The organism is Streptomyces sp. NPDC002643 (genome assembly GCF_053592555.1).
The window spans coordinates 57,672-139,709 of the sequence record NZ_JBSFVY010000026.1; the positions used below are offsets into that span (position 1 = coordinate 57,672).

The 82,038-nt window shown below is 71.3% G+C and carries 62 protein-coding genes and 8 pseudogenes (1 of these 70 cut by a window edge); 54 read left to right on the forward strand and 16 right to left on the reverse strand.

The genetic code is table 11. From position 1 onward, the window contains the following. The 3 genes from ACWD4G_RS32710 to ACWD4G_RS32720 form a co-directional block, all read left to right on the forward strand. A protein-coding gene (locus ACWD4G_RS32710) for a histidine kinase (protein ID WP_451299884.1) crosses the window boundary here: on the forward strand, positions 1-158 show its end. 2,257 nt of this gene lie to the left of the window's left edge; 158 of the gene's 2,415 nt are visible here — the last part of the coding sequence; the start codon falls outside the window, past its left edge; it ends in the stop codon at positions 156-158. Then, complete coding sequence (locus ACWD4G_RS32715) at positions 155-838, forward strand: response regulator (RefSeq protein ID WP_451299886.1); 684 nt, start codon at positions 155-157, stop codon at positions 836-838. Before ACWD4G_RS32710 ends, ACWD4G_RS32715 begins: the two co-directional genes overlap by 4 nt. 89 nt (positions 839-927) lie before the next feature. After that, positions 928-1,269, forward strand: a complete 342-nt coding sequence (locus ACWD4G_RS32720; RefSeq protein WP_451299888.1) for an SCO4225 family membrane protein — start codon at positions 928-930, stop codon at positions 1,267-1,269. Positions 1,270-1,290: 21 nt separating this feature from the next. Here ACWD4G_RS32720 and ACWD4G_RS32725 read toward each other — a convergent pair whose 3' ends face one another. Next, positions 1,291-1,920, reverse strand: a complete 630-nt coding sequence (locus ACWD4G_RS32725; RefSeq protein WP_451299890.1) for a TOPRIM nucleotidyl transferase/hydrolase domain-containing protein — start codon at positions 1,918-1,920, stop codon at positions 1,291-1,293. A gap of 189 nt (positions 1,921-2,109) precedes the next feature. On the opposite strand from ACWD4G_RS32725, the gene ACWD4G_RS32730 reads away from it, so the two are divergent. From ACWD4G_RS32730 to ACWD4G_RS32740, 3 genes are all read left to right on the forward strand, one after another. Further along, positions 2,110-3,468 carry an MFS transporter gene (locus ACWD4G_RS32730; RefSeq protein WP_451299892.1) on the forward strand — a complete coding sequence of 453 codons (1,359 nt, stop codon included), beginning with the start codon at positions 2,110-2,112 and terminating at the stop codon, positions 3,466-3,468. 101 nt (positions 3,469-3,569) lie between these two features. Further along, positions 3,570-3,839 (forward strand): hypothetical protein, encoded by a 270-nt coding sequence (locus tag ACWD4G_RS32735; protein ID WP_451299894.1) that lies wholly within the window; start codon positions 3,570-3,572, stop codon positions 3,837-3,839. Positions 3,840-4,479: 640 nt separating this feature from the next. After that, on the forward strand, positions 4,480-5,019 hold the full coding sequence (locus ACWD4G_RS32740) for a hypothetical protein (protein WP_451299896.1): 540 nt from the start codon (positions 4,480-4,482) through the stop codon (positions 5,017-5,019). 265 nt (positions 5,020-5,284) lie between these two features. Here ACWD4G_RS32740 and ACWD4G_RS32745 read toward each other — a convergent pair whose 3' ends face one another. Further along, on the reverse strand, positions 5,285-5,848 hold the full coding sequence (locus ACWD4G_RS32745) for a hemerythrin domain-containing protein (protein WP_451299897.1): 564 nt from the start codon (positions 5,846-5,848) through the stop codon (positions 5,285-5,287). Between the two features lie 203 nt (positions 5,849-6,051). Between ACWD4G_RS32745 and ACWD4G_RS32750 the strand changes: the two genes are divergently transcribed. The 12 genes from ACWD4G_RS32750 to ACWD4G_RS32805 all read left to right on the forward strand — a co-directional run bounded on the left by ACWD4G_RS32750 (position 6,052) and on the right by ACWD4G_RS32805 (position 15,566). Beyond that, on the forward strand, positions 6,052-6,528 hold the full coding sequence (locus ACWD4G_RS32750) for an SRPBCC family protein (protein WP_451299899.1): 477 nt from the start codon (positions 6,052-6,054) through the stop codon (positions 6,526-6,528). A 293-nt stretch (positions 6,529-6,821) separates the two neighbouring features. Next, positions 6,822-9,275, forward strand: a complete 2,454-nt coding sequence (locus ACWD4G_RS32755) for a molybdopterin oxidoreductase family protein (protein WP_451299901.1) — start codon at positions 6,822-6,824, stop codon at positions 9,273-9,275. Between the two features lie 149 nt (positions 9,276-9,424). After that, a complete protein-coding gene (locus ACWD4G_RS32760) occupies positions 9,425-9,601 on the forward strand; it encodes a hypothetical protein (protein ID WP_451299903.1) in 177 nt (58 codons plus the stop codon). Between the two features lie 213 nt (positions 9,602-9,814). Next, entirely contained in the window at positions 9,815-10,156 is a 342-nt protein-coding gene (locus tag ACWD4G_RS32765; protein WP_451299905.1) for a helix-turn-helix transcriptional regulator, read from the forward strand. 179 nt (positions 10,157-10,335) lie between these two features. Then, on the forward strand, positions 10,336-10,518 hold the full coding sequence (locus tag ACWD4G_RS32770) for a hypothetical protein (protein WP_451299907.1): 183 nt from the start codon (positions 10,336-10,338) through the stop codon (positions 10,516-10,518). Beyond that, positions 10,515-10,979 carry a monovalent cation/H+ antiporter complex subunit F gene (locus tag ACWD4G_RS32775; RefSeq protein ID WP_451299909.1) on the forward strand — a complete coding sequence of 155 codons (465 nt, stop codon included), beginning with the start codon at positions 10,515-10,517 and terminating at the stop codon, positions 10,977-10,979. The genes ACWD4G_RS32770 and ACWD4G_RS32775 overlap by 4 nt, the downstream gene beginning before the upstream one ends. Then, positions 10,972-11,238 carry a hydrogenase subunit MbhD domain-containing protein gene (locus ACWD4G_RS32780; RefSeq protein WP_451299911.1) on the forward strand — a complete coding sequence of 89 codons (267 nt, stop codon included), beginning with the start codon at positions 10,972-10,974 and terminating at the stop codon, positions 11,236-11,238. The genes ACWD4G_RS32775 and ACWD4G_RS32780 overlap by 8 nt, the downstream gene beginning before the upstream one ends. Then, a complete protein-coding gene (locus tag ACWD4G_RS32785; protein WP_451299913.1) occupies positions 11,235-12,011 on the forward strand; it encodes an MnhB domain-containing protein in 777 nt (258 codons plus the stop codon). The genes ACWD4G_RS32780 and ACWD4G_RS32785 overlap by 4 nt, the downstream gene beginning before the upstream one ends. Positions 12,012-12,021: 10 nt before the next feature. After that, entirely contained in the window at positions 12,022-12,369 is a 348-nt protein-coding gene (locus tag ACWD4G_RS32790) for a sodium:proton antiporter (protein ID WP_451299915.1), read from the forward strand. Next, positions 12,369-14,072: a complex I subunit 5 family protein gene (locus ACWD4G_RS32795; protein ID WP_451299917.1), complete on the forward strand. Its 1,704-nt coding sequence runs from the start codon at positions 12,369-12,371 to the stop codon at positions 14,070-14,072. The genes ACWD4G_RS32790 and ACWD4G_RS32795 overlap by 1 nt, the downstream gene beginning before the upstream one ends. A 172-nt stretch (positions 14,073-14,244) precedes the next feature. After that, complete coding sequence (locus tag ACWD4G_RS32800; protein ID WP_451299919.1) at positions 14,245-15,060, forward strand: RNA polymerase sigma factor SigF; 816 nt, start codon at positions 14,245-14,247, stop codon at positions 15,058-15,060. Next, a complete protein-coding gene (locus tag ACWD4G_RS32805) occupies positions 15,057-15,566 on the forward strand; it encodes a GyrI-like domain-containing protein (protein ID WP_451299921.1) in 510 nt (169 codons plus the stop codon). The genes ACWD4G_RS32800 and ACWD4G_RS32805 overlap by 4 nt, the downstream gene beginning before the upstream one ends. Before the next feature lie 55 nt (positions 15,567-15,621). Here ACWD4G_RS32805 and ACWD4G_RS32810 read toward each other — a convergent pair whose 3' ends face one another. Further along, positions 15,622-17,691, reverse strand: coding sequence for an ATP-binding cassette domain-containing protein (locus ACWD4G_RS32810; RefSeq protein WP_451299923.1), 2,070 nt, complete (start codon positions 17,689-17,691; stop codon positions 15,622-15,624). 398 nt (positions 17,692-18,089) lie between these two features. On the opposite strand from ACWD4G_RS32810, the gene ACWD4G_RS32815 reads away from it, so the two are divergent. Continuing rightward, the gene (locus tag ACWD4G_RS32815; RefSeq protein WP_451299925.1) at positions 18,090-18,755 is read left to right on the forward strand and encodes an SDR family NAD(P)-dependent oxidoreductase; all 666 of its coding nucleotides are present in this window, start codon (positions 18,090-18,092) and stop codon (positions 18,753-18,755) included. A 67-nt stretch (positions 18,756-18,822) separates the two neighbouring features. On the opposite strand, the gene ACWD4G_RS32820 is transcribed toward ACWD4G_RS32815, so the two are convergent. Further along, entirely contained in the window at positions 18,823-21,666 is a 2,844-nt protein-coding gene (locus ACWD4G_RS32820) for a helix-turn-helix transcriptional regulator (RefSeq protein WP_451299927.1), read from the reverse strand. 301 nt (positions 21,667-21,967) lie between these two features. Between ACWD4G_RS32820 and ACWD4G_RS32825 the strand changes: the two genes are divergently transcribed. The 4 genes from ACWD4G_RS32825 (at position 21,968) to ACWD4G_RS32840 (ending at position 25,552) form a co-directional block, all read left to right on the forward strand. Beyond that, positions 21,968-23,182 (forward strand): cytochrome P450, encoded by a 1,215-nt coding sequence (locus ACWD4G_RS32825; protein ID WP_451299929.1) that lies wholly within the window; start codon positions 21,968-21,970, stop codon positions 23,180-23,182. A gap of 28 nt (positions 23,183-23,210) precedes the next feature. Beyond that, positions 23,211-24,089 carry an FkbM family methyltransferase gene (locus tag ACWD4G_RS32830; protein ID WP_451299931.1) on the forward strand — a complete coding sequence of 293 codons (879 nt, stop codon included), beginning with the start codon at positions 23,211-23,213 and terminating at the stop codon, positions 24,087-24,089. 42 nt (positions 24,090-24,131) lie between these two features. After that, entirely contained in the window at positions 24,132-24,929 is a 798-nt protein-coding gene (locus ACWD4G_RS32835) for a thioesterase II family protein (protein ID WP_451299933.1), read from the forward strand. Positions 24,930-25,012: 83 nt separating this feature from the next. After that, positions 25,013-25,552 carry a hypothetical protein gene (locus ACWD4G_RS32840; RefSeq protein ID WP_451299935.1) on the forward strand — a complete coding sequence of 180 codons (540 nt, stop codon included), beginning with the start codon at positions 25,013-25,015 and terminating at the stop codon, positions 25,550-25,552. Between the two features lie 78 nt (positions 25,553-25,630). Here the strand turns inward: ACWD4G_RS32840 and ACWD4G_RS32845 are convergent, their stop codons facing one another. After that, positions 25,631-26,887, reverse strand: a complete 1,257-nt coding sequence (locus ACWD4G_RS32845; RefSeq protein WP_451299937.1) for a cytochrome P450 family protein — start codon at positions 26,885-26,887, stop codon at positions 25,631-25,633. Positions 26,888-27,134: 247 nt separating this feature from the next. Between ACWD4G_RS32845 and ACWD4G_RS32850 the strand changes: the two genes are divergently transcribed. From ACWD4G_RS32850 to ACWD4G_RS32890, 9 genes are all read left to right on the forward strand, one after another. Then, a complete protein-coding gene (locus tag ACWD4G_RS32850; RefSeq protein ID WP_451299939.1) occupies positions 27,135-28,319 on the forward strand; it encodes a cytochrome P450 in 1,185 nt (394 codons plus the stop codon). Positions 28,320-28,413: 94 nt separating this feature from the next. Then, a complete protein-coding gene (locus ACWD4G_RS32855) occupies positions 28,414-29,208 on the forward strand; it encodes a phytanoyl-CoA dioxygenase family protein (protein ID WP_451299941.1) in 795 nt (264 codons plus the stop codon). A gap of 150 nt (positions 29,209-29,358) precedes the next feature. Beyond that, complete coding sequence (locus ACWD4G_RS32860; protein WP_451299943.1) at positions 29,359-53,151, forward strand: non-ribosomal peptide synthase/polyketide synthase; 23,793 nt, start codon at positions 29,359-29,361, stop codon at positions 53,149-53,151. Beyond that, a complete protein-coding gene (locus ACWD4G_RS32865) occupies positions 53,151-53,363 on the forward strand; it encodes an MbtH family protein (protein WP_451299945.1) in 213 nt (70 codons plus the stop codon). The genes ACWD4G_RS32860 and ACWD4G_RS32865 overlap by 1 nt, the downstream gene beginning before the upstream one ends. A gap of 65 nt (positions 53,364-53,428) precedes the next feature. Further along, on the forward strand, positions 53,429-54,550 hold the full coding sequence (locus ACWD4G_RS32870) for a tryptophan dimethylallyltransferase family protein (protein WP_451299947.1): 1,122 nt from the start codon (positions 53,429-53,431) through the stop codon (positions 54,548-54,550). Continuing rightward, positions 54,547-55,437: an acetaldehyde dehydrogenase (acetylating) gene (locus ACWD4G_RS32875; protein WP_451299949.1), complete on the forward strand. Its 891-nt coding sequence runs from the start codon at positions 54,547-54,549 to the stop codon at positions 55,435-55,437. The genes ACWD4G_RS32870 and ACWD4G_RS32875 overlap by 4 nt, the downstream gene beginning before the upstream one ends. Continuing rightward, positions 55,434-56,480 carry a 4-hydroxy-2-oxovalerate aldolase gene (gene dmpG, locus ACWD4G_RS32880; RefSeq protein ID WP_451299951.1) on the forward strand — a complete coding sequence of 349 codons (1,047 nt, stop codon included), beginning with the start codon at positions 55,434-55,436 and terminating at the stop codon, positions 56,478-56,480. Before ACWD4G_RS32875 ends, dmpG begins: the two co-directional genes overlap by 4 nt. 110 nt (positions 56,481-56,590) lie before the next feature. Beyond that, complete coding sequence (locus ACWD4G_RS32885) at positions 56,591-57,574, forward strand: methyltransferase (RefSeq protein ID WP_451299953.1); 984 nt, start codon at positions 56,591-56,593, stop codon at positions 57,572-57,574. Next, positions 57,571-58,353: a 2-keto-4-pentenoate hydratase gene (locus tag ACWD4G_RS32890; RefSeq protein WP_451299955.1), complete on the forward strand. Its 783-nt coding sequence runs from the start codon at positions 57,571-57,573 to the stop codon at positions 58,351-58,353. Before ACWD4G_RS32885 ends, ACWD4G_RS32890 begins: the two co-directional genes overlap by 4 nt. 102 nt (positions 58,354-58,455) lie before the next feature. On the opposite strand, the gene ACWD4G_RS32895 is transcribed toward ACWD4G_RS32890, so the two are convergent. After that, the gene (locus ACWD4G_RS32895; protein ID WP_451299957.1) at positions 58,456-59,586 is read right to left on the reverse strand and encodes a TetR family transcriptional regulator; all 1,131 of its coding nucleotides are present in this window, start codon (positions 59,584-59,586) and stop codon (positions 58,456-58,458) included. Positions 59,587-59,675: 89 nt separating this feature from the next. Between ACWD4G_RS32895 and ACWD4G_RS32900 the strand changes: the two genes are divergently transcribed. From ACWD4G_RS32900 to ACWD4G_RS32940, 9 genes are all read left to right on the forward strand, one after another. Then, a complete protein-coding gene (locus tag ACWD4G_RS32900) occupies positions 59,676-60,632 on the forward strand; it encodes an ATP-binding cassette domain-containing protein (protein WP_451299959.1) in 957 nt (318 codons plus the stop codon). Beyond that, complete coding sequence (locus ACWD4G_RS32905) at positions 60,629-61,426, forward strand: ABC transporter permease (protein WP_451299961.1); 798 nt, start codon at positions 60,629-60,631, stop codon at positions 61,424-61,426. Before ACWD4G_RS32900 ends, ACWD4G_RS32905 begins: the two co-directional genes overlap by 4 nt. 109 nt (positions 61,427-61,535) lie before the next feature. After that, positions 61,536-62,162, forward strand: a complete 627-nt coding sequence (locus tag ACWD4G_RS32910) for a transcriptional regulator (RefSeq protein ID WP_451299963.1) — start codon at positions 61,536-61,538, stop codon at positions 62,160-62,162. After that, on the forward strand, positions 62,159-63,784 hold the full coding sequence (locus ACWD4G_RS32915; protein ID WP_451299965.1) for a pyruvate, phosphate dikinase: 1,626 nt from the start codon (positions 62,159-62,161) through the stop codon (positions 63,782-63,784). Before ACWD4G_RS32910 ends, ACWD4G_RS32915 begins: the two co-directional genes overlap by 4 nt. Before the next feature lie 29 nt (positions 63,785-63,813). Further along, complete coding sequence (locus ACWD4G_RS32920) at positions 63,814-64,401, forward strand: histidine phosphatase family protein (RefSeq protein ID WP_451299967.1); 588 nt, start codon at positions 63,814-63,816, stop codon at positions 64,399-64,401. Positions 64,402-64,567: 166 nt separating this feature from the next. Beyond that, positions 64,568-66,487: an ABC transporter ATP-binding protein gene (locus ACWD4G_RS32925; protein ID WP_451299968.1), complete on the forward strand. Its 1,920-nt coding sequence runs from the start codon at positions 64,568-64,570 to the stop codon at positions 66,485-66,487. A 182-nt stretch (positions 66,488-66,669) separates the two neighbouring features. Beyond that, a complete protein-coding gene (locus tag ACWD4G_RS32930; RefSeq protein WP_451299969.1) occupies positions 66,670-67,338 on the forward strand; it encodes a TetR/AcrR family transcriptional regulator in 669 nt (222 codons plus the stop codon). Positions 67,339-67,351: 13 nt separating this feature from the next. Beyond that, complete coding sequence (locus ACWD4G_RS32935) at positions 67,352-67,600, forward strand: hypothetical protein (protein WP_451299971.1); 249 nt, start codon at positions 67,352-67,354, stop codon at positions 67,598-67,600. Next, on the forward strand, positions 67,600-68,427 hold the full coding sequence (locus ACWD4G_RS32940; protein WP_451299973.1) for an MFS transporter: 828 nt from the start codon (positions 67,600-67,602) through the stop codon (positions 68,425-68,427). Before ACWD4G_RS32935 ends, ACWD4G_RS32940 begins: the two co-directional genes overlap by 1 nt. Positions 68,428-68,569: 142 nt before the next feature. Here ACWD4G_RS32940 and ACWD4G_RS32945 read toward each other — a convergent pair whose 3' ends face one another. After that, positions 68,570-69,316: a phosphotransferase family protein gene (locus tag ACWD4G_RS32945; RefSeq protein ID WP_451299975.1), complete on the reverse strand. Its 747-nt coding sequence runs from the start codon at positions 69,314-69,316 to the stop codon at positions 68,570-68,572. A gap of 135 nt (positions 69,317-69,451) precedes the next feature. Here ACWD4G_RS32945 and ACWD4G_RS32950 point away from each other — a divergent pair. Then, positions 69,452-69,577 (forward strand): annotated as a pseudogene (locus tag ACWD4G_RS32950) (enolase C-terminal domain-like protein); the annotation flags it as partial. Between the two features lie 66 nt (positions 69,578-69,643). Then, entirely contained in the window at positions 69,644-70,405 is a 762-nt protein-coding gene (locus ACWD4G_RS32955) for a DUF6193 family natural product biosynthesis protein (RefSeq protein ID WP_451300007.1), read from the forward strand. An 89-nt stretch (positions 70,406-70,494) separates the two neighbouring features. On the opposite strand, the pseudogene ACWD4G_RS32960 reads toward ACWD4G_RS32955, so the two are convergent. Together ACWD4G_RS32960 and ACWD4G_RS32965 are read right to left on the reverse strand one after the other, a co-directional pair. After that, positions 70,495-70,796 (reverse strand): annotated as a pseudogene (locus ACWD4G_RS32960) (ATP-binding protein); the annotation flags it as partial. A gap of 170 nt (positions 70,797-70,966) precedes the next feature. Next, entirely contained in the window at positions 70,967-71,536 is a 570-nt protein-coding gene (locus tag ACWD4G_RS32965) for a GNAT family N-acetyltransferase (RefSeq protein ID WP_451299977.1), read from the reverse strand. A gap of 417 nt (positions 71,537-71,953) precedes the next feature. Between ACWD4G_RS32965 and ACWD4G_RS32970 the strand changes: the two genes are divergently transcribed. The 3 genes and pseudogenes from ACWD4G_RS32970 (at position 71,954) to ACWD4G_RS32980 (ending at position 75,848) form a co-directional block, all read left to right on the forward strand. After that, positions 71,954-74,143: a hypothetical protein gene (locus tag ACWD4G_RS32970; protein ID WP_451299979.1), complete on the forward strand. Its 2,190-nt coding sequence runs from the start codon at positions 71,954-71,956 to the stop codon at positions 74,141-74,143. 82 nt (positions 74,144-74,225) lie between these two features. After that, a pseudogene (locus ACWD4G_RS32975) lies at positions 74,226-74,422 on the forward strand (hypothetical protein); the annotation flags it as partial. Between the two features lie 175 nt (positions 74,423-74,597). Beyond that, complete coding sequence (locus ACWD4G_RS32980; protein WP_451299981.1) at positions 74,598-75,848, forward strand: pyridoxal phosphate-dependent aminotransferase; 1,251 nt, start codon at positions 74,598-74,600, stop codon at positions 75,846-75,848. 192 nt (positions 75,849-76,040) lie between these two features. Here the strand turns inward: ACWD4G_RS32980 and ACWD4G_RS32985 are convergent, their stop codons facing one another. Beyond that, positions 76,041-76,301 (reverse strand): MurR/RpiR family transcriptional regulator, encoded by a 261-nt coding sequence (locus tag ACWD4G_RS32985; protein ID WP_451299983.1) that lies wholly within the window; start codon positions 76,299-76,301, stop codon positions 76,041-76,043. A gap of 56 nt (positions 76,302-76,357) precedes the next feature. Between ACWD4G_RS32985 and ACWD4G_RS32990 the strand changes: the two genes are divergently transcribed. After that, on the forward strand, positions 76,358-76,576 hold the full coding sequence (locus ACWD4G_RS32990; RefSeq protein ID WP_451299985.1) for a hypothetical protein: 219 nt from the start codon (positions 76,358-76,360) through the stop codon (positions 76,574-76,576). Here the strand turns inward: ACWD4G_RS32990 and ACWD4G_RS32995 are convergent. From ACWD4G_RS32995 to ACWD4G_RS33015, 5 genes are all read right to left on the reverse strand, one after another. Continuing rightward, a complete protein-coding gene (locus tag ACWD4G_RS32995; protein ID WP_451299987.1) occupies positions 76,564-76,797 on the reverse strand; it encodes a MurR/RpiR family transcriptional regulator in 234 nt (77 codons plus the stop codon). The genes ACWD4G_RS32990 and ACWD4G_RS32995 overlap by 13 nt on opposite strands. Positions 76,798-76,838: 41 nt before the next feature. After that, the gene (locus ACWD4G_RS33000; RefSeq protein ID WP_451299989.1) at positions 76,839-77,006 is read right to left on the reverse strand and encodes a hypothetical protein; all 168 of its coding nucleotides are present in this window, start codon (positions 77,004-77,006) and stop codon (positions 76,839-76,841) included. A 27-nt stretch (positions 77,007-77,033) separates the two neighbouring features. Further along, on the reverse strand, positions 77,034-77,282 hold the full coding sequence (locus ACWD4G_RS33005; protein WP_451299991.1) for a hypothetical protein: 249 nt from the start codon (positions 77,280-77,282) through the stop codon (positions 77,034-77,036). A 244-nt stretch (positions 77,283-77,526) separates the two neighbouring features. Then, positions 77,527-77,694, reverse strand: a complete 168-nt coding sequence (locus ACWD4G_RS33010) for a hypothetical protein (RefSeq protein ID WP_451299993.1) — start codon at positions 77,692-77,694, stop codon at positions 77,527-77,529. A gap of 121 nt (positions 77,695-77,815) precedes the next feature. Continuing rightward, positions 77,816-77,974, reverse strand: a complete 159-nt coding sequence (locus ACWD4G_RS33015; RefSeq protein ID WP_451299995.1) for a hypothetical protein — start codon at positions 77,972-77,974, stop codon at positions 77,816-77,818. Between the two features lie 513 nt (positions 77,975-78,487). Between ACWD4G_RS33015 and ACWD4G_RS33020 the strand changes: the two are divergent. The 7 genes and pseudogenes from ACWD4G_RS33020 to ACWD4G_RS33050 all read left to right on the forward strand — a co-directional run. Continuing rightward, positions 78,488-78,652 (forward strand): annotated as a pseudogene (locus ACWD4G_RS33020) (amino acid transporter); the annotation flags it as partial. 118 nt (positions 78,653-78,770) lie between these two features. Further along, a complete protein-coding gene (locus ACWD4G_RS33025) occupies positions 78,771-79,163 on the forward strand; it encodes a hypothetical protein (protein WP_451300009.1) in 393 nt (130 codons plus the stop codon). 8 nt (positions 79,164-79,171) lie between these two features. Beyond that, positions 79,172-79,636 (forward strand): annotated as a pseudogene (locus ACWD4G_RS33030) (amino acid permease); the annotation flags it as partial. Next, positions 79,540-79,908 carry a hypothetical protein gene (locus ACWD4G_RS33035; RefSeq protein WP_451299997.1) on the forward strand — a complete coding sequence of 123 codons (369 nt, stop codon included), beginning with the start codon at positions 79,540-79,542 and terminating at the stop codon, positions 79,906-79,908. The pseudogene ACWD4G_RS33030 and the gene ACWD4G_RS33035, both read left to right, overlap by 97 nt. A gap of 76 nt (positions 79,909-79,984) precedes the next feature. After that, positions 79,985-80,346, forward strand: a pseudogene (locus ACWD4G_RS33040) (CoA-transferase); the annotation flags it as partial. A 148-nt stretch (positions 80,347-80,494) separates the two neighbouring features. Further along, positions 80,495-80,780, forward strand: a pseudogene (locus ACWD4G_RS33045) (IS21 family transposase); the annotation flags it as partial. A 334-nt stretch (positions 80,781-81,114) separates the two neighbouring features. Beyond that, a pseudogene (locus ACWD4G_RS33050) lies at positions 81,115-81,562 on the forward strand (ATP-binding protein); the annotation flags it as partial. A 165-nt stretch (positions 81,563-81,727) separates the two neighbouring features. On the opposite strand, the gene ACWD4G_RS33055 reads toward ACWD4G_RS33050, so the two are convergent. Further along, a complete protein-coding gene (locus ACWD4G_RS33055; RefSeq protein WP_451300011.1) occupies positions 81,728-82,021 on the reverse strand; it encodes a GNAT family N-acetyltransferase in 294 nt (97 codons plus the stop codon). Between the last annotated feature and the right edge of the window lie 17 nt (positions 82,022-82,038).

The following is an 82,038-nucleotide window of genomic DNA, read 5'->3' on the forward strand; positions in this document are numbered from 1 at the left end:
CTCCACCGGGTACGGTCCACCTCCGACTGCCCATCGCACCGGAGGCCGAGGGCCCACCGGACACCGGGGGCACGGCCCAGGCCGGGGGCACACCGGTCGACTACGGACCTGTGGCGGGCAGGGGCGCGGAGCGGAGCGACGAGGAGAGGGAGCGATGAGCCTCAGGGTGCTGGTCGTCGACGACCAGGGCATCGTACGGGCGGGGTTCGCCGCCGTGATCGACGCCGAGGAGGACATGACGGTCGTCGGCGAGGCGGCCGACGGCGCGGCCGCCGTACGGCTCGCCGGGGAACTGGCCCCCGACGTCGTCGTCATGGACGTCCGGATGCCCGAACTGGACGGCATCGCCGCCACCCGGATCATCACCGGCCGCGAGGGCGCCCCCCGGGTCCTGGTGCTCACCACGTTCGACCTCGACGCCTACGTCTTCGACGCGCTGCGCGCCGGCGCCTCCGGTTTCCTCCTCAAGGACGTGCACGCCTCCGAACTGCTGCACGGGATCAGGGTGGTGGCGGCCGGTGAGAGTGTGCTCGCGCCCTCCGCGACGCGCCGGCTCATCGGCCACTACGCCTCGGGAGCGGGCGCAGGCTTCCGGCCCGACGGCGCGCCGTCCGTACTGGACGGGCTGACCGGCCGTGAACGCGATGTCCTCACCCTGGTCGCGACCGGCCTCACCAACGCGGAGATCGCCGATGAACTCGACATCACCGTGGGTACGGTCAAGTCCCATGTGAACGCCCTGCTCCGCAAGTTGGGCCTCCGGGACCGCGTCCAGGCCACGATCCTCGCCTACGACCTGGGCCTGGCCCGCCCGAACCCGCCCGGTGCCCACCTCTGACGCCACCGAGCCCGGCCCGTGCCGACCCCTGACGCCACCGAACCCGGCCGGCGCCCACCTCTGACGTCGCGACCCCCAGGAGTAGCCCTGTGACCGCCGCCGACCCCGGCCGTTCCCTGCCCCGCCGTTCCCTTCCCCGGCGTGTGCTCCACGCCCTGAGCGACATCGCCGCGCTCGTCTATCTCGGGCTGTGCGCCGTCCTTCTCGTCTGGGCGGTCGTGGTGACCGTCGGCGACAGCTCGGACGAGTCCATGGCGGGGGTCATCCCGCTGCTGGCCACCGCCCCGACCAGCTTCATCCTCTTCGCCCTCCCGGACGGCACCGCGATGGTCGTGCTGGCCGTCACCATCGGCGCCCTGGTCAACGCCACGTTCATCGGCTTCTGCTCCCGTGCCCTCCGCCGGGGCGACACGGCGCACCCGGCGTCCTGAACGCCGAGGGCGACCGTCCGGTCAGAGTTCGGCCAGCAGATCGTCGAGCGGCGCGGGGACGCGGTCGAGGTCCAGCGCCTCGACGAGCACACGGCCGTAGTGGATCTTGCGGCCCTTCTTGGTGCCGAGGAAGCGCCGCAACTGCTGCTGCGCGGGGCGGCCCTGCTGCGCGGGCTGGCGCAGAAACGTCCGCAGGGGACGCAGATCGCCCTCCGCCCGGACGAGTTCCTCGACCCGTGCCGGGCCCAGCGCACGGATCAGCTCGTCCTCCAGATCGGCCGCGCAGACGAAGAACGCCCGCTGCGCCGCGCCGGCCCGCTCCAGACCGCGGGCGTAGTAGCGGCGCTCGTTCTCGTCGCACAGTCCGGTGAGGCCGAGGCCCAGCCCGGGGGGCCCGAGGAGCTGGGCGAAGCGGCCGACGTTCATGGCGCCGCCCATCGTCAGCACGCACACACCCTCGGCCGCCAGATCCCGGCCGTGCCGCGCGGCGAGCGCGTCGACGGCCGCGACATCGCTCGGCCCTTCGAGCAGCACGGCCGTCCGTACGGACAACTGCTCGGCCAGCCGCTCGGCCGGCTCACGCGCCGGATCACCCAGGCCCCCGGCCGCCCACGCGGTGACCGCCTCCCGGAACGCCCCCATGTCACCCATGGCACGAGTCTGTGCCCCTCCCCGTCCCCCACGCCAGACGTTTTCCGCCACCGAGGCGATCAGGACCCCCGGGGCGCCCGCTCGCCGTCCCCCTCGCACCATCCGAGTCGATGTTGTGCAGAATATTGACGACCGCAATGGGGGTGCCTACATTTTCGCTGTCCTTCCCCCTCCGCCCAGGAGACCGCGATGTCCACGTCCCCCGTCGCAGCACCGCTCACGGACGCAGAACGAGGCCGGCAACTGCGTCGTGTCGCACTCTCCGGACTCCTCGGCACCGCCGTCGAGTTCTACGACTTCCTCGTCTACGGCACCGTCGCCGCCCTCGTCTTCGGTGAACTCTTCTTCCCGGGCGCCGACCCCGCCGTCGGCACCATCGCCGCGTTCGGCACCTTCGCCGCCGGCTACCTCGCCCGCCCCCTCGGCGGCGTCATCTTCGGCCACTTCGGCGACCGGCTCGGCCGCAAGTCGATGCTGCTGCTGACCATGGGCCTGATGGGCGGCGCCAGCTTCCTCATCGGACTGCTGCCCACCTACGACACGATCGGCGTCTGGGCACCCGTGCTGCTGATCGCCCTCCGTGTCGTCCAGGGCATCGCCATCGGCGGCGAATGGGGCGGCGCCACCCTCATGGTCGTCGAACACGCCGGGCGGAAGCGGCGCGGACTGTGGTCCAGCTTCACGCAGATGGGCGCCCCGCTCGGCTCACTGCTCTCCACCGCCGTCGTCGCCTTCGTCGTCACCCTGCCCAAGGACCAGTTCGCGGCCTGGGGTTGGCGCGTACCGTTCCTGCTGAGCGTCGTCCTCCTCGGCGTCGGCCTCTTCGTCCGGCTCAAGGTGGTCGAGAGCCCGCTGTTCGCCGAGGTGAAGAAGGAGGGGGCCGAGTCCCGGCTGCCGATCCTCGACGTACTGCGCCGCCCCCGCCCGGTCCTGCTGGCCGCCTGCGTGGGCATCGGCGCCTTCACCGCGCAGTCCCTGCTGACCAGTTACATGATCGCCTACGCCACCGGCATCGGCTACGCCCGACCGCAGGTACTCACCGCGCTCACCGTCTCCGCCTGCGTCGCGCTCGTCGTCCTGCCGGCCGCGTCCGCGCTCTCGGACCGGGTCGGCCGCCGCCCGGTCGTCCTCACCGGAGCCCTCGCCTCCGCCGCCCTCGCCTTCCCCGTGCTCTCCCTGGTCGACTCCAAGTCGCCCGGTCTGCTGATCCTCGCCGTCGTCCTCGGCCACGGCTTCGCCCAGTCGGTGATGTACGGACCGCTCGGTGCCCTGCTCACCGAGATGTTCGGCACCAAGGTCCGCTACACCGGCGCCTCCCTCGGCTACCAGGGCGCGACCCTCATCGGCGCCGGCTTCTCCCCGATGATCGCCGAGAGCCTCGTCGCGGGGAACGGCGGCAGCAGCACCCCGGTGTCGCTGCTCCTCTGCGGCGGCGCCGCCGCGACCGTACTGGCCCTGCTGTTCCTGCGCGAGACCAAGGAGGACTCGCTCGCCGAGCGCACCGCCGAGCACACCGCCACGGCCACCGGGAAGAACGTCCCGGCCTGATCCGGCCATTCTCGCCCGCCCCGCTCATCTCCTGGCCCGTCGCCGCGCGTTCACCGCCGGCGGCGGGCTACGCTCCCGATCACCCTAGTGAGAGCGAGCAGATGAGCGAACAGAGCGAAGAACGAGCGGCGAACGAGCGTGTGGAGGAACCGCCCGGCTTCGACGGGGGAGCCTGGTGGGGGCCGACCGGACTGGTCGGAGGCGCCCTGTTCACGGCGATCGGAGCGGGCGCCGCCGTCTGGCTCGTCCTGCGCGGCACCGACCCTGACGGCGCGTGGGCGGGCTACTACGTGGCGGCCAAGATCCTCGCCGTCGGCCTGGTCGTCAGCGGCACTCTGCTCGTGACCCGCATCCGCTCCAGAAAACGCTGAGCGGCGAGGGCCAGCGGCGGGGCGGAGCCGGTCCGATTCAGGCCGGCAGCCGCAGTACCGCCGCTTCGACCGCGCCCTGGGCGGCCGGGCGGCCGGGCGGCCGAAGCCGGTGTCGGCGCCCGGGCGTTCCAGTGCCGGTCCGATGGTGCGGCCCTCCTCGTACGGCTCCATGCCCCTGGGATTGATGTACGAGGCCCGGCACACCGCCGGTGTGTTGCCGACGTGGTCGGCCACCTCGCGGACCGCGCGCTTCACGGCACGTCGGCGGGCGGGCCGCCTCCCGCTCCTCACGGAACCAGGGGTGGTACAGATACTGGCGCCGTCCCGCGGCATCCATGCCGGTCGCCTCGGTGTGACCGTTCGCGGCCGGGCAGATCCACAGGTCCTCCCCGGCCGGCGGGTCGGCGTTAGTCGCTCCATGTCGCCGGTCCGCAGCCGGACTGTTCGCCGGGAGGGAGCGGCCGGTGGCGCGGAGTCCACCGTCACGGTGTTCCACGACCTCCGTCCCGTACCGTGACGCGGCGCCCGGTGTGGCCGGGGCCACGCCTTGGGGAAGGCCGTGGGCATGTCCTCGGTGCCCTCATCGGGCTACCGTCTGTGTGCGACTCCGTTCCCTTCTCCGAGGCTCGTGCGGTAGGCAGTGCTCACAGATCTCTCCCCCCTCGTCGCGGCGACGGCCCGCTGGCTGATCGCCGCTTTCCCGGCGCACGGTGGCGTCCTCGCCACGGCCCGGTGCGAGGCGCAGGCCCGCCAGGCCGTCACGGTCGCGGCCTGGCTGCGCTATCCGACCGCGCTCGACGCCGGACTGGTCGCGATGACGGGCCCGGGGGGTTCGGCGCGGCTCGACTGGCTCACCGGTACGGAATCGGGCGATCCGGAGCAGGACGAGGAGAGCGCCTGGCGGAGCTGGGTGGACGAGGTCGTGGCGAGCTGGGCGGCGGCGCTGCTCACCGATCCCGACCTCGCCGGACGCGCGGTGGGCGCGCTCGCGGGCGGTGAGCACACGGCGGTCGCCCCGGTGGAGTTCCGGCGGCTGCTCGTCCCCGACGAGGACGACCGCCGGGCGGCGGCCCTGCTGCGACACCCCGACCTCCTGGCCCCCGTGACGGGCCTGCACCACGCCCAACTCCTCACCCGCCTCGGCGACCGCCGACATCCTGGCCGCACGGTCCCGACCTGAGCCCGGTCCGCCACTCGCACGCGGCGGTCTCCTCTAGGCGGACCTCGCCGATTCCATCGTCCGTGCCCGCCGTCATACCGCCCCATACCGCCCGGGTGTGGAGGTCTGGTGGTCTGTCCCGGCCGGTGGCACTGCCCCGGGTGTGGAGGTCTGTGCCCGGCGGTGGCGCGGCCCCCCGGGCGTGGAGGTCTCGTCGTCCGTACCCGCCGGTCGCACCGCCCCCGGCGCGGAGGTTCCGTCCTCCGTTGTCCCGGCGGTGACCCTCTCAGGCCGACTTGCCGCGCCCGGTCAGCGCGTCGCGCAGGCGGTCGACCAGTCCGGTGCCCGGTGCGAGCAGCTTGTTGGCCGGTGGCTTGTCCGGGGCCGACGGGTGCGGGCGGGTCGGCGCCGTCTTCTTGGCCTGGCGGACCTTGTCGCCCAGGTCGTCCAGGGCCTCGGCGGGGCAGGAGGCGCGCAGCCTCGGGAAGAGGTTCTGTTCCTCGTCGGTGATGTGCGCGCGGATCTCGCTCATCAGCATGCCCACCAGACGGTCGAACTCGGGGTCGTCCGCCTCGCAGCTCTCCAGGTCCTTCATGATCCGCTCGGCCTTGGCGTGGTCGTCGAGTTCCTTGTCGGCGAGCGCCTCCCCGCCCTCCATGTGCTTGCGCACCGCCGGGTAGAGGTAGGCCTCCTCGGCCACCGAGTGCCGGACCAACTCGATCGTGGCCTGGTCGGCGTAGAGCTTGCGGTTCTTGTCACCGGACGGCAGGGCCTCGATCTTGCCGAAGAACTCCTCGACCTCCCGGTGATCGGTCACCAGTTCGTCGATCACATTGCCGCCGTGTCCCATTCTTCTCCACCTCCGGTCGCGGTTTCAGGCATTGGGCGTGGCCCCGGGTACCCGGCGGCGGTGGCCTCACACGGATCGCGTCCGCGCCCCGGTCCACCTCGGTGAAGGGGGCTTGGAGCCGTCCACCCGGGTACCCGGTGTCGTACGGACACGCCGGGGGCCGACGAGCCCCGGTGTGGTGGACCACGCAGAGGGAGGAACCCATGAGCACGGTCAAGGAAGCGGTGGAGGTCGAGGTTCCCGTCCGCACCGCCTACAACCAGTGGACCCAGTTCGAGGAGTTCCCGAAGTTCATGGAGGGTGTCGAGGAGGTACGACAACTCGACGCCCGGCACAACCACTGGGTCACCAAGGTCGGCGGGGTCCGGCGGGAGTTCGACACGGAGATCGTCGACCAGCTGCCGGACGACCGGATCACCTGGCGCACTCTGGAGGGCGGCACCCGGCAGCGCGGCTCGGTCCGCTTCGAACAGCTGGACGCCTCCCATACCCGGGTGGAACTCACCATGGACATCGAGCCCACGGGCATGGCCGAGAAGGGCGCGGACGCGCTGAACGTGATCGACCGACGCGTCAAGGGCGACATGCGTCGCTTCAAGGACTACATCGAAGGCCGAGGCAAGGAGACCGGCGGCTGGCGCGGACGGGTCCGGCCCGAGGACTACGACAGGCCGCTGTGACGGCGCGAGAGACGCCGGGCGGCCCGCCGCCGCGGCCCGAAGGGGACTCGTCGACCGACTTCGAAGGGGAGACGTCGATGGGACCTGAGGGCGAGCCGTCCTCGCGAGTTGAGGGGGACCCGGCGATACGAGCCGAAGGGGAGACATCGGTGCGACCTGAGGGCGAGCCGTCCCCGCGAGTTGAGGGGGACCCGGCGATACGAGCCGAAGGGGAGACATCGGTGCGACCTGAGGGCGAGCCGTCCCCGCGGCCCGGGCGGGACCCGGCGAAACGAGCCGAAGCAGATACGTCGATGCGACCCGAGGTGGACCGGATCGCGCGGCCCTGGGGCGACCGGACGCCGTACGCGCCCGGTGAACCCTGGCCCGTGCGGGTCGACTCGTTCCTGGCGCCGGGTGTCACCGAGGACGAGGTGGAGCGCTGGGTGCCGACGGCGTCGGTGCTGCACTCCAACGGGGACGCGATGGACATCGCGGTCGTCCACGGCCGGATCGCCGGGGTGCGCGGCCGGCCCGGCGACCGGGTCAACCGGGGGCGGCTCGGGCCGAAGGACCTGTTCGGCTGGCAGGCCAACCACGCGCCCGACCGCCTCACGACCCCGCTGATCCGCGAGAACGGTCACCTGGTCGCCCGCGACTGGGACACCGCCATGGCCGGGATCGTCGCCCGTTCCCGCGAACTCCTCGGCGAGCGGGGACCGGGCGCCCTCGGTTTCTACACCAGCGGCCAGCTGTTCCTGGAGGAGTACTACACCCTGGCGGTCGTGGCGCGCGCCGGGATCGGCACGCCCCATCTCGACGGCAACACCCGGCTGTGCACGGCGACCGCCGCCGAGGCGCTCAAGGAGACCTTCGGCTGCGACGGCCAGCCCGCCTCGTACACCGACATCGACCACGCCGACGCCCTCGCGCTGTTCGGGCACAACATGGCCGAGACCCAGCCGGTGCTGTGGATGCGCGTCCTGGACCGGCTGGCGGGCGGCGACCCGCCGAAGCTGGTGTGTGTCGACCCCCGGCCCACCCCGGTCGCCCGCCACGCGACCGTCCATCTGGCACCCCGCGGCGGCACGAACGTGGCCCTGCTGAACGCGCTGCTCTACGAGATCATCCGCACCGACCGGATCGACCCCGGCTTCATCGCCGCCCGCACCGTGGGCTACGACGACCTCGCCGAGCGCGTATCGGGCTGCACCCCGGCATGGGCGGCGGGCGTCTGCGACATCCCGGCCGGGAGGATCATCGAGGCCGCCGAGATCCTCGGCGGAGCCGAGCGGCTGCTGTCGACCGTCCTCCAGGGCGTCTACCAGTCCCACCAGGCCACCGCCGCGGCCTGCCAGGTCAACAACCTCCAGCTGATCCGCGGCATGCTCGGCCGGCCGGGCTGCGGCGTCCTCCAGATGAACGGCCAGCCCACCGCCCAGAACACCCGTGAATGCGGCGCCGACGGCGATCTGCCGGGCTTCCGCAACTGGCAGAACGACCGCCATGTCGCCGACCTCGCGCGCCTCTGGAACGTCGAACCGTCCCGTATCCCGCACGACGGCCCGCCCACCCACACCATGGAGATCTTCCGCCGGGCCGAGGAGGGCTCGATCCGGCTGCTGTGGATCTCCGGCACCAACCCGGCGGTCTCCCTGCCCGAACTCCACCGCGTCCGCGCCATCCTCGGCCAGGAACGGCTGTTCACCGTCGTCCAGGACCTGTACCTCACCGAGACCGCCCAACTCGCCGACGTCGTACTGCCGGCGGCGACCTGGGGCGAGAAGACCGGCACCTTCACCAACACCGACCGCACCGTCCACCTCTCCGAGCGGGCCGTCGATCCGCCCGGCGAGGCCCGCCCCGACCTGGACATCCTGCTCGACTACGCCCGCAGGATGGACTTCCGTGACAAGGACGGCCGCCCGCTCGTGTCCTGGCACGACCCCGAGTCGGCGTTCGAGGCGTGGAAGGAGTGCGGCCGGGGCCGCCCCTGCGACTACACCGGTCTCACCTACGAGCGGCTGCGCGGCGCGGACGGCATCCAGTGGCCCTGCACCGAGGAGAACCCCGACGGCACCGAGCGGCTCTATACCGACGGCATCCCCTGGGCCGCCGCCGACGTCTGCGAGACCTACGGCAAGGACCTGATGACGGGCGATCCGGTGCCCGAGGAGGAGTACCGGTCCCTCAACCCCGACGGCAGGGCCGTGCTGAAGCCGGCCACCTACGTCCCGCCCGACGAGACGACCAGCGCCGCGTACCCGCTGCAACTGACCACCGGGCGCACCCTCTACCACTTCCACACCCGCACCAAGACCGGCCGCACCCCCCAACTGAACGCCGCCGCACCCGAGGTGTGGGTGGAACTCTCCGCCGCCGAGGCCGACCGGCACGGTGTCGCCGAGGGCGATCTGGTCGAGGTCACCAGCCCCCGTGGCTCCGTGCGCGGACGGCTGCGGATCACCGGCATCCGCGACGGCACGGTCTTCCTGCCGTTCCACTACGGCTATTGGGACACCCCGGAGGGCCACCACCCCGGCAAGGACGGCGGCCGGGCCGCGAACGAGACCACCGTCACCGACTGGGACCCGGTCTCCAAACAGCCCCTGTTCAAGACCGCCGCCGCCCGACTCGCCCTCGTCGAACCCGGCGACGGAACCGTCTCCCCGGCCCCGACGACCACGGCCTCCGCCCCGGCCGACCCGCGCTCCGCCCCACCCACCGGCGGAGGCCCCTCGGCCATGGCCCGCCAGCACACCCGGTGATGACCGGCACAGGCGGAAACGGTCTTCCCCGGCCGTCAGGTTTGCCTTCGCCGGATCGGGAAACCCGGCGTCCATGCCTCGTTCCGGAATTCCCCAGGTCGATACGGGAGCTGGGGAATTCCGTTCGCAGAGAAGGAAGATGAGACCTCGTGACCAGGGACACCAAGGAGAAGTCCGACGTCCGAGTGGCCGAGACCGGCTGGGCGAAGGCCCGTCGTGTCCGGGAGCGGAAGGTGCGCACCTGCGTCGCCGCACTCGTCGACGGGAGCGCCCCGCCCGCCCTCTCCGCCGGCCGGGAGGGGAACATCGTCCGGGGCGAGGACTGAGCCTTCCCGTAGAGCCGCACGACGGGGACGAGCCGAGGGAACAGGGGCGGCGGAGGGCCGAAGGACGCCGATGTCCTCCGGCCCTCCGCCCATGTCCGCCCACCCACCCCCATGACCGGCCTCATCACCCCCTCCTCGCCGGGCTCCGCCGGCCCCGGGCCGTGGTTCCTGTGCCGTACGGGGTACTCGTGTGCCGGCGGCGGAGATCGAGGAGTGGGTGGAATGCCTGAGTCGCACAGCGGATGGACGTTCTTCACCAGCCACGCCCGTGTCCTGGCGGCCATCGCCGACAACCCCCGTACCCGCATCCGGGACATCGCGGAGCGCTGCCGGCTCACCGAACGCGCCGTCCAGAAGGTCATCTCCGATCTGGAGCGGGACGGCTATCTCTCCCGCACCCGCCGTGGGCGCGAGAACGACTACCGGATCGATCAGAGCAAGATCCTGCGCCACCCCGCCGAGGCCGGTCTCACCGTGGCCTCGCTGCTGTCGATGCTGGTCAAGGTCGAGGCCGAAGGCAACAGCATGGCCGGGGAGGCCCCGGCGGACCGATGACCCCGGGCCGCCCGGGACTTCCCTCGACGCCTCCTTCGCCGTTTCGGTCCTCCCGCGCCGGGCACCCGTGCCGTCGCCGTTCTCGGGCACTGATGACGGCCCGGCCTGCGCGTCGCCGCGTCGGGCCGTCCCCGGTGGTGCTTGGATGCCGGTCGGCGGCGGCGGGCGAGGAGATGGCGGTGGCACGGCGAACGGTCCTGGTGGCCCTCGGTGAACTCGCGGTCTGGTGGACGGGCCTCCTGCTGCTCTGGCTGGTGCTCATCAGCACCGTCGACCCCCTGGAGCTCCTGGTCGGCACGGGGATCGCGCTCGCCGGTGCCGTCGCCGCGCGGGCCGGGCGGCGGGTGGTGACCTGGCGGTGAACGGCTCGACCAACGGCTGGATCGTGGCGGCGACCGTACTGCTCGGCGTGGGCCTCACGGCAGCCCTGTGGGGTGTCTCCGGCGGGCCCCTCTCCCGGCGGGTCGTCGCCCAGAACCTCACCACCCTGGTCGTCTGTCCGAGCCTGCTGCTGCTCGCCCAGGGCTACGACCGCCCCTCCTACGTCGCCCTCGCCCTGCCGCTGGCCCTGCTGGGCCCCATCGGCACGCTCGTCTTCGCCCGGCTCCTCGCGGACGACCTCGAAGGCGGCCGACCCACGGCCAGGGGGACCGTGCTGACGGCGGTGGGCGGGAGCGCGGTCGTCGTGGCGGTCGTGTGCGCGGCGGCCGAACCCGGCCGGGCCATGGTGAAGGTCCTGGTCACCGGCGCCCTGCTGATCGGCGGGAACCTCGTCGCCTCCCGAGCCCTGGCGGGCGGCTTCCGGAAGGTGCGCCGTGGCTGACGCGGTGATCGTCGTCGTCCTGCTCCGCACGGCCGCCACCGCCACGGCGGCCGTCCTCACCCGCGACCCGGCCCACCAGGCCCTCGTCCTGTCCGTGCTCGGCGTCGTCCTCGCCGTCCTGTTCACCGTGCTCCAGGCCCCCGACGTCGGCCTCTCCCAACTGGCGGTCGGCGCGGCCCTCACCCCGCTGCTGATCATGCTGTCCGTCCGCAGGGTCAGACGGCGCGGCCGTACCACGCACCAGGACGGGGACGGGTGAACCGCCGGCTGCGGCTGTGGGTGCTGGCCGTCGGCGGAGCGGGCCTGGCCGCGCTGCTGGTCGGCGCCTGCCTCGACTTGCCCTCCTTCGGCGGACCCCTGCATCCCTACGGCGACGGCGCCGTCCGCGCCGCCCTCGACCGGCACACCGCCAACGCCGTCGCCTTCGTCAACTTCGATCTGCGCGCCTACGACACCCTCGGAGGGATGAGCATCCTCTTCGCCGCGGTCCTCGGCTGTGTCGTCCTCCTGCGGCAGGCCCGCGACGAACACCGGGAACCGCCCGAACCCGCCGACGTGGCCCGGCCCGTACGCCGCTACGCCCTTCTCGCCCTGCCCATCGCCCTGCTCACCGGCGGCTATGTCGTCGCCCACGGCCAGCTCAGCCCCGGCGGCGGCTTCCAGGGCGGGGTCGTCGCCGCGACCGCCCTGCATCTGCTGTACCTCGGCGCCGACTACCGGGCGCTGGAACGGGTGCGGCCCGTCGGGGTGTTCGAGGTCGCGGACGCGCTCGCGGTGTGCGCGTACGTGATCGTGGGCCTCGCCGCGGTGCTCGCCGGCACCGCGTTCCTGGCGAACACCCTGCTGCCGTACGGCACGTTCAACACGCTGTCGTCCGGCGGCACCGTGCCCCTGCTGAACGCGGCCGTCGGCGTGGAGGTGGCGAGCGCGGTCGTGGTGCTGCTGGCCCGCTTCCTCGACCAGGCCGTCGAGATCGAGGAGGAGGACGGGACCGACAGGAGGCACAAGACCGAGGGGGAGCAGGGGAGTTGAGGAAGGTGTGATGAGTGTTCTGCCGTATCTGGTCGCCGCCTGGATCTTCCTGGTCGGCTGTCACGGCCTCGCGACCAGCAGGAATCTGATCCACGCCGTCGGCTGTCTGTCCGTGTGCCAGTCGGCCACGTACGTCCTGCTGCTGGCCGTGGGCTACCGCGACGGCGGCACCGCCCCCGTCTTCTCCGATCTGAGACCCGGCAGCCGTCCGCTGGTGGACCCCGTGGTGCAGGCCCTCGCCCTCACCGATGTCGTCGTCGGCGCCACCCTCACCGCGCTGCTGCTCGCGCTCGTCCTGCAGATCGCCAAACGGCACGGCACGGTCGACCCCGACGAGCTGACGGAGCTGCGCGGCTGATGCGGCATCTGCTCCCCCTGCTCACCGCGGTGCCGCTGCTGGGCGCCGCGCTGCTGGTGGTCGTCGGGCGCCGGCTGCCCCGCCCCGCCGCCGACGCCACCGCCTGCGCCGTCTCCGGCGGCGGCGCGGCCCTCGCACTGGCGCTGCTGCCGGACTCCTCACCGCCCCTCGTCGAAACGGCCGGCGCCTGGCCGGCCGGGCTCGGCATCGTCCTGACCGGCGACGGCCCGGCGCTCGGCATGGCCGCCCTCGCCTCGCTGCTGACCCTCGCGGCACTGGCGTACTCCTGGCGCTACTTCGACGAACCGCCCCGCCGCCACGCGGGCTCCTTCCCCGCCCTGATGCTGGTCTTCCAGGCGGGCATGTGCGGCTTCGCCACCGCCGGGGACCTCTTCAACGCGTTCGTGTGGCTCGAACTGATGGGCGTCGTCGCCTACGCGCTCACCGGCCATCGCATCGACGAGGCCAAGGCCGTCCAGGGCGCCCTGACCTTCGGCGTCGTCAACTCCCTCGGCGCGTACGCCCTCGTGCTCGCCGCGTTCGTGCTGGTGATGACCGGACTGCTGGTGAAGGCCGCCGCGACGCCGTTCCACTTCTGGCTCCCCGACGCGCACGCCGTCGCCCCCAGCCCCGTGTGCATGCTGCTCTCCGGCGTCATGGTGGAACTCGGCGCCTACGGCGGGTGGCGGGTGTACACCACCGTGTTCGCCGGGCCTGGCGGAATCCCGGCGGCCGATCTGGAGCGCGCCCTGGTGACCCTCGGGGTGGTCACGGCCGTGCTGGGCGCGGTCATGTGCTGGTACCAGCGGCACATCAAACGGCTGCTGGCCTACTCCACGGTCGCCCACATGGGCCTGTTCCTCACCGGCGTCGGAGTCCTCGACCCGGCCGCCGACACCGGCGTCGCCCTCTACGTCCTCGGCCACGCCGGGGTGAAGGCCGCGCTGTTCGCCTGCGCGGGCACCCTCCTCGACCGCTACGGCAGCGTCGACGAACACACCCTGCACGGCAGAGCCGCCGGCCGGATGCGCGGGGTCGGGGCGATGTTCGCGGTGGGCGCGCTGGGTCTCGCCGGACTGCCGCCGTTCGGCACGGCGCTGGGCAAGTCCCTGGTCGAGGAGACCGTCGGCGTGCCGCTCACCGTGCTGTATGTGATCCTGCCGGCGATCACCGCGGGGGCGGTCCTGCGGGTGACGGCCCATGTCTTCCGGGGAGCCGGGCCCCACCCCGCCGAGGCGGACGAGTACGAGACGACCGGCTCCGAGGAGCGGCCCGAGACCGAGCGCCGACTGGGGCGCGTACCCGACACCATGGCGGCCGTCCCGGCACTGCTGCTGGCCGCCGCGCTCGCCTTGGGCCTCGTCCCGGGCCTCGCCACATCGGTGGCCCGAGCCATGGGCGAGGCCGGACCCGGACCGGGCGAACCGCCGCCCCCTGCGCACTGGACCGCGCCCGCAGTGCTGCTCGGCCTGCTCTCCACCCTCCTGGCCGTCGCCCTCGCCGCCCTGGCCGTCGCCCTCGCCGCCCTGGCCGTCGCCCGCCCCCGCTGGGCCGCCGCCCCCACCTGGGCCCAGCCCCTGCGCCATCTCCAGTCCGGGCATCTCGGCGACTATGTGGCATGGCTGCTGCTCGGCGCCACGGCGCCCTGCCGGCCGTGCTCGGCGGCTGAAACCGTATGCCCCGGATCGCCGCTGGCGAATTGAGCCCCGAAATCACCCTCCGAAATACTTTGATTTCGGAAAGTATCCGCATTCTGGCCATCTCCGTCCGATTTTTCCTGAAATGTTTTGCCGGTATCGCAGGGGGAATCGGTACAGAAGTGCTTCGGACCGGAGGCCTTTCCTTTGAAAGCACTTGCTGACGGAGGCGCATTCGATGCGTAGCACCGGCAGAACTCGACAGCATCCCCATGACGACGCGCCCGACACCACGGAAGCGTTCGTCCGCCTCGCGGACACTCCGGCCGGGCCGGATCATGACTCCCTCCGGGACGAGCTGGTCCGCGCCTGGCTGCCCATGGCCGAGCGCATCGCCGTCCGCTTCGGCCGGCGCGGCGAACCCCTTGAGGATCTCTACCAGGTCGCGGCCCTCGGCCTCGTGAAGGCCGTCGACCACTACGACCCCGAGCGCGGCCGCGCCTTCGCGGCGTACGCCGTGCCGACGATCACCGGCGAGATCAAGCGGCACTTCCGCGACCACACCTGGGCCCTGCACGTACCGCGCCGCGTCCAGGATCTGCGCAACCGGGTGCGCCGGGCCTCGCGGGAACTGGCGCAGACGACACCCGGCCGGGCGCCGACGATCGCCGAGATCGCTGAACACACCCAGCTCAGCGAGAGCGACGTACGCACCGGGATGGACGCCCTCACGTGCTTCTCGACGCTGTCGCTCGATGCCGAGATGCCCGGCACGGACGGGTACTCCCTCGCGGACGCCCTGGGCGCCTCGGACTCGGGATACGACTCCATCGTCGACCGCCTCGCCGTGGCCCCCTGTCTGCGCGGACTCCCCGAGCGGGAACGGACCATCCTCTATCTGCGCTTCTTCGGCGGGATGACCCAGAGCCACATCGCCCAGCAACTGGGCATCTCCCAGATGCATGTCTCCCGACTGCTCACCCGCTGCTTCGCCCGGCTCCGGGAGGAGGTCATGTCCGACACCGTCGAGACCGCCGGGACGAGGGCGGCATGACGGCCGGCGGCTCCCGGCCACCGAGCGCTCCGGCGGAGCCGGAGATCGTGGAGCTGGAGGGGGCGACGACGGCGGTCGTGCGCGGTGTCGTCGCGCTCTCCGGCCTGCGTGACTTCTTCGATGCCTCCTTCGGCGCCCTGGCCCGGATCGTCGAGGCGCAGCGGATCACCGTACTGAGCCCCGCCTTCGGGCTGTACCACGGTGGGCCGGGGCCGGGGGACACCCTGGACCTGGAGGTCGGCTTCGTCACGGACCGCGTGGTACGGCCGGAGGGCGGGGTCGAGGCCGGCTCGCTGCCCGGCGGCCGGGTCGCCAGGCTGACGCACCATGGTCCGTTCGACGGCCTCGGCTCCTCCTGGGAGCGCCTGGACGCCTGGATACGGGCCCGGGGACTGTCCGCCGGGGAGGACCGTTGGGAGACGTATGTCACCCGGCCCACGCCGGACATGGACCCCCGTGACCTCCGTACCGAACTCAACCGGCCGTTGACGGAGCACGTCACGTGACGGAATCGGGGGGGTGCCGCGCCCGAGTGGGAGGGCGCGGCACCCGTACGGGCGGTCAGCGGTCCTGGGAGAGGGTCAGGAGTTCGGCGAACAGGCCGCCCGCGTGGGCCAGTTCCTCGTAGGTGCCGTGCTCGGAGATCCGGCCGTGTTCCATGACGACGATCCGGTCGGCGACCTTGGTGTTCTCCATGCGGTGGGTGACGACGATCGTGATGCAGCCGCCGCCGATGGCCTTGATCCGTTCGAGGATGATGTGCTCGCCCCGGGCGTCCAGTTGGCTGGTCGGCTCGTCGAGGATGAGCAGGCCCGCACCCCGGTACAGGGCACGGGCGCAGGCCAGACGCTGCCACTGCCCGCCGGAGAGTTCCGTCCCGCCCCAGTGCTCCCGCGCCAGCAACGTGTCCAGACCGCCCGGCAGTTCGTCGACGGTCTCGCGCAGGCCCACCGCGTCCAGGGCCCGCCACACCAGGTCGTCGCCCTCCTCCCGGGGCTGGCCGAGGGTGACGTTGTCCCTGACCGACAGGGGCCACTGCGCGAAGTTCTGCGGCACCAGCCCCGCCATGTCCCACAGCCGGTGCGGGTCGAGACCGGCGACGTCGTGGCCGTTCCAGCCGACCCTGCCCTTGTCGGTGAGGAAGACCGCGGTGAGCAGCCGCGTCAGGGTCGACTTCCCGGAACCGTTCTCCCCCACCACGGCCACGATCTCGCCCCGGCGCACCGTCAGGGACACCCCGGCCACGGCCGGGCTCTCCTTGCCCGGGTAGGTGTACACCGCCTCCTCCACGGCGACCTCTTCGAGCGGACCCGTCAGGCCCGAGGTCCCCCGGTGCGGGGCGCGTCGGGCGGCGTACGACAAGAAGGTGTCCATGTCGGCCAGATAGAGCGCGCTGTGGAACATCGCCGCGCCGTAGACGACGAGTTGGCTGAGGGCGGCCACCGTGGTCTGCACGGCGACGACAGCGGTCGCGGCGATCGCCGCCTCGATCCGCCCGCCCATCACCAGCGCGGCCAACGCGGCCCACGTCAGCACCAGGAACACCCCGCCGATCGCCGCGCTGACCAAGGTGATCCGCAGCATCCTGGGCGCGGCGGCGAGCGTACGGGCGTCGATCCGCTCGGAGATCGTGCGGTACCAGAACACGAGATACCCCGTCATGCCGTTGGCGCGGATCTCGTCGGCGAACTTCCGCGACGTGGCCCAACCCCGCATGTTCTGCCGCACGTTGCGGTCACCCACATTGGCGTAGTGGGTCTCGTACGTGACCTTCGCGTGCAGGACTGCGCCCACCCCGGCGGGGACCACGGCGAGCAACAGCAGCGGCAGCATCAGCGGATGCAGCACCGTCAGCACCCCGCTCGCGGTGACCATACGGACGGCGGCGGCCGTCAGACGGGTGGCGTCCTGCACCAGCAGCCGGCTGCGGACCACCCCCATCTCGGCGGCCTCCTCCCGGTCCGCGCAGCCGTCCTCGTCGCGCGCGGCGGCCTCCATCCGGCACACCGCCTCGACGAGGGAACTGTCCGCCTCGGTCGTCAGCGGGGGAGTGATCCGGCCGTCCGCGTACGACGTCAGCGCGGACGCCACCCGTCCGCCCGCCGCCGCCAGCGCGATCACCACCAGCGCGGGCAACGCCGCCCGCAGCCGCTCGGCGGCCTCGCCCGCCGCCAGGATCGACCGCATCGCGTCGGTCGTCGAGGACAACTGCAGTGCCGCGCACACCCCGATGGCGATCTGGCAGACGGCCAGCAGGAGTACGGCGCGGCGGTCGATGGCCCACGCCATCCTGGCCGTCTGACGCAACACCGTCGGCAGGCGTCGGCACATCGCCGCGAACGAGGCGTCCGCCAACGGGTTCTTCCCGTACCGGCCGCCGTAGCGCAACTCCGCCGGCGGGGGCGGCGGCAGCCGGTGCGGCGCCGTGGCGCCGGACGCGTCACGCGGGGTGGGGAGGACAGTCGGTGCGGGTGCGGGTGCGGGTGCGGGTGCGGGTGCGGGTGCGGCAGGGGCAGGGGCAGGGGCTGCGGGCTCGGGCTCGGCCTTGGCCTTGGCCTTGGCCTTGGCCTCGGTTCCGGCCTCGGATCGGGGCGACGGCGACAGCAGGTGTTCCGGTTCCCGGTCCGTCATGCCCCCCACCTCGGGGCACGTCGGGACGTATCCGCGCCGGACGCCGGGACGGCCGTCGCTCGGTGTTCGAAAACGGGGGAAATCGGGCGGGGGAGCGGGACAGGATGCATGGCGACCTCCTGTGGTCGATCGGGCGCGCTCGGTGTTTCATCAACGCGCCTGATCAGGAAGCCGTCACGGGGGACGGCGGGAGAATTTCGGACGAAGGTTCGGTCACCGGGTGTGGCCCTCGATGCTGCCGGTTGATACCACCGTGACGTGGTGTTCGACCGCTCGCCGAACGGGCTCCGCCGTCCCGTCCGGGTCCCCGGAGGTGAGCGGAGACGCGGGTGCCGTCATGCTGAGGTCCGCCGATGCGTGCCCCTCGTGTCGGACACCTCCACACCCAAGGACTCACCATGACCACCATCGCCGTCATCGGAGCCGGACCCGGCCTCGGAGCCGCTGTGGCCCGGCGGTTCGGACGCGCGGGCCACGATGTCGCCCTCATCTCCCGCGACCGGACCCGACTCGACGCCCTTGCCGCCGAGCTGGCCGACGAGGGCGTCACCGCGCGTGGCTTCGCAGCCGACGTACGCGACCCCGAGACGCTGCGGGCGGCGCTGGACGCGGCCCACACGACGCTCGGCCCGGTCGAGATCCTCCAGTACAGCCCGCTCCCGCACGCGGAGTTCATGCGCCCGGTGCTGGACACCACCGCCGACGGCCTCCGGGGTCCGATCGAGTTCTCGGTGTACGGCCCCGTCACCGCCGTACGCCATGTGCTGCCCGGGATGCGGGAGTTGGGGCGCGGCACCGTCCTCTTCGTCAACGGCGGCACCGCCGCCGTTCCGCATCCCGACCGGGCGGGCACATCGATCGCCTTCGCCGCCGAGAGCGCCTACGGCCGCATGCTCCATGACACGCTCGCCGCCGAGGGCATCCACGTCGGGCAGTTGATCATCCCCGGCGCGATCGTCCCCGGCCACCCCCGCAAGGACCCGGCCGTACTCGCCGACGCGCTGTGGGGCATGCACGAGGACCGCCAGGGCTTCCGTCACTTCGCCGACGACCTCGACTCCTGACCCGAACGGGATCGGTACGGGCAGGAGGCCCGCGACAGCCCACCCACCCGCGACCCCTCAGGGCTCCTCAGCGCCCCTCCGCGGCCGACGCTCCTAGGGCCCGGGCGAGGTCCTCCCGTGAGACGATGCCGAGCTTTCGGTAGGCCTGTGTGAGGTGCCACTCCACCGTCTTGACCGTCACGAAGAGCGTCTGTGAGATGTCCCGGTTGCTCAGGCCCTCGGCGGCGAGGGCCGCCACCCGCTCCTCGGAGGGCGTGAGTGCGGACGGAGACCGTTTGCGGCGGCCCGGGCCCCGGGCCGGGGCTTCGAGTGACAGCAGTTCCTCCCGGGCCCGGTTGTGCAGGGCGTACGCCCCGCACTCACCGGCCAGTTCGACGGCGAGCCGGAGTTGCCCGCGTGCCGTCGAGGTCTTGCCGGCCCTGCCCAGCAGCCTGCCGTGGACGTAGAGGGTGCGGGCCCGTTCGAGGAGGGCCGGTGAGCCGTCCAGCAGGTCGACGGCCTCGTCCAGCAGTCGCAGGGCGCGGTCCGGGTCCGAGGTCGCGGCCAGGGTCCGCAGTACGACGGCCAGGGGGCGGGCCGCTCCGAAGGTGTGCGCACGGGCGAGTTCCTCCTCGCCCAACTCCTGTGCCTCCCGCACCCGTCCGCCTCGGTGGAGGGCCGTGATGAGCGGGGTCCACAGACCGACCGACCCCGCCGCCGGACCGAGTTCCGCGTCGAGTCCCCGTCCCCTCAGCAGGTCGGCCACCCCGGCGTCGGTCTGCCCGAGGGCGACCCGCAGCCGTCCACGGGCGCGCAGCAGAGGGAGGTGGACGGAGGTGTCGCTCTCGCCGTGGAGCAGCTCACGGTCGGACAGCTCGGTGGTGGCCCGCTCCAGTTCGCCCAACTCGATCAGTGACTCGACGAGGGCGGCCGCCGCGATCGGTTGCGCGATCGTGGGGCGGCCCGCCGACTCGCTCGCCTCCAGCGCCGTCGCGGCGAGTTCGGCGGCGGCGGAGACCTGGCCGAGCTGCAACTCGACGTAGGCCAGCAGGCAGTGGTCGAGGTGGAACAGATGGACTCCCCGGCGCCGGGACTCGTCCGTCACCGTCCGCAGGGCGCGGTGGGCCTCCGGGAGCCGGTCGCAGAGCGCGAGGGACCAGGACGCGGTGAGGGCCGCGCCCCAGCCGACGCCGTTCTCGGTGGGCAGGCCCGTCTGGCGCAGGAGGCGGTCGGCCGAGTCCGCCATCCGTCGGGCGTCCGTGCCGTTCCACAGGTGTTCGAGAAGGCCGTGAACGTTCCCGGGGAAGCTCGTCCCGGCCGTCCGCTCGCGGATCTGGGCCAGGCGCTGCCGATGGAGGTCACGGGCGCCGGGGGACAGTCTGCCGATCCAGGACAGCGCGTCGTGCAGGTCCGCGACGACGGCGTCGGACGTCGGGAGTTCGATGATCGTGTCGGCCAGTACGGTGACGGCCTCCTCGAACCGGGAGCCCGCGGCGAGCGCCCAGGCCAGATCGCGCGCGACGGTGCCGCGCGCGTCCGCGTCGGAGGTGTGCTCCAGGGCTTCCCTCAGGTGTGCGGCGGCCGCCTCGTGGTCGACGGACAGCTCCGCCGTGCCGAGGCGGCTCAGGACCATCGGCAGATTGCGGTCGGCCGGGGGCTCGCGCAGGGCGCGGCGCAGATAGGACACGGTGTCGGGCTCGCCCCGCGCGGTCGCCGCGGCGGCGGCGTCCAGCAGGCTTCTGACGGTCCGTTGGTCGGCCTGGGCGGGTGCCTCCAGCAGATGGCCGGCGATCTGCTCCGGTGAGGCCCCGGTGGTGGCCAGCGCTTGTGCCGCGCGGGCGTGCAGCCGGCCGCGGGTGACCAGCGGGGTGCTGTCCTGGACCGCCGTGCGCACCAGCGGGTGGGTGAACCGCAGCACCGGTCCGTCGACCAGGATCTCCGTGTCGATCAGCGCGGCGAGCGCCCTGTCGAATCCGGTGTCGGCGCGGCCGGTGGTCCGTTCCACCAGCCAGGGTTCTGTCGCTCGGCCCAGTACCGCGACGGCCTGGGCCAGTTCGAGGGAGGTTTCCGGGAGGCTGCGCAGCTTGCGGATGATCCAGCGGATGAGACCGCGGGGGGCGCGTGCGGTCAGCCGGTCCAGGCCGGGCCCGGCCGGTCGCCCGGGCCCGGTGGCCGCCTCGTCGAGGACGGCGCGCACCAGCATCGGGTTGCCGTAGGTCGCCTCGAAGAGGGACCGGGCGAGTGCCAGGGGGTCGGGTCCGCCGACGGTCTCCGCGACCATCTGCTCCAGGGCCCGCAGACTCAGCGGCGCCGGCCGGAGCACGGTCGACTCGAAGGAGGTGACGACGGCGCCCAGCAGGTCGGCGGCCGGACCGGGGCCCCGGGGCTCCACGGCGACGGTCAGCACGATGGGGCTCCGCCCGACCCGGGCGGCGAGGTAACTGAGGAACCGTAAGGAGGGAAGATCGGCCAGTTGCGCGTCGTCGACCACGAGGACGAGGCGCCGGTCACCGGCGAGGTCCAGAAAGACCCGGTGTAATTCATGGAGCAGTGCGTGCCATTCCGCCGCGTGCGCGTCGTCGGGCAGTTCGCCGTGCAGCAGATGCGCGATGCGCGAGGCGTGGAGTCGGGCGGACAGATCCCCGCCCGAAGGGTCCTCGATCGCGGATTCAATGAGTTGCGCGACGGCCCCCAGGGCGAACGAGGCCTCGAATTCGTTCCCTCTCGCATGGAGTACCAGGAACTTGCTGTCGACGGCCTTGCAGTGCAGGTGGTGGAGGAGACTCGACTTGCCCGTACCCGGTGCGCCCTCGACCGCTATCACTCCGCCGAATCCGCCCCGCAGATCGTCGAGTTTTCTCTCGATCTCGGATATTTCAGCTTGCCGTTCGAGAACTTCGGTGCGCGTTCTGTCAAATACATTGGTTACCACGGTCAGCGCTTCCCCGTATCGCCTGGCCGAGAACATTTCACTGCTATTTCACTTTGTGAACGCATGAACGAATCCGAGATTACACGACCCCTGCCCGAGCGTCCAGGATGATTTTGGAGGGGTGACTCGCTCATCGAAACGGCCTTCGTCCCGAAATAAAAATTCCGTCAGTCGATACCCCCAGAGTTTTTGGCGGCGCCCCCTGGAATCGGGTCGGATGACGCATGAAGAACTCTGGGGTTCTGCCCGGGGCGGGGGCCCGACACAATCGGCTCGTCCCCTCACCCCAGGAGCCTTCGGTATGCCACGTGGTCGACCGGTCACCGCGCTTTCCTCGCTGGAGCTCTGCGACCCGGACCTCTACGCCCAGGGAGACCCCGAGGAGCTCTGGCAGCGGATGCGGCGGGCCGCCCCCGTGCACGAGGGCGAGTACGACGGGCGCCGGTTCCACGCCGTGCTCTCGCACACGGAGATCTCCCGGGTCGTCAAGGACACCCGGAACTTCACCTCCCAGCAGGGCATGCGGCTGGACCAGAACCCCGCCGCCACGGCGGCGGCCTCGGGCAAGATGCTGATCATCACCGATCCGCCCCGGCACGGCGGTATCCGACGGATCGTCAGCGGCGCCTTCACCCCGCGCATGGTGGCCCGCCTGGAGCGCACCATGCGCGACACGGTCACCGCCGTACTGGACGAGGCCCTGGAGGCCGGCGAGTGCGACTTCACCCGGGTCGCGGCCCGGCTGCCGCTCTCGGTGATCTGCGACATGCTCGGAGTGCCGCCCGCCGACCGGGACTTCATGCTGGAGCGCACCATGGTGGCCTTCGGCGCGGGAGAGGAATCGGCGGCCGACCCGCTCGCGTCGGCCGAGGCGCACGCGGACATCCTGTCGTACTACGAGGAGTTGCTGGCCCGGCGCCGACGCGAACCCCAGGAGGACATCGTCACCGCGCTGGCGCACGGCACGGTCGACGGCGTTCCCCTCACCGACGAGGAGATCTTCCTCAACTGCGACGGGCTCGTCTCGGGAGGCAACGAGACCACCCGGCACGCGAGCGTCGGCGGACTGCTCGCGCTGATGCGCCACCCGGCGCAGTGGGCGTCGTTGCGCGAGGACCCCGAACTGCTGCCGACCGCCGTGCAGGAGATCCTGCGGTTCACCAGCCCCGCGATGCACGTCCTGCGCACCGCCACCGCCCCGGTCGAGATCGCCGGCCACACCCTGGCACCCGGCGACCAGGTCGCGCTGTGGCTGGCGGCGGGCAACCGCGACCACACCGTGTTCGAGGACCCCGACCGGTTCGATGTGACCAGGCGGCCCAATCCCCACCTCGCCTTCGCGGCCGGGCCCCACTACTGCCTCGGCGCGGCACTCGCCACCCGGGAACTCACCGTCCTGTTCGAGGAACTGCTGCGGCGGGTCGCCGACGCCGAACTGACCGGCCCGCCGCGACGGACGCGGTCGATCCTGATCTGGGGCCACGACGCCCTGCCCGTGCGACTCGTCGCCGCCTGACCCACCGCGCGAGCCGAAGGAAACGATCATGAGCGAGGAACGGACCGCGCACGACGTACAACGGACCGCGCACGACGAACCCGGCGCGACACGGCGGGAGGTGAGCCTTCCGGACGGCCGACGGGTGTCGTGCACCAGCCCCGCGGAGGCCCTGCTCATCTGGCGGGAGGCCACGGGCGACGGCCTGTACGGGCTCGCCGCACGCGCGTTGCGCCCCCACGACACCGTCCTCGACATCGGCGCCAACATCGGGCTGGTGTCGATCGCGTTCGCCGACGCGCGGCGCACCCTGCGGATCGTCGCCGCCGAACCCGTACCGGACGTCTTCGCCTGTCTGCGGGACAACCTCACCCGCCATGTCCCGGGAGCCACCGCCGTACGCACCGCGGTGGGCGCCGCGCCCGGTGTCCAGGACTTCACCTACTACCCGGCGGCCCCCGGCAACTCCGGCCTGTACGCCGACCGCGCGGCCGACGACGCCCTCACCAGGACCTTCCTGCGCCACGGCGGTCTCGACGAGGAGGCCGTCGACATGATGATCGAGGGACTGCACGAGGGCCGGACGATCCAGGTCCCGGTCACCACCGTCTCCGACCTCATGCGCGAGCAGGGCCTCAGGTCCGTCGCGCTGCTCAAGGTGGATGTCGAGCGCGCGGAACTCGACGTGCTGCGCGGTGTCGACGCAGCCGACTGGCCGCGCATCGACGCCGTCGTCGCGGAGGTCCACGACGAGGACGACCGGCTCGCACAGCTGAGCGCACTGCTGCGGGACGTCGGCTTCTCCCTGCGGGTGCGTCAGGACCCCGCACTGCGCGGCACCGAGATGTACGAGGTCCACGCCCACCGGGAGGAACACACACGGCGACCGGTCGTGACCTGCGACGCCCACGAGGAGGCGGGCCGATGAGTGCCGAGGAGACGGGCCGATGAGTGGGGAACAGGCGGGCCGATGAGTATCGAACAGGCGGCGCTCGTCACGATGGGCGCGGAGCGGCGGCAGGCGGACCGGACGCTGGTGTGCGTGCCGCACGCCGGGGGCAGCGCCGTGGCCTTTCACTCCTGGCACCGGGTGTTCGGCCCGCGCGGTTTCGCGGTCCGGTCCGTGCACTGGGACCGGCCCGACGGGTCGGAACGCCGTTCCAGTATCGAGGCCCGCGCCGCCGCCCTCGCGAGCGCGGTGCGTGAACTGCCGGAGCCGTGGATTCTGTTGGGCCACAGCCTCGGCGCGCTGATCGCCGCGGAGACGGCGCGTGTGCTGGAGGACTCGGCCGGGCCGCTCCCGGAGCGTGTGGTCCTGTGCGCGGCGGCGCCGCCCGGCCACCCGCGGACCTTTCCACCCGAGGTGCTCAGGGCCTCCGACGAGGACATGAACGCCTACGTCCGACGCCTCGGCGGCACGGACGAAAGCCTGCTGACCGACCCCGAGTTCGGCCCGCAACTCCTGGCCGGACTGCGCGCCGACCTTGATCTGATCGAGCGGTACACACCGGATCTCACACGTCCGTTGAAGTCGCCGGTCTCGGTGTACGGGGCCGCGGCGGACCACGACGTCCCGGTCGAGTCCCTGGAGGGATGGCGGGAACTGGCTCCGGAAGCCCGGGTACGCGTCTTCGACGGCAGCCACTTCTTCCCGCACGAGGACCCGGCCGCGGTCTGCCGCGCGGTGACGGCGGACTGCGCGCAGGACGGTCTCGAACGGGCCCGGGACCAGGCAGCCTCAAGGCGCCGTAGCCCGAAGCCGGCGTGATCCAAACGACAGGCCCTAGACTCGCCCGATGCCACCAGACCGTTCGGGCATACGTTCCCCGCACGCCATACCCGGAGCCGTCCGTGTCCGATAGGCCATCGAACCCCTATACGACCGCCGCGTTGGCCCGTCTGGTCCTCGCCGACCGGGCCCGCGACACCGTCGACGAGGCGCTCCGCCTGGTTCCCACCCTGGACGACGACCGGCACACCCCGCAGGAACTGCTGCTCCAGGCGCTCCGGGTGCGCTCGCACGTCGACAGGCTGGTGGAGGCCGCCGTCCTGCACGCACGGGAGAACGGCACCGACTGGACCGGCATCGCGGTCGCGATCGGCATCCGCACCGAGTCCGTCGCCGAACGATGGCTGCCACGGGAGCAGCGCTGGCAGGCCGGCCTGGCCCACCCGATGCGCCACGAGCCCGGCGAGGACCTTCCGGAACTGACCATTCCCCAGGCCGCCTACGCGCCGGAGGCGTACGCCACCGACCTCGACGACTGGGCCGGCCGGCACCTCGACCCCGTCGAGAGCGAACGGTGGCGCGAGCGCGGCCTCGACGCGACCCGCCCGGTGTCCTCAGGACTGGCCCGCAACACGGACGAGTCCGACACCGACGGCACCTGAGATCGACCGGGGAGCCTGGGCCGGAGGCCGAGGCGTCGTCGGTCTCACACCAGAGACGGACGGGAGTCCGTCGGCCGCCTAACCCCCGTTCAGCCGCAGCGGCAGGCGCTCCAGTTTGCGCATCCCCGACACCGGCTGCCAGTTCAGTTGTTCGGGGCTCACGGCCAGGGTCAGTGAGGGCCAGCGGGTGAGCAAACGGCCGAGGGCGATCTCGGCCTGGTGGCGGGCGAGTCCGGCGCCGAGGCAGTAGTGCGGGCCGGCGCCGAACGACACATGCGCCTCCCCTCGGGTGCGGTTCCGTCGGGTGATGTCCAGGCGCTCCGGGTCCGGGAACTCCCGGGGGTCGTGGTTGGCGCCGCTGAGCGCGGCCATCACCGCGTCCCCCGCCTGGAAGGACGCCCACCCGAGGTCGGCGTCCTCGGTGACGTACCGCATCCGCGACACCAGGACGGGCCCGCACCAGCGCAGCAGTTCGTGCACCGCCTGAGGGATCAGTTCCGGGTCCTCGCGGACCAGCGCCAGCTGGTCGGGGTGGGTCAGCAGCGCCCAGACGCTGTTGGCGAGGAAGTTGGCCGTGGTGTCGTGCCCCGCGATGACCAGGCTGAGCACCATCGTGACCAGTTCCCGGTCGGTGAGCCGGTCACCGTCCCGCGCCCGGATCAGTTCGCTGATCAGGTCGTCCGCCGGCCGGGACCGGCGACGTTCGACCAGCGCCTGCGTGTGGTCAACGAGTGGTCGAAGCGTCTCGCCCAGCTTCTCCTGCTCGAACGACAGCGCGTGCGTCCAGCGCAGCCAGGCGGGCCGGTCGGCCATCGGCACCCCGACCAGCTCACAGATCACCGTGATGGGCAGCGGATAGGCGAACAGAGAGAGGAAGTCGACGACGCCGTCCTCGGCCTGTTCCGCCATCGCGTCCAGGAGGTCGTCCGTGAGCCGCTCGATCCGGGGACGGAGGGCGAGGATGCGTCGCGCGGTGAACGCGGGCGCCACCAGACGCCGCAACCGGCTGTGGCCCGCCCCGTCGTTGTCGAGGAGGGTGTCCGCGAGATACGGGATCAGCTCCTCGGCGAGGCCGAGGTTCCGCATCGCGTTGACCTGCATCAGCGGCGCACCGGCCGAGGCCGGATCGTTGGCGAACCGGGGGTCGGCGAGCACCGACCGTACGCCCTCGTGGCGTCCGACCACCCACATCAGCGACCCGTCGAGTGAGCGCATGGGACAGGCGGCGGCCTGCTCCCTCATCCGCGTGTACACGGCGTGCGGGTCGGTGAGGACGTTGGGCGGCGCATGCCCCTCGGGCGCGTGCTGCTGACCGCTGACAGGCTGACCACTCACGGATGCCCTCCGAATGACACCGAACGCGCTCGCTGCCACCACCCTCCGCACCCGGGCCCGCCGCCACAACCCCGGACTACGAGGCGTCCGTGTCAGCTCATCCTGGGGTTCTTCTGGGGTGCTCCCCTGGTGCGGTGGGCGACCGTCGTCGCGAAGGATTGCCGAAGATCTTCCGAACGCACGACGGGGGCGGTGTGAGCATGGACGGATCTTCGGCACACATATGCGTATACGGTGAACCGGCATCATGACGGCGCCGGCGTACTCGCTCGACGGAGGACGCTCGCTGCACCGATGGTTGCGGGACATGCGGACGCACCACCCGGTGCATCAGGACCCCCTCACCCGGGTGTGGACGCTCTACCGCCACGGTGACATCACGCGGGCCACCGCCGACCCGGCCACCTTCTCGTCGGAGCTGTGGCGGTATCTGCCCGGGGAGATGGGCACCGGCGATCTCACCGCGGGCAATCTGACGGCGATGGACCCGCCCCGGCACCGCCTGGTGCGCGATCTGGTCAGCCGTTCGTTCACGGCCCGCGCGGTCGCGGACCTGCGGCCCAGGATCGCCGCCATCACGGAGCGACTGCTCGACGCCGTCGCCGACCGCGGCGAGATGGACGTCGTCGCCGACCTCTCCGATCCGCTGCCCGTCCTGGTGATCGCCGAACTGCTCGGTCTGCCGGAGGAGGAGGGGGAGCTGTTCCGCGACTGGGCGCGGCGCCTGCTCTCCTTCGACAAGGGCGACCTGACGGACGAGGCGGTCCGCAGAAGCGTCACGGACACCCAGAAGGAACTGCTGGACCATCTCAGGGTCCACTGCCGGCGGCGCCGGGCCGACCCCCAGGACGATCTGATCAGCCATCTGACCCGGGCCGAGGTCGACGGGGAGCGGCTCACCGAGGAGGAGGTGGTGAACTTCGCCAACCTCCTTCTGCTCGCCGGCCATGTGACGACCACACTGCTGCTGGCGAACGTCGTCCTGACACTCGACGAGCACCCGGACACGGCGGCCGAGCTACGCGCCGACCGTACGCTGATCCCCGGAGCCGTCGAGGAGACCCTGCGGTACCGGCCGGTGATCGTCAGCAATATGCGGGTCACCACCCGCCCGGTCACGGTCGGCACCGAGCGGCTGTCGGCGGGCCAGTTCGTGTCGCTGTCGTTCCTCTCCGGCAACCGCGACGAACAGCACTTCACCGACGCCGACCGGTTCGACATCCACCGTGACGCCCGCAGACATCTGGGGTTCGGCCATGGCATCCACTACTGCCTGGGCGCCCCGCTGGCCCGACTCGAACTGGGCATCGCGCTGGAGGCGATGCTCGACCGGTTCAGCCGGTTCGAGGTGACGGGCACGCCCGTCGACTACTACGACACGCCCGGGGTCGCCGGTCCGCGTTCCCTGCGCGTCGCCTTCCGTCACCACTGATCCGAACCGGTTCCGACACCACGGGTCGCCGCACCTGACGCGATCGCCGGTCACCACGTCACGTCCTGCCGACCAGGTCCACGCGGAGAAAGCCATGACACTCACCGAGGAACAGCTCGCGAGCTACCACAACGACGGATTCGTCCTCTTGGAGAACACGTTCTCCGGCGATGAGATCGACAACCTGTGCATCGCGCTGGCCGAGGACCAGCGCGTCCCCGGCCCACGGCTGATCACCGAGAACGACGGCGTCACCCCCCGGTCGATCTACGCCTCGCACACCCGCCACCCGGTCTTCGAGCGGCTGGTGCGCGCCGAGCGGCTGCTCGGCCCGGCCCGGCAGATCGCCGGCGACGACCTCTACGTCCACCAGATGAAGGTCAACTCCAAGCAGGCCTTCGGCGGCGAGGAGTGGGCGTGGCACCAGGACTACATCGTCTGGCGCGACGCCGACAACATGCGGGCCGCCTCACAGGTCAACGTCGCGCTCTTCCTCGACGACGTCACCGAGTTCAACGGCCCGGTGATCTTCCTGCGCGGCTCGCACCGGCTGGGCACGCTGGAACGCGGCGCGTCCGCACGGGACCACGGCACCGGCCACATCGACCCGGACGCATACTCCCTGACCCCGGTCGAACTGGCCGATCTGGTCAAGCGGCACGAGATGGTCAGCCCCAAGGGAGCGCGGGGCGGCGTCCTGCTGTTCAGCCCGCAGATCGTCCACGGCTCCGGGACCAATGTCTCCCCGTTCGCCCGCCGACTGCTGATCCTCACCTACAACCCGGTGTCGGCCGCGCCGTCCCCGGTCGGCGCACCGCGCCCCGAGCACCTCGTCGGCCGCGATCACACGCCGCTCCGGATCGACCGCGGCCGGTTCGACCGCCCCTGAGAGCGGCCGTCCCTGAGCGCGAATGTCCTTGAGTACGACCGTCCTTGAGCACGTTTGCCGCTGAGTACGACCGTTCCTGAGCGCGACCGTCCTTGAGCGGACCCATCCCCGAGCACCATCCGCCGCCCCGACGACCCGATGGAAGTGAGCATGAGCTCTGCTGATGTAGCGGCCGCGACTCAACTGCCCGGCGCGCGGCACACAATCGTCCGGCTGTACGAGTCGATGGTCGAGGCGCGCCCCGACGCGCCGGCGATCACCGACGGCGGCCGCTCGTGGTCGTACCGGGAGCTGAACGCGGCCGCCAACCGCGTCGCGTGGTGCCTGATCGGGCGGGGCGTCGGGCCCGAGCGGACGGTGGGCGTCGCCCTCCCACGCGGCCTCGACCAGGTCGCCGCACTGCTCGGCACCCTCAAGGCGGGCGCCGCCTATCTGCCCCTCGACCCCGTCCTGCCGGCGGAGCGCATCGGATACCTGCTCGGCGACGCCGCACCCGGCCTGGTCCTGACCGACGGCGACGGGGCCGGCTTCCCCGGGGCCGTCGACATCGGCGACCCGTCCGTCGCAGCAGCCTGGGCCGCGCACCCCGAGACCGACCCCGGCGACGACGACCGGGTCCACGCGCTCACCGCGGACCATCTCGCGTACGTCATCTACACCTCCGGCTCCACCGGCACCCCGAAGGGCGTCGGCGTCAGCCACGGCAGCGCCGTCAACCTCGCCCGCGTCATCACCGGCCAGCACGCCCCCGGCGACACCCCGCGCGTGCTGCAACTGGCCTCGCTCGGCTTCGACGTGGCGATCTGGGAACTGCTCACCGCCGTGGCCACCGGCGGCACCCTGGTCGTCCCCCGCGCCGAGCAACTCGTGGGCGACGACCTGTTCCGGGTGCTCCGCGAGGAACGGATCACCTGCGTCACGCTCCCGGTGCCCGTGCTGGCCTCCCTGCCGCCGGACGCCGAGCACCGGCTGCCCGACCTGACCACCGTGCACATCGGCGGCGAGACCTGCCCGCCCGAGCTGGTGCGCCGCTGGTCGACGGGCCGCCGGCTGATCAACGGCTACGGTGCCACCGAGACCACCGTCGCCGCCACCCTCACCGCACCGCTGACCGGCACCCACGCCCCCATCGGCACCCCCGTCGAGCACACCCGCGTCCACGTCCTGGACGACACCCTCGCGCAGGTCGACCCGGGGCAGCCGGGCGAGCTGTATGTCGCGGGCGCCAACGTGGCCCGGGGATATCTGCGCCGCCCCGGCCTGACCGCCACCCGCTTCCTCGCCGACCCCTACGGACCGCCCGGCGCGCGGATGTACCGCACCGGCGACGTCGGCGTGCGCCACCCGGACGGCCGGCTGGAGTTCCTGCGCCGCGCCGACGACCAGGTCAAGATCCGAGGCGCCCGGGTGGAGCCCGGCGAACTCGAAGCGGTCCTGCGGCGCCGGGCCGACCTCGTGGACGCGGCCGTCGCCGTACGCGCCGACACCCGCGGCGAACTCCGCCTCATCGCCTACGTGGTGCCGTCCCCGTCCACCACGACGAGCCCGGCCGAACTGCGCGACGAACTGCGCGCCACACTGCCGCCGTCCCTCGTCCCGGCGAGCGTCGTGCCCCTCGACAGCCTGCCGCTGACCCCGAACGGCAAGGTCGACCGCGACGCCCTCCCGGACCCCCGGTACACCCCGGCCGGACTGGAGCGGACCGCGCGCAGCCCGCTGGAGGACATGCTCCGGACGCTGTTCGCCGAGATCCTCGAACTGCCGCACATCGGTTTCGACGACGACTTCTTCGACCTGGGCGGACACTCCCTGCTGGCCGGCCGGCTCATCGGCCGTGTCCGGGGCGCCCTCGGCCTCCACGTCGACATGCGGGACTTCTTCGAGCGGCCGACCCCGGCGGGCCTCGCCGCACACCTCCAGCGGCAGGAGGCCGGCCCGGCCCGCCCGGAGCTGACCCGGCTGCCACGGCCCGAGCGCATCCCGCTGTCCTTCGCCCAGGCACGCCTGTGGTTCCTGCACCGGCTCCAAGGCCCCTCGGCGACCTACAACATGCCGCTCGCCCTGCATCTGACCGGCACGGTCGACACCGCCGCGCTCGCCGAGGCCCTGGCCGACGTGGTCCGCCGCCACGAACCGCTGCGCACCCTCTTCCCCGAGACCGACGGACAGCCCTACCAGCGGATCATCGACCCCGACGAGGTACGCCCCGACCTGCCCGTCCGCCGGATCGACGCGGCGGACCTGGACGAGGAACTGCGCCGGTCCGCGCGGTACGCGTTCGACCTGGCGCGGCAGCTCCCGGTCCGGGCCGAACTGCTCGTCCTCGGCCCCGACGAGTCCGTGCTGATGCTCGTCATCCACCACATCGCCGGTGACGGCTGGTCCGGGGCGCCCCTCGCCCGCGACCTGGTCACCGCCTACTCCGCGCGGCGCGACGGCACGGCACCGCAGTGGCTGCCGCTCCCCGTCCAGTACGCCGACCACACGCTCTGGCAGCGCGCCCTGCTCGGCGACGAGAACGACCCGACCAGCCCCCTGGCCCAGCAGCTGCGGTACTGGCGCGAGCAACTCGCCGAGCTTCCCGACGAGATCACCGTGCACGGCGACCGGCCCCGGCCCGCCGTGGCGACCTACCGGGGCGGCGTCGTCCCGATCACCCTGGACGCCGAACTGCACGCCGCCGTCACCGAACTCGCCCGTGGCAACGGCGCCACCGTCTACATGGTCCTGCAGGCGGCCCTCGCGGCCCTGCTGACCCGGCTCGGCGCGGGCACCGACATCGCCATCGGCGCCGGTGTCGCCGGCCGTTCCGAGCCCGCCCTCGACGACCTCGTCGGACTCTTCGTCAACATGCTGGTGCTGCGCACCGACACCTCCGGCTCCCCGAGATTCTCGGACCTGCTCGACCGGGTGCGCGACACCAGCCTCGCGGCGTACAGCCACCAGGACATCCCCTTCGAGCAGCTGGTCGAGAGCCTCAACCCGCACCGCAGCGCCGGCCGCCAGTCGCTGTTCCAGGTCGCCCTGGTCCTGCAGAACAACACCTCCGTCCCCTTCGACCTGCCCGGACTCCGGGTGCGCGCCGAGACGGTACCGACCGGCACCGCCCGCTTCGACCTCTCGCTGAGCGTCACGGAGAGCACGACACCCGACGGCGCCCCCGCCGGCATCAGCGGCACGGTGGAGTACGCCGCCGACCTCTACGACCGGCCGACGGTACAGGCCGTCGTCGAGCGCTGGACCCAGCTGATCCGCCAGGTCGTCGCGGACCCCGGCCGCCGTATCGACACCCTGGACGTCACCACCCCCGAGGACGAGTCCCGGCTCGCCGGATGGCGCCGGTACGAGCGGGACGTCGAACCGCTGACCTTCGGCGAACTCTTCGAACGGCAGGCGGCGGCCACCCCCGACGCCATCGCCGTGAGCGACGGCGCCGACATCTGGACCTACGCGGAGCTGAACCGGCACGCCAACCTCGTCGCCGGCCGGCTCATCGACCGGGGCATCGGCCCGGAGGACCTGGTCGGCATCGCGATGCCGCGCTCCGCCCGCCTGGTCGCGGCCCTGCTCGGAGTGCTCAAGTCCGGCGCGGCGTACGTACCGGTGGACCTCGTCTTCCCGGACGGCCGCAACCGGCATGTGCTCACCGACTCGGCCCCCCGGCTGGTGCTGACCTCCCGCGCCGGGGCCGAGGACCTGCCCTCCGACCTGACCTGCGAGCTGGTCATGGTCGACGAGGACGGTTTCATGGGCGGGGAGCCGGGCGACGGGTTCCCGCACGGGCGGCCGGGCCCGGTCGACCATCCCACCGACCGCGACGACGCCACCGACCGCGACAACCCCACCGACCGTGACCGCGTCCGGCCCGTCAACGTCGACAACCCGGCGTACGTCATCTACACCTCCGGCTCGACCGGCCGTCCCAAGGGCGTCGTGGTGACCCACCGCGGCCTCGCCGCCTTCGCCGAGACCCTGCGGCAACGCTGCGCGGCGGACGAGGACAGCCGCGTACTGCAACTGTCGTCGCCCAGCGTGGACGCCTCCGTACTGGAGATGGTGTGGGCGTTCAGCTCCGGCGCCCGGCTGGTCATCGCGGGCCGGCACCGGCTGGCCGGCGACGAACTCGCCCAGGCACTCGCCGAGCACCGCATCACCCACGCGCACATCCCGCCGTCCGCGCTGAGCACCCTGGCACCGGAGACGGCGGGCCGGCTGCCCGACTTCCGCATGCTCAGCGTCGGCGCGGAGGCATGCCCGCCCGAACTCGTCCAACTGTGGCTGCCGGGACGCGAGTTCGTGAACGCGTACGGCCCGACCGAGTGCACCGTCGCCGCCTCGCACACCTTCCCGCTGACCGAGGCACGCGCCCCGATCGGCAGGCCGATGCTCGACGCCGAACTGCACGTCCTGGACGAGACCCTGAGGCCCGCCGCCCCCGGCGTGCCGGGCGAGCTGTACATCGGCGGCGCGGGTCTGGCCCGGGGCTACCTCGGGCGGGGCGGCCTGACGGCGACACGGTTCGTCGCCAACCCGTTCGGCGCCCCCGGTTCGCGGATGTACCGGACCGGCGACGTCGTCCGCTGGAACACCGATGGCGAACTCGAATACCTGGGGCGCTCCGACGAGCAGGTGAAGGTCCGGGGCTTCCGCGTCGAACCCGGCGAGATCGAGCGTGTCCTCGCGAGCCAACCGTCGGTGGAGCGGGCGGTGGTGGTACCGCGCCGGGACCGGTCGGGAGCCGTCTCCCTGGCCGCGTACACCGTGCTGGCGGCCAAGGCGACGACCGACGGCTTCGACGACCAGCTCTCCGAGTGGAACGACCTCTACGACCAGGTCTACACAGGCTTCTCCGGTGACGCGGGCCATGACTTCGTGGGCTGGAACAGCTCGTTCACCGGCGGCCCCATCCCTGTAGAGGAGATGCGGGCATGGCAGCGCGCCGCGGTGGACGCGGTGCTGCGGTTCCGCCCCGGCCGGGTCCTGGAGATCGGCGCGGGTTCCGGTCTGCTGATGACCCCGCTGGCGGACGAGGTCGACGAGTACTGGGGCACCGACCTCTCACAGGTCTCCGTCGACCGGCTCAGCGACTTCGCCCGCCGACGTGGCTGGGACCACGTGCGGTTGTCCTGCCAGGCGGCACACGACCTCTCGGGTCTGCCCCGCCACCGCTTCGACACCGTCGTCATCAACTCGGTGGTGCAGTACTTCCCGAGCGCCGACTATCTGCGTGATGTGCTGACGCGGGTCATGGATCTGCTCGCCGACGGCGGCCGGGTGATCGTCGGCGACATCCGGCACTACGGACTGCTCCGCGTGTTCCAGACGGCCGTGCACGACTTCCGCGGCACGCCGGGGACGCGCGCGGCGGTGGAGCGCGCGATGGCGGTGGAGAAGGAACTGCTGCTGGCTCCGGAGTTCTTCACCTCCCTTGAGCATCCGGCCCTCTCCGGTGTCGAGGTGTCGCTCAAGGCGGGCGGCGCGTCGACCGAACTGTCCGGCTACCGCTACGAGGTCGTCCTGCACACCGCCCCCGCGCGGCGGCTCGCGGACCTGCCCGTCCTCGTGTGGGGCCGCGACATCACCGATCTGGACCAGCTGACCGGCCCGGCACGGGTGACGCACATCCCCAACCCCCGGCTGGCCGACGGCGTGGCCGCGATACGGACCCTGGACGGCGCGGACGCGGTGCCGACCCCGGCGGGGCCCGAGCTGGAGCCCGAGACCGTGCGGCAATGGGCGGCGGCGTGCGGTATGCGGGCAGTGCCGACCTGGTCGTCGCATCGCTGGAACACCTACGACGTCGTGCTGACGGACGCCGCCGAGGCGGAGCCGCTGGCCGATGTGTACCGCCCCGCCGAGGCCGTCGAGCAGGCCAACGTGCCCGCGGTGGCCCGTACGGTCGGCGAACTGGTCTCCGAACTGCGCTCGGCCCTGAAGGCACTGCTGCCGGACTACATGGTTCCGGCGACGATCACCCCGATCGAGAGAATCCCGGTCACCCCGAACGGAAAGATCGACCGCCGAGCGCTGCCGGACCCGGAGGTGATGGTCTCGGACGGCCGTCGGCCACGGACCCCGCAGGAGCAGATCCTGTGCGAGCTGTACGCCGACATCCTGGGCCTGGAGCGGGTCGGCGTCGACGACAGCTTCTTCGACCTCGGCGGTCACTCCCTGCTCGCCACCCGCCTGACCAGCCGCATCCGCTCGGTACTGGGCGTCGAGGCCCTCCTGCGCCAGATCTTCGCGGCGCCTTCGCCGGCGGAGCTGGCGGTGGTGCTGGGTGAGGGTGAGGGCCGGGTTCAGGTGGCGTTGGAGCGGGTGGCGCGTCCTGGGTTGTTGCCGTTGTCGTCGGCTCAGCGGCGGTTGTGGTTCCTGCATCGGTTGGAGGGTCCGTCGGCGACGTACAACTCGCCGTTGGCGCTCCGTTTGTCGGGTGTGTTGGATGTGGGGGCGTTGCGGGCGGCGCTGGGTGATGTGGTGGGTCGTCATGAGGCGTTGCGGACGGTGTTCGCGGAGTCGGACGGCGTGCCGTATCAGCGGGTCCTTGATGCCGGTGAGGTCGATCTGCCGGTGCATGAGGTGTCCGGGGAGGAGTTGCCGGGTGCGCTGCGGCAGGCGGCCCGCTACGCGTTCGATCTCTCGCGCGAGATCCCGTTGAGGGCCCGGCTGTTCACTACCGGCCGCGATGAGTGGGTGCTGCTGCTGGTCGTGCACCATGTCGCCGCCGACGGCTGGTCGTTGGGACCGCTGGCCCGTGACCTGACGACGGCGTACGAGGAGCGCGTGGCGGGGCGTGCCCCGTCTTGGGCGCCCTTGCCGGTCCAGTACGCGGACTACACCCTGTGGCAGCGGCGGCTGCTCGGTGACGAGACAGACCCGGACAGTGTGATCGAACGTCAACTGGCCTACTGGAGCGATCAGTTGGCGGGCCTGCCGGAGCAGGTGACCCTGCCGACCGACCGCCCGCGACCGCAGACGGCGTCGTACGCGGGCGATGTGTGCATGTTCCGCATCGACGCCGACCTGCACGCTGATCTGCTCGCGCTGGCCCGGCACAGCGGTGCGACGCTCTTCATGGTGCTCCAGGCGGCCCTCGCCGCGGTGCTGACGCGTTCGGGCGCGGGCACCGATGTGCCCATCGGCAGCCCGGTCGCCGGTCGTACCGATGAAGCGCTCGACGATCTGGTGGGCTTCTTCGTCAACACCCTGGTCCTGCGGACGGACACCTCCGGGAACCCGGACTTCGACGAGCTGCTGCGTCGGGTGCGCGACACGTCCCTGGCCGCCTACGCCCACCAGGACGTGCCCTTCGAGCACCTGGTGGAGAAGCTCAATCCGCAGCGCAGCACCGCGCACAGCCCGTTGTTCCAGGTGCTGCTGGCCTTCCAGAACAACCCGGAGACCAGCTTCGACCTGCCCGGTCTGCGCGCCGAGCCCGACGAGATCGTCACCGGAGTGTCCCGTGTCGACCTCACCCTCAACATCACCGAGACGTTCGGCGACGACGGCTCACCGCAGGGCATCCGGGGCGCCGTCGAGTACGCGACCGATCTGTACGACGCGAGCACCGTCGAGTCGTTCACAGCTCGCCTCGTACGGATGTTGCGGACGGCCGTCGAGGACCCGGGCCGCCGTATCAACGCCGTCGACCTGCTCTCCGACGAGGAGACCGCGACGGTCCTCGCCCTGTCCGGACGCGACGCCGAGGCCCCCGGGCAACGGGTCTGGCCGGCGATCTTCGAAGCTGCGGCCACCGCGACCCCGGACGCGACCGCCGTGGTCGAGGGGGACCTCACCTGGTCGTACGCGCGGCTCAACGCGCACGCCAACCGCGTCGCCCGGTATCTGATCGGGCGGGGTGTGGGCGCCGAGGACGTCGTGGGCGTGCTGATGCCGCGCAGCGCGACACAGATCGCCACCCTGCTCGGGATCGGCAAGGCGGGCGCCGCGTTCCTGCCGATCGACCCGGCCTACCCGGCGGAACGGGTCGGCTATCTCATCGAGGACGCCGGGCCGAAGGTCCTGCTCACCGACACCGCCCACGCGGACACGGTCGCCTGGATCGACGCGCCCACGACGGCCGCCGCCGGGATCGACGCGCCCACGACGGCCGTTGGCGCAATCGACACGATCACGGTCGACGACCCGGCCGTGGCCTCCGCTCTCCGGGACCTGCCGGCGACCGACCCGACCGACGCCGACCGGCGCACCGCCCAGCGGGTCGAGCACCCGGCGTACGTCATCTACACCTCCGGGTCCACGGGCCGGCCCAAGGGCACGGTCGTCACCCACACGGGTCTGGCCGCGCTGGCGGTCAGCGGTGGCGAGCGGGCGGACATCGACCGGGACAGCCGGGTGCTCCAGCTCACCTCGCCGAGCTTCGACGTCTCCGTCTTCGAGTTCCTCACCACGTTCCACGCGGGCGCCGTCCTGGTGATGCCCGAACCCGGCCGCCTGTCGGGTGAGGAGTTGGCCGGGTTGTTGGCGGGTGCGGGGGTGTCGCACGCGTTCGTGCCGCCGTCGGTGCTGGCGACGTTGCCGGACGGCGCGCCGGATGCGCTGCCGGAGTTGCGGAGCCTTGTGGTGGGTGGTGAGGCGTGTTCGGCGGAGTTGGTGCGTCGTTGGTCGGTGGGTCGGCGGATGACGAATCTGTACGGTCCGACGGAGACGACGGTGGCGGCGTCGGTGAGCCGCCCGCTGTCGGGGGATTCCCATCCGATCGGTGCTCCGCTCGCGGGGACGCGGGTTTACGTACTGGACGCGGGGCTGGGGCTGGTGCCCCGGGGTTCGCGGGGGGAGCTGTACATCGCCGGTGCGGGTGTGGCCCGTGGCTATCTGGGCCGTTTCGGGCTGACTGCGTCCCGGTTCGTCGCCGACCCCTTCGGCCCGCCCGGTTCGCGGATGTACCGCACGGGTGATGTGGTCCGCTGGAACGCCGACGGCGAACTCGAATACCTCGGCCGCTCCGACGACCAGCTCAAGATCCGGGGCATCCGCGTCGAGCCCGGCGAGGTCGAGGCCGCGCTGCGGCGGCAGCTCGGCGTCTCACGGGCCGTCGTGGTCGCCCGCCCCGACCAGCACGGCTTCCAGACGCTGTACGCGTATGTCATGTCCGATGTCACGTCCGGGGAGGAGCCGGCCGACGCCGCTCGGCTGCGCGAGGAACTGCGCCGTGAACTGCCCGACTATCTGGTGCCGGCCGCGGTCGTCGTACTCGACGAGTTTCCGCTGACCCCGAACGGCAAGCTGGACCGCAACGCGCTTCCCGTGCCGCGCCCGGTCACCACGGGCGCGGACAACCGATCGCCGGGCACACCCCAGGAGGAGATCCTGCGGTCGGTGTTCGCCGACGTCCTCGGGATCACCCGGATCGGCGCCGAGGACAACTTCTTCGACCTCGGCGGCCATTCCCTCCTGGCCGGCCGGCTGATCTCACGGATACGCGGCGCGCTCGGCGTCGATGTGCCGATGCGGACCTTCTTCAACGCCCCGACCCCCCGTCGGCTCGCCGACCGGCTGGTGGAGGGCGGCCCCGTCCCGGCCCGACTGCGGCCGATGCCCCGCCCCGAGGCGCTGCCGCTGTCGTTCGCCCAGCAGCGCCTTTGGTTCCTGCACAAGCTGGAAGGCCCCTCGGCGACCTACAACTCCCCGCTGGCCATACGGCTCTCCGGTGACCTGGACGTCCCGGCGCTGCGGGCGGCGCTGGCCGACGTCGTCGCCCGGCACGAGGCGCTGCGCACCGTCTTCGCCGAGCAGGGCGCCACCCCCTGCCAGCGCATCCTGGACGTGGCCGAGGCCATGCCCGAGCTGGAGATCCGTGAGACCGGCGAGGAGGAACTGCCGCAGGCGCTGCGCGAGGCGGCCCGGTACGAGTTCGACCTGGCCCGTGAGATCCCGCTGCGAGCGTGGCTGTTCGCGACCGGGCCCGGCGAGTGGGTGCTGACGCTGGTCCTGCACCACATCGTCGCCGACGGCTGGTCGCTGCAGGTCCTCGTGTCCGACCTGACGGCCGCATACACCGGCCGCCGGGCCGGCACCGCACCGGCGTGGCAGCCGCTCGCCGTGCAGTACGCCGACTACACGCTCTGGCAGCGCGAGCACCTCGGCACCGACGACGACCCCGACAGCGTCTTCAGCCGCCAGGTCGCCTACTGGCTGGAGGAACTGGCGGAACTGCCCGACCAGATGACCCTGCCCACCGACCGGCCGCGTCCCGCCGTCGCCGGCTACCACGGCGAGACGGTCACCTTCGACCTCGACGCCCACCAGCACGCCGAACTCGTCCACCTGGCCCGGGAGACCGGCACCACCCTGTTCATGATCCTTCAGACGGGCCTGGCCGGGGTGCTGACCCGGCTCGGCGCCGGAACCGACATCGCGGTCGGCTCACCCATCGCCGGGCGCACCGACGACCGTCTGGAGGACCTGGTCGGCCTCTTCGTCAACATGCTGGTGCTGCGCACCGACACCGCTGGCGACCCCACGCTGAGCGACCTGCTCACCCGGGTGCGGGAGACCTCCCTGGCCGCCTACGCCCACCAGCACATGCCCTTCGAGTACCTCGTGGAACGGCTCAACCCGCACCGGTCCGCCGCCCATCACCCGCTCGTACAGATCCTGTTCGGACTGCAGAACACCGCCGAGCAGAACATCGACCTGCCGGGCGTCACCGCCTCCGGCACCTCCATCGACACCGGCGTCTCCCGCGTCGACCTCTCCATCAACATCGTCGAGGCCGCCGCCCCCGACGGCAGCCCGGCCGGTCTCACCGGTGTGGTGGAGTTCTCCACCGATCTGTATGACCGCTCCACGATCGAGGCGTTCACGGCACGCTGGGCACGCCTGCTGAAGACCATGGTGACGACACCGGGGTCCCGGCTGAGCGAAGTCGACCTCCTCGGCACGGACGAACGCCTTCGCCTGCTGGAGCAGTGGGGGACGGCGCAGGTCGGCGTCGACATGGTGACGTTGGCGGAGCTGTTCGAGCGTCGCGTCGCGGCGACTCCGGACGCGGTGGCGGTGGTCGAGGGGGAGTCCGGCTGGTCGTACGGGCAGTTGAACGCGTACGCCAACCGTGTCGCCTGGCATCTGATCGGGCGTGGTGTGGGCGCCGAGGACGTCGTGGGTGTGCTGTTGCCGCGCGGTGCGGCGCAGATCGCGGCCGTGCTGGGCGTGGCGAAGGCGGGCGCGGCGTATCTGCCGATCGACCCGGCCTATCCGCGGGCACGAGTGGATTACGTGCTGGGCGACACCGAACCGGCGTATGTGATCGGCGAGTCGGAGTCGTTCGAGGGACTGCCCGAGCACAACCCCCGCGACGGGGACCGGGTGCGTCCGGTGGGAGTGGACCACCCGGCGTACGTCATCTACACCTCAGGCTCGACCGGCCTGCCCAAGGGCGTCGTGGTGACCCATCGCGGACTCGCGAGCATGGCGGCGACCCAGCGGCGGCTCGGGGCCGGTGAGGGCTCCCGGGTGCTGCAGTTCGCCGCGCTCGGCTTCGACGCCACCGTCTGGGAACTCGTGATGGCCCTCGGCTCGGGCGCCGCCCTGGTGCTGCCCGAGACCGACCGCCTCGCCGGCGACGACCTGGCGGCCGTCCTGCGCGAGCAGCGCGTCACCCACCTCACCCTGCCGCCCACCGTACTGGCGACCCTGCCCGCCGAGGCCGCCGCCCAACTGCCCGGCCTCCACACCCTGGTGGTGGCGGGCGAGGCGTGCACACCCGAGCTGACCGCACGATGGTCGCCCGGCCGCCGCATGGTCAACGCCTACGGCCCCACCGAGTCGACCGTCTGCGCATCGATGAGCGGGGAACTGTCGCCCGGCTCCCCGCCGATCGGCGGTCCGGTGGCCAACACCCGGTTGTACGTGCTGGACGGGTCGCTGGGGTTGGTGGCGCCGGGTGTGCCGGGTGAGCTGTACATCGCGGGCGAGGGTCTGGCCCGGGGCTACGGCCGGCGTGCGGGCCTGACGGCGTCGCGTTTCGTCGCCGATCCGTACGGTCCGGCCGGGACACGGATGTACCGCACGGGTGACCTGGTCCGCTGGAACGCCGGCGGGGAGCTGGAGTATCTCGGCCGCACCGACGAACAGGTCAAGATCCGCGGCTTCCGCGTCGAACCCGGCGAAGTGGCGTCCGCGCTGCTCCGGCACCCCGCCGTCGCCCAGGCCGCCGTGATCGTCCGACCCGGCCCCCACGACGACCTGCACCTCCTGGCATACGCCGTACCGTCCGCCGGCCGGACCCTCGACGGCGGCGACCTGCGCGCGTGGTCGCAGAACGAACTGCCCGAGCACCTGGTGCCGTCGGCCGTCGTCGTGCTGGACGAGATCCCCCGCACCGCGCACGGGAAGATCGACGAGCGGGCACTTCCGGACCCCGAGCAGACCGGCGGCCGTACCCGCGCACCGCGTACCCCGCAGGAGGAACTGCTCTGCCTCCTCTTCGCCCAGGTCCTCGACGTACCGCACGTGGGACCCGACGACAGCTTCTTCGACCTCGGCGGCCACTCGCTGCTCGCCACCCGGCTCATCATCCGCATCCGTAAGGCGTTCCGCTGCGAGCTGGCGCCCCGCGCCCTGTTCGCGGCGCCTTCGCCGGCGGAGCTGGCGGTGGTGCTGGGTGAGGGTGAGGGCCGGGTTCAGGTGGCGTTGGAGCGGGTGGCGCGTCCTGGGTTGTTGCCGTTGTCGTCGGCTCAGCGGCGGTTGTGGTTCCTGCATCGGTTGGAGGGTCCGTCGGCGACGTACAACTCGCCGTTGGCGGTCCGGTTGTCGGGTGCGTTGGATGTGGGGGCGTTGCGGGCGGCGCTGGGTGATGTGGTGGGTCGTCATGAGGCGTTGCGGACGGTGTTCGCGGAGTCGGATGGCGTGCCGTATCAGCGGGTCCTCGATGCCGGTGAGGTCGATCTGCCGGTGCATGAGGTGTCGGAGGAGGAGTTGCCGGGTGCGCTGCGGCAGGCGGCCCGCTACGCGTTCGATCTCGCGCGTGAGATCACCTTGCGGGCCCGGCTGTTCACTACCGGCCGCGATGAGTGGGTGCTGCTGCTGGTCGTGCACCATGTAGCTGCCGACGGCTGGTCGTTGGGACCGCTGGCGCGGGACCTGACGACGGCGTACGAGGAGCGCGTGGCGGGGCGTGCCCCGTCTTGGGCGCCCTTGCCGGTGCAGTACGCGGACTACACCCTGTGGCAGCGGCGGCTGCTCGGTGACGAGACAGACCCGGACAGCGTGTTCGGACGTCAACTCACCTACTGGCAAGGCCAGTTGGCTGGCCTGCCGGAGCAGGTGACCCTGCCGACCGACCGCCCGCGACCGCAGACGGCGTCGTACGCGGGCGATGTGTGCATGTTCCGCATCGACGCCGACCTGCACGCCGATCTGCTCGCGCTGGCCCGGCACAGCGGTACGACGCTCTTCATGGTGCTCCAGGCGGCCCTAGCCGCGGTGCTGACGCGTTCGGGCGCGGGCACCGATGTGCCCATCGGCAGCCCCATCGCCGGTCGTACCGACGAAGCGCTCGACGATCTGGTGGGCTTCTTCGTCAACACCCTGGTCCTGCGCACCGACACCTCGGGCGATCCCCGCTTCGACGAACTGCTGAGGCAGGTGCGTGAGACTTCGCTGGCGGCGTACGCGCATCAGGACGTGCCGTTCGAGTTCCTGGTGGAGAAGCTCAATCCGCAGCGCAGCACCGCGCACAGCCCGTTGTTCCAGGTGCTGCTGGCCTTCCAGAACAACCCGGAGACCGGCTTCGACCTGCCCGGCCTGCGCACCCGCATGGAGGGCGTCAGCACCGGGCTGTCCCGCGTCGACCTGTTCATCAGCCTCGCGGAGCAGCAGAGCGCCGAAGGCGTCGCCGCCGGTGTCATCGGCGCCGTCGAATACGCCACCGACCTCTACGACGCCGCGACCATCGAGGCGTTCATCGGGCGCTGGCTGCGGTTCCTCGCCGCCGTCGCACGCGACCAGGAGCAGCGGATCGGGTCCGTGGACCTGCTGCTCGACGGCGAGCGCGACCAGCTGACCCGCTGGGCGTACAGCGAGCCGACGGTACGACCGGCGACCCTGACCGAGCTGTTCGAGCGTCGCGTCGCGGCGACCCCGGACGCGCTCGCGGTGGTCGAGGGGGAGACCAACTGGTCGTACGCGCGGCTCAACGCGTACGCCAACCGTGTCGCCTGGCACCTGATCGGGCGGGGTGTGGGCGCCGAGGACGTCGTCGGTGTGCTGATGCCGCGCGGTGCGACGCAGATCGCCACCCTGCTCGGGATCGGCAAGGCGGGCGCCGCGTATCTGCCGATCGACCCGACCTATCCGCAGGCCCGGGTGGAACATCTGCTGCGGGACGCCGAACCGGCGCTGGTGATCGACGAGTCGGAGGTGTTCGAGGGCCTGCCCGAGCAGGACCCGGGTGCCCTGGACCGCGTCCGGCCGGTCGACGTCGACAACCCGGCGTACGTCATCTACACCTCCGGCTCCACCGGCCTGCCCAAGGGCGTCGTCGTGACCCACCGTGGCCTGGCCGCGCTCGCCGCCGGAACGGGGGAGCGCACCGACGTCGACCGCGACAGCCGGGTCCTGCTCCTGGCCTCGCCGAGCTTCGACGCCTCCGTCCTCGAACTGATGATGGCCATCGGCGCCGGAGCCGCCCTCGTCGTCGCCCGCGAAAAGCGGCTGGCCGGTGAGGAGTTGGCCGGGTTGTTGGCGGGTGCGGGGGTGTCGCACGCGTTCGTGCCGCCGTCGGTGCTGGCGACGTTGCCGGACGGCGCGCCGGATGCGCTGCCGGAGTTGCGGAGCCTTGTGGTGGGTGGTGAGGCGTGTTCGGCGGAGTTGGTGCGTCGTTGGTCGGTGGGTCGGCGGATGACGAATCTGTACGGTCCGACGGAGACGACGGTGGCGGCGTCGGTGAGCCGCCCGTTGTCGGGGGACGCGCATCCGATCGGTGCTCCGCTGGCGGGGACGCGGGTGTACGTACTGGACGCGGGGCTGGGGCTGGTGCCCCGGGGTTCGCGGGGGGAGCTGTACATCGCCGGTGCGGGTGTGGCCCGTGGCTATCTGGGCCGTTTCGGGCTGACGGCGTCCCGGTTCGTCGCCGATCCGTACGGCCCGCCCGGTTCGCGGATGTACCGCACGGGTGATGTGGTCCGCTGGAACGCCGACGGCGAACTCGAATACCTCGGCCGCTCCGACCATCAGCTCCAGATCCGGGGCATCCGCGTCGAACCCGGCGAGGTCGAGGCCGCGTTGGCGGCGCATCCCGATGTGGCCCGCGCCGTCGTGGTGGTCCGTGGCGATCGACGGGGCGACCCCGCGCTGGTCGGCTACCTGGTCCCCGCACACCCCGGCGTCGACTCCGGGGCCGTACGCGAGGACCTCCGCCGGCTGCTGCCCGACCACCTGGTGCCGGCCGCGCTCGTGACGCTGCCGGAGTTCCCGCTCACACCGAACGGCAAGCTCGACCACGAGGCGCTGCCGGAACCCGAGTTCGAGACCTCGGGGGGACGCGACCCCCGTACACCGGAGGAAGAGATCCTGTGCGGGCTCTTCGCCGAGATCCTCGGGCTGGACCGGGTCGGTGTGGAGGACAGCTTCTTCGACCTGGGCGGACACTCCCTGCTGGGCACCCGGCTGATCAGCCGCATCCGTGCCGAACTCGGCATCGAGGTCCGGCTGCTCACCCTCTTCGAGGCCTCGACCCCGGCCGCGCTGGCCCGGACCGTCCTCGAAGCGCACTCCCCGGCCAGGGGCGCCCTCGTGCCGTTGCCGCGCCCCGAGGTGCTGCCGCTGTCGTTCGCCCAGCAGCGGCTGTGGTTCCTGCACAAGCTGGAAGGCCCGTCGCCGACGTACAACATGCCGCTCGCGCTGCGGCTGACGGGGCCCCTCCAGGTGCCCGCGCTGCGGATGGCGCTGGCCGATGTGGTCGCCCGGCACGAGGCGCTGCGCACCGTCTTCGGCGAGCACGACGGTGAGCCGTACCAGCGCATCCTGGACATGGCCGAGGTCACGGTGCGGCTCCCGGTGCGCGAGGCCGACGGCGCCGCCCTCGACGAGGAGGTGCGGGACGCGGCACGCCACCGGTTCGACCTGGCCGCCGAAATCCCGCTGCGGGCCTCGCTCTTCGCGGTCGGCCACGACGAGTGGGTGCTGACGCTGGTCCTGCACCACATCGTCGCCGACGGCTGGTCACTGCGGCCGCTGGCCCGCGACCTGGCCACGGCGTACGCCGCCCGCGAGGCCGGCCGGACCCCGGACTGGTCCCCGCTGCCGGTGCAGTACGCCGACTACAGCCTCTGGCACCGGGAACTGCTCGGGGACGACACCGACCCCGACAGCGAGTTCGGCCGCCAGCTCGCCTTCTGGCGGGACCGGCTGGCCGGTCTGCCGGAGCAGGTGACCCTGCCCACCGACCGCCCACGGCCGGCGGTGGCCGGCTACCAGGGTGACGTGAGTACCTTCCAGGTCGACGATTCCCTGCACGCCGAGCTGATGACGCTGGCCCGGCAGACCGGTTCGACACTGTTCATGGTGCTGCAGACGGCGCTGTCCGCGCTGCTGACCCGGTCCGGCGCCGGCACGGATGTGGTGGTCGGCGCGGGCGTGGCCGGCCGCACCGACGAACAACTCGACGACCTGGTCGGCTTCTTCGTCAACATGGTGGTGCTGCGCACCGACACGTCCGACGACCCGACCTTCACCGAGCTGCTCCAGCGCGTACGCGACACCAGCCTCGCCGCCTACGCCCACCAGGACATTCCCTTCGAGTACCTCGTCGAGAAGATCAACCCGCTGCGGTCGGCGTCGCATCAGTCGCTGTTCCAGATCGCCATGGTCCTGCAGAACAACGCCGAGGCCGACTTCACCCTCTCCGACCTGCGGGTACGGCAGGAGGGACAGGGCACCGGCACCTCCCGCTTCGACCTGTCGCTGAGCCTCACCGAGACCACCTCGGCCGACGGCAGCCCGGCCGGTCTCACCGGGGTCGTGGAGTTCTCCACCGATCTGTACGACCGCTCCACGATCGAGGCGTTCACGGCACGCTGGGTGCGTGTCCTGAAAGCCATGGTGACGACACCGGGGTCCCGGCTGAGCGAGGTGGACCTCCTCGGCACGGACGAACGCCTTCGCCTGCTGGAGCAGTGGGGGACGGCGAAGGCCGAGGTCGACATGGTGACGTTGGCGGAGCTGTTCGAGCGTCGCGTGGCGGCGACTCCGGACGCGGTGGCCGTTGTCGAGGGGGATCTCAGCTGGTCGTACGCGCAGTTGAACGCGTACGCCAACCGTGTCGCCTGGCATCTGATCGGGCGTGGTGTGGGCGCCGAGGATGTCGTGGGTGTGCTGTTGCCGCGCGGTGCGGCGCAGATCGCGGCGGTGCTGGGCGTGGCGAAGGCGGGTGCGGCGTATCTGCCGGTGGACCCGGCCTATCCGCGGGCGCGGGTGGAGTATCTGCTGCGGGATGCCGAACCGGCGTTGGTGATCGGCGAGTCGGAGGTGTTCGAGGGGCTGCCCGAGCACAACCCCGGCGACGGGGACCGGGTGCGTCCGGTGGGAGTGGACCACCCGGCGTACGTCATCTACACCTCAGGCTCGACCGGCCTGCCCAAGGGCGTCGTCATCACCCACCGAGGACTCACGAGCCTCGCCGCCACCCTGCGACAGCGCTGCGCCGCCGACGGCGACAGCCGGATCATGCAGTTCTCGTCGCCGAGCTTCGACGCCGCCGTCCTGGAACTCGTCTGGGCCCTGGACTCCGGCGCCGCCCTGGTGATCGCCTCGGCCGACCGCCTCGCCGGTGACGAACTGGCGCGGGCGCTCGCCGACCACCGCATCACCCACGCCCTGATCCCGCCGTCCGTGCTGAGCACCCTGCCGCCCGAGGCACCGCAGGACCTGACCGGCTTCCGGACCCTCATCGTCGGCGCCGAGGCATGCCCGCCCGAACTGCTGCGGGCCTGGTCGCCCGGCCGCCGTATGGTCAACGCCTACGGCCCCACCGAGTCGACCGTCGTCGCCAGCCAGACCCGCGACCTGAACGAACCCCCCGTGCCCATCGGCACACCCGCCCTCAACACCCGGCTGTACGTGCTGGACGGGTCGCTGGGGCTGGTGGCGCCGGGTGTGCCGGGTGAGCTGTACATCGCGGGCGAGGGTCTGGCCCGGGGCTACGGCCGGCGTGCGGGCCTGACGGCGTCGCGTTTCGTCGCCGATCCGTACGGTCCGGCCGGGACACGGATGTACCGCACGGGTGACCTGGTCCGCTGGAACGGCGACGGGGAGCTGGAGTACCTCGGCCGCACCGACGAACAGGTCAAGATCCGCGGCTTCCGCGTCGAACCCGGCGAGGTGGAACGCGTCCTCGCCGCACAGACCTCCGTCGCGCGTGCCGTCGTCGTACCGCGCGAGGACCGCTCGGGAGCCCTATCGCTCGCCGCCTACGTCGTACCGGCCGACGAGGGAACCACGGCGGACTTCGACGACCAACTCGACGAATGGCGCAGCATCTACCACGAGGTCTACGGAGGACTGTCGCGCGAGCCGGGCACGGACTTCGAGGGCTGGAACAGCTCCTTCACCGGGGCGCCCATCCCCATCGACCAGATGCGCCAGTGGCAGCGGTCCGCCGTGGAACAGGTAGCCCGGTTCGCTCCTCGCCGGGTGCTCGAAATCGGCGCCGGCTCCGGCCTGGTGATGATCCCGCTGGTCGAGCGGACCGAGGAGTACTGGGCCACGGACTTCTCGGCCGCCGCCGTGGACCGGCTGCGGGAGTACGCGCGGGAGCGGCACTGGGAGCACGTCCACCTGCGGTGCCGGCCGGCGCACGACATGGCGGAGCTGCCCCGGGGCCACTTCGACACCATCGTGCTCAACTCGGTCGTCCAGTACTTCCCCAGCGCCGACTATCTGCGCGACGTACTGGACAAGGCGATCGACCTGCTCGCCGAGGGCGGCCGCATCGTCGTCGGCGACGTACGGCACCACGGACTGCTGCGGGCGCTGCACACGGCGGTCCAGCGGTTCCGGTACCCCGGATCGGGGGCGTCCGCCGTGGACCACGCGGTGGCCGTCGAGAAGGAACTCCTCCTCGCCCCCGAGTTCTTCACCGCCCTCCAGCACCCCCGGCTGACCGGCGTCGAGGTGCTGCTCAAGCGGGGCGACGCCGACAACGAACTGACCGCCTACCGCTACGAGGTGGTGCTGCACACCGCCGCCACGCGGCCGGTCGGGGACCTGCCGGAGCTGGTCTGGGGCCGCGACCTCACCGCCCTGGACGACCTCACCGCCCTGGACGAGCTGACGGCACCGGCACGGATCACCGGGATACCCAACCCCCGGCTGGCCGACCCTGCCGACCCCCGGCTGCATCCCGAACGGATACGCCAGTGGGCGGCCGACCACGGCCGGCGGGCGGTGCCGACCTGGTCGCCGAGGAACCGGGACACCTACGACGTGGTGCTGCTCGCCGACATCGGCGACGACACGCCCCTCGCGGACGTCTACCGGCCGGGCAGCCCGGAAGCGGTCGCCAACGTGCCCTCCCTCGCCCGGAACGCCGGCGAGTTCGTGTCTGAACTGCGCGCCACGGTCAAGGCCCTGCTGCCCGACCACATGGTCCCTGCCACGATCACACCGATCGAACGCGTCCCCCTCACCCCGAACGGGAAGATCGACCGCAAGGCCCTGCCGGACCCCGGGTTCATGACCACCGGCACCGAGGACCGGGGCCCGCGCGACCCGTACGAGGAGATCCTCTGCGAGCTGTTCGCCGACCTCCTCGGCCTGCCCCGGGTCGGCGTCGACGACGGCTTCTTCGACCTCGGCGGCCACTCGCTGCTCGCCACCCGGCTCACCAGCCGCATCCGAGCCGTCCTCGGCATCGATGTGCCCCTGCGGCAGGTGTTCGCCGCGCCGTCACCCGCCCGGCTCGCCGCGGTACTGGCCCGGGGCGCGGGCCCCGACAGCACGGTGCCCGCCCTCGTGCCGGAGCCCCGCCCCGACCTGCTGCCCTTGTCGTTCGCACAGCGGCGGCTGTGGTTCCTGCACAAGCTTCAGGGCCCGTCGGCGACCTACAACTCGCCTCTGGCGATACGGCTGTCCGGTGCTCTCGACGTGGCCGCGATGCGGTCCGCCCTGGGCGACGTGGTGGCCCGGCACGAGGCGCTGCGCACCGTCTTCGCCGAGCAGAGGGGCGTGCCGCACCAGCACATCCTGGACGTGGGGGACATCGACCTGCCGGTGCGTGAGATCTCCGAGGACGATCTGACGCGGGCCCTCCGGGACGCCTCCCGGCACGCGTTCGACCTGTCGCGGGAAATCCCGCTCAGGGCCCGGCTGTTCACCACGGGCCCCGACGCATGGGTGCTGCTGCTGGTCGTCCACCACATCGCCGCCGACGGCTGGTCGATGCGGCCGCTGGCCCGCGACCTGACGACCGCGTACGAGGAACGCGCGGCGGGCCGCGCCCCGTCCTGGGCACCACTGCCGGTGCAGTACGCGGACTACGCGCTGTGGCAGCGCCGGATGCTCGGCGACGACACCGACCCGGACAGCCGGATCGGCCGCCAGCTCGCCCACTGGCGGGACCAACTGGCCGACCTGCCACGACTGGTGACACTGCCGACCGACCGACCGCGCCCCGAGGAGGCCGGCAACCGGGGTGCGACGCTGACCCGCACCCTCGACGCCGACCTCCACCAGGCCCTGCGGGCGCTGGCACGCGGCAACGGAGCCACCCTGTTCATGGCCCTCCAGGCGGCGCTCGGCGCACAGCTGACCCGCAGCGGGGCCGGCACCGACATCCCCGTGGGCGCACCGATCGCCGGGCGCGTCGACGACGCCCTCGACGACCTGATCGGCTTCTTCATCAACACGCTGGTGCTGCGCATCGACACCTCGGGCGGCCCCAGCTTCGTCCAGCTCCTGGAGCGGGTGCGCGACACCAGCCTGGCCGCCTACGCCCATCAGGACATCCCCTTCGACCACCTGGTGGAGAAGCTCAACCCCGACCGTTCGCCCGCGCACCACCCGCTCTTCCAGGTCCAACTCGCCCTGCAGAACACACCGGAGGCCGAGTTCGAACTGGCCGGTCTGACCGCGCGGCCGCAGCTGGACGGCGTCGAGACCGGAGTGGCCCGGGTGGACCTCACCGTCAACGCGGTCGAGACGTTCGACGAGAGGGGCCGGCCCGCCGGGCTGATCCTCGCCGCCGAGTACGCCACCGATCTCTACGACGCCGCGACCATCGACGGCTTCCTCGACGCGTTCGGCACCTTGCTGCGCGACGTCGCCGACTCTCCCCACCAACCCATCGGAGGACTTGACGTGACGAGCGGGGCGGAAGCCAACATCGCTGATCCCGTGCCGGGAACGCTGCCGTGGCTGTTCGAGACCTGGGCGACGGCCGACCCGTCCGCGATCGCCGTGACCGACGGCGCCACGGACCTCACCTACGCCGAGCTGAACAGCCGGGCCAACCGGATGGCGCGGGCGCTGATCGACCGGGGCGTCGGCCCGGAGGACCTGGTCGCCGTGCTGCTGCCGCGCGGTGTCCCCCAGGTCGTCACCGTCCTCGCCATCGCCAAGAGCGGGGCGGCCTACCTGCCGATCGACCCGGCCTACCCGGCCGACCGGGTGGCGTATCTGTGCGAGGACGCCCGGCCGGGCCTGGTCGTGACGGACGCCTCCGGGGCCGCCCGACTCGGCGCCGAGCAGCCGGTGTTCGACATCGACGACCCGGCCACCCTCACGCGAGGGGAAGGCATGCCGGACACCAACCCGACCGACCGGGACCGCTCGGCCGCCCTGGGCCCGCACCACCCCGCCTACGTCATCTACACCTCCGGATCGACCGGCCGGCCCAAGGGCGCGGTGATCACCCACGCGGGCCTGGCCGACGCGGCCGAGGCATGGCGGGACCGCTGGGGCTTCGGCCCGAACTCCCGTGTCCTGCAGCTCTCTTCGCCCAGCTTCGACGCCTCCGTCATGGACCTCGTCGTGGCGTTCGCCGCGCACGGCACGCTCGTCCTCCCCGAGCCGGGCCTCCTCGCGGGCGAGCCGCTGGCCCGGGTGCTGGCCGAGCAGCGGATCACCCACCTGGTGACCCTGCCGTCGGTGCTGGCCAGCCTGCCCGCCGACGCACCGGACCGCCTCACCGAACTGCGCGGCCTGCTCCTCGGCGGCGAGGTCCTCACCCCCGATCTCGCCGCCCGCTGGTCGCCCGGGCGGCGCATGATCAACGTCTACGGCCAGACGGAGACCACGGTGGCCTGCACGATGACGGACCCCCTGACCGTCGCCGACGGCGCACGCGTCACGGTCGGCCGCCCCAACCCGGGCATGCGCGTCTACGTCCTCGACGAGGCCCTGCGGATGGTGCCGCCCGGCACCGACGGCGAGCTGTACGTCGCCGGTCCGGCCGTGGGCCGCGGCTATCTGCACCGGCCCGGACTGACCGCGAGCCGCTTCGTCGCCGACCCCTACGGCCCGGCCGGCTCACGGATGTACCGCACCGGGGACCTCGGCCGCCTCAACCACACGTTCGAGCTGGAGTACGTGGGCCGTACCGACGACCAGGTGAAGATCCGCGGAATGCGGGTGGAGCCCGGCGAGGTCGAGGCCGCGCTGGCGAAGCACCCGGCCGTCGCACGGGCCGCCGTGGCCGTACGGGCCGACCGCCAGGGCGACGCCGCACTGTTCGGCTACGTGATCCTCGCCCGCCCCGACGCCGACGTCACCGGCATCCGGGAGGACCTGCGCAGGTCGCTGCCGGAGCATCTGGTGCCGGCGGCGGTGACGGCCGTGGAGGATTTCCCGCTCACACCGAACGGCAAGGTCGACCGGGAGGCGCTGCCGACACCGCCGGTCGCGGCACCCATGGGGCGCGGACCGCGCACCCCGCAGGAGGAGATCCTCTGCGGACTCTTCGCCGAGGTGCTGAATCTGGGACAGATCGGCGTCGAGGACAACTTCTTCGACCTGGGCGGCCACTCCCTGCTGGCCAACCAGCTCATCGCCCGTATCGCCGAGGTGATGGGCACGGAGGTCCCGATCCGGGCCTTCTTCGCCGGGCCCACCGTCGCCCAACTCGCCGAGCACCTCGGCTCCGACGGCACCGACAGGGCCTTCGACGTCCTCCTCCCGCTGCGCACCGGGGGCACACTCCCGCCGCTCTTCTGCGTCCACCCCGGCGCGGCGATCTGCTGGTCCTACTCCGACCTGCTGCTGCATCTGAGCCCCGACTTCCCGGTGTACGGGCTGCAGTCCCGCGCGCTGAGCCACCCGGACGAGCTGCCGGAGACCCTGATCGAGGTCGCCGACCACTGCATCGAGGAGATGCGGCAGGTGCAGAAGACCGGGCCCTACTACCTGCTCGGGCAGTCGTTCGGCGGCGTCGTGGCGCACGCCATGGCCGCCCGCCTCGAAGCCGCCGGGGAACAGGTCGGGCTCATCGTCGCCCTCGACTCCGAACCGGCGAGGCCCCTGACCGAGGAGGAACAGCAGCAGGTCGTCGAGGCCACCGCCAAGGTCTACGGCGGCATCCTCGAAGTGCTGGGCATCGACCCGGCGGCCCTGCCGAGCGGCAAGCTCACCTTCGCGCAGTTCTCGGAGCTGGCCCGCACCACCAACACGGTCCTCGGCAATGTCGCCGAGGACGAGTTCCAGCTGCTGATGGAGATCCTGCACCGCAACATCACCATCGCCACCCGGCACCGCCCGGAGCGGGTCGACGCCGACATGCTGATCTTCGGCGCCACCGAGGAACGGGAACGGGTGCTCGACCCCGAGGTGTGGCGGGACTTCGTCGCCGGCGAGATCACGTACCAGCCGGTCCCCACCGGCCACAGCACGATCATGACGCCGGAAGCGCTCAAGCTGATCGGCCCGGCTCTTGAAGCACACCTCCGGGCCGTCATCGCCCGCAACGCGACAACCAAGGAGGAGAACTGATGGGCAACCCGTTCGACGACACCGAGGGAACGTTCCTGGTCCTGGTCAACGACGAGGGTCAGTACTCGATGTGGCCCGCGGCCGTGGACGTACCGGCCGGGTGGACCGTCGCCCACGCCGAGGACACCCACCAGGCGTGCCTCGACTTCGTCGAGGAGCACTGGACCGACATGCGGCCGCGGAGCCTGGCCCGCGCCATGGGCGAGGAGTGACCCCTCGACCGGCCATGTGGTGAACCACCCCGCGCCCAGACGTGGATCTTGACAAGGAGAACCGGGTGACCGAGGAGTCGGCGACGGTCCGAGATGCCTGCGCCACGCTATTGGAGAAGACCGCACAAACCCTGGGACTGGGAGTCGGCGGTACGGAATTCGTCGCGACGTTCCGCGCCATGACCGACCACTGGGGCACCGCCCGTCCGAGCGACCTCCCCCTGTCGGACGTGTCCCCCGACGGGTCGCCGGTGGAGTACGCCGTCGACCTGGGCGGGGACACGCCCGCCCTGCAGTTCGCCATGGAGCCACTGACGACGGGCGTGCCGGCCCGTGACCCCGGCGCGGCGCGGGCGCTCATGCCGCTGCTCGCCGAACGCCACGGCGCCGGCACCGCCCGCTGGTCGGCCGTCGCGGACAGGCTCCTGCCCGACGACGCCCATGGACCGCATGTGTCCATGTACGGCGCCGAGGTGCGCCCCGGCGCCCCGATCCGGTTCAAGGTCTGGTTCTACCTGGACGTGAACGGCCCGGACGGCGTGTTCGACCTGCTCTACACCGCCCTGGACCGGATGGGCGCGAGACAGCTGTGGCCCGTGGTCCAGGCCCATGTCCACCGGCCCGGCTACGACGTGCCCTTCCTGCTCTCGCTGGACTTGGCCGACGACCCCGAGGCCCGGGTGAAGGTCTACTTCCGGCACTTCGCCGCCGACGCCGAGGAGGTGGCGGCCGTCCTCAAGACCTACCCGGGCTTCGAACCGGGGGAGGTGCGCGCCCTGTGCAGAACCATGACGGACGGGCGCCGCCACTTCACCGTCCAGCCACCCGTGACCTGTCTGTCGCTGTTCGACGCGCAGACCCTCGAACGGCCCCCGGCCACGCTCTACATACCGCTGTGGACCTACGCGGAGCACGACGACCAGGTCCGCCGGCGCATCCACCAGGTCCTCGCCGCGCATCCGCAGGCGCTGCGCCGCTACGACAGCGTGCTCGCCGGCATCGCCCACCGCGCACTCGACGAGGGAACCGGAATCCACAACTACCTCTCCTGGCAGCCGGGCCGCTCCCGCCCCCGCGTGAAGGTCTATCTGTCACCGGAGATGCACGACGTGAACCCTCCGCCGCTCGGTGTGAGCCAACAGGACCACCTCGGCGGCCGCCCCACTGCGAGAGGAAGGACCGAATGAGGACGCCAGAGCATCCGGCCCCGCTGCGATGCGCCATCGTGGGGACCGGGAACATCGGAACCGATCTGCTGCTGAAGATCGAGACCTCACCGCTGCTGACGTGTGTGCTGTTCGCCGGCCGGCGGGCCGAGTCACCCGGCCTCGAACTGGCCCGTGGCCGAGGGGTCGCCACGAGCACCGACGGCATCCACGCGGTCGTCGACGCCAAGGACGACATCGACTTGGTGTTCGACGCGACCTCCGCCGCCGACGCCACCCGCCACTGGGACGCCGTCGAGCCGCTGGGGCTGCCGTTCATCGACCTCACCCCGGCCAACCGGGGCAAGTTCTGCGTCCCGGCCCTCAACCTGGAGGACTGCGTCGAGGAGCAGTACCTCTCCATGGTGACCTGCGGCGGACAGGCGGCCGTCCCGATGGCCCGCTGCATCACACAGATCGCCGGCCACGTCGACTACCTGGAGATCGTCTCGGCGAGCGCCTCGGCCAGCGTGGGCCCCGCCTCACGGGCCAACCTGGACGAGTACGTGCACACCACGGAACAGGCCACCAGCGAGTTCTGTGACGCGACCCGGACCAAGACCGTGCTGATCATCAACCCGGCCGACCCCGGCATCGTCATGCGCAACTCCATCGCCGTGTCCACCACCGAACGCATCGACCTCGACGCCCTGCGGGACGCGGTCGACACGATGGAGAAGCAGATCCGTTCCTACGTTCCCGGCTACCGGGTGGTGGTGCCGCCGGTCGCCACCGGAGACCGCTACATGCTCACGGTGGAGGTCGAGGGGCGGGGCGACTACTTCCCCCGCTATGCCGGAAATCTGGACATCATCACCTGCGCCGCCGTCGCCGCGGCGGAGGCTCGCACCGGGCGGGGGCGGTCATGAGCGGCACACTCCAGATCTGCGACACCACGCTCAGGGACGGCAACCACGCCGTCGGCCACCAGCTGGGGGCCCAGGACATCAGCGCGTACGCGCGGGCGGCCGAGTCGGCGGGCGTGGACGTCGTCGAGGTCGGCCACGGCAACGGTCTCGGCGCCTCCTCCATCCAGGTCGGCATCGCCGCCATCAGCGACGCGGAGATGCTGCGCGCCGCCAAGGCCGAACTGCGCCACTCCCGGCTCGGCGTGCTCTCCATCCCCGGCTTCGCCAGCGTCGAACGCGACCTCAAGCCCGCCCTCGACTGCGGTGTGGACGAGGTCCGGGTAGGCGCCCACTGCACGGAGGCCGACGTCACCCGCCAGCAGATCACGATGCTGCGGGCCATGGGCGTCACCGTGAAGGGCATGCTGCTGATGAGCCATATGGCCTCGGCGAAGAAGCTCGTCGAACAGGCGCAGCTCATGCGGGACTACGGCGCCGAGGCAGTCGTCCTGATGGACTCGGCCGGCGCCTACACCCCGCAGAAGGTGCGGGAGAAAGTCGGCGAGCTGGTCGACAAACTCGACATCGCCATCGGCTTCCACGCCCACAACAACCTCGGCCTGTCGGTGATCAACAGCATGACCGCGATGCGGGCGGGGGCGACCATCGTGGACGTCACCGCACGCGGGTTCGGCGCGGGCGCGGGCAACGCGCCGATCGAACTGGTCGCCGCCAACCTCCACGTCGAGCGGACGGAGACCCGGATCAGGCTGTTCGGCGCCCTCGACGCGGCGGACACGGCCGAGGAACGGTTTGTGAAGCACGTACCGACCAACGACAGCGTCACCATAGCCAGCGGTATCGCCGGGGTGTTCTCCGGGTTCGCGGCGCCGGTGCGGCGGGCGGCCCGGCGCTTCGACGTCGACCCCCGCGAGATCCTCCTCGAACTGGGCAAGCGGCGGGTGGTGGCCGGCCAGGAGGACACCATCATCGAGGTCGCCATGCGACTGGCCGCCGAGCGGGCCCCCGGGGACCTGCCGACCAGCTCCGCCGACCACATCTGACGGGCCCATTTGACGGGCCGAACAGACGGGCCGAACAGACAGGCCGCTCCGTTGGGCCCATCCGACGGGCCCGTCCGAACGGCACATCGACCGGCAAGGAAGAAGGAACCATGCAACGGCACACCCCGGATTCCGTGGCCGACGCGGCCGCGGTCGCCGCACTGCTGCAGATCGGCGCCGAGATCGGGGCCGACCAGGTCCTGGACTCCGGCGAGACGTTCACCGCCCCGGACATGGCCAAGGCGGCGGGCGTCCCCCTCGACGGCGTCACCGCCTACCTGACGGCGCTGCTCGCGGCCGGCCTGGTCGTCGAGACCGACATCCCGGGCGACTTCCAGACCGCCGCCGACTACCCCGACCTGCGCCACCAGGCCGGGTATGTGTCCTGGGCGATGAACGCCAACGGGCCCTTCCTCGACCATGCCCGCGCGTTCCTGACCGACCCGGCCGAGGCCGCCCGCACCCACCGGCGCAACGGACGCCGGGTCGCGGTCAGTTCACGATGGATCGGCGAACGCGCGTTCTATCCGCAGCTCGTCGAACAGGTCGTGGCGTCCGGCGCGCTCCGGGTCACGGACCTCGGCGCCGGGTCCGGCGCTCTGCTCATCGACCTGCTGCGGCAGAACCCGGCACGCACCGGCACCGCCGTCGACATCAACGGCGCCGCCTGTGCCGCCGCGCGGGAGGCCGCCCTCGCCTCCGGGGTGCACGAGCGCCTGACGGTCGTCGAACGGCCCATCGAGTCACTGGCCGACGACCCCGGGCCGGTCGCCGGCGCGGAAGCCGTCCTGGCCTGCTACGTCATGCACGACATCGTCGCGGACGACCGCACGGCCCAGAACGTGCTCGGTGCCCTGCGCGACGCGCTCGCCCCCGGCGGATTCCTCGCCGTGGCCGACGCCGTCTCCTACGCGTCCCAGCCCGAGGAGCGCAGGTTCAGCGCGCTCTTCACCTATCTGCACTCCACGTTCATGAGCGTCCATCTGCCCACCGAGCAGGAGTGGTTGGACAAGTTCGCCGAAGCGGGCTTCTCACGGACCGGAACCGTGCCGATCGCTCTGCCCGGCGGCCGGCTCTTCGTGGCGAGCCGATGACGACCGCCGCGCGGACCCTCCACGCCGAACTCGCCGCCGAGCTGTGGAACGCCGCCAGAACCCGCAGGCCGGTGCCGCCCGTGTCGCTCCGGCACCCGCGACTCGGCCTGGCGGACGCGTACGCGATCCAGAGCGAGGTCCGCGCGCTCGACATGGCGGACGGCGCCGTTCCGGCCGGGCTCAAGATCGGAGCCACCAGTGAGGCGATCCAGCGGATGTTCGGCATCGACCATCCCGACTTCGGCTATCTGACCGACCGCATGCTCCTGCCCGACGGCGTCCACCTCGATCTGCGGAGGTTCATCGCACCGAAGGTCGAGGGCGAGATCGCCTTCCGGATGGCGGAGGACCTGAGCGGCCACGACGTCACGGCCCGGGACGTCCTCGACGCCACCACGGAGGTCTGCCCCGTCCTGGAGGTGCTCGACAGCCGGATCGAGGCATGGAGGATCGGCCTGGTGGACACCGTCGCCGACAACGCCTCCTCCGCCGCCGCCGTGATAGGCCCCGGCGTCCCACCGGACACCACCGACCTGGCGGTGGCGCGGATGGTCCTGCGCGGCGGCGACACCGAGTACACCGGCGACGGCTCGGCGGTCATGGGCCATCCGGCGGAGTCGGTGGCCTGCCTGGTCCGCATCCTGGCGGACTTCGGCACCGGTATCGCGGCAGGCGACCTCGTACTGGCCGGCTCCTGGTCGGGCGCGGTGGACCTGCTGCCGGACCAGGAAGTGCGCGCCACGTTCGGGGTCTTGGGCTCGGTGTCCCTCAGCACATAGGGCCGGTCCGGCCGCGGCGGCCGGTACCGCCGCGGCCGGCGCTGGGGGAGAGATGTCGGGAGCGCCGCTTCGCGGGGTACGGCCGCTCAGTCGTGCCCGGTGTCACACCGCCCCGCTCCGCCCGGGATCGGGGGAGTGGTGGCGGGCCGCGGCGTGGCCCGCGCCTCGGCCGGTCGCGCGGGTCGTGATCAGCCCGTCGTGGACCCGGACCGCCATCTCGGTGAGGTCGAGGTCGAGGCCAAGGCCGGCGTCGCGGTCGTCGGCCGAGGGGTGGCCGAGGGCTGCCGGGACCGTGCCGTTGTCGTCGAACACGACGCGTGACCGTGGCAGCCGGTCGGCCGTGAACACCCGGCGCAGACAGCCGACGAGATCCACGATCCGGAGCCGGGCCAGGCGGCCCATCTCGGCGGGGTCGCTGGTGACGACGACGATCGTCACCTCGTCGTCCGGCCGCGCCGAGCGCATCGCGTCCTCGGCCGCCGACAGGCGCCCCACACCCAGCACGACGACCACCCCGTCGTCGCCGAGGTCGACCGGCCGGCCGGTGATCTCGTCGCGCAGACCGCCCGGCGGCACCCACGCGGCCTCGGTCGAGCGCGCCGGGGCGACATAGGGCAGATGCGGCGGCTCCGGGTCGTCGCCGAGGGCGATGCCGGCCAGATGCTCGGCGGCGCGGGCCAGATCGAAGGGGTCGCCGACGCCGGGGGCGTTCTCCGCGAGGCCGGCCGCACCGTGGAGCAGGGTCAGGGCCAGCCCGGCCGGCCGTACGGTCCCGGCGCGCACGGCGGAACGCGGCTCAAGGGCCAGCGCGAGCAACAGCGCCTCGAACCGGACGAGTTCGGCGAGCGCGGCCCGCGCCGACTCGGTGCCCAGCACTCCGGACAGCGAGCGCAGCTGCAGATGGCCGCTCCCCGGGGTGTCACCGAGGAAGGGCAGTCGTTCGAGCCAGACCCGGGCGAACGAGCCGAGTCCCTGTCCGACGGAGTCGGGGGAGTCCGCCGGGGGTTCGGCGGCGTCCCGGGCCCGCTCTGCGGCGTCGACCAGCACCGCGAGATAGAGCGCGCGCTTGCCGGTGAAGTTGGAGTAGACCGCGCCCCTGGTCAGTTCGGCCCGCTCGGCGATCCGGTCGATCTTGGCCTCGACATAGCCGTACTCGGCGAACTCCCGCCGGGCCGCGACCAGTACCGCAGCACGGGTCCGCTCCTGCTGCTGTGCGCGGGTCAGTCTCGCCATCGTGCCCCCTTCGGCTCCTGGTGTGTCATGATACAAGCAGCATCCAGATGATGCTGACATCTGGAAGACGCGAACATCGGAGTTGGGTCGTGGGTGACAACGGGTTCGAGGTCGACGGACTGATCAAGACATTCGGCCGTACGACGGCCGTCGACGGAGTGGGCCTCTCCGCTCCTCGCGGACAAGTGCTGGGACTGCTGGGGCCCAACGGCGCGGGCAAGACGACCGTCGTCCGTGTGCTGGCGACCCTGCTGCGCCCCGACGCGGGGGAGGTGCGGGTGGCCGGGATCGATGCCCGGCGAGATCCGGCTCAGGTCCGTCGGCGCATCGCGCTGTCGGGGCAGCACACCAGCGTCGACGAGGAGCTGTCCGGGCGGTCCAACCTGGTCATGATCGGCCGGCTCCTCGACCTCCGGCGCGGCGACGCCCGTCGGCGGGCCGGTGAACTGCTGTCCCGCTTCGGTCTCGACGACGCGGCCGACCGGCCCGTCGCCACCTACTCGGGCGGGATGCGCCGCCGCCTCGACCTCGCCGCCAGCCTGGTCGGCCGGCCCGAGGTCGTGTTCCTCGACGAGCCCTCGGTCGGACTGGACCCCGGTAAGCGCGACGAGCTGTGGCAGATGATCCGGGGGCTCAGCGAGGACGGCGTCACGGTCCTGCTCACCACGCAGTACCTCGAAGAGGCCGACGCCCTCGCCGACGGCATCACCGTCATCGACCACGGCCGGGTGATCGCGTCCGGCACACCCACCGACCTCAAGCGCCAGATCGGCGGCCACACGGTCGTCCTGCGCCCGGCCGACACAGACGACCTAGACCCCGCCGCCGCCATCATCGCCCGCGTCGCGGGCCGGGAACCCGACCGCTCACGCCGTCATGAACTCGTCGTACCGGTCGCGGGCGACGCCGAGTTCTTCGAGATAACCGCTCAACTGAGGGACCGAGGCATCGACGTCGGCGAGCTGGCCTTCCGTCTGCCCAGCCTCGACGAGGTCTTCCTGTCCCTGACCGGGGCCCCCACCGCCGACGCCAAGGACGCAGCATGACCACCACCCTCACCGGAACCGCCCGGCCCCGACGCTTCGCCACCCTCCGGCACAGCGCGGTGCTCGCCCAGCGCAGCCTCCTCAAGACCACCCGCAACCCGGGTCCGATCATGAACGGCGTGGTCACCCCCGCGCTGTTCATGGTCCTGTTCCTCTATCTGTTCGGCCGCCCGGTCGCCGGCTCCACCGGCGAATATCTGCAGTACCTGTTCCCCGGAATCCTCGTCATGGGTGCCGGACTGGCCGGAATGATCTCCACCGGCTCGGCCATCAACCTCGACCTGAAGAACGGCGTCACCGACCGGTTCCGCAGCCTCCCCATCAGCCGTACGGCGCCCCTGCTCGGCTCCGTGACGGCCGACATCCTCCGCTATCTGATCGCCGTCACGATCCTCTTCGTCATCGGCCTCTCCCTCGGGTTCCGCGCCCAGGGCAGCATCCCCGCCGCACTCGGGGCGACCGGGCTCGCCATCCTGTTCGGGTTCTGCCTCAGCTGGGTCACGGTGTTCATCGGCGTCATCGTCAAGAGCGCCGAGGCCGTACTGGCCTTCAGCTTCATCGCCTTCCTGCCGCTCCAACTGGGCAGCAGCCTGGCCTCCCCGACCGACACCCTCCCCGGATGGCTGGGGGCCTGGGCGGACATCAACCCCGTCACCCATGTCATGGACGCCTGCCGCGCCCTGCTGAACGGGACGCCGGACGACGGAAGCATCGGCCGCACCCTGCTGTGGTCGGCCATCCTGTTCGTCGTCTTCTGCCCGCTCGCGGTCCGCGCGTACGGCCGCCAGGAATGACACCGCCGAGCCGCCATGCCGAGGCCGGTTGCGCACAAGAGACGCGCGCCGCGAGCCATCGACTACCGACGAACTCCCGCACAACGCACCGCACCCCGGAGGACCACCCATGACCTGGCCCGAAGCCCCCGCGACGGACACCGGCCTGCTGGTACTGCACGCCCTGCGCTGCGCCGGCACCATCAGCCTCGCCCGGCTCCGAGCGATCACGGGCCTCGACGAATCCGATGCCGAGTCCGAACTCATCGACCTCGGCGCCGAGGGCCTGGTCACGCGCCTCTCCGGCGACATACCGGGGTGGAGCCTCACGGCCGCCGGCCGCGCCGCGGATGCCGAGCGGATCACCCGTGAACTCGACGCGGCCCGGGCCCGCGAGCGCGTCACGGCCGCGTACGAGCGGTTCCTCGTCCTCAACCCCGAGCTGCTCGACCTCTGCACGGCCTGGCAACTCCGCCCCGTCGACGGCGTCATGAGCGTCAACGACCACAGCGACCCCGGCTACGACTCCCGGGTGCTCGCCCGCTTCGCCGACCTGGACCGACGCGCCGCCGGGGTCTGCGCCGAGCTGTCCGCGGCCCTGCCCCGCTTCGGCCGCTACCGAGTCCGCCTCACCGAGGCTCTCGAACGCGCCTCCTCCGGCGAGTTGGAGTACGTGGCCGACAGCACCGCGTCGTACCACATCGTCTGGGCGGAACTGCACGAAGACCTGCTCGCCACACTCGGGTTGCAGCGATGAGGTGGATTCGCACGATCTCCGCCCGGGTCGAGGAGACGGCCAAGACCCTGGGCGGCAAGGCACTCGGCCTGGTCGTATTACACCGTCTTGGCCTGCCGGTGCCGGACGGGTTCGTCATCACCACGGAAGCCTGCCGCGCCTTCCTCCGGGACGGGCGCCTTCCCGAAGGACTCGACGACGAACTGGCCATGGCCATGGCCGACCTCGAACGCTCCACCGGGCGTGCCTTCGGGGGACCGCACAAACCGCTGGCGGTGTCCGTCCGCTCCGGGGCCAGTGTCTCCATGCCCGGCATGATGGACACGATCCTCAACCTCGGTCTCACGGCCGAAGCCACCGAGGGCCTGGCCGCAGAGACCGACGACCGGCCGTTCGCACTGAACTCACGGCTGAGCTTTCTGACGAGCTTCGCCGCCGCGACCACGAACGCGGACGCCGCCTCGGTCGCCCCCACGGCACATCCCGGGCGGGAGACCGAGCATGAGGAAGCACACCTGACCGAATCGATCGAGACGGTCGAGAACCTCGTCCGACAGCGAAGCGGCCGGCCCATCCCCGACGACGCCACCCACCAGCTCAAACAGGCGATCGAAGCCGTCTTCTCGTCCTGGGACGCACCCCGCGCGCGCACCTACCGCGAGGTGAACGGCATCCCGCACGACCTGGGCACAGCAGTGATCGTCCAGCGAATGGTGTTCGGCAACCGCGATGCCCACAGCGGCACCGGAGTCGCGTTCAGCCGCAACCCCAACACCGGCGAGAACATCCCGTTCGGCGAAGTCCTGTTCGGGCACCAGGGAGAGGAAGTCGTCTCCGGGAAGTCGATGACCCGGCCGCTCGGCGAACTCGCCGAGCGGGAGCCGGACGTGTGGACGGGCCTGCTCGACGCCCTGCGGCGGATCGAGGACCACTACCGCGACGCCTGCTACGTCGAGTTCACCTTCCAGTCCGGCGAACTGTGGCTGCTGCAGGTCCGGCCCGGCCGGTTCGTGGGGGGCGCCGCCGTCCGGGTGGCCACCGAACTCGTCGACCAGCAGCTCATCGGACGGGACGAAGCACTGCTCCGGGTCTCGCCGCTCCATCTCCGCCACGTCCGCACACCGCGCATCGCGTCCGCCGAGGAGGCCGACGTCCTCGCCCGGGGGATCGGCGCCTGCCCCGGAGTCGCCACCGGCAGAATCGCGACCACGGCGGACGGCGCGGTACGCCTGGCCCGAACCGATCCGGTCATCCTGGTACGCCCGGAGACCTCCCCGAACGACATGCACGGCCTCGCCGCCGCCACCGGAATCGTCACCGCGCGCGGCGGGCCCGCCAGCCATGCCGCCGTCGTCGCCCGGGCCATGGGCAAGCCCGCCGTCGTGGGCGTCCCCGGCCTCACCATCGACGGCGACGACCGCTCCGTGACGGCCGGGGGCCGCACCCTCCCGGAGGGCACGCTCATCACCCTCGACGGAACCAGCGGAGACGTCGCCCTCGGCACCCCCCGCGTCGTCACCGACGCGGCCGACGAACACGTCCACCGCCTGCTCGCCTGGGCCGACGAGGCCTCCGGCGACCACTCCGCCCGCGACGAGACCCAACGCCTCGCCGCGGCCCACACGGCCCTGCGCACCCGCTGATCCGACCCATTCCTGACAGGAGAACCACCATGGCAACTCGGCATGTGTACCTGGTACGACACGGGGCGGCCGACCCCTTCGGCACGCTGACCGACGTCGGGGAGAGGCAGTCGGAGCTGGTCGGGAAGCGTCTGGCGGGCCTTCCGATCGACACGGTCTGGCACTCGCCGCTGCCCAGGGCGGTGCACTCCGCGCAGATCGTGGGCGCCGCTCTGCCGGGCGCCGCCGTGCGGGAGGCACCGGAGCTGGTCGATCACATCCCGCATGTACCGGACGACGTGCCGCCGTCGTGGGCGGCGTTCTTCGACGGCTACGGCGCCGAGGAAGCCGAGGACGCGCGCCGCCGTGCCGATGCCCTGACCGGCAGGTTCGCGCGCCCCGCCGAGACCGAGACCCATGAAATCCTGGTCACCCACGCCTACCAGGTGGCCTGGCTGGTCCGGGACGCCCTCGATGCGCCACCGGTGCGATGGCTCGGCCTGAACTGCGGGAACGCGGCGCTGACGGTGATCGAGTACCGCGACGGCACGGCGCCGACGGTGCTGCTCTACAACGACATGGGCCACCTTCCGCCCGAGCTGCGCTGGACGGGCTTCGGACCCGGCACCCGCCCCTGACACAGGTCCGGCGGGGCCCCGCCGACTGCCGTAAGCCCACCCCTGGATACGTCCGTTGCGTACAGAGAAGGCGGCAGTGTCCGATTCTCGCCGGTCCGAGGTAAATGCCTGGACTGAGGGCCTCCCCTGACGGGACAATTCCGACTTCCGAACTTCCGGGAGTGTGATGGGGACAACAGATACGCGAGGGCCGGCGCCGGGCAGGAGCGCGGTCGTTCTGGCACTGCGCCGCTACGGACGGGAACTGCTGCGACTACGATGGCTGGCCCTGCCCGCACTGCTGCTGCCGGCCGTGGGCAACATCGGCATCCGCTACCTGGCCCCCCTCCTGATCGCCAAACTGGCAGGCCAGGCCGCCGACGGCGGCGGCCTCACCGTCCGTTCGGCGCTGCCGTACGTGGTGGGCTTCGGCGTGACACTGCTGGTCGCCGAGGCCGTGTGGCGGGTTGGGCAGCACTGTCTGAACCGTGTGGACGCCCTCGGCATGGAGCACCTGTATGTGAACGGCATGGACGAACTCCTCGCCAAGGACGCGGCGTTCTTCCACGACAACTTCGCCGGCTCCCTGACCAAACGGGTGCTGAGCTTCGGCAAGCGCTTCGAGGACTTCGTCGACACACTGACGTACCGGATCGTGGGCAGTCTCGTCCCCCTGGTGTTCGGGGCCGTGGTGCTGTGGACCTACGAGCCGATGCTCGTCGCCGGCCTGCTGCTGATGATCGTGGTGACCGTGGTGGCCGCGACCCCTCTGATCCGCCGTCGGCAGAGGCTCGTCAAAGACCGCGAGGAGGCGACCGCCCGGGTCGCCGGCCATGTCGCCGACAGCCTCGTGAACATGGAGACCATCCGGGCGTTCGCGGCCGAGCCACGGGAGGCCGACGAACACCGCAGCCGTGTCGCGGACTCCCGCCGCCTGACACTGAGGTCGTGGGACTACGGCAATCTGCGCGTCGACACCCTGATCGCCCCCATGTCCGTACTGACCAATGTGCTGGGCCTGTTGGTCGCCATCGCCCTCGGCGGCTCGGCCCGGGGAGTGGAGGAGGTCGTCGTCGCCTTCACCTACTACTCCAACGCGACCCAGATCATGTTCGAGTTCAACCAGATCTACCGGCGTCTGGAAACCTCCATGACCGAGGCCGCGCAGTTCACCGAACTGCTGCTCGATCCGCCCACCGTGCTCGACCCGGCGGAGCCCGAACCGCTCGCGCCACGGGACACCGGTGTCCGCTTCAAGGCGGTGACCTTCGCCCACGCGGGCGCGAAGCCGATCTTCCGGGGACTCGACCTGGACGTGCCCTCGGGCGCACGCGTCGGTCTGGTCGGCAGGTCCGGCGGCGGCAAGACCACACTCACCCGGCTCCTGCTGCGGATGTCGGACATCGACGACGGACGCATCCTCATCGGAGGGCAGGACATCAGCCGACTGCGCCAGGCCGATCTGCGCTCACTGATCGCCTATGTCCCGCAGGAGCCCGCCATGTTCCACCGCAGCCTGCGGGACAACATCGCCTTCGCCCGGCCCGGCGCCACCGACGAGGAGATCCACGCGGCGGCCGCGGCCGCGCACGTCACGGAGTTCGTCGACCAACTCCCCGATGGCTTCGGCACTCTGGTGGGGGAGCGGGGGGTGAAACTCTCGGGCGGCCAGCGCCAGCGCGTCGCCCTCGCCCGGGCCATCCTGCGCGACGCCCCGATCCTGCTGCTCGACGAGGCGACCAGCGCGCTGGACTCGGAGAGTGAACTCCTCGTCCAGGACGCCCTGTGGCGATTGATGGACGGACGTACGGCCCTCGTGGTCGCCCACCGTCTCAGCACCGTCGCCGGCATGGACCGTCTCGTCGTCCTCGACCGGGGCAGCGTCGCCGAACAGGGCACCCACGAGGAACTGCTCAAGGCGAACGGCGCCTACGCCAAGCTGTGGCAACACCAGTCGGGCGGCTTCCTCGGCGAAAGTACCGAGTCGGCCCTCGAAGGCCCACTCCCCGAACCCGCTCCCGGCGGGCTACCCGACCCGACCGACCCGACACCGGACACGGACCGCAGGACACCATCGCCCGCTCGCACGACCACCGGGTCCACCTGACCGATCCGACCCGGACACCCACTGCGCCCCTGGCAGGTCGGTGACGGGCCGGCGTTAAAAGGGCAGGCCACCGCCGGGCTCGCTACTCAGCGTCCCGGCGGACGGGGCCCCGGGCCAGGGGCGTGGGGCCGGATGGCGAGGACGGAGGGCGGTGTCGGGGCGCCCGGCGCTGATCGTCCTTCATGGCTACTTCCCGGAGCGAAGGACTGCGCGAGCGGCGGCGGCGTGAGACGCGGCGTGATATTCATATGGCCGCCGTGCGGCTGGTGCGTGAGAGCGGATTCGACAAGGTCACCGTCGACATGATCAGCGCGGAGGCCGGTGTCTCGCCGCGCACCTTCTTCAACTACTTCCCGAACAAGGAAAGCGCCCTCCTGCCGGGGCCGACCGAGGTGCCTCCGGCGCTCGCCGCGGAGTTCGTAGGGGCCGGTGCCGCCCCTCCCCGGCAGGTACTCGCGGATGTGACCCGGCTGCTCGTGCGGGAGATGACCGACAACCCGCCGGAACGCACGATGATGCACGACGTCTTCATGCTGGCGGACAGCCATCCCCCTGTCCTGGCCGTGCTGCTGGCCCGTATGGAGGGCTTCCACAGCTCCGTCGCCAACGCGATCGCCCAGCGTATGGGGCAGCGGCCCGAGGACGAACTGCCGGACCTGATCGCCGCACTCGCGCTGACCGCGGTGCGCACCGGCCTGGAGCGCTGGTCACGCGAGGACCCGAACGGCGCCGAGGACGATTCCCCGGTCCCGTACGTCAGCGCGCCCTGGAACGGCTGCTCTCCCTGTCGGCGTACTGAGCCCCGCCCCGTCGGCCCGTTCTCCCCGCGACCCGCGACCCACCACCCATGACTTGAGAACCCCCATGAGCGAACCGACCCCGGCGGAGATGGAGGAGCAGAACTCCTCCCGTACTCCGCACCGCTTCGGCCTGATATACGCGGGCCTGATGACCGCGATGCTGCTCGCGGCACTGGACCAGACCATCGTGAGCACCGCGCTGCCGACCATCGTCGGTGAACTGCACGGGATGAACCAGATGGCCTGGGTGACCACGGCATACGTCCTGACCGCCACCATCGCCATGCCCGTCTACGGCGCTTCGGCGACCTGATGGGCCGTAAGACACTCTTCCTCGGCGCCATCGCCGTCTTCGTCGCCGGTTCCGCGACCGCAGGCGTGGCGCAGGACATGACGTGGCTGATCATCGGCCGCGCCGTCCAGGGCCTGGGCGGAGGAGGTCTGATGATCACCGCGCAGGCCATCGTCGCCGACCTGGTGCCGCCGCGGCAGCGTGCCAAGTACATGGCGCCGATGGGCGCCGTCTTCGGTCTCGCCTCCGTCGCCGGACCGCTGCTCGGCGGCTGGTTCACCGACAGCGTCGGATGGCGCTGGGCCTTCTGGATCAACCTGCCCCTGGGCGTGCTCGCCTTCGCGGTGGCCGCGTTCTCCCTGCGTCTGCCGCGCCGCGACGCCAAGGTCGCCGTCGACTACCTCGGCATCACCCTGATGGCCGCCGCCGTCACCTGCACCGTGCTCGTCGCCGACTGGGGCGGCACCGACTACGCCTGGACCGACCCGCTCATCCTCAGTCTCGCCGCCGGCGCGGTCGGCGCCTGGGCCCTCTTCCTGTACTCCCAGAGCCGCGCGGCTTCTGTCTGCGCGGTCGAAGTGGCCGACGACGGTGCCGGACTCGCCGAGCCCGACGCCCGGCGGGTGTTCGAGCGCTTCTACCGTGCCGATTCCGCTGAACGGCCAGTGGCCGGCTCCGGCCTGGGACTGGCGATCGCCGCCGGCGCCGCGGAGACCAACGGCGGACGCCTGGAACTCGACACCCGACCAGGCGAGGGCTGCACCTTCCGCCTGCTCCTGCCGAACGAGTTCGTCGCCGTACCCCTGGAGCGCGAACCCCCATCGAGACCAAAGGAGTTCCATCGGTGAAGCGCAGCACGAAATGAGGTGCCGTCGGCTCAGAGTGGTCCGACGGCACCCTGTGGGGTCGTGCCGGCGTCAGGCGATGCGCCTCATGCGAGGGCCTGCTCGACGCGTCAGAACGCACACGCGGCACTCGGGCCCGAGGGCCTCACATCCGGGATCTCAGCACGTCGACCTCACAACCCGGCGCGAAAGGGTCGAAGCCGTGCTCGATCAGCCAGCGAACCCCCAGCAGACTTCGCAACGCCCACCACGCGTGGATCACGTCGAGGTCGATGTCGGCGCCATAGCCGGCGATGACGTCGTCGAGGTGCTCCTCGTGTCCGAGTGTGAAGGTGGCGAGGTCGTACAGGGCATCACCCTGGCCCGCCTCGGACCAGTCGATGATGCCCGTGACCTCGTCGCCGTCGACGAAGACGTGCGCGATCTGCAGGTCGCCGTGGGTGAACACCGGAGTCCACGGCCGGAGCGCGGCCTCGGCGACCTGGCGGTTGCGGGTGACCAGGTCGGCGGGCAGGATGCCGTTCGTCACGAGCAGCTCGCACTCGTCGTCGAGTTCCGCCGCCAGCGCGACGATGCTCCGCCCGGCCCGTCCCGGCCGGGACGGCAGCGGCGCGTCGTGCAGCTTCCGGATGGCGGCGCCCGCCGCGGCCCACGCCGCCGGCGACCCGGTCGACGGCCCGCCGAGGCGCCCGAGCGTCGTCCCCGGGAGTGCGGCGATCGCGAGCACGGGCGGCTTGCGCCACAGGACCTCCGGCGTCGGCACGGGCGCGAGCGACATCGCCTCGACCTCGACGTCGATACGCGCCTGATCGGCGTCCACCTTCAAGAACACGTCGCCGACGCGCAGAGTCGCGCGCTCGGAATGGGCGACGACGACTTTGACCTCATCCATGGGCGACCAGTATCCCGGGGGTGATCGCCGACGTCGCCGGGTTTATCGCGTGCGCCGACGCGGCTGACCGCGCCCCATTACTCGGCGCTTCGTGCACGACACCGACCTCTCACCACGCTCAAGCCCACCACTTTTGTGGACGAGTCGATCACCTCAGCCCGGGACGCGGCCACCGCCATCCGGCAGGAGGCGTGCTCGATCGTGAACATCAAGCCCGGCCGGGTCGGCGGATACCTGGAGGCCCGGCGGATTCACGACCTGTGCTCCCAGGCCTGCTTCCGGGCCTCGGGCAGGTCACACCTCCACCCCACGACCTACGGTAGGTGCATGAAGGAACGTTCAAGCGAAGTGTCGACCGACCTCTATCCAGAGTTGGCTGTGCCGGGTGGCTTGGGAGAAGCGTTGGCTCGCGAAGCGGCCCGCCACGGGCACGCTGTCGGCCCCATGGGGCCCGTTGAGGGGTTCGCCTCAGCGGTAGCCGCATGCTGTGTTCGAGGAAAGGCGCAGTTCGCGGTCTATGCGACCAACGACGACGAACGCGAGTTCCGCATCGAGATCTCCGCGGACTCCGGGTGGCCCGGGGGCGTCTTCGGCAGCACCGACAGCCTCGCGGTGGTGGCCGCCATTCTGCACGAATGGTGTGAGGGCGCATCGATCGGTCAACTGCGCCGCGAGTGGACGCTCCTCGCGGACGACCCGCTGAAGGCGGCACCGCCGGGAAGGGTCGTGTCGACCGCCTGGCGACTGACCTTGGAACGCTCGCGAATGATCAGGCTCGGCGACGCCGAACTTACCGAGGCGCTTTATGCGCAGCCGGCCCTGCGTGTCTTCTTCCCGTGGCCGTCGCACGGCCAGTTCAGCCTGCTCAGCAGCACCGCTGATCCGTTCCATGAGGAGCTTCCGCGTGTGATTCCGACAGTGGACGGGCTGTGGAACGTGGTCGCACGGGGATCTGCGCAGACACCGTCACGTGTGCTCGGTGCCCGCCTCAGCGCCGGCGAGGCCGCAGCGCTGGTGGCAGCGAACATTCCCGCAGGCAGCGGCCCGGCCATCGAGGGAGGTTGGCCGAAACGCGAGAGTACCGCCTGACCTACGATCGTACGAAACTGCACCATCGACGGACTTCGCCGCCCGGCTCGCCGCCAACTCGTCGGTGGCACCAGAAGGCCGTCGTTCTGTCAGGTAGCGGCGGACTTCCCGGCCTTGCCCCGGGTGTGGGCGAGGCGGTAGGAATCGGTGCCGGTCTTGACGATCGTGCCGTTGAAGGTGAGCCGATCGACGATCGCGGCGCGGACCTGGGGTTGGTGAAGGCCTTGGTCCAGCCGCCGAAGGATTCCTCGGAAGCGATGGCGAGGGCCTTGTTCTCCTCCCGTTCCGTCAGTACCTGGAACATCAACTCGGCGCCGTGCCGATCGAGTTCCATGCGGCCCAGCTCGTCGGTGCACAAAAGATCGACGCGCCCGTAGCGGGCGATGGTCTTGCGTTCTTCACCGCCACCGCCACCGCCACCGCCACCGCCACCGCCACCGTCGGCGCGGTCTCCGGCTTCGACCACCGCCGCCGGATCATCCACCTCGAACAGGCCATCCCCACCAGGCATATCGGGATTCTCCCCCTAAGGAAGATCACGAACAGGCGGCGGCGCCGGGCTCAATCGCCTGATCGACTGCCAAGATCCGCGGACAGCGCCGCGTAGATGTACTCGCTGCCCCAGCGATCCCCGTCGAGGTCGTTCTCGACCAGGTGCGCCTCCCGGCGCATCCCGAGGCGCTCACAGACCCGAACAGACCCGGTGTTCTCCACATCCAGCCGTGCGTAGAGCCGGTGCACGCCGAGTGTGTCGAAGGCAAACCCGGCGAGCGCCGCGGCCGCCTCGGTCGCGTACCCGTGCCCCTGGTGACCTGGGGCGAGAGTCCAGCCGATCTCGGCCTGGGCGGCGCGGGCATCGGCCAGGGCGAGGCTCACCTCGCCAAGGACGCCGGGCTCATCGCGTCGGCAGACGGCGAGCGCCAGCTTGTCCCCGTCGGCGCGCCATGCCGTCTGCGCCGCGCGCTCGGCGGCAACCTGCTCGCTGCGCTCACGCGTGTGCGCCGGCCGGTACAAGTAGCGCGCCACGCTCGGCAGGCTCTGGTAGGCGTACAAGTCGTCGGCGTCGCCGGGAGTGAACAGACGCAGCGACAACCGGGCCGTGGTCAACGGCAGCAGCGAGGCGACGTCCATGCGGACCCCCGGGACGCGGATGTGGATCAAGTCGCGGACTGATTTTCGCATCACGACTGCCCGGCAGCCACGCCTTTTCAAGGGCAGCGCTCGGCAGCCGCACTTCACCACGAGGCGCGGCGTTCCAGGAGTTGTTTACGTGCCGTTCTGGGCAGTGGCGCGGTTTGCGAGACCGGCTTGGGCCGCGCCCCAGACCCGTAGTCCGGGAGGCGGCCTGCCGGTGTCCTGTGGCCATGGGGCCCTGGTGACCGCCCGCGTACACAACGACCCCATCACCCGGCCTCGGTTGTCGGCGCCCGGATTTCCCGGGTGCGTTTGGGCTTCTGTCGGGCCGGCGGTCTGACCCATACTGGGGCCGTGGCGGATGCGCGGGACGGCCAAGCGGTCGAGAGGGTGTTGAGGCGTGTCCGTCGGCAGGTGGACGAGCCGTCTGCCGGGGGGATCAAGGGGATTCTGGCTCGTCGCTCGTGGAAGAGGATCACGGCTGCGGGAAACCGTCTGGACCCCGCCGGCCGCAGACGTGCGTATCGCGAGGTGCTGGCCGACTGGGCGGCGGCCGGAGCCCCCGACGACGCGCGCCCCGACGTGCTCGCCGAATGGGCGGGAGGTCAGGAGCAGTTCGGCAAGGATGTCATGAATATGGCGATGGCGCCCGGCGCCGACCACCGCGTTGCCCTGGGGGCATTCTGCGTGCGGAACGAGGTCGAGCCCTACCGGCACCCGTCCGACTGGGCGCTCCTCCTCGTCCTCACCGGGCAGGGGGAGCTGTGGCGGGCATTCGACCCGGACGGCTCCTTGCTCGGCGAGGCCGATCGGCACCTTCTGAGTCGCCCTGCCCACCGGGCCGCGCTCCGCGAGGCGCTGGAGGAAGTCGACGCCGGCGCGGACGTGTTGCGGACGGTGCTCGTGTCCGGATACCGCATCTCGGAGATGCCCGCCGACGAACTCGACTACCTGGCCCGGCACGGCGTGACACCCGAAGACCCGATGGGCCAGGCGTGCTTCTTCGCCCTGACCGGGCAAGCGGAGCGGCGGCAGGCGGTGGACCCGGACGGGACGCTGCTCGCCGCCGCCTATCAGGACGCCACTTCGAACGGGCGGGCCGCGTTACAGAAGGCCATGGAGCGCGACGCCGTTGCGGACGTGGTGCGCGTGGTGGCCGGCGAAGGGCAGCAGATCGCGAAGATCACGGCTGCGGAGCGCAAGTACCTCATGGGTCTGCTTCGCGACCGCCGGGACTGGGCCGCACTGTGGCGGCTGGCGCTGGATCTGCCGGTCGCCAACGCGGCGCGGGCGGTGCGGCTCGTGGACCCGCAGTGGCGTCCGGCGGCCCAGCGGGACCGCGAACTGTTCGGCCTCCTCGCCGAGATCAGCCCCGCGGACATCCGGCAGGCGCGCAAGGCGATGGACCAGAGCCAGGTGGTCCACCTGGAGACACCGGGCAAGGTACGGGCGGGCGCGCTGAGCGACGACGGACGGCGGGCGGCGCTGTGGACGCACGACAGCCGCCCTGCCGGCAACACCGTCTGGCCCGAGGCGCCGAGCCCGGGCACGATCAGCATCCACTCCCTGCCCGATGGGGCACTCCTGACCCGGCACGCCGCCACCATCTGGAACGAAGCCTTCCTCGCCTACTCCGGCGGCACGCTCACCGCGTTCACCGTCCGCCACTCAAGGCCCTCTCAGGAAGCGTGGCTGTACCACTGCCCGGAAGACGGGCGGCCCATGGAACTCACCCACCACGACGAGCACACCGCCGACCACGGTGCCATCGCGATGGCCGCCTTCCGGGACGGCCTTGTCACCGCCCGCCTCGGCAACGTGGTCGGGTTCCACGACAGCACCGGCAGGGAAGTCACCACCGCCCGGTACGGCGACCAGTTCACCGGTCAATGGACCGATTACCCATCCGGTTACTCATCCACGGTCGCCTCGATCACCGTCGATCAGCACAGCGGGCGGATCGCCGTGATGCGCGACCACTACGGTGTCCTGCTGGACGGGGAGAAACGGACTCAGTACACCATTCCGCTGATCGGCCGCCTCAACCGACCGGCGAGCTGGCACGGGATATGCCTGCGCGGCGCGGACCATCTCGTCGTGGCCGACAGCTCGGGGATCGAGCTGTGGAACATGACCCGCTTCCTCGAACGGTCCTACTGGGATGAGGGGGCCGACGTCACCAGATCCATGCGCCCGGGCGGGTGGGACGTGACGTGGCTCCGGGCGCGAAACGAGATCTGCTACAAGTCGGCCGCGTCGGGCGCCGCGAACGTCCACTACGTGAAGGGAACGAGACTCGGTCCGGTGAAGGCCGGCGGCGAGCTGACCGGCAAGGAGGCGACCGTGCTGTTCGGCTCGGCGGGCGCGACCTGCCACGCGATCGGCGGGGACGGGTACGCGGACATCGCCGTGGGCGAATACCAGGCCGTCGGGATGCTGGCGGACAGCCCGCAGGCCGCCTGGCAGCCGGACGACCTGCGCACCGTCGCAGAGGCGGGCCGACTGGCCACGAGGCACGACCACCCGGCACAGCCGCTCTACCGGCTGGTCCGGTCCTGCATGGAGCACCGTTTCAGCGACGATGAGGCCGACACCGCACGGTGAGGGGCAGGCGTAACGGATGTAGCGATGCTCCTCGCCGGCGCCGATCGCAGCCCATGCCATGCGGCCCGAATGCCACCCTCGAACGGCCGCGTCCCAGGTTGCGTGGAGCGGCCCGAGCCCGATCTGCATCGCCGGCGACTTCACGCGCTACGACGCGCATGCCGTGCGTGAGCACCGGCGGTCGATCGACCTGGTCCGCGGTACCGGGCGTATCAGCGCCTGCGGAACCTCGCCTGTGTGTGCCCGCCCCAGCGCAGCAAGGTCCTCGTCTACCTCAAGGCGGGACGGAGGTCGTGAGCTGACTCGCGGGCGTGGACCACGTGGTGGATGGACTGCGGGACGGACCGGCACTCGGCGGGGCACCCTCGCTTGTATGCAAATTAATTTGCACATACCCTGTCCGCCGCAGAAGAAATTGCCTTGCTCTGTCGATCTAGTGAGGAGTGTGGGCGCCGTGACGATGCATTCGGCGACCTTGGCGATCAACGAGACACTGGCGGCCCGTCGGGCCGCAGGTCAGACGGTGCTGCATCTGGGTTTCGGCGAGGCAGGTCTGCCGGTGCCGGATTCGGTGGCTGCGGTGCTGGCCGGGGCGGTCGGACGCAACAGTTACGGCCCTGTGGTCGGGTCGGTGGAGGCTCGGGAGGCTGCGGCCGGCTGGTTCTCGCGCCGGGGTCTGAACACGGAGCCGGACCAGGTGCTGTTCGCGCCGGGCAGCAAGCCGCTGCTCTTCGCTCTGATGCTGGCGCTGCCCGGGGATGTCGTACTGCCTTGCCCGTCGTGGGTGAGCTACGCGGCCCAGGCGTCGCTGGCGGCGAAGCGGACGATCGACGTTCCCATACCGGCCGAGGCCGGCGGCGTGCCGGAGCCGCGGCTGCTGGAGCAGGCGCTGGAAGCGGCGCGGGCGACCGGTGCCCGGCCGGGGATTCTCGTGCTGACCGTGCCTGACAATCCGACCGGCACAGTGGCGCGAGAGGACCATGTGCGGGAGGTCTGCGCGATCGCCGAGAAGTGGGGGCTCGCGGTGATCGCGGACGAGATCTACGCCGACTTGGTCCATGACGGGCGGGCGCCCAGCGCCACGGATTTCCTGCCCCAGCGCACGGTGGTGACCACTGGTCTGAGCAAGTCGATGGCACTCGGCGGCTGGCGCATCGGCATGGCCCGAGTGCCGCAGGGCGCCTGGGGGCAGGGTCTGATGGACGATCTGGTCGGGGTGGCCAGTGAGATCTGGTCGAGCCTGGCCGCGCCCATGCAGGCGGTGGCCGCTCATGTGCTGCAGGACCCGCCCGAGCTGGTGACGCGCATCGCGCGGTCGCGGCGTCTGCATGCCGCCGTGGCGCAGGCGGTACATGCCGAATTCATCGCCGCCGGCGCCGTGTGCCGCCGGCCAGAGGCAGGCTTCTACCTGTATCCCGACTTCGAGCCGCTGCGGCCGGTCCTGGCCGGTCAGGGCATCGACGGCGGAGTGTCGCTGGCCGATGCGCTGCTGGAGCGCCACGGCGTGGGCGTGCTGGCCGGTGAGGCGTTCGGCGACACCCCGGACGGTCTGCGCGTGCGGGTGGCGACCAGCCTGCTGTACGGGGAGTCCGCCGCTGAGCGCTGGAAGGCGCTGGACAGCGACGACCCGGTGTCGCTGCCGTGGATAGCCTCCTCGCTGGAGCACCTGCGTGGCGCGCTGAAGGGCCTGACGCGGCACGGCTGAGCGCTGACACTGCGGGACGCGGAAGGGGGACGGCATACGCTGTCCCCCTTCCGCGTTTTCCTTCCTGTCGGGCCTCGTAGACGGAGAACGTCTCAAGCAGCTCCTCTTCCCGGAGCAGGGTGGAGCGGGCCTCGTGGCCGCGGGCTTGGGCCACACCTGTGGCCAGCGCCTGGACGAGGGAGGTGAAGGCGGTCAAGGCCTCAGTACGAACGGTCCGGCGGCGTCGATGTAGAACGCCTGATCGGCGGTGGTGGCCAGAGGCGAAGACGGGTTGTCGGTCAGCGCGAGACACCAGGCGCCGCGGGAGCGGGCCCAGGCGGCGGCCTTGACGGTCTCGGCGCTGTAGCGGTGGACGGAGATCGCCACGAAGCAGTCGCCCTCCCGGACGCGGCGCAGTTCGTCGGTGAGGCTGCCGGAGGCGCCCGTGACGGTGTGTACCTCTTCGCGGAGCATGCGAGGAGATAGCCCAGCAGGTAGCCAGGGCCATAGCACTTACGCAGTCCCATCACGTGGACACGAGGGCTGTTGGCAAGGGCCTTGACGTCGGACTGCCAGTCTTCGGGGTCTATGCGCGCGAAGGTGCGGGCGATGTCGGCCTGGTCGAGTGCGACGGCACGCTGCAGCGGGCCGCCCCCCTCGGCGGTGAGCTGCTGGAGATGGTTGTAGCGGCGCAGCAGCTGGGCCTGCTCGCGCAGCCGTTCGCGGCACAGCCGGGTCAGACCGGGTAGCCGTCCAGGCCCAGGCTCGTGGCGAACCGGACGACGGTGGCCTCGTTCACGCCGACGGCGGCAGCGAGCTCCGAGACCGTCATGAAGGCCACACCCTCGGGGTCGGCCATCACCCGGTCGGCCAGGAGGCGCTGTGCACGGGTCAGGGAGTCCCCGCGCCGGTGCAGGACGGAAAGGAGTTCGTCGTAGGTCTGCGGCGAAGGCCGCGGTGGAGAGGCCATACCAACGGTTGTCTCCCGGTGACGGGAGACAACCGTGAGGGTCACCGTGCGTCGGCGTTGCCGCGCACGTAAGCGGACAACGGCAGTGTGGCGGACGGGCGACCGGGAATGCGCAGGGTGATGCTGTCCGCGTCGAGGTCGGTGACGGTGGTGCACAGGGTCATCAGCGGGTCGGAGCCGGCGGCCGTGCGGTAGACACCGCGGGGCAAAGGGGCCGAGGTCAGCGCGTCCAGGAATCAGTCGACGGACGGCTCCCGCTCCGGCACATCCAGTCCGGCGAGGACTTTGCCGCGGGCTTGGCTCTCCTCGTACCCTCCCAGACTGCCGGCGGCCCGCTGCCCGAGGCTGCCGACACCTGAGGACGGCTGCGTGCCCGGTACGTCCAGCGGCAGGGGGTGGTGGCGCAGGTGGTTGGTGTGCCACTGGAGAGGATGGGCGGGCTGGGCCTCGACCACCGCTGTCCGTCCCGCGACGGCCTCGACCACGACGACCCGACCGCTCTCGCGCTCTCCGATCGTGTAGGCGAAGCCGCCGGCGGAGGGGACGGTGCGGAGGAGGTGTACGACGGCCTCCAGATCGGGGGCCTGCTGTGTAGTGCTCGGGCGACGAAGCGACGGCCGGCCGCGAGAGCGGGACGTGTGGCCTGGATGTGGTTGATGCCCCACACCGGCCCGTGCCCAGTGGCGGTGTACGTGTTGGCCGGGAGAAAACCTGGATACCACTGGGTGGTCACGGGGGCGTCGCGTCGATGAGCAGCGTCAGCAGCATCAGCCGGCCCTCCAGCGCCGGGGCCCCGTCCTTGTTGTGTGCGACGTACGAGCGCGAGCGTCGCCATCCCAGATCGGTGCAGCCTGTGCCGTCATCGGTGCCCAGATCGCCTCGGAGGTTGGCCGGCATCAAAAGACTGCAGGCCCGCTCCCTGTGCCAGTGCCTGCAGCTCCCGAACCTGGGTGGGACAGCTGCGCCGCGTCTCGTGTACCAGGCGCCTCAGGTGCGCACTGTCCAACTCGGTCCGAGCTCACTTGTGCAGTGGCTCCGCTTCGGGAAGCTCCTGGTGGACTGTGCGGATCTCGGATCTGGCGGCCTGTCCGAGCATCGCGAAGTCCTCTTCCCGCTCTCCGCCGGCCACCAGCCACCGCAGTCCCGCGAACTCCTGCTCCCGCACGTGAGCGCCCATGCCGCACCTTCCGTCAGGCACGCGGTCCCGGTAGGACGCGCACCTTCGTTCTGTGCAAGTTTACTTGCTGCTACATATTGCAGTGCAGTTAAACTTGCACGCAAGGGGCGGTCGCTTCGGCGGGCCCCGCTCGGTTCACGCGCCGCTGCCCGGACTGGCCCAAGGCCCTGGCGCTTCGCCACCGGAGGCGGGGCGTGCTGAATGGCGTGGTGGCGGGTCCTGAGGCCATCGCGAGGGCGTCGTAGGTGTGGTCTTCGCCTCTGGGGAGGCACACGCTATTGCGTTGTTGGTATGAAATGCAAGTGTGCTTGTTCTCTCTTCATCCTTGCTGGTAAAGGTGCACCTGAGGGGATGTCGTCAGGGTCCGCGATTGCGCAAGACGGCACAACTGAACCTCGATTCAAACCCTTGACGTATGGCAGATTTGCGTGCGCACTAAGTCATGCAAGTTTCATTGCGCAGCGGCTGATCTGCACGCACTCCTCATCCGCATTTCGGCCCAGGAGGCCCCTCATGAGCACACCCCCTGGTGGCAGTGGCTCCGTGCACCTGCGCGGCGCGCTGGCCAACCGGCAACTGACGACGATCGTCATCGGCGGCGTCATCGGCGCGGGCCTCTTCGTCGGCAGCGGCAAGGCGATCCATCTGGCCGGCCCCGCGGTGCTGATCGCTTACACGCTCATCGGCGCGCTGGTCGTCCTGGTGATGCGCATGCTCGCCGAGATGTCGGTCGCCCAGCCCGGAAACGGGCTCGTTCTCCAGCTACGCGGGCCGCGAACTCGGCCGGTGGGCCGACCTGTCGGTGGGCTGGCTCTACGCCTACCAATGGTGCGTTGTCATCGGCTTCGAAGCCATCGCCGGGGCGTCCATCGCCAACCAACTGCTCCCCGAGGTTCCGACCTGGCTCGCCGCACTGGTCATCATGGCGGCCCTCAGGGCCGTCAACTTCTCCTGCGTGGAGTCCTTCGGGTGCTTCGAGTTCTGGTTCGCCATGATCAAGGTGGCTGCCATCGTGGCCTTCCTGCTCATCGGACTCGCCGCCATCCTCGGCGCCGCGCCTTCCAGCGATTCGCCGGGCTTGGACAACCTGACCGGGCACGGCGGATTCGCCCCCTACGGCTGGCTGCCGGTGTTCCAGGCATCCTTGGCGCTGTTCTTCTCCACTTCGGCACCGAGGCCGTCACCATAGCCGCCGGCGAGGCCAAGCACCCCGCCGAGGCCGTCCGCGCCAGCATGCGCAGTGTCGTGTGCCGCATCCTGCTCTTCTACATCGGTGCCATCGCCATCGTGGTCACCCTCCTGCCCTGGAACTCGGCAGCCGTCACCAAGAGCCCGTTCGTGGCCGTGCTGGAACACCTGGACATCCCCTACGCCGCCCCTGTCATGAACTTCATCGTCCTGACCGCCGTACTGTCCTGCCTCAACGCCGGCCTGTACTCCTCCTCGCGCATGATCCACAGCCTCGCCCGGCGCGGTGAAGCACCCAAGGTGTTCGGCCGCACCCTCTCCAACGGCTGCCTGTCGCCAGCGTCCTGCTGGCCTCCAGCGTCGGACTGGCCACCGTCGTGGCCAACTACTTCCTGCCGACCACCAGCGTCTTCGAGTTCCTCCTGGACTCCTCCGGATCGGTCGCGGTCGTCATCTACGTGGCCATCACCGTGACCCACCTGCGCGCCCGCACCCGCATCGAGCGGGAGTCGCCACAGCTTCTCACCCTGCGCATGTGGTGCTTCCCCTACCTGAACCTGCTCGTCCTGGCGGCACTGCTGGCCATCATCGGCGGCATGGCGATGAACGCCTCGACCAGCCGTTCGCTCTTCCTCACCCTGCTGGTCACCACCATCGCGATCCTCGCAGGCATCGTCCACCAGTGGCGCCGGGCCCTCGACGGTCAGATACCGGACGCGGAGCACTCCACCGCCCCTACGGGCTGAGCCCCACCGACGCACCCACGAGCCTTCGCCCTGGCACGCTCGGGGCGAAGGCTCTTCAGGAAGGACCACGACAGCCGTGGACAAGGTGATCGAGACCGCCGAGCCGGCTGTCGCCGACATTCCTGACGGAGCCTCACTGGCCGTCGGAGGGTCCGCGCTGTGCGGCATCCCCGAAACCCTCATCGGCGCCGTGCACGCCAAGGCGCCGGCGAACTGCACGTCGTCTCCAACGACTGCGGCGTCGACGACGCGGGTCTGGGTGTGATGCGCGGCGCCGGCACGCAGATAGCCAACGGCGGGCTGCCCTGGCGCCACGACGGGGCCGGAGGCATCACAACTGCCTCACCACCCAAGGAGACGCCCTCCTTCAACGGCAAGACGTTCGTCCTGGAAGAAGCCATCACCTGCGACTACGCGCTGGTACGCGCCGACCACGGTGGCTTTGTAGGTGAGGTTCGAGAGCGTCTGTCGCTCAGCGGTGAGAACACTCTGTTGCACGGGAGAGTGATGTCGCTGAGTTCTGAGAACGCTTCGGTGCTTGCTTCGGGACCATGGTTGTGCTCTGCACGACGAGGGGGCCCGGGTGCTGCCGAAGTCCAAGGTCAATCTGTACGCGGCGATCCGCCGTGACGCCAGGACGGGCATGTCGGTGATCGCGCTCATGCGGAAGTACGGCGTCGGTTACGAAACCGTGCAGAAGGCCCTGGTGTCTGCCTTGCCGGAGCCGCGGAAGAAGATGCGACCACGGGCGACGCGGCTCGACCCGTACAAGCCGCTGATCGACGTCATGCTGAAGGCGGATCTGACCGCACCGCGCAAGCAGCGGCACACGGTCAAGCGGATCTACGAGCGGCTGCTGGACGAGCACGACGCCATCGACATCTCCTATCAGATGGTCTGCGGATACGTCGCTGCCCGCCGCGAGGAGAACTGTCGCCAGGCCGGGAAGGGGATGGTGGATGCGTTCGTTCCGCAGACCCACAAGCCCGGTGCCGAGGCCGAGGTCGACTTCGGAGACGTCGCGGTGAAGCTCGCTGGCGAGCTGGTGACCTGCTACCTGTTCGCGTTCCGGCTGTCGTACTCGGGCAAGGCCGTCCACCGCATCTTTGCCTCGGCAGGGCAGGAAGCGTTCTTCGAGGGCCACGTCCACGCTCTCCACGTGCTGGGCGGAGTGCCGACCGGGAAGGTCCGCTACGACAACCTTGGCTGATCGGAGACTCAGGCACCGGAAAGTCGCACCTGCTGATCGCGCTCGGCACAGAGGCCGCGATGGCCGGCTTCCGAGCCAAGTACGTCCTGGCCACCAAGCTGGTCAACGAGCTGGTGGAGGCCGCCGACGAGAAGCAGCTACCAAGACCATCGCTCGCTACGGCCGCGTTGATCTTTTGTGCATCGACGAACTCGGCTACATGGAACTCGACCGCCGCGGCGCCGAACTCCTCTTCCAGGTCCTCACCGAACGCGAAGAGAAGAACAGCGTCGCCATCGCCTCCAACGAATCCTTCCCCGGCTGGACCAAGACCCTCGCCGACCCCGCCTCTGCGCAGCCATCGTCGACCGCCTCACCTTCGGCGGCAACATCATCGAAACCGGCACCGACTCCTACCGCCTCGCCACCACCCGCGCCCGAGCCGAACAAAAAGCCGCCGGTTGATCCGGGTGCGATGGTGCCGGCACGGGTCAGTGTCAGCGTTCCTTTCAACGTGCACCGCTCGGTACGCGGGAACGTGCACAGCACGCTGTACACCACAGTGTCGCGAGACGGCGCCACCGTGCCTGCCCAGTACGTCCTGGGCCTCCGGGCCAACTTGTTATCCGGTCACGTTGCCGGCCTGATCTCGGCATACACGAGCATGTCCACGCGCTTGCCGCCGATCTCCTGATGGCTTCGAAGCAGCCCCTCGCGCTCAAATCCTGCGAGTTCAGCCGTGCGCAAGGAAGCCATATTCCATGGCTCTATGTAGAGCTCGATGCGATGCAACTCCGGTATGGACCAGGCAAACCGTGTCAGCGCGGTGAGCGCGTGACTCGCGACGGGACCTGTCCCCGGGTGGTGGACACCTCTGAGCCCGGCCCCGGTAGGGGCCGGGGAGGAGGGATCTCTTATGGTGATGAAGGTCTACTCGCCCG

Excerpts from the sequence above, each read along its gene's own strand:
- ACWD4G_RS32805 (WP_451299921.1), top strand. The coding sequence starts at position 15,057 with ATGACGGCCGGCGGCTCCCGGCCACCGAGCGCTCCGGCGGAGCCGGAG.
- ACWD4G_RS32915 (WP_451299965.1), top strand. The coding sequence starts at position 62,159 with ATGAGGTGGATTCGCACGATCTCCGCCCGGGTCGAGGAGACGGCCAAG.
- ACWD4G_RS32835 (WP_451299933.1), top strand. The coding sequence starts at position 24,132 with ATGAGTATCGAACAGGCGGCGCTCGTCACGATGGGCGCGGAGCGGCGG.
- ACWD4G_RS32730 (WP_451299892.1), top strand. The coding sequence starts at position 2,110 with ATGTCCACGTCCCCCGTCGCAGCACCGCTCACGGACGCAGAACGAGGC.
- ACWD4G_RS32735 (WP_451299894.1), top strand. The coding sequence starts at position 3,570 with ATGAGCGAACAGAGCGAAGAACGAGCGGCGAACGAGCGTGTGGAGGAA.
- ACWD4G_RS33010 (WP_451299993.1), bottom strand. The coding sequence starts at position 77,694 with ATGCCGGCCAACCTCCGAGGCGATCTGGGCACCGATGACGGCACAGGC.
- ACWD4G_RS32860 (WP_451299943.1), top strand. The coding sequence starts at position 29,359 with ATGAGCTCTGCTGATGTAGCGGCCGCGACTCAACTGCCCGGCGCGCGG.
- dmpG (WP_451299951.1), top strand. The coding sequence starts at position 55,434 with ATGAGCGGCACACTCCAGATCTGCGACACCACGCTCAGGGACGGCAAC.
- ACWD4G_RS32755 (WP_451299901.1), top strand. The coding sequence starts at position 6,822 with ATGCGACCCGAGGTGGACCGGATCGCGCGGCCCTGGGGCGACCGGACG.
- ACWD4G_RS32830 (WP_451299931.1), top strand. The coding sequence starts at position 23,211 with ATGAGCGAGGAACGGACCGCGCACGACGTACAACGGACCGCGCACGAC.
- ACWD4G_RS32955 (WP_451300007.1), top strand. The coding sequence starts at position 69,644 with ATGAAGGAACGTTCAAGCGAAGTGTCGACCGACCTCTATCCAGAGTTG.
- ACWD4G_RS32725 (WP_451299890.1), bottom strand. The coding sequence starts at position 1,920 with ATGGGTGACATGGGGGCGTTCCGGGAGGCGGTCACCGCGTGGGCGGCC.
- ACWD4G_RS32855 (WP_451299941.1), top strand. The coding sequence starts at position 28,414 with ATGACACTCACCGAGGAACAGCTCGCGAGCTACCACAACGACGGATTC.
- ACWD4G_RS32905 (WP_451299961.1), top strand. The coding sequence starts at position 60,629 with ATGACCACCACCCTCACCGGAACCGCCCGGCCCCGACGCTTCGCCACC.
- ACWD4G_RS32810 (WP_451299923.1), bottom strand. The coding sequence starts at position 17,691 with ATGACGGACCGGGAACCGGAACACCTGCTGTCGCCGTCGCCCCGATCC.
- ACWD4G_RS33015 (WP_451299995.1), bottom strand. The coding sequence starts at position 77,974 with ATGGGCGCTCACGTGCGGGAGCAGGAGTTCGCGGGACTGCGGTGGCTG.
- ACWD4G_RS32910 (WP_451299963.1), top strand. The coding sequence starts at position 61,536 with ATGACCTGGCCCGAAGCCCCCGCGACGGACACCGGCCTGCTGGTACTG.
- ACWD4G_RS32985 (WP_451299983.1), bottom strand. The coding sequence starts at position 76,301 with ATGCTCCGCGAAGAGGTACACACCGTCACGGGCGCCTCCGGCAGCCTC.
- ACWD4G_RS32875 (WP_451299949.1), top strand. The coding sequence starts at position 54,547 with ATGAGGACGCCAGAGCATCCGGCCCCGCTGCGATGCGCCATCGTGGGG.
- ACWD4G_RS32800 (WP_451299919.1), top strand. The coding sequence starts at position 14,245 with ATGCGTAGCACCGGCAGAACTCGACAGCATCCCCATGACGACGCGCCC.
- ACWD4G_RS32825 (WP_451299929.1), top strand. The coding sequence starts at position 21,968 with ATGCCACGTGGTCGACCGGTCACCGCGCTTTCCTCGCTGGAGCTCTGC.
- ACWD4G_RS32745 (WP_451299897.1), bottom strand. The coding sequence starts at position 5,848 with ATGGGACACGGCGGCAATGTGATCGACGAACTGGTGACCGATCACCGG.
- ACWD4G_RS32930 (WP_451299969.1), top strand. The coding sequence starts at position 66,670 with ATGGCTACTTCCCGGAGCGAAGGACTGCGCGAGCGGCGGCGGCGTGAG.
- ACWD4G_RS32945 (WP_451299975.1), bottom strand. The coding sequence starts at position 69,316 with ATGGATGAGGTCAAAGTCGTCGTCGCCCATTCCGAGCGCGCGACTCTG.
- ACWD4G_RS32940 (WP_451299973.1), top strand. The coding sequence starts at position 67,600 with ATGGGCCGTAAGACACTCTTCCTCGGCGCCATCGCCGTCTTCGTCGCC.
- ACWD4G_RS32935 (WP_451299971.1), top strand. The coding sequence starts at position 67,352 with ATGAGCGAACCGACCCCGGCGGAGATGGAGGAGCAGAACTCCTCCCGT.
- ACWD4G_RS32790 (WP_451299915.1), top strand. The coding sequence starts at position 12,022 with ATGAGTGTTCTGCCGTATCTGGTCGCCGCCTGGATCTTCCTGGTCGGC.
- ACWD4G_RS32965 (WP_451299977.1), bottom strand. The coding sequence starts at position 71,536 with ATGGACGTCGCCTCGCTGCTGCCGTTGACCACGGCCCGGTTGTCGCTG.
- ACWD4G_RS32995 (WP_451299987.1), bottom strand. The coding sequence starts at position 76,797 with ATGGCCTCTCCACCGCGGCCTTCGCCGCAGACCTACGACGAACTCCTT.
- ACWD4G_RS32895 (WP_451299957.1), bottom strand. The coding sequence starts at position 59,586 with ATGGCGAGACTGACCCGCGCACAGCAGCAGGAGCGGACCCGTGCTGCG.
- ACWD4G_RS32750 (WP_451299899.1), top strand. The coding sequence starts at position 6,052 with ATGAGCACGGTCAAGGAAGCGGTGGAGGTCGAGGTTCCCGTCCGCACC.
- ACWD4G_RS32795 (WP_451299917.1), top strand. The coding sequence starts at position 12,369 with ATGCGGCATCTGCTCCCCCTGCTCACCGCGGTGCCGCTGCTGGGCGCC.
- ACWD4G_RS32920 (WP_451299967.1), top strand. The coding sequence starts at position 63,814 with ATGGCAACTCGGCATGTGTACCTGGTACGACACGGGGCGGCCGACCCC.
- ACWD4G_RS32890 (WP_451299955.1), top strand. The coding sequence starts at position 57,571 with ATGACGACCGCCGCGCGGACCCTCCACGCCGAACTCGCCGCCGAGCTG.
- ACWD4G_RS32850 (WP_451299939.1), top strand. The coding sequence starts at position 27,135 with ATGACGGCGCCGGCGTACTCGCTCGACGGAGGACGCTCGCTGCACCGA.
- ACWD4G_RS32715 (WP_451299886.1), top strand. The coding sequence starts at position 155 with ATGAGCCTCAGGGTGCTGGTCGTCGACGACCAGGGCATCGTACGGGCG.
- ACWD4G_RS32885 (WP_451299953.1), top strand. The coding sequence starts at position 56,591 with ATGCAACGGCACACCCCGGATTCCGTGGCCGACGCGGCCGCGGTCGCC.
- ACWD4G_RS32925 (WP_451299968.1), top strand. The coding sequence starts at position 64,568 with ATGGGGACAACAGATACGCGAGGGCCGGCGCCGGGCAGGAGCGCGGTC.
- ACWD4G_RS32815 (WP_451299925.1), top strand. The coding sequence starts at position 18,090 with ATGACCACCATCGCCGTCATCGGAGCCGGACCCGGCCTCGGAGCCGCT.
- ACWD4G_RS32865 (WP_451299945.1), top strand. The coding sequence starts at position 53,151 with ATGGGCAACCCGTTCGACGACACCGAGGGAACGTTCCTGGTCCTGGTC.